Here is a 115,343-nt window from a genome sequence, read left to right on the forward strand (position 1 = left end):
GGTTATGTTCGTCAAATGGTAAATTACGGATCTGTTGGAGCAAGTAACGGTCATACGCCTGAACAGAGAATCGGTTATGGTGTACAAACATTAGGAGTTGACCGTATTACAGATGAAGTGAAAACGAAGCAATTTAATGATCAGTTGTCACAGTTCTCTTACTACGCATATATGAATTCTACTTTATCGCGAGTAGAGTCTATGGTAGGAACGACAGGGAAAAATTCATTATCTAGTTTAATGGATGGATTCTTCAATGCTTTTCGTGAAGTTGCAAAAAATCCAGAACAACCAAACTACTACGATACATTAGTTTCTGAAACTGGGAAGTTCACAAGTCAGATAAATCGTCTTGCGAAAAACTTAGATACAGCAGAAGCACAGACGACAGAAGATATTGAAGCACATGTGAATGAATTTAATCGTCTTGGTGCTAGTTTAGCAGAGGCGAATAAAAAAATTGGACAAGCAGGGACACAAGTACCTAATCAACTATTAGACGAACGTGATCGCATCGTTACAGAGATGTCTAAGTATGCCAATATTGAAGTATCTTATGAATCTATGAATCCTAATATCGCGAGTGTTAGAATGAACGGTGTTTTAACAGTAAATGGACAAGATACATATCCACTTCAATTAAATAAAGAAAAAGAACCAATGTCTGTTGCGATTTATGGATCGGATATTCCTTTAACAGGTGGAGCCATTCAATCAGCAATAGATACGAAAGGGAAGATTGCTAGTTATAAAAAAAACCTTGAAGAATTAATGAGTTCTGTAAAAGGTCAAGTGAATACAGTGATGGGAAAAGATTTCTTCGTTGGAGATTATGCGAAAGATATTCAGTTAAACCCTGAATTCGCAAAAGATGTTTCGAAAATGAAAATCTCTGCTGAAACAGCAAATAAACTAGCAGGAATTACAGAGGGAGATTATAAAGAAGGTCTTTCTTATAAACAAGCATTAGACCAATTTATAGTTGGTGTAGCTTCTGATAAAAGTGCAGTGAATGCTTATCAAAATATTCATAAAGATTTATTAGAAGGTATTCAACAAGAAAAAATGAGTATTGAAGGCGTAAATATGGAAGAAGAAATGGTTAATTTAATGGCTTTCCAAAAATATTTTGTCGCAAACTCTAAAGCTATTACGACGATGAATGAAGTGTTTGATAGTTTGTTTTCGATTATTAGATAACATGTAGAAGGATCGAAAAAGCTTTTTTTGTGATGGAAGAGAGGGTCCGGCGCAGGGTAGAAGCGGACAGAGCCTTTTAGTGGACCAAGCCATGTTAGACCAGAGATATGAGATGGTTGAATGGGAAGTTAAGGGGGAGAATAGCCATGTTTAGCAAGCGTCCTCCCCCATGTAAATTAAATGAAAACGAAAAAGTCTTTTTTATGAGGGAAGAGGATAGCTGTATATAGGTGAGGTTTCTTCTTCGCACCAATTCAAATATAGATAAAGGAGAAGGTAAAGATGAGAGTATCTACATTTCAAAATGCAAACTGGGCAAAGAATCAGATGATGGATTTGAATGTGCAGCAGCAATATCATCGAAATCAAGTAACTTCTGGGAAAAAAAATCTTTTTATGAGCGAAGACCCACTTGCGGCAAGTAAATCATTTGCGATTCAGCATTCGTTAGCAAATATTGAACAAATGCAAAAAGATTTAGCGGATTCGAAAAATGTATTAACACAAACTGAAAATACTTTACAAGGTGTTTTTAAATCTTTAACAAGAGCGGATCAATTAACAGTGCAAGCGTTAAATGGGACAAATAGCGAAAAAGAATTGAAGGCAATCGGTGCAGAGATTGATCAAATTTTAAAACAAGTTGTATATTTAGCGAATACGAAAGAGCAAGGCCGTTATATTTTCGGTGGGGATAGTGCTGAACAAGCTCCATTTACAGAAGATGGTACGTATCAAGGTGGAAAAAATGATGTGAACTGGCAACTAAATGACGGTTATCAATTAAAAGCATTTCGTAACGGAGAAGCATTATTATCCCCGGTTATAAAAACGTTAAAACAGATGAGTGAAGCGATGCAAAATGGTGACCAAAAAGCGTTACAACCGTTATTAGGAGAAAATAAGAAAAACTTAGATAGCGTCATTAACCGTACAACTGAAGTTGGTTCAACTATGAACACGATGGAGACGTTTAAAACGATTTTAAGCGAGCAAAATTTAGCGCTTCAAGAAAATCGTAAAGAAATTGAAGATGTTGATTTAGCGGTAGCAATTTCTGACCTAGCTTATATTAATGCAACTTATGAAGCAACGCTTAAAGCAGTTAGTACGATGAGTAAAACGAGCATTTTAGATTACATGTAAACAATAAGGAGTGAGAAATATGGCAGGGACGTTAACAGGTATTGGTGGTAGACAACAGATTTGGAACCTCGGAAATAATATGATCGATACTTCTAACTTTGTAGAATTAGAAATGCAAGCGTTAGATATGAGAAAAACACCATATACTACTGAGAAGCAACAACTTACGCAAGATAAACAAGTATATGCAAGTTTAAAGACACAATTTACCCCTTTTACTCAAGTGTTTAAAGATTTAGCAGCTTTTAAAGGGAATGAGAAAAAAGTTACAACGACACAAGACGGTTACATTAATGTAAAAGCTGATGGTGGAGCGATTGCAGGGACTTTTAATATGACGATTACACAGCTTGCGCAGCGTCATCAAATAGCTTCTAATAAGATTGCTGATATAAATGCAAAACTTCCTAAAGATGAAATATTAAAACTAGGCGGTAAAGATCTAAAAGTAACAACTGATATGACATATAAAGATTTAATAAATAAAATTAATGATGGAGATTATGGCGTATCGGCTTATACACTTGGAGATAAAATTTTTATGTCCTCGAAAAAAGAAGGAACAGATGGGAAAATTGATTTTTCAGGGAACACATCTACACTGTTTCAAGATATTGGTTTAGTTAAGGCGGATGGGACAGCAGTCAATACAATTAATGAAGCACAAAATGCCAAATATAGTATTAATGGTATTGGAGCTGAAAGTTTTACAAATACAATTGAAGCTCTTCCGGGCGTGAAAATTGAATTGTTAAAGGTGACTGAGCCGAAAGTAGAAGGAACACCAGATGCAGGTACAACAACAGATCCAAAAGCAAAAGGGATAGATTTAAAATTTACGGTAAGTGATTCCAACGTAACAGACGCAGCCAATATTATTAAAAAGATGGTAGCAGAGTATAATAAAGCAGTTTCTACAGTGGATCTTTTTGCTGGGAAAGATGGAGTTTTCCAAGGACAGGTAATTATGCAAAGCGTACGTCAAGCGTTGAATAACGTCGTGACATTCTCGCAAGATGATAATTATTTATTTTCATTTGGTATCCAATTAAAGCAAGATGGGACGATGGAAGTTAATGAAGAAAAATTAACACAAGCACTAAAAGAAAAACCAGATGCAGCGAAGCAATTTTTCTTTGGTTCTAACGGTTTAGGTAAAATGATGGAAGAGCCACTTGAAAGACTATTTGGTGATAAAGGTGTAGTCGGAGAGCGAGTAAAGAACATTGACTCACGTGTAAGTGATTTAGATAAAAAGATTAGAGATATTGAGAAGCAGAACTTGCAAAAGCAAGATGAAATTGTGAAAAAGTATCAAAAATTAGAAAGTACATTAGCGGCGCTTGATAGCCAGCTGAAAACAATTAAAGCAATGACAAAACAAAAAAGTGATGATTAATGAAAGTTAAGGAAGTGATTGTATGCAAGCATGGCAACGTTATATGCAAAATGATATTATGACGAGTAATCCAATTAAAAACACAATTTTTATTTATGAAAGATGTATCGTTGAGTTTCGTAATTTAGAAGAACTTTTAAATAGTTTTAAATTGCAAGAAGGAGACGCGCTTCTTGAAAAATTAGAACGTATTTTTGAAGAGTTAAAGCTTCAATTAAATCCAGAGATCACTAAAGATTTATATGATAGTCTATTCGGTTTATACGATTGGATTAGCATCCAAATTCAGACGATGAAAGTAACGCGTGAAGTAAAAGACATGGATGCGATTGTGCAAGTGTTACAAGATTTAATAGACGGTTACCGCGGAGCACTTGAAAATGAACAATGATATTTATCGAGCGTTTGTCGGCTGTTTTAATGAAATCGGAGAATTGCAAGTATCAGATGGGGAATTTGCTGAGAAGAGTGCAATGTTAAATCGCTGGATGATGACATTGGATGAAGAGACGCGCGCAGATGTTGCAGCGGAAGTGAGTCCATTAATAATTAAGGCAGCACAGCATATTCGAGATAAGCAAAAGATTTTGGAAGAAATGATTATGACAAATGATGGACGAATGAAAGCGAATTCGTTTTACGGTAAATTTTAATAGGAAAGTATGGAAATGGATACCCCTTTTAAAAGGGGATCCATTCCATTGTTTGAATAAGGCGTTCCGCTGATTGAGGTTTCACTTTATGACTGTAATAAAAAGAATGGTAATAATCCAAACAATGAAAAATAAGATGTCTTTATTTTATGGAGAGAAGTGTATGGAAGCTCTTTTTTATTGTCTATATATCAAAATGTTACATGGATTACTACGCGTATACAGTTTTTTATATTCTTTTTTATATTTTTGTATTTTTCTAAAGACAACAATGGAAAAATGGAATAAAATATGTAAGGGTACAAAATAGATAATATTTTAATAAATAAATACATATAGGAAAATGAATAATAAAGTGAAACTTCCATCAGTGGATGATCATGCGCTAAACGAGCATGATGGAAAAGGAAGGGTGTGGAATATGCCAGATTTAGTTAGTGATGTAAGTCATTATATGAACTATTTAGTAACGAAGCGAAATACGGTTTCTAGTAATATTGCAAATGCGAATACACCTGGCTATAAAGCACAAGATGTAACATTTGCTGAGCAAATGAATATGAGCAGTGCATTATACAAAAAAAATACTGCGGATTTAAAGAGTAATCCAGATTTATATCAAACGAATGTAATGCACTTACCGACAGCAAATACGAAAAATACATACGCAAAGATTCAAACGAAATCAATGCAAACGAATAAAGATGGAAACAGTGTTGATGTAACGACAGAAATGCTAGATTTAATGAAGACAAACCAATTATACGGTGTTTCAATTAATGCAATTAATACGCAATACGCTATTAACCAAGCAGCACGTGGACGTTAATAGTTAAAAGGAGAGACAAAGATGTTTCAGGCAATTAATGCAAGTGGTTCAGGGCTAACTACAGCGAGAAAATGGATGGAAGTTACTTCTAACAATATCGTAAATGCAAATACGACGGGAGCACCGGGTGCAGAGCCGTATCACCGTCGAAGTGTAGTATTAGAATCAAATAATAGTTTTGCAAGTATGCTAGATGGAGCTCCTACTAACGGAGTGAAAATAAAAAGTATTGAAACGGATCGAAATGAAAATCTTGTGTATGATCCGACGCATCCGCATGCAAATGAAGAAGGATATGTACGTTATCCGAACATTGATGTGACAGCTGAGATGACGAATGTAATGGTTGCTCAAAAAATGTATGAAGCAAATACAAGTGTATTAAATGCGAACAAAAAAATGCTCGATAAAGATTTAGAAATCGGCCGAGGATAAGAGGGAAGAGGGGAAATATGAAAATTCAACCAATGTTAAATACACAGCCATTTGGAGCGATTCAGCCGATTGGCACACAGAAAACTTCAGAAACATCTGTAGTTGAAGGCAAAAAGTTTATTGATTTATTGGAAGATATGAATCAAACGCAAAATAATGCCCAAACAGCAGTATATGATTTACTGACAAAAGGGGTAGGAGAAACGCATGACGTTTTAATTCAGCAGAAGAAAGCTGAATCACAAATGAAAACAGCTGCTCTCGTACGCGATAATCTTATTGAAAATTATAAGTCACTAATTAATATGCAAATTTAGGAAAATGGACGGGTGTATTTAAATGGAAAAGATAAAAAATGTTTTCCAATCGTTGAAAACGTGGCATAAGTTAGTGATTGGTGCTGCGCTTTTAGCGATTGCAACAGGAGCACTTTTATACTTCACCTTGCCAGATAAATATGTTGTTGTATATCAAAATTTAAATGATACAGATAAGCAAGAGATTACAGCAGAATTATCGAAGCTAGGTGTTGATTACCAATTAGCAGCCGATGGTTCGATTCGAGTGCAAAAGAACGATGCTCCATGGGTTCGAAAAGAAATGAATGGAATGGGCTTGCCGTTTAATTCAAAAAGCGGTGAGGAAATTCTATTAGAAAGCTCACTCGGTTCAAGTGAACAAGATAAGAAAATGAAGCAGATTGTCGGCACGAAAAAGCAATTGGAGCAAGATATTGTACGAAACTTCGCGACAGTTGAAACGGCAAATGTGCAAATTACATTACCTGAAAAAGAAACAATTTTTGATGAGGAAAAAGCGAAAGGGACAGCGGCAATTACTGTTGGTGTGAAACGTGGACAACTATTAACAGCTGATCAAGTTGCGGGTATACAGCAAATGATAAGTGCTGCAGTTCCTGGGGTGAAAGCAGAAGAAGTAAGTGTTATTGATAGCAAAAAAGGTATTATCTCGAAAGGAGCAGATGAAGCACATTCTACTAGTTCCTCTTCTTATGAAAAAGAAGTTGAGATGCAACAACAAATTGAAGGTAAATTAAAGCAAGATATTGATACGACATTAATGACGATGTTTAAGCCAAATGAATATAAAGTGAATACGAAAGTGTCTGTAAATTATGATGAAGTTACACGTCAGTCAGAAAAATATGGCGATAAAGGTGTACTTCGCAGTAAACAAGAGCAAGAGGAAAGCTCTACTGCGCAAGAAGGAGCAGATACGAAGCAAGGTGCGGGTATTACAGCGAACGGTGAAGTGCCGAACTACGGTACGAACAATAATCAAAACGGTAAAGTTGTCTACGATAATAAAAATGGTAACAAAATTGAAAACTATGAAATAGATAAAACAGTTGAAACAATTAAGAAACATCCGGAATTAACAAAAACAAATGTTGTTGTATGGGTAGATAACGATACGTTAGTAAAGCGAAAAATTGATATGACAACATTTAAAGAAGCAATTGGAATAGCAGCTGGACTGCAAGCTGATCCGAATGGAAACTTTACAAACGGTCAAGTTAACGTTGTAACTGTTCAGTTCGACCAGCCGAAAGTTGAAAAAGAGAAAGAGCCAGAAAAAAGTGGTATGAACTGGTGGTTATTCGGTGGAATTACAGCTGGCTTGCTAGCACTAATTGGCCTAGTATGGTTCTTCTTAGCAAGACGTAAGAAAAAGAGAGAAGAAGAGGAATATGAAGAATACTTAGCAGAAGAAGAAATTGCTGCTAGTAGTGAAAGTATCCTGGAAATTCCTGAAGAAAAAATAGTACCAGAGCCAAAGCCAGAACCGGTAGAACCATCAGAACCTACATTAGATGATCAAGTGCAGGAAGCTACGAAAGAGCATGTAGAAGGTACTGCAAAAGTAATTAAAAAATGGTTAAACGGACAGTAAGGGAGGAAAAACAATGTTAGATGAAATCTCCTCCAAAGAGAAAGCTGCCATCCTCATTCGTACATTAAACGAAGAGGTGGCAGCAAAAGTCATTGAATATATGACGGCTGAGGAAAAAGAAGTGTTACTTCGCGAAATCGCGAAGTTTCGTGTATATAAACCAGAAACGTTAGAAAATGTACTAGGGGAGTTTTTGTACGAACTAAATGTAAAAGAGTTGAATTTAGTAACTCCAGATAAAGAATACATTCGTCGTATATTTAAAAATATGCCAGAAGACGAGTTGGAAAAATTATTGGAAGACCTTTGGTATAACAAAGATAATCCATTTGAATTCTTAAATTCACTTACAGATTTAGAGCCACTTCTTACAGTGCTTAATGATGAATCGCCACAAACGATAGCGATTATTGCTTCTTATATTAAGCCGCAACTTGCTTCTCAATTAATTGAGAGATTACCAGATCATAAACGTGTAGAGACGGTAATGGGTATTGCAAAGCTTGAACAAGTAGATGGTGAATTAATTAATCAAATTGGTGAGTTATTAAAAGCAAAATTAAATAATATGGCATTTAGTGCTATTAATAAAACAGATGGATTGAAAACAATAGTGAACATTTTAAATAATGTTTCACGAGGCGTTGAAAAAACAGTCTTTCAAAAGCTGGATGAAGTCGATTATGCGTTATCTGAGAAAATTAAAGAAAATATGTTTGTCTTTGAAGACTTACTTGGTCTTGAGGATCTTGCGCTTCGCCGTGTATTAGAGGAAATTACAGATAACGGTGTTATCGCGAAAGCACTTAAAATTGCAAAAGAAGAAATTAAAGAGAAACTATTTACATGTATGTCTTCAAACCGTAGAGAGATGATTCTTGAAGAGTTAGATGGCTTAGGACCGCTTAAGATGACGGATGCTGAAAAAGCACAACAAACGATTACAGGTACGGTGAAAAAGTTAGAAAAAGAAGGAAGAATTATCGTTCAAAGAGGTGAAGATGATGTCCTTATTTAAAAACAGAATTCCGAAGAATTCTGTTTCTTTTTCTGAAGAAACGTATGAATTACAATTTCCGAAACCAGTATCAGTTCACATTGAAGAAGAGATACAAGTGGATCATGCAGAACTTCTTGCACAGCAAGATGCATTACATATTGAAATGAATCAGCTAAGGCAGCAGCAGCAAATGCTAGAACGAGAGCGTCAGCAGTTGTTGCAAGATAAAGAACAGTTTCAAATGCATATTCATGAACAAATGGAACAGATGGAAGCAGCGCGTATACAGTTTCAAAAAGAACAACAAGAAACAGCATACGAATGGACAGAGTTATTATGGAATCAATCTTTTCAGTTAGCAGAAAAAGTAGTGAATCAAGCGGTAGATTCGCGCTTATTAGACGTTTTGCCGATTTTAACAGGCATCGTGCAAACATTGCCTACTTCATTTGAAAAATTAATTATAACGGTTCATCCAGAAACATTTGAACGTATACAAGAAGAGAAAGAAAATACGAAAGAGTATTGGCTACTACAATTAGTAGAATGGAAGTATGATTTTTCTTTACAGTTTGGCGAATTTGTTCTGGAAGAAGAGAAAGAGTTTTTTGAGTTTAAATTTGCGCCTATATTTGCGAAGCTTCGTCATAAGTGGGAAGAAGAGAAGTTGTTTGAGGAGCAAAATGTATGAACAACGAGCTAATGAATGAACATAATAAATGGAATACATTTATTGAAACACCGTTTTATACGAAAGTTGGCAAAGTTCATAGTGTACAAGAGCAGTTTTTTGTAGCGAAAGGTCCGAAAGCAAAGATTGGAGATGTTTGTCTCGTTGGAGAACATAGTGTCTTATGTGAAGTAATTGCGATTGAAAAAGAAAATAATATGCTACTTCCATTTGGACAGACAGAAAAAGTATGTTACGGAGATGCAGTTACATTAATTACAGAAGATGTCGTTGTTCCCCGTGGTAATCATTTACTTGGTAAAGTGTTAAGTGCAAATGGAAAAGTGTTAAACGAAGATGCCGAGAACATTCCACTGCAAAAAATAAAATTGGATGCACCGCCGATTCATGCATTTGAGCGTGAAGAAATTACAGATGTATTTGAAACGGGAATTAAATCAATTGATTCTATGTTAACGATTGGGATCGGTCAAAAGATAGGTATTTTTGCTGGATCAGGTGTTGGTAAATCTACTTTACTTGGAATGATTGCGAAAAACGCAAAAGCTGATATTAACGTTATTAGTTTAGTAGGTGAGCGTGGCCGGGAAGTAAAAGACTTTATTCGAAAAGAGTTAGGCGAAGAAGGTATGAAAAAAAGCGTCGTTGTTGTAGCGACGTCAGATGAAAGTCATCTTATGCAACTTCGCGCTGCAAAGCTTGCAACATCAATTGCCGAATATTTCCGCGATCAAGGTAATAACGTACTACTTATGATGGATTCTGTTACACGCTTTGCTGACGCACGCCGAAGTGTTGATATTGCAGTAAAGGAATTACCAATCGGTGGTAAAACACTGTTAATGGAAAGTTATATGAAGAAGTTATTAGAGAGGTCAGGAAAAACACAAAAAGGATCCATAACAGGTATTTATACAGTACTCGTTGATGGTGACGATTTAAATGGTCCTGTACCAGATTTGGCGCGTGGTATTTTAGATGGACATATTGTATTAAAGCGTGAGCTTGCAACGCTTAGTCATTACCCTGCAATCTCTGTACTAGATTCGGTAAGTAGAATTATGGAAGAAATCGTATCGCCGAACCATTGGCAGGTTGCAAATGAAATGAGAAAAATTTTATCTATTTATAAAGAAAATGAATTGTATTTCAAATTAGGAACAATTCAAGAGAATGAAGAAAATGCCTATATTTTTGAATGTAAAAATAAAGTAGAAGGTATAAATACGTTTTTAAAACAAGGTCGAACGGATAGTTTTCATTTTGAAGATATTGTCCAAGCGATGCACCATATTGTATAAGACCTCATGCCTTGGGGTCTTATTTTTTTGTTTTTTAATATTTCACAGATTTTTTTGTAAAAAAACTATATAATAGAAAAAGGTAACGTTATAATAGGAAGGGGCTATGAAAACAGGTGAATAAACAGCAGTACGACACGATTAAATTGCAGATTAATCAAGAGAAAGAACATATCTTGAAAGAAGTGTACGAACTAACAGCTGAAAAAAGAAAAATAGAACGAAAAAAAGAATATGATCTATATGTTGTGAAATCACGCAATAAGGTTGTACAAACGGGACAACGTATTATGGCTGGTATGCTGTCTTCACATACATTTTCACCTGAAAGAATAGAAGAATGGAATCGAAAAATTAAAAAAACAGAAGGTTTTATTCAAAAAAATGAAAGCCTTTTAGAGCAAATAAAAGAAAAAGAACGTGTCATTGATGAAATGTATCAAGAAGATTGTAAGAAGCTTGCGAAAGTAAAAGAAAAGCTGGAAGAAAAAATGCTTCTTGATTTAAAAATGTGTATGAACGGATGAGGTGGATGTAGTGATACAGTTTGTATTACCGGTGCAGCAAAGTTTACCTCCGCAAAAAGAAAAAGGGCTAGAAGTACAATCGAAAAATGAAAATTCTTCATTCGATAATACAATGAGAATTGAAAATAAAAAACAGCCGAAAACGGAGAAACCGAAACGAGAAGAAGCACCAGAAGAAGAGAAGAAAGAATATATTCTCGCAAAAAAAACGGTAACGAAAGAAGAGCCGATTGTAAAGAAAGAAGAAAAGAAAGAGACAGAACAGTTATTGTTAGCTGTATCTGAGCAGATGGTTGCAATTGAGCAATTGCATATGCAGCCAGAATTGTTATATCAATACATACAAAAAATACAGGCGTTATATAAAGAATACGGAAATATTAAACTGAACGAATTGCCCGCAGCTGAATTACAGCAATTACAAGAGCTTTTTTCTAACATGAATATTAAAAATGCCATATGTTTAGAAGATACAATGCAAATGGTGCTAGACAAGGTGACGATGCCAGAGCAAACGTTGCAAGTATTAAAAGTCGTAGAAACAGAAACTTGTAATATCGCAAAGAAACAAGAGGAGTCCAAGGAAGTAGAACTCCAGAAAGCTGAAAGCGATGATGTGAAGTTAGAGTTACCAGAAGTCGATCAATTAAACGATTCAAGTTCGGCCGGAGCTGAATTATTAAATAAGGCAACGGGGACTGATCAAATAGGAAAACAAAATAGTGGAGCTGAGAAGGTTACATTACCTGACTTAGGCAAGAAAATGGAAGCACAAGTAGAGGCTCTGCAAAAGTTTGTAGTGAAACAAGAACGTGTTTTATTCCAGCTAAATCCAGAGAAACTTGGTTCATTAACTGTATTTATGAAAAAGCATGGAGATCAAATTGAAGTCCATGTAGAAATGGAAAAACACGATGCGAAAAAGCGTGTTGAAATAATTTTTGACGAATTGAAGCTGAAATTAAAAGAAAAAGAAATTAATATTCAAATAAGTTATTCAGAAAAAGATGAACAACGTAAAGAACAGCGAGAACAAGAGCAAAGACAAAAACAAAAATTAGCAAGTACGAAGCAAGAAAAACAAGAATCGAAAGAATTTGCAGGATTATTGGAGGAATAAAGCGTGCCAACAGTTGGATTAAACACAACGAGTACAAATCATATTCCATTGCAGGCAGGAGCGCAAAAAAGTAATGCACCTGTTAACGGTGTACAATCGCCAGTTCAACAAACAAACGGAGTATCAGAAAGTGCTCAAAAAACTCCTGGTGTAATGGGGAAAGACGATTTTCTAAAATTATTTTTATCGAGTTTCCAGCACCAAGATCCGTTCAATGCGATGGATATGAATCAAATGATGAACCAAACAGCGCAGTTATCTCTTATGGAACAAGTGCAAAATATGACAAAAGCAGTTGATTCTTTAAGAACGACGATGTATTCGACAGCGCTTGATGGTGGAATGAAATTTTTAGGGAAATACGTAAGAGGTATTGACGGTGAAGGGAACAAAGTAACTGGTCAAGTAGAGACAGTTCGCCTTGCAGAAAATAACGATGTACAGCTCGTTATTAATAATAAAGTAGTATCTCTTCGTTTCGTTGAAAGAGTGTCTGATAAACCGATTGGAGAAACGAATCCAGAAGATGCAAAGAAAGACGATCAAAAAGTAACTGAAGAAGTAAAAACTACAAATTCATAAGGAGTGTACATACGTTATGATTAAAGCGTTATATACAAGTATTACAGGAATGAACGCAACACAAAATGCATTAAGTGTAACTTCAAATAATATTGCCAATGCACAAACGGTTGGTTATAAAAAACAAAAAGCAATGTTTGATGATTTACTATATAACAATTCAATTGGTGCAAAAGGTGACGGTAAATACGCAGGAACGAATCCGAAAAGTATCGGTAACGGTGTGAAAATGAGTGGTACGGTTACGGATTATAGTGATGGTACAATTACGTTAACAGGTGGCAAAACACAAGCTGCAATGGAAGGTAATGGTTTCTTCGTTGTAGGTGATTCAAAAGGCGGAAACATGGAATTTACGCGTAAAGGTACGTTTGGAATATCTTCAGATTATTATATTACGAACACAGAAGGTCAATACGTATTCGCATACCCTGCTAATGAGGCGACTGGTGAAGTTGATTTATCTGGTATTCCAGGCCCATTGCAAATTCCAATGGGGACGGCAATTGGTGGTATTCGAACATCGCAAGGGACAATTAAAGGGAATATTCCAACTGGTGAAAAACAAATTACGCAAGACTTACCTGTATACGATAATGCCGGTAATACATGGACAATGCGTGTAGAATTTACACAAACAAGCGAACACAATTATACATATAAAGTACAGATGCGTAATGACTCGAAAAAGGATACAAAGTTTGAGGATGTTCCAGGTGCAGGTGGTAATATGACATTTGATGCTGTTGGAAATCCAACTCCGAAAGAGCAAGGGGCCAATATTCCATTTGATGGTGGCTCTATAAAGTTAGACTTAAGTCATTTAACGAATCATCCAACAGATAAAACATTGTCAGTAACAGATGTAGATGGTAGAGCAGCGGCGACTGTTAAAGATTGCTTTATTGCTGACGGTGGATATGTGATGGTAAAATATTCTGATGGAAGTATGAAATCTGCTGGTCAATTAGCTGTTGCGATGTTCCCGAATGAAGGCGGTTTGATGAAAACGGGAAATGGTAACTATACAGCGACGAATACAACTGGTATTTTAGCGTTAGGTGCATCGGGCCAAAACGGTGCAGGAAAAATACGTGGTGGTGCACAAGAAGGTGCAAACGTAGATTTATCTGTAGAATTCGTTGATTTAATGTTATACCAACGCGGATTCCAAGGAAATGCGAAAGTAATCAAAATTTCAGATGAAGTATTAAATGAAGTTGTGAACTTAATTCGATAATAAATCGTAAAGAAAAATTGTAACGTAGTAGAAAGGGTTTTATATTCGTATGACAAGACAAGAGCGAATTTTACAATTGCCTTTTTTCGAAAATAAACGTGAGCTTGCTGAGCAAGTGTTAAAAATAGAACGAGAAGAGCATGTATATTTACCAGATCAATTTGAAATCAAACAAGTGCCTCCATATTCGTTTGGTGAAAAACAAGCAATCATTGGCCGTATACACGAGTTTTATTTCGTAAGTATTGGTAGCGATAGTGTTTGGAAGTATCAACTGTTTAAAGATGAGATGAAGTGCCGTGAGTTTTTCGTTATGTTGCCGGATATTACGGATCAGCAGCTTGCTTTTTGGTTCAATAACATTGAGTTGTTGAAAGGGGCTTAAAAGCTTTCTTTTAGGTTTTGAGAGAGGGCCCAGCGATGTTTAGTAGCGGTCAGTGCATATGGAGTGTCTCGCATGTTGTAATACCAGAGATATGGAGTGGTTCTAGGTTAGTTGAAGAGGCTGGGAGCCATGAATGAGATTGGTAGGCTCACCGGATTGTAGTAGCGACAGTGCTTATGAGTGGCTCGCATGTTGCAGAGATATGGAGTAGTTCTAAGGTAGTTGGAGAGGCTGTAATCCAAGTGTTTAGGTGGTGCCTCTTCACTTTTTGGAGAGAGGATTTCTCTGATTCTAGGAGCAATGATTTGAAATAGAGTTAGATTAATTTAAGATAGTTGTGCTATATTGTACAATTAGACTAAGTTTATATAAAAGGAGAGGTGAGGAGGATGGCGCAGAATAAGTATCGCGTTACATTCATTTCGCCAAGTGAGGTTGAGCAACGTACTGTAATGGCGGCGAGTAGTTTACCTAATTTAATACGTCAAGTAGAGAGTATTATTGCAGATCCGAACGGTTATTTTGTAAATGATAAAAAAAATAATTGCTATTTTAAAGTTATTAAAGAAAATGTTACGTTTATTCAATATGAGTTACTATTTTCGGATAAGGAAATTCACATTGAAAAGTTAAAACATATATCACCGGCGGTATTGAAACAATTATTTAAAAAAATAAACGATCCGGAATTATATGCACTTGCACTCCTTGATGTTGATATAGCGACGAAAGAATATGTGCTAGGAGAAATGGGTCCAGAGCTAAGAATGAGAGTGGAAACAGAGCTTTCAAAAAAATGGGAAGCGATGCCGACAGAAATTGTAGGAGCACAAGAAGTGTTACTAGAGGCACTTGCTTCGTTTATACAAGATTAAGTTTTACTGGTAGTATTTCTACTTTAAAACTGTGAGGATCACTCAACTATCTATATTTTTCATATAGGTAGTTGACTTTTTGGTTTTAATAAAGCTTAATAATTAAATATACGGAATTAATGAAAGGGGAGCGACACCTTTATGTCACAAGCACAAAGTATTTTATTAGAAAGTGGAACAAACGAATTAGAAATCGTAACTTATACTGTTGGTGAAAATTTATTTAGCATCAATGTAATGAAAGTGCGTGAAATTATTAATCCATTCCCTGTTACAACTGTGCCAGAATCTCATCATGCAGTTGAAGGTGTTGTTCAAGTACGTGGTGAAATTTTACCTGTTATTAACTTAGCAACGGCTCTTAATTTAAAATCTATAAAACCACTTGATCAAACGAAATTTATCATTTCAGAATTAAACCAAATGAAAGTTATTTTCCGTGTTGATGAAGTGCATCGTATTCAACGTATTTCATGGGAACAAATTGATGAACCAGCTTCATTATCTATGGGACTAGAAGAAACGACGTCTGGAATTGTAAAACTAGATGGGAAAATCATTTTACTATTAGATTATGAAAAAATTGTATGTGAAATTAGCGGTACTGGTTATGACAATAAATCACTTGCAGGATTAGAGCAAAAAACAGATCGAGCTGAAAAGGTGATTTATATTGCGGAAGATTCAGCGATGCTTCGCCAAATATTAGAAGAAACATTATCATCAGCTGGATATACGAAAATGAACTTCTTCAGTAATGGTGCTGAAGCGTTAGCACAAATTGAAAAACTAGCAAAAGAGCAAGGTGAAAGAATGTATGAGCATATTCACCTACTTATTACCGATATTGAAATGCCGAAAATGGATGGACACCATTTAACGAAAGTAATTAAAGATGGTGAAGTAATGAATCGTTTACCAGTCATTATTTTCTCTTCATTAATTACGAATGAGTTGTTCCATAAAGGTGAGGCAGTTGGAGCGAATGCTCAAGTGAGTAAGCCTGATATTCAAGAGTTAATCGGGCTAGTTGATAAGTTAGTACTATAAAGCTTCTTTTAGTTGGAAGAGAGGAGCCAGCCATGTGTATAAAGACAGAAAGGTAGAGTGTTTCTGAGATATTTTTGCTTTTCTGTAGCCACCGTGGTAATAATGGTCATTCTTTCGGTTAATTCGTTAGCGTTGTGTAAAACCCTCACCTTTACTATAAAGGTGAGGGTTTTCTTACATGATGTTCAATTATTTCATCTATAAGATTTCGTGGTGACGCAAGCTTTTTCGGTGAAAATATATTAGAAATACCATATAATATAATTAAGTAGAATTTTTCTGATATAATATTTTGCTTAGCTATTTTTTATTTTTTAATATTTGTTAAAAATCATTTTTTATTTCGATACTTTTTATACCTTTTTGTATGTTAATTATTTGACAGATAATTTCGAAATGTTATAATATGGATATGTGGAAATTTCTATTTTCTTAAAAGACATGGGAGTCAGATGAGAATTGTGAAAGGATGAGGGGGAGTGACACATATTATGTATCACCACACAGCAATCAATGTATTAAGTCTTTTACAAAACATGTCAAATAATAAAACGAACGAAATGAAATTAGAGGCGGAATTTAAAAAAATAGAGAAACAATTCCAAGTCAGGTATGAAGAGCTAATCGATTTATATAATAGAATGGTATTATTTCAAATAGATATAGAAAAAAATGGCGGTATGCGAGTATATGAAAAATCAGCGATTACTTGGTTGAAGTCTGAACTAGAACTATTGTATGAAGTGTATCAATTTTGTCAACGTCAGGGCTTAAACATCGCAAATATTTCAAAATATGTTAGTAAAAATGAAATGAATCTTTTCCGAAAAACGGAAAGTCAATTGCAAAACACGTATTATAAATTAAAAAAACAAGAGATGCCGTTTGAAAATATTGAAAAGCAAAAGCCGGGGCGAAAACGTAAGTATACACCTGTAAAAGAGACAATTGTTGAGACAAAACAAGAAAGCAAGCAGGAAGTAAATGAAGACGTTCGAAATGAAGAAGATGAAAAAAGCCTCGTAACAGTTATGTCTGGCATCGTGGATAACTTTGAAACAATTAGTCAATGTAGTGAAAAGAGAGAACACGAATTGCATCAGTTCATGGAGGGAATCTATAAGCTTTCCAGTATGGCAGCAGAGCGTTCAAAAGATGAAAAGAATGCACGTGGTCTTGAAGGTGAATTACATTCATTACGAGCTGAAAATGAAAGATTAAAACGAGAGAAGGAAGAACTCGTTCATGATATTAAAGAGATGACGCATCATTTAATTCATTTTATTACGAGCTCTGATATCGATCAAATTCGTACATTGCCTTACTTCGTAAAAGAATGCAAACAAGATCTACATAAGCTAGGGTTATATAACGCTCAAGACGGAAAAATGAAAATTATGGTTGACCGTAGTGGACAAGTTATGACCGTAACACAATAAAAAAATTGGGTACAAAATAAAAGGGAGATACATAGTGTATATGTATTTCCCTTTTGTTTTGTATGGAATCGTTTCGGACAGAGGAAAAGTTACAATTAATTTTAGTAAATCAAAAATTTGTACAAAAGGAAGGAGCTAGGTCTTACTTTGTAGTATTGCGATCAGAAAAATACTAGGAATATGCGTATTGTCACTGTGAAAGGACTTAATACATAATGATTTTAAAGATAAACCGACTCTTCATCAAGATTTAACTGATTTAATTGAGGTGAATAAGTTGTATAATCGTACAGTTGTTATTACATTTCATCAACCAACTTTTAATACGGAGAATTGAAGAGTAAAGTAGGATTCCAAAGCATGGCCAAAAAGGTGGCTGTTATAAGTTATTTGCCTACCAAGATAATCAATATTTGTTTAAAATATAAGATTACTATTTTATTATACCGAGTAATTATTCACATTATATAATAATTACTTACTACATTATTAACATGGTTATCTTACAAAAATGTAAGGTTTTTTTAATTGACACTCGTACATACAAGTAACTATACTGGTTACACGATGTTGGTGAATATATTTAATAGTCGCTATCTATAAGTGTATGTCTGAGGATTCTTTTCGGAATAATAGTTCGATTTTAAATTTATTATCTGTGATATAGTGATAACACATAATAAATCTGTTCTTTACTCTAGGTCGTATGATTTGAAAATTAACTATAAATGATATATTTACCAACTTGTAATAATTTTTTAGAGGTGCTAAATTTTGAAGAAAAAATTAATTGCTACAGGAATTCTTGCTGGAAGTCTACTATCCTATTCATCTAGTGCATTTGCAAATACTCATAAATTCCCAGATGTTCCTGCATGGGCTGACAAATCCGTTAATTATTTAGTTGATAAAAAAGTATTGAGTGGTTATCCAGATGGAACTTTTGGTTCAAGTGATACATTAGATAGGGCTTCTGCGGCAACAATTATGACAAAGGCCCTTGGTATACATATTGACTTAAATGCAAAACCATCTTTTGCAGATTCACAAAACCACTGGGGAACGCCGTATATTGCTGCTGCTGAAAAAGCAGGAATAATTAAAGGTGAAGGAAATGGAATATTTAATCCTTCTGGAAAAGTTACTCGTGCTGCAATGGCAACAATGTTAGTAAATGCATATAAGCTACAAGATAGAACAAATAGTAATGGGCAAAGTAAATTTGATGATTTAAAAGGACATTGGGGTGAAAAATTTGCCAATATTTTAATTGATTTAAAGATTTCTGTTGGTACTGATAATGGTTGGCAACCAAATAAATTCATAACACGTGCAGAAGCCGCACAACTTACTGCCAAAACAGATACCCTTCAATACAGTCCGAAAAACCCTTTAGAAAGTAAAACAATCATTATTGATCCTGGACATGGTGGTGCAGATCCCGGAAAGTCCACAAAAGGATTGCCTGAAAGTAAAATCGTATTAGACACTTCCTTACGCCTACAACAATTGCTCGAAAAACATACACCATTTACGGTTTTACTAACTCGTGAATCTGATACTAGACCTGGACATGACCAAAAAAGCTCTTTACAGGAACGTGTTAAATTTGCTAAGCAAAATGAGGGGGATATCTTTATAAGCATTCATGCAAACGCTTTTAATGGTAATGCAAAAGGGACAGAAACATACTACTATAAATCTTCTGAATCCGAAAAAACAAATCCTCATGTGGAAGAAAGTCGTGTGTTAGCGGAAAAAATTCAAACACGTTTAGTAGAGGCTCTTCAAACACGTGATAGAGGCGTTAAACATGGAGATCTTCATGTTATAAGAGAAAACGACATGCCAGCTGTGTTAACGGAACTGGCTTTTATAGATAATGGTATCGATTACAGTAAACTATCTACGGCAAACGGCAGAAAGATTGCAGCAGAAGCCATTTATGAAGGGATTTTAGATTATTATGAATGGAAAGGAAATAATGTATCTGAATATAGATTGTAATAGGTAAAAGAAAGTTTAGTAATTCTAGGAATATGAAATTTATAAACTGCTAAAGTATAGTTTTGTTATTTGAAATGTGTTTTAGTTTTATAGTGTATACTAGCACCGACTTATTAAGGATTATAAATAAGTCGGTGTTTAAGTTAGCGTACTTAATGAATACTATAGAAGTTATGAAGAAAAAAAGATAAATAGATAGGGGCATACACCTACATTCATTATTTTTACGTGAAATTTTAATTTAAAAATAGTTAAGTCATATGATTCAGATGGGCAGTATACAATTAGTTCAAAGAAAACATTCTTTGAACTAATTAGCTATTAAATAAACTTGTTACATAAATAGTTCGTATAACAATAATTGATAGTGTTAAGGACATAGCTGTTCATATTTTTTTGTAATTCCTGTTATGGAATTGTTAAATATTTGCAGGTGTAATGTAAGGCTGTTTTATTTTGAAAGAAATCTTTTGAAATGGTCATAATATGAATAATAATTAGAAACAAATTTTTTAAAAATGATGAAAGACTTAAGAAGGTGAATATATTGCTTAAACATTCACATTTGCAATTTATCTTATTAACAATAGCTCTAATATTCTATATAAGCTTTTGTTTTATATTTTTATTTGTTTTTCCGAATCAATATTTCGTATCAGATTTTAATATCCGACTATCATCCTTAGTTGTTGAAACTACTGTATTTATCTCATTACTTTATTCTATATTATCCGGAAAAATTAAGTTAGGAGTATTCTGGGTTTGCATTACTATTGCAATAGGGTGTTTCTTGATCGGGAATTTTATATCCGCTTTTCAAGTACTTAATGTAGAATTACCGATACAAAATTTTAATATCTCTGATGTGTTTTTGTTGTTTTTCTTATTCTTCTTTCTCTTTGCATTCTTTTATAAAATCATTATGGAATGTAACAAGTGGGAAAAAGCGTATTTAATTTGTGATTTATGTATTGTTGTTACTGCCATTTTTACATTAGAGTGGTACCTGTTTAATAAACCTTCTGCAAATATCTTATTCTTATCAATTGGAGATGTTTTTCTCTCATTTATTTTTCCGATTATAGATTTATTACTTCTTTTATTAGGAGTTAGTCTAATCTTTCGACCAGCTATTTTTAATGCGAAAAGTAAATTATTTATTTTTATTCTCGTATTAACTGGATTGGCTATTACGGACTACTTGTATTTTTACTTACAAGATGATTTGTCAGATCGTTCACTTATATTATTAAGGTGTTTGTATAGAGTTTTCCTATTATTTATCGCTATTGCTGCTTCGATCTCAAAGAATGCATCTTCTAGAAGGAATTATTTTATTATTGATCCGACATTCGGAAAGAAACTTCTTGTCATATTTCCTTATCTTGCAGTTGCAGTCTTAATTGGTTTTACTCTTAAAGAGCAAACTTCCTCGGCTACACTTATTACTGGAAATTGTATTGCATTTGTATTTGTGCTGATTCGTCATACAATCGTACGAATGCAAAACAGAGATTTAACTGAGATGTTAAAAGTGTTTAATAATCAATTAGAACAAAAAGTATCTCAAAGAACAGAAGATTTAATAAACAAATCCAATGACTTGGTCAAAAATCAAGAGAGATTTAAGTCATTATATGAGTATCATCCAGATCCTATATTAACGATTGATTCAAATGGTACTGTGTTAAATATAAACCAGGCTGGAAGTATGTTATTAGGAAAAAACAGCGATGAATTAATAGGTAAAGAGTGCTTCTCAATTTTTTTAGATGAAGATAGATCTGAATTGGAAGCGGCTCTACAGGAAGGGAAACGATGCAGTTCGGCTTCGTTACAATTACGTGTGAAAAATAATAATGAGAAGGACATTCATTTTTGGTACGTCACCATTGTTCCTATTATGATAGAAGGGCAAACTTTTGGGAGTTATGTAATGGTAAAAGACATTACGAGAATGAAGCAACAACAAGATGAGATAAACTATCTAGCATTCCATGATACAGTGACGGGGATTGGAAATCGAATATTCTTCCAACAAGAATTAGAAAAATCCATTGGGCGTGCACAAAAAACGCAGGATGAATTTGGACTCTTGTATATAGATTTAAATCGTTTTAAGACTATTAATGATACACTGGGACATTCAATTGGTGACAGTGTTTTAAAAGAAGTTGCTAAACGTTTTAGGACATGTCTGTTACCGGCTATTCCTCTAGCGAGAATAGGGGGAGATGAGTTTGCAATCATAGTCCATAACCATACAGAGCAACAGCTATTGGATTTGTGTGAAACTCTATTTCGTATAACTGAAGAACCATTTGTAGTTAATCAACATAGTTTTTATTTATCTCTTAGTATAGGAATAGCGGTGTATCCGTTTGGAGGAATAAATACTACTACACTTTTACAACATGCTGATATTGCTATGTATAGTGCAAAGGAAAAAGGTAATAATGCTGTTTGCATGTATGACGAGACATTATCAAAAAAAATAACAAGACGATTACGATTAGAACAGGATTTACCGAAGGCATTAGAAAATAATGAGTTGTTTTTATTATATCAACCACAAGTTGACAGTAAGACTGGCATGGTTATTGGTGCAGAGGCTTTAATTCGTTGGCAACATCCAGAACTGGGACTTATTTCTCCTTTTGAATTTATACCTATCGCGGAAGAAACGTCGCAAATTATTCCAATTGGGAAATGGACGTTACAGGAAGCGTGTCGACAACTGAAAAAGTGGCATTCTGCAGGCTATGCAAATCTAAAAATGGGGATAAATTTATCAGCTATAGAGTTTGAACAGAAAGATTTTGTTCAAGCAATCATATCTACTATAGAAGAAGTAGGGGTACCTGCTAATTCGATTGATTTAGAATTAACAGAGAGAATAGCAATGGTAGATGAAAAAGAAACCTTATCGAAGTTAAAAGCATTAAAATCATATGGTGTACATTTATCAATTGACGATTTTGGTACAGGGTATTCTTCACTAGCATATCTCCCTTTGTATCCAATTGATACCTTGAAAATTCCAAGAGAATTTGTTAATAGGATCGGAAATTCTACTGATGGAAATGAAATTATTCATACCATTATTTCACTAGCGCATACTTTAAACATGAAAGTGATCGCAGAAGGGGTGGAAACGAAGGAACAATTAACAGTGTTACAACGTAATGCATGTTATCTAATTCAGGGCTATTACTACAGTAAACCTGTAAGTGAAGATGAATTCATCAAGTTTTTAAGCACAATGTCGCGTCACCTTTTCTAAGAAAACCACAATCTAGATTTGTTTTTTGATGAAATTATAACAAATAGAGGACAGCAAAGTAACTGTCAAAATGTTTTAGCATTTAATTTGGCTTAATAGGAAATTCTAATGAGCAAAGACCTTATCTGATTTTAGTTTTAGAAAGGAGAGAAGCGGATGGATTCAATATGGCTAGAGTATGCTTGGGCATTATTAATTTTAATCGGATTAGAAGGATTGTTATCGGCTGACAATGCCCTTGTACTAGCAGTTATAGCCAAGCATTTACCCGAAGAAGAGAAAAAAAGAGCTATAAATTACGGAATTATTATGGCCTTTGTTTTTCGATTTGCAGCCCTTTTTGCTATATCATTTATTGCAAATGTTTGGCAAATACAGGCGATAGGAGCAGCGTATCTTCTTTACTTAGGATTAAAGCATGTCATTCAGGCGCAATTCGGAAAAAATAATCAAAATATTCACAAGGAAGATGAAAAGGAAGCAGCAGGAAAAAGCTACTGGTTCACAGTAGGAAAGATTGCATTAGCTGACCTTGCCTTTGCGATTGATTCAATATTAGCCGCAGTTGCTCTTGCTCTGGGGCTTCCGGATTCTCCGCTTGACGATTTCGGAGGTATGGATGGAGGACAGTTCATTGTTGTACTTCTTGGAGGGATAGCTGGACTTATTTTAATTAAATTTGCGGCAACTTGGTTTGTACAATTACTGGAGAAACGTCCAGCACTAGAAACAACAGCATATGCAATTGTTGCCTGGGTCGGCGTCAAACTTGCTGTAATTACACTTGCCCATGAGGATATAGGTATTTTAGATCATGATTTTCCACACAGTACAACTTGGACTTTAATCTTCTACGGGATATTAGTTGCCATCGCACTAATTGGTTGGTTTGCACCAGGAAGTAAGTCATCTCAGAATAATCCTAAAATGTAATACAAAGGTCAGAGCATTATGTGCTTTGTCCTTTGTGATGATATTTATATTGTGTATTTTTGGATTTAACGCTATAATTATAGTGTTAAAGATGGAATCGTGATATGACCTGTTATGAATCTATCATTTTATTTATGAATAAATGGACTGGTATTTTAGCAAGATGTGCTAATAAACTACTCCACCATGATGATAACGTGCCAAAAATGTGGTGCGTATATTTTCGTGGTGGAGTTTTTTTATTCTCAAAAAGGGGGAGTAACCATGAACGACAGCATGGTTCATATTACAATTAACGGCAAAGAGTATAATGCTGAGCCGGGTTCAACTATACTGGGCATTATTAATGAGAACGGAATTGAACATCCACAAATTTGTTATGTGCCGGAAGTGGATCCTATTCAAACGTGTGATACTTGTATTGTAGAAGTTAACGGAAAGCTTGTGCGATCCTGTTCTACTGTAGTGACGAGCGGTATGAATATTGAGCTGTCCTCTACTAGTGCAAAGGCAGCACAACATGAGGCGATGGACCGTTTACTAGAAAATCATTTACTTTACTGTACGGTTTGTGACAACAATAACGGGAATTGTAAACTGCATAATACGGCAGAATTAATGGAAATTGAGCATCAAAAATATCCTTATGAGCCAAAAGTTGATGCAAGCGAAGTTGATATGTCTCATCCATTTTATCGCTATGATCCGAATCAATGTATCGCGTGCGGTCAATGTGTAGAGGTGTGTCAAAACTTACAAGTTAATGAAACGTTATCTATTGATTGGGAGGCAGAGCGCCCACGTGTTATTTGGGATGAAGGAGTAGATATTAACGATTCTTCATGTGTAAGCTGCGGTCAATGTGTAACGATTTGTCCTTGTAATGCTTTAATGGAGAAATCGATGCTCGGTGAAGCTGGATTTATGACTGGGCTGAAGCCGGATATTCTTGAACCTATGGTCGATCTTATTAAAGAGGTTGAACCTGGATATAGCGGTATTTTCGCTGTGTCAGAAGTAGAAGCTGCGATGCGCGACACTCGTACGAAGAAGACGAAAACAGTTTGTACGTTTTGTGGTGTAGGTTGTTCATTTGAAGTATGGACGAAAGGGCGCAAAATTTTAAAGGTGCAACCAACTTCTGAGGCACCAGTTAATGCAATTTCTACTTGTGTAAAAGGAAAATTCGGTTGGGATTTCGTTAATTCTGAAAAACGACTTACGAAACCTTTAATTCGTAAAAATGGAGTGTTCGTTGAATCGACTTGGGAAGAAGCGCTTCATGTAGTGGCGAATAAATTGGGCTCTATTAAAGAAGAGTACGGTAAAGGCTCTATCGGCTTTATTTCTTCTTCTAAAATTACGAATGAAGATAATTATGTTATTCAAAAATTAGCGCGTCAAGTGTTCGAAACGAATAACGTTGATAACTGCTCACGTTATTGTCAATCACCAGCGACAGATGGATTATTCCGCACTATTGGAATGGGCGGGGATGCAGGAACGATTAAAGATATTGCGCAATCAGGTCTTGTTATTATCGTCGGTTGTAATCCAACAGAAGGCCACCCAGTATTAGCAACTCGTGTGAAACGTGCGCATAAACTTCACGGTCAAAGACTAATTGTTGCAGATCTTCGTAAAACTGAAATGGCAGAGCGTTCGGATATCTTTATTAGTCCAAAGCAAGGAACAGACCAAGTATGGTTAATGGCTGTTACGAAATATATGATTGATCAAGGTTGGCACGATGAGCAGTTCATCGATGAGAATGTAAACTTCTTTGATGATTTCAAAGATAGTCTTAAAGAATATACGCTTGAATATGCAGAAGAGATTACAGGTATTTCAAAAGAAACTCTCGTTCAAATGGCAGAAATGATTCGTGATGCAGATGGTACATGTATTCTTTGGGGTATGGGTGTAACGCAAAATACTGGTGGTTCAGATACTTCCGCTGCGATTTCAAACTTACTTCTTGCAACAGGAAACTATCGCCGTCCAGGTGCTGGTGCATATCCGCTTCGAGGTCATAATAACGTACAAGGTGCTTGTGATATGGGAACACTTCCAGGTTGGCTTCCAGGATATCAGCACGTTACTGACGATGTAGAACGTGCGAAATTTGAAATAGCTTACGGAGTAAAAATTGATAACAAACCAGGTCTTAATAACATTGAAATGCTTCACGCAATTGATGAAGGAAAAATGAAAGCTATGTATCTTGTTGGAGAAGATATGGCTCTTGTAGACTCTAACGCAAATCACGTACATGAAGTGTTATCAAGCCTTGAATTCTTTGTCGTTCAAGATGTGTTCCTTTCTAAAACAGCTCAATACGCTGATGTAGTATTACCAGCAGCGCCATCTCTTGAGAAAGAAGGTACTTTTACAAATACAGAGCGTCGTGTACAAAGATTATATCAAGTGCTTCCAACGCTAGGAGATGCGAAACCAGACTGGTGGATCGTGCAGGCAATTGCTAATAAATTTGGTGCAAACTGGAGCTATAATCACCCAAGTGAAATCTTTGCGGAAATGGCAAGCTTATCACCACTATTTGCACACGCAAACTATGAAGTGCTTGAAGGATGGAACAGTTTCCACTGGGGAAGTTTTGATGGAACGAATACACCGCTTCTATTCAAAGATGGATTTAACTTCCCAGACAAAAAGGCTCGTTTTGCGATAGCTGATTGGGTACGTCCTGCTGCATTCCCAGCAGAATACGATCTTCACATTAATAACGGCCGTATGCTTGAACATTTCCATGAAGGGAACATGACAAATAAATCAACTGGTATTCAATCGAAAGTACCAGGTGTTTTCGTCGAAGTTTCTCCAGAACTTGCAAGGGAACGCGGAGTGAAAACTGGTTCGTTAGTACGCCTTGTTTCTCCATTTGGAGCACTTAAATTACGTGCACTTGTAACGGATCGTGTAAAAGCGAATGAACTGTATTTACCGATGAACTCGACGGATAAAGAATCGGCAATTAATTTCTTAACAGGTCCTGCCGTTGACTTACGTACAAGCACGCCGGCATATAAGCAAACGAAAGTACGTATGGAAGTGTTAGAAGTTGATGGCGAAAATCCGATGCCAAAAACGAACCCACGTAATAAAAAGCGTCATCCTCAAAACGGAATTGAGGTAAATCGTAAGTGGGCTCGTCCAGGATACGTACATTTAACGGATAACTAAGGGGGAGAAAAGAATATGGCAGCACCTATTCAAGCGATCCAGAAGCAGGAGCTAACTGAGGAAGAACTTAAACAACAAAAACTCGAAGCTTTAAAAGAACTGCTAGCTAATAATGAAGATGCTTTAAATCAAATGTTTAATATAGTAGGTGAATTAAATGACATTGGGATGCTAGAAGCTGCAAATTCTATGCTGAAAGCGAAAGAACCAATCGCAAAAATCGTTCTAGGCCAAGTCACTCGTGAACCAGTTACAAATTTAATTAATAATATGATGGGCGCTGCAGGAGCTTTAACAGAACTTGATCCGGAACTTACGAAAAAGCTTATAGGTAGCGTATTGACAGGTATGGATGAAGGAAACCAGCATCTGCAAAGCAATAAAAAAGTAGGAATATTAGACCTTATGAAAGTACTGAAAGACCCAGATATTAATCGTGCTATCGGATTTGGTCTTCATTTCTTAAAAGGTATGGGTAAAGGGTTAAAAGAAGAATAGATAAGCAACAATAGTATTTCATATGTTGTTTGCGTACTTGAGATAATTGTAAAAGGTGATCCATTTCGTCGCATTATTAAATAGTTTAGGCGAAATGGTCATTTTGTTAAAATAGTTGTGATGGAATAACTAGGAAGGAATGAGAGTATGTCAAAAATGGTACATGAATTTAATGATATGATCCGAAAGCTTCGAAAAGAGTTGTTCGGGAAAGGACCGGAAAGAATTCATACTGTATTTACCGAGAACATGGCGATTGCAACACTTTATGGGAATTTAACACCTACTGAGAAATTTATTTCGGGAACTACGGATGGGGCGGAAATGGTTCATATGGCTCGAACGAAAATGATTCAAGAAGTGTATGTGGCTAATCCTCATGACCATTTAGAAGAACTTGTTGGTGCGAAGTTAGTTCATCTGTTTTCTGATATGAAAGTAGATGAAGATATTGCAGTTTCCGTGTTTGTTTTTGATAAAAATATAACGTGAGAGAAGGATGCTCATCGTGAAATCGATTCAGGTGGAACGGAAAATTTTCAAATATGAGCAAGGGGAATTTAAACATATAGAGGACAGCATTGTAACAGAGTTTCCTGTTACGGTTAAAATTAACGGCCAGGAATTTGTTACAATGGTTAGTACTCCAGAGTATATTGAAGATATGGTAATTGGTTTTTTAGCCTCTGAAGGCATTATCCGAAAGTATGAAGATATTGATGATATATGGGTGCAAGAAAAAGAAGGCTATGTACATGTAAAAACGACGAAAATCAATCCTTATTATCGTGACATACAAAACAAACGTTATATTACTTCGTGCTGTGGAATGAGTAGGCAAGGGTTTGTTTTTGCGAACGATGCGCTGACTGCGAAAGAAATGAATGATATTCGCGTAAAGATCTCTGCCGAGGATTGTTTTCGGTTAATGAATGATATGCAGCAATCTGCGTCTACGTTTCAACATACAGGCGGCGTTCATAATGCAGCTTTATGTAATGTGAGTGGAATTGTTTTAAGCCGCATGGATATAGGAAGACATAACGCTTTAGACAAAATTTACGGCTATTGTTTAAAAAATAACATTTCGATTGGTGATAAAATTATTGTTTTTAGTGGACGTATCTCTTCTGAAATTCTATTAAAAGTTGCGAAAATTGGCTGTGAAGTAATATTGTCAAAATCAGCTCCAACTGAGTTAGCGTTAGAACTAGCGGAGCAGTTAGGGATTACTACAATAGGCTTCATTCGTAATAAATCTTTAAATGTATATACGCATCCAGAACGGATTATAAATATAAAATAAGTAGAAACGAGGCAATAATCATGAAATCTGTTACATTAGACAAATTAGATCGTCCTTTAAAGGATTTACGTATTTCTGTTACTGATCGCTGTAATTTTCGCTGTCGATATTGTATGCCAGAAGAAATATTTGGTCGTGATTATTCTTTTTTGTCTAATGATAAAATTTTATCTTTTGATGAAATTGAAAGGATTACACGTATTTTCGTTTCTTTAGGTGTAAGAAAGTTACGTATTACAGGAGGAGAGCCTTTACTTCGAAAAGACTTACCTGAACTCATACAGCGGTTAAACGAAATTGATGGAGTAGAGGATATTGGTTTAACGACAAATGGATCATTACTTAAAAAGTTTGCTCCAGATTTATATAAGGCGGGTTTATCTCGTGTAACAGTTAGTTTAGACTCGTTAAATGAAGAACGATTCTCTTATTTAAATGGGAATAGAAGTAAAGTAAAAACGGTTCTTGCGGGAATACAGGCTGCAGCGGAAGCCAGAATGAAAATTAAAATGAACATGGTTGTCCAAAAAGGGAAAAATGAAGAAGACATCGTTCAGATGGCAGAGTACTTTAAAGAGAATAAGCATATCCTTCGGTTCATTGAACATATTGAAGCGAACTATCCTGGTGAAATTGCAACACGTTATCGTTATGTTGGTAGCGAAGAAGAAATAGGAATTATTTCATCTGTAACGGATTCGTTCTGCTCATCATGTACAAGAGCGCGTATTTCTGCAGAAGGAAAATTGTATACATGTTTGTTTGCTTCTAAAGGAAACGATCTTAAAGAATTACTTCGCTTTGGATATACGGATGAGGAGATTACTAATGTTATTCGTGACATTTGGAATAATCGTTCAGACCGTTATTCAGACGAACGGTTAAGCAATACGAATAAAAAAGCAATGCCGAAAATTGAAATGTCGCATATCGGTGGCTGAGAAGTTACTAAGAATGTAGATTCTCTTTGTTAACGTAAATAGTGGGAAATGTGCAAGTTTTGTACACTTTCTATGAGTATAGTAAAAATGATGATTGATATTTCTGTAAGAGATATGCAGAGAGATTAAGCAGCATTCAAAAATCCTTACGATGGTAAGGGTTTTTGGTGCTGCTTTTTTTAGATGAGAAAAATGGAGGAATTGGTTATGGCATTTCATAAACCGGAACAAATTGCTGCGCTTGTGATTGAATCCGGTGTTCAAAAGGTGAGGCAACCGCTATCAGCGATGCTTATTCTTGGTTTTTTAGGAGGAGCATTCATTTCATTAGGATTTTTACTTAATATTCGTGTTCTAGGTAATGTACCGGAGCAGTGGGGAAGTTTAGTCAATTTTATAGGAGGAGCGGTTTTTCCTATTGGACTTATGCTCGTTGTTTTAGCAGGAGGAGAATTAATTACGGGAAATATGATGTCGATGGCCATGGCACTGTATGCACGGAAAATTTCATTGAAACATGTGTTAAACAATTGGGCGTGGATCACTTTAACGAACTTCGCAGGTGCACTTTTCGTAGCGTATTGTTTCGGTCACCTTGGCGGGTTAACTGAAGGTGCCTATTTAAATAAAACGATAGCGATAGCTCAAGATAAATTACATGAATCTTTCGGAAGAACTTTAATTTTGGCAATTGGTTGTAACTGGCTCGTTTGCCTTGCAATTTGGTTAGCGTATGGAACGAACGATTTAATCGGAAAGATTGTTGGGATTTGGATTCCGATTATGGCATTTGTCGTAATTGGGTTTCAGCAAGTAGTAGCAAATATGTTTGTCATTTCAGCAGTTATTTTTGCGGGTCACCTTACGTGGATGGATCTTGCGAAAAACTTTGTGCCAGTCTTTATCGGAAATGTAATTGGCGGAGCTGGATTTGTTGGATTCGCTTATTTTTCTTGTTATCAGAAACAAAGTGCTACCGAAGAAGATGTATTGAAAAAATAACAGTATATGAAGCTGATTTTTACATGAAAGGAAGGTTACCTCATGATAGAGCGGTATTCACGACAACAGTTGTTCACTCCTATTGGAAAAGAAGGGCAAGAGAAGATTAGAAATAAGCATGTATTAATAATAGGGGCAGGTGCGTTAGGAAGTGCAAGTGCAGAAAGCTTTGTACGTGCAGGTATCGGGAAATTAACGATTATTGATCGCGATTACGTAGAATGGAGTAATTTACAGCGGCAACAACTTTACGCTGAACAAGATGCGATAGAAAAGTTGCCAAAAGCAATTGCAGCGCAGAATCGTCTCAAACAAATTAATTCAGACGTGCAAATTCAGGCGCTAGTAATGGATGCAAGAGTAGATAATATGGAAGCTTTATTAGGTGGTGTTGATGTCATTATTGATGCCACAGATAATTTCGATATTCGGTTTGTAATCAATGATACATCACAAAAGTACAATATCCCTTGGATTTACGGTTCTTGTGTCGGAAGTTATGGCATGAGCTATACCATTATTCCGAAGAAAACACCGTGCTTACATTGTGTGTTGAAAAGTGTTCCTGTTACAGGGGCGACGTGTGACACAGTTGGAATTATTAGTCCAGCTGTTCAAATCGTTGCAGCGTATCAAGTAGCAGAAGCTTTCAAAATTTTAGTAGAAGATTACGCAGCAATTAGAAAAACTTTTTTAATGTTTGATATATGGAGTAATCAATATCATTCTATCAAACTAGGGAAAATCAAAACGGAAGACTGTCCTTCGTGCGGAACAAATAGAACTTATCCTTATTTATCATACGAAAATCAAACGAAGACAGCTGTTTTATGCGGAAGAAATACAGTTCAAATTAGACCGGCGCATAATAGTTATTACAACTTTGACGAGTTAGAAAAAGTATTAAAGAATCACGGAAAAGTTGATCGGAATCCGTATTTGCTCTCTTGCCAATTAGAAGAGTATCGCATCGTCATTTTTCAAGATGGGCGTGTATTTATTCACGGAACAAATGAAATTCAAAAAGCAAAACAACTTTACTATCGGTTATTAGGGTAATAGAAAGGGATTGGTAATGATGGAGAGAAGGGTACCGATTACAGTTGAAGAGGCTGTTCGTAAAGTGATGGAATTTGCTAATTGTGGTGAAAAAGAACTAGTACCACTGGAATTAGCATATGGGCGTATGTTAGCAGACGATATAGTAGCGGGTCACGATGTTCCTTCCTTCGATCGCTCGCCATATGATGGATTTGCTATTAGGGCAGAAGATACTTCGCGAGCAAGTCGTGAGAATCCGATCGTATTTGAAGTCATCGATGAAATTGGAGCAGGTTCCGTATTTCCTACAGAAGTAGGAGCGTTTCAAGCAGTTCGAATTATGACAGGGGCACAAATTCCGAAAGGATGTAACGCGGTCGTCATGCTAGAACTGACTCGTCATCGTCAATATGAGAATATCAAAAAAAGCTATATGGAAGTGAGACGCTCATTTAAAGAAGGGGACAATATATCCTTTCAAGGTGAAGACGCACGTAAAGGAACTGTTCTCGCAAAAAGGGGTTGCTACATTAATCCAGGTATTTCTGCTCTTCTTGCTACATTCGGTTATAGCGAAGTGCCAGTAGCGAAAAAGCCTGTTATTGGACTATTAGCGACTGGGAGTGAACTTCTCGATGTAAATGCAGAACTACAACCTGGGAAAATTCGAAATAGTAATACGTATATGATATCGTCTCAAATTCGAAGAGCAGGTGGAAGAGTAAAGTACTTTGGGAAGTTTAGTGACGATTTGAATACGTGCTACGAAGCAGTGAAAAAAGCGTTAAGCGAAGTGGATATGTTAATTACAACTGGTGGTGTTTCGGTAGGCGACTATGACTATTTGCCAGCTATATACGAAAAATTAGGCGCATCAGTTCTTTTTAATAAAGTAGCCATGCGGCCGGGTAGCGTCACGACTGTAGCGCAATTAAACGGAAAATTATTATTTGGATTATCAGGTAATCCATCTGCTTGTTACGTAGGTTTTGAATTATTCGTAAAACCTAGCATTCGTGCGTATATGTTTAGTGAAACACCACATGTAAAACGAGAAAAGGCAATACTCGGAGAAGATTTTCTAAAACCGAATCCATTTACAAGATTTGTACGAGCGAAGCTGAAATATAACGAAGGACAACTAATCGCTTATCCATCAGGATTTGATAAATCTAGTTCTGTTTCTTCATTAGCGGAATCAAATGTTTTTATCGTACTACTAGGCGGAACGAGAGGCTATAAGAAAGGGATGTTTGTAGATGTTCTCTTATTAGAAGATAACGAAGGTAGTGAATGGCCTTGGACATTTCGTAAAGAAGGGAGAGGTTTTGATGGGACAAGCACGATTTGAAATTGTAGATACTCCGATTGTAGCTCAAGAAGTAACGGATAAAGTAGCAAGACGCGAAGCGGGAGCAATTACAACTTTTATTGGAACGGTTAGAGAATTAACGAAAGGAAAACGAACGTTACATCTTGAGTATGAAGCATATAAACCGATGGCAGTAAAAAAGCTTACTGAAATTGGAGAAGAAATTAAGAAACAGTGGCCAGATGCAAAAATAGCAATTACGCACCGAGTAGGAAGACTAGAAATAATGGATATTGCCGTTGTCATTGCAGTATCGTCGCCGCATCGTAAAGTAGCGTACGAAGCGAATGAATACGCAATTGAACGTATAAAGAGAATCGTCCCAATTTGGAAAAAAGAATTTTGGGAAGATGGAACGGAGTGGATTGGAGATCAACTTGAAAATACTCCATATCCAGAAGGAAAACCAAAGAAAGAAGAATGAGAGAATGATTACAATTTTACTGTTCGCAAACTTACGAGAAGAAGTCGGTTCAGAGAAATTAGTGATAATAGAAAAACAAGAGATGAATGTTCAAAAATTAAAAAAATGGCTGGAAGATAAGTATCAATTACAGACGCTGGATAAAGTTATGGTTGCGATTAACGAAGAATTTGTAACGGACGAAGATATTGTAAAAGCTGGAGATACTGTTGCATTTATCCCGCCCGTAAGTGGGGGATAATTTTTCTTATTTGAATACCGCATCTTTCATACATTAAGGAGGATTATTATGAATGAATTTTCGCACTGGAATGAAGAGGGCAGAGCCAAAATGGTTGATATCTCTCAAAAGGATATTTCAACACGCACAGCTGTTGCGCAAAGTACGATTTCTTTATCAAATGAACTATTTGAGGCAATTCAAAGTGGTGGATTGAAAAAAGGAGACCCGCTCCAAGTAGCACAAGTTGCTGGCATAATCGGTGCTAAAAAAACAGCGGATATAATCCCGATGTGTCACCCGATATTAATCCAAGGAACAGACTTTACGTTTCATTATGAAAAGAAAACTGATGGCTATGAATTAATCATACGAGCGACAGTAAAATGCAGCGGAAAAACAGGTGTAGAAATGGAAGCATTAACTGCTGTATCAATCGCCGCCCTTACTTTTTGCGATATGTGCAAAGCTGTTGATAAAACGATGGTCATGAAAGAAACATATTTAGTTCAAAAAACGGGTGGGAAAAGCGGAGACTTTTTTCATCCCGCATTAACGGGCAGTAAGACTCCCACTTCAAAATTCGGCTGAAGCAAAGATGTTAGGTGGGAGATCAACTGCCCGTAAAAGCCCGATTGGTGTGGGCTAATAATCAGTGGGGGATGGACAAAAACCCCACTGATTAAAGTTTCACTTTATAACGTGAAATAATTACAATGGAAGGAGTGTGTATGATGATTACTCACGAACAGATTATGAACGCGTTAAGCCATGTAGAAGATCCAGAGTTACACAAAAGTATTGTGGAACTAAATATGGTTAGAAATATAAAAATAGATGGTACAGAAGTTGGGCTAGAAGTTGTTTTAACAATTCAAGGTTGTCCGTTGAAAGCAAAAATTCAACAAGATATTGAAGACTCCCTTCGAAACATTGGTGCGTCGAAAGTTTCCTTAACATTCGGTTCTATGACACCAGAAGAACGCGCGGCATTAACAGCGTCCTTAAAGAAAGAAGCTAGAACAGAAACAGGAATGCCTAGTATGCTTCGACCTGATTCAGGAGTACGTTTTATTACTGTAACGAGCGGAAAAGGAGGAGTTGGTAAATCAACTGTGACGATTAACCTTGCTACCGCTTTAGCACGTATGGGCAAAAAGGTTGGGATTTTAGATGCAGATATATATGGGTTCAGCATCCCTGCTATGATGGAAACGAATAAAAAGCCAACGATGATTGATCAAACTGCAATTCCAGTCGTTAGTCACGGTGTTAAAATTATGTCGATGGGATTCTTCACAGAAGGAAATAACCCAGTTATGTGGCGCGGACCGATGTTAAACAAATGGATTCAAAACTTCCTTGCGAACACACACTGGGGAGAACTAGACTATCTTCTTCTTGATTTACCACCTGGAACAGGAGACGTTGCGATAGATGTCGCCGCGATGATCCCACAAGCGAAGGAAATTATCGTCACAACGCCTCATAACGTAGCTTCATTTGTCGCGTCTAGAGTAGGAGTAATGGCAAAACATACGAAACACGATATTTTAGGTATTGTTGAAAATATGGCATATTACGAAGAACAAGATGGTTCAAGAAACTATCTCTTCGGAAAAGGTGGCGGCGAAATGTTAGCAGAACAACTGCAAACAGAAGTAATCGTCCAAATACCGTTTGCAAAGCGAGAAGAAAATAAGGGCTCATGTGTATATGATGAAGACTCACTTGTTGGAGAAATCTTTACTTCTTTAGCTGAGGATCTAATTTATAATGAATAAACTAGTGTAAAAGTAAAAGGGAGATACATAAACGCTATGTATCTCCCTTTTATTTTTATATGGGGTTCTTTCAATAGTTTTAAAGGTTATATTTAAGATTGTAGTAATTTCGAAACCATTTGCGGAATTTGATTTGCTTGTGAAACCATACTAAGGGCAACTTCAGTTAACAATTTAAACTTTAAAAAATCGCTCATTTCCTGCGCCATATCCGCATCTTCAATTCGAGATGCAGCATCTGTTAGGGCCATACTTTGGCTATTTAAATTTTCAATATTAAACTGTAAACGATTCATCATAGCCCCAAGATCAGCACGATGAAGTGATACATTTTGTAAAGCCTCTTCAATTTTACGAATCGCCGCTCTTGCTTCTTGTTCTGTTGAGATCTTGATGTCATGTTGTGTAGGGGAAGGGGGAATATGTTTCGCGATATCTATCGTCTAACGTAATAGGACGGTTTTGTCCGCCAAATACAGATAAATCGTTAAACTCAGTCGTCTCACCGATATAGCCAATTTGTTCTGTTAAAGATTGAAACTCTTTATTCAGCGAATTACGGTTTGTATTTGAATTTGTACCACTTGCAGATTGAATAGCTAAATCACGTATACGTTGTAAAATATTCGTCACAGTTTGAAGAGCAGCTTCCGCTGTACGAAGCATCGATATCGCATCCCCATTATTACGAATTGCAACGCGCATACCACTCGCTCTCGCATGCATACGAGTCGCAATCGCCACATTTGCTGGATTATCAGAAGCAGCATTTAACTTCTTACCAGTCGCCAAATGCTCCATCGCAACATTCATACGCTTCTCATCCTCATACAACGACTGCCTAGCATTCATACTTAAAACATTCGTACCAATACGCATAATAGACACTCCTTATAAATTGATATAGTTAGTGTTCCAAAGCTAATAAAACAGCTATGAAAAGAAAAAGGGACTTATGCTTACGTTATCTTTTTGTTTTCATACATGGGACGAGGCTACAATAAGCCATGACCGCTACTAAATATGGCTAGAGCTTCTCTTTAAGCTAAAAAGAAATCTTTCAATCTATCTATATAGAAAAAATAAACCTCTCCGCAAGCAGAGAGGTTTATTCATGAAACTAACTCAAATGGCTTATTGTAATAATTTTGAAACCATTTGTGGAGTTTGGTTTGCTTGAGAAAGCATGCTGATTCCAGCTTCGTTCAAGATTTTGAACTTAGTCATTTCAGACATTTCTTTCGCCATGTCAGCGTCTTCGATTTGAGAAGCAGCTGAAGCCATAGCTGAAGATTGGCTCTTAAGGTTGTTTACATTAAAGTCAAGACGATTTAATGTAGCACCTAAAGTTGCACGGTTGTCAGCAACAGTTGTTAAAGCTGTGTCAATGGCAGCGACAGCGGCTAAAGCATCTGCTTTGTCAGTAGCAGCGGTTGCTGTAGGAAGTTTAGCACCAGTTAAAGCAGCTTGAATAGCGTCTACGCCAGCAGCTGTTGGTGTAGATTGACCTTCTTTGAAACCATTAAGAGCATTTTCAATTGCTGTAACCTCAGCAGGATCCATACCAGCTTTGATGTTATTAAGAGCATCTTTAATACCCTGAATATCAGTAGCTTTTGTAGAAGTTTCTGTTAGGTCATTAATTCCTTTAGTAACAGCGTCAATGTCTTTTTGGTCAATTGTAGCACCAGCAGCACCAGCAGCACCAATAGAAATTTTATTAATTCCTAATTTTTCAAGAGTAACAGCTTTTAATTCGATACCAATCTGTTGGTCAGCATTACTTGAATCAAGAGTTTGAATATTAACGGTAGTATCTGCTTTTAGTAGATTTTTATCGTTAAATTGTGTGTTGTCTGCGATGTAAGTGATTTGATTTTGCAGAGCAGAAAATTCTTTTTGTAAAGCAGCTTTGTTATCATTTGTGTTAGTACCGTTCGCAGATTGGTTAGCAATATCACGCATACGAAGTAAGATATTCGATACTGAATTCATAGCTGAGTCAGCTGTACGGATTAAAGACATACCGTTTTGTGTATTATCAGCAGCAACACCTAATCCGCTTTCACGAGCACGCATACGAGTTGCGATTGCAAGACCTGCTGCATCGTCAGAAGCGTTGTTGATACGTTTACCGCTTGATAAACGGTCCATAGCGTTGCTCATTTTTGCTTGGTTTTGGCGCATGTATTCTTGCGTACGCATGCTATTAATATTTGTATTGATTTTCATGTTAAGAACCCCCATTTTTTTATATTGACTTTTCTGCAAATTGAAAAACGGTAATATGCGAAAAAATCGATTTCGAGATTTATTGTAATCCTTGCTACAACGGGTGTCAACTAAAAATTCGAATTAATGAATATAAAAAAATAACAGTTTAACAATCTATTCATTTTTTTATTACAATATTATTAAAAGGATTATTGCAAACTTTTTAAAAAAACTCTAATATTAGATTATCTTTGTTTACCGAAAAGGTGATATTATGGTAGTTGGAAATATAGTAAAAGAAGTTCTTGCATATAAAAAAGGACAGATTCAGCAAAAATTAAGTAGTCCGCAGACCTTCGTTAGTAGTCGTTTTCAAGATCAATTGCAGAGTGAACCTGCGAAGGAGACGAAGGTTACTCCGCAAACGGCAAAAGTAGAAGATATGAGTCAGCCGGTACAATCTACGAAAATAGAAACGGTTGTTAATAAACCGGAAGAATCTATTAATACAGTAGAGGAAGCGAATAAGCCGGAGGAAAAAGCTGAAACGAAGCAAGTAGATGAAGTGCAAGTTGCACAAAAAGAGTTTGAACGACGTTTTCCAGAAACGAAAAATGAGGCTGCTGATACGTGGGGATTAACGAATAAATATAATATTCAAAAAGTACGTTCTTCTAATGAAGGTAAGTATGAGGATATTATTGATCGCGCTAGTCATACATATGGAATTCCGAAAACGTTAATTCAAAAAATGATTGAAGTGGAGTCTAATTTTAATCCGAAAACGGTGTCACATGCAGGGGCGATGGGGTTAATGCAGCTTATGCCAGCGAATGTGAAAGAGATGGGTATAAAAAATCCATTTTCACCAGCTGAAAGTATTGAGGGCGGCGTGAAAGAGTTAAGTGGTTATTTAAAGAAAAATAACGGTGATCTCGTATTGGCGCTTGCTTCTTATAATGCTGGTCCTGGTAATGTGAGAAAGTACGGAGGCGTACCGCCATTTAAAGAAACGCAAGGATATATTAAAAAAATATTAAATATCGACGTTTCAAAATAAGAAATTTCATATATAGAGAGAACATGAAATTTTCGTGAACATGATATGGGAGTTGGCTAGATTTGAAATTACAAGATGATATTCCGTTAACAATTTATTTTGAAATCGGAAATACGAAAAAGAAAATTGAAGATCTGCTTCATATTACGAAAGGTACATTGTATCGTCTTGAAAATTCAACGAAAAATACGGTGCGTCTTATGCTTGAAAATGAAGAGATTGGAACCGGAAAGATTTTGACGAAGAATGGGAAAATGTATGTCGAAATCGTTGAATTGAAAAGGTAGGGAAGGGGATTGTCATGAGTGGCGAAAAATTAAGCCAAGAGCAAATTGATGCCCTGCTGAAGGCGGTAAATGAAGGCGAGGAAATGCCAGCTTTCGCACAAGAAGCAGGGAAGCAAGATAAATTTCAAGAGTATGATTTTAATAGACCGGAGAAGTTCGGTGTTGAGCATTTACGTAGTTTGCAGGCGATTGCGTCTACATTTGGAAAGCAGACGTCACAGACGTTGTCAGCTCGTATGCGTATTCCGATTGAACTAGAGCCCTCGGCCGTTGAGCAAGTTCCATTTACGAGTGAGTATGTAGAGAAAATGCCGAAAGATTATTATTTATATTGCGTGATAGATCTAGGTTTACCAGAACTTGGAGAAATTGTTATTGAGATTGATTTAGCGTTCGTTATATATATTCATGAATGCTGGCTTGGCGGAGATAGTAAGCGTAACTTTACGATGCGCAGACCGCTAACGGCGTTTGAGTTTTTAACGCTTGATAATATATTCTTGCTTCTTTGTAAAAATTTAGAGCAATCATTTGAAAGCGTTGTTGCGATTGAACCGAAGTTTGTAACGACGGAGACAGATCCGAATGCGCTGAAGATTACAACGCCAAGCGATATTATTTCATTACTGAATGTAAATATGAAAACAGAGTTTTGGAATACGACAGTTCGTATCGGTATTCCGTTCTTATCTGTTGAAGAAATTATGGATAAGTTAACGTCTGAAAATATTGTCGAACATTCTTCGGATAAGCGTAAAAAGTATACGTCTGAAGTAGAAGTGAAAGTAAATCAAGTGTACAAACCTGTTCACGTTGCGATTGGTGAGCAAAAGATGACGATTGGTGAGATTGAGAAAATTGAAGAAGGCGATATTATTCCGCTTCATACAAAGGTTTCAGACCAACTACGTGGTTATGTAGATGGAAAGCATAAATTTAATTGTTTTATCGGGAAAGATGGAACGCGTAAGGCGCTCCTATTTAAAAGTTTTATAGAGTAGGAGGATCCATATGAAGCATGAAGTATCTCCTGTGTCATTAATGGGATTAGAAGAATTTGCAGGGAAGCGAAATGAAGCAGGTAAAGCGCATATTGATACCGTTTCGGATATTTCGATTGAACTTGGTGTAAAGCTTGGGAAGTCATCGATTCAGCTTGGCGATGTGAAACAATTAAAAGTTGGCGATGTTCTTGAAGTAGAGAAAAATTTAGGGCATAAAGTAGATGTATATTTAAGTGATATGAAAGTCGGTATTGGTGAGGCAATAGTAATGGACGAGAAGTTTGGCATTATTATTTCTGAAATTGAAGCTGACAAGAAACACGCGGCGCTTATGAAGGCACAAAATCAAATGCAGGATAAAGAGTAGAGGAGGAGTCATATGTCGTATATGACGACCTTATTTCAAGTCGTTTTACTGTTTGGTGCGCTCGGCTATGGTGCATATTATATGACGAAAAAGACGCGCAAACAGCAGTTTTTTAAGCAAGGTGAAAACGGACACATTCAAGTGAAAGACGGCGTGTATTTAAATCATCAAACGAGCGCCTTTTTGTTTGAAGTGGACGGAAAGCAAGTGTTCACTGTTATTAGTAATAACGGTGTACAATCTGTGCAGTTAACAGGGACAGGAAATCAGTTTCAACAAGCGCTAGAAGACGCGGTGAAGAGTGAAACGAAAAAAGTAGAGGATCCATCATGAGAATAAAGAAACAGTTATCGTTATTTGCCGTTATTTTCGCATTTTCTATTATTTTTTCATTTGTTTTTGTAAATCCAGCGTATGCAGCCCCGAACGGCTTTATTAATTTCGAAAATGGAAAAGAGTTTACGAGTAATTCAAGTGTACAACTATTCGCGCTCGTTACCCTTCTATCATTATCTTCTTCTATCGTTCTTTTATTTACGCATTTTACTTATTTTATGATTGTTCTTGGGATTACTCGTCAAGGGCTTGGGGTTATGAATTTACCACCGAACCAAGTGCTTGTTGGACTCGCATTATTTTTATCGCTGTTTACAATGCAGCCAGTGCTTGGTCAATTAAAGAGTGATGTGTGGGACCCGATGACGAAAGAAAAAATAACAGTAAGTCAAGCTGCGGAGACGACAGCTCCGATTATGAAAGATTATATGTCGAAGCATACGTATAAGCATGATTTGAAAATGATGCTGAAAGTGCGTGGAGAAGAGTTGCCGAAAGATTTAAAGGATCTTTCACTGTTTACGCTTGTGCCATCCTTTACGTTAACGCAAATTCAAAAAGGTTTACTTACAGGGATGTTCATTTATTTAGCGTTTGTCTTTATTGATTTAATTATTAGTACACTTTTAATGTACCTTGGGATGATGATGGTACCGCCGATGATTTTAAGTTTACCATTTAAAATACTTGTTTTCGTATATTTAGGTGGATATACAAAAATCGTCGATATTATGTTTAAAACGGTCGCCTGAAGCGTTTGATGCTATGTGATAGGAGTCATATAAATGAATACGTCACCAATTATAGATATTTTCCAAACCTTTTTTTATAAAGGGGTTATGATTTTAATGCCGATTGCCGTTGTAAGTATGATTGTCGTTATTATTATCGCCGTTATTATGGCGATGATGCAAATTCAAGAGCAAACGCTGACGTTTTTACCGAAAATGGCGAGTATTGTGCTCGTTATTATCATTTTAGGTCCGTGGATGTTTCAAGAGTTAACGATGCTTATTTTAGATTTATTTGATAAAATCCCATCGCTATTGCGTTCGTACTAAGATAGGTGAACTGAAATGAATATGGAATTATGGGCGGCGACGTTTTTTGCGTTTTGTCGCATTACTTCATTTTTATATTTTCTACCGTTTTTCTCAGGCCGATCAATTCCGGCGATGGCAAAGGTTACATTTGGACTCGCTCTTTCGATTACAGTGGCAGATCAAGTGGATGTCTCTCACATAAAGACAGTTTGGGATGTAGCAGCTTATGCAGGAACGCAAATTGTAATTGGATTATCACTTTCAAAAATTGTAGAGATGCTGTGGAACATTCCGAAAATGGCAGGGCATATTTTAGACTTTGATATCGGTTTATCACAGGCGAGTTTATTTGATGTAAATGCAGGGTCACAGTCCACTTTGCTATCAACAATTTTTGATATATTTTTTCTTATTATTTTTATTTCACTTGGCGGCATTAACTATTTCGTTGCCACGATTTTAAAGTCGTTTCAATATACAGAGGCGATTTCAAAATTGTTGACGACTAGTTTTTTAGATAGTCTACTCGCAACGTTATTATTTGCAATTACATCAGCGGTTGAAATTGCTTTGCCACTTATGGGCAGTCTATTCATTATTAATTTCGTCCTTATTTTAATCGCAAAAAATGCACCGCAATTAAACGTTTTTATGAATGCGTACGTAATTAAAATAACGTGTGGTATTTTGTTTATTGCGATGAGTGTACCGATGCTCGGTTATGTGTTTAAAAATATGACAGACGTATTACTAGAAGAGTATACGAAACTATTTAACTTTTTCTTAACGAAGTAGGGGGACGCGCATGGCAAAGGATAATAAAACAGAAAAGGCCACCCCGCAGAAGCGTAAAAAATCGCGTGAAGAAGGGAATATCGCCCGGAGTAAAGATTTAAATAATTTATTTTCCATTCTTGTATTAGCAGTTGTCGTTTACTTTTTCGGAGATTGGCTCGGCTATGAGATTGCACATTCCGTAGCGGTACTGTTTGATCAAATTGGAAAAAATACAGATTCGACCGAGTATTTTTATTTAATGGGTATATTACTTCTGAAAGTATCGGCTCCTATATTAATACTTGTATATGCTTTTCATTTGTTCAATTATATGATTCAAGTTGGTTTCTTATTTTCTTCTAAAGTACTTAAGCCGAAAGCATCACGTATTAATCCGAAAAACTATTTTACGAGATTGTTTAGTCGTAAAAGTTTAGTAGATATTTTGAAATCACTATTTTATATGGGATTAATCGGTTACGTTTCGTACGTTCTCTTTAAAAAGAATTTAGAGAAAATCGTTAGTATGATTGGATTTAACTGGACAGCGTCACTTACTGAAATTATTAGCCAAATTAAATTTATCTTTCTAGCCATTTTAATTATTTTAATCATTCTTTCTATTATTGATTTCATATATCAAAAATGGGAGTACGAACAAGATATTAAGATGAAAAAAGAAGAAGTGAAAAGGGAGCATAAAGATAATGAAGGGGACCCGCAAGTAAAGGGGAAACGAAAAAACTTTATGCATGCCATCTTGCAAGGGACAATTGCGAAGAAGATGGATGGTGCAACGTTTATTGTGAACAACCCGACGCACATTTCAGTTGTGCTTCGTTACAATAAACAAGTTGATGCAGCGCCTATTGTCGTTGCAAAAGGGGAAGATGAGCTCGCATTATATATACGAACGCTTGCCCGTGAACAAGAAATACCAATGGTAGAGAACCGTCCGCTCGCTCGTTCTTTATATTATCAAGTCGAGGAAGATGAGACGATTCCAGAAGATTTATATGTAGCTGTAATTGAAGTTATGCGCTATTTAATTCAAACGAAAGAACTTGAAGTATAATAGCGCGTTTGGAGGGGATCTCTTTGTTTAAGATGGATTCTGCAAGAACCTATTTTTCTATCTTTTTAGCAGCGTCATTCGTTGTGGCGCTCTTAATTCCACTTCCACCATTTATACTTGATATCGTTATCGTTTTTCTACTAAGTATGTCAGTGCTTATTTATATGCGAGCTACAAGTATTAACGAGTGGGATGAATTAAAGTCATTTCCGACGATGTTGTTATTAATCGGGATTTTCCGCGTATCGATTAACGTTTCGACGACGCGAGCGATTTTAACAGACGGAAATGCGGGGCATGTTATTGAAGAGTTCGGCCAGTTCGTAATTGGCGGGAACTTATTAATTGGTATCGTTATTTTTATAGTATTAATCATATTCCAGTTTATCGTTGCAAACGGTGCGTCTCGTACAGCTGAAGTAGCAGCTCGCTTCACACTTGATTCTTTACCAGGGAAACAAATGTCTATCGATGCTGACTTGAATCAGCGTCTTATTACAGAAAAAGATGCACAGGTGAAACGAAAAAAATTAAATATGGAAACAGAGTTTTACGGAGCGATGGATGGTGCCGGAAAGTTCATTAAAGGGGACGTTATTTTCGGGATTGTCATTTTATTCGTAAACATTATTTTCGGCTTAATTGTTGGTATAATGCAGCAAGGAATGAGCTTTGCAGATGCGGCTATTCACTATACACAGTTAACTGTCGGTGACGGAATTGTAAACCAAATCGGTTCGTTAATGCTTGCGATTTCAACAGGTATTATCGTAACGCGTGTATTTGACGGTTCAGCAGATACAGTAACTGAAGGAATCTTTAAAGAGTTATTAGCGCATGAAGTTGTTGTATATGCACTCGGTGGTTTATTTATCGCAATGGGTGTTTTTACACCGCTACCATTTTTACCATTTGCTCTCGTTGGAGGCACGATTATTTTCTTAGGAATTCGCAATAAAAAGCGAATAAAGAAAGAGAAAGAAGACGAGCTTCAACAAGAATTAGAAATGATTCAAGGCGAGGATGAGCAATTACAGCAAGTGGAAGATTCATTCGGCGTCTTTACAGATAAATATCCGATTATTGTAGAGCTCGGTTTAGATTTAGCGGCACTTGTAAAGCAGAAAATTAACGGGGAAACAGCTCGTGATAAAGTTGTTCTAATGAGGAAATCAATTATTACCGACCTTGGTATTAACGTTCCGGGAATTAACTTTAAAGATAATACGAGTTTTAGACCGCGCGGACGTTACATTATTCGTATTAAAGGTGCGAAAGCTGCTGAAGGTGTTTTAAAATCAGGTTATTTACTAGCACTGAAAACACCGAACGTAATGGCTGATTTAGATGCAGAACCAGCGAAAGATCCAATTTTTGGTGAAGATGGATATTGGATTTTGGAGCATATGGTACAAGATGCACAAATGAAAGGGTATCAAGTGTTAGAGCCGCTTAGCATATTAATTACGCATTTAGATGTAGTCGTTAGACGTAACCTTCATGAGTTAATTCAGCGTCAACATGTGAAAGACTTGATTCACTCGCTTGAAAATGATAATGGCGTTTTATTAGAAGAGATTAAGAAGAAAGAAATTGATTTATCACTCGTTCAAAATGTTATTAAACAACTGCTGAAAGAAGGAATTTCAATCCGTGATTTACCAACGATTATTGAAGGTATTATTGACGGGAAAGAAATTTATCAAAACCATGTTGATGGTGTCACTGCATTTGTACGTGAATGTATTTCAAAAGTTATTTGTGAGAGTGCGAAAAATCCTGATGGGAAAATTTATGCAGCACTTTTCGCTGATTCGCTTGAGTTAGATGCAGATGTTGTTAATAATTCATACCAAGGTTATTTATTAAACTGGGATTTAGATTTAGAAACGCGTGTAGTAGAACAAGTACAGCGCGTTTTCAAACAAGCTCGTTTAATGGGGCGAGAGCCAGTATTATTAACGCGTAGAAAAGATTTCAGGTTTGCGATTGTGAGACTTCTTGAACGTTATCAAATAGAAGCTAAAGTATTATGTATTAGTGAATTGGCACCAGAAATTGTTGTAGATCAAATTGCTTATATTGAATAGTAGGAGGTGAAGTAATGGAAAGTACAGAAAAAAAAGAAGCGTTAATGCGAATAAAAGCAGCTTCGAAAAATGAATTGTATCGAAAATTATTTGACCAATATGGTACAGATTATTACTACGTTGTCGATGAAAGTGTAAAACGAAACATCCCGTTTTTTTGGAAGAAAAATTATGAAATGTTAGTCGCTTTTCCTGAAGATAAACAGGAAGAAAGTAACGAAGGCGTAACTCAATTTCATGAACAATTAATGGATGTTGTAAATGAACCTTCAGAAGAAATTGTGAAGGCAAATGGAATTCAATCGGTACTGCACAATTTAGAAAACGTAACGACTTCTATGTCGTACGCAGCGATGCAAACAGGAAATAGTGAAGAATGGGCAAGAAAAAAAGAGAAACTATTACAACTGTTTGAAAAAGGGATTGTCGTTGTGAAACATACAGAAGAGACGAAAGTAGCTAAAAAACAGCCTGCTGTGAAACAAGCTATTCCTGTAAAAAAAGAAGAAGTAGTTATAAAAAAAGAAAACCAGGAATCTGTACCATTTATTATTCAAAAAGTAATTCGGATGTTAGAACAAAACGATGTGGAACAATATTTCATTCATGCATATGCTGAAAAATTAAAAGTGAAGTTTGAGAATGCGACGATGATTACAGAAGAAGAAGTCATCGGATACATATTGGAAGATATGAGATCTCATTTCAATACTGAAAACGTATTTGAAAAAGAGGTACAAACAATTGCATTAATCGGTCCAACTGGCGTTGGAAAAACGACGACACTTGCGAAAATGGCGTGGCAGTTTCACGGTAAGAAAAAAACGGTTGGTTTTATTACAACAGACCACTCTCGCATCGGAACGGTACAGCAACTGCAAGATTACGTGAAAACAATTGGATCAGAAGTAATCGCTGTGCGGGATGAAGCCGCAATGGCACGGGCGCTTACTTATTTTAAAGAAGAAGCGCGCGTCGATTATATTTTAATAGATACAGCCGGAAAAAATTATCGTACGTCAGAAACGGTTGAAGAAATGATTGAGACGATGGGGCAAGTAGAGCCAGATTATATTTGTTTAACGTTATCAGCTTCTATGAAAAGTAAAGACATGATTGAAATCATTACGAACTTTAAAGATATTCATATTGATGGTATCGTGTTTACGAAATTTGATGAAACAGCAAGTAGTGGTGAATTGTTGAAAATTCCAGCAGTATCATCAGCTCCAATTGTATTAATGACAGACGGACAAGACGTGAAGCAACATATACATATCGCTACAGCTGAACATTTAGCAAAACAAATGTTACAAACATCGTAAGAAAAGAGGTGAAGAATAAGGCGCTTGCCTTATTCAAATGAGTATGAACGGTCTTTATATAGGTTCTATGGGTATGATGAATTACATGCAGCATATTAATGTTCATTCGAATAACGTCGCAAATGCCCAAACGACAGGATTTAAAGCAGAAAACATGACGTCTAAAGTATTTGATGTGCAAGACACATATCGCCGTGGAGACGGATCGGCGACAAATATCGGCTCGGTCGATTACGCTGTCGTACCAGCTGCGACGCATGTGAACTTAGTACAAGGAAATGTACAAATGACAAATAGTGCTACAGATTTCTTTTTAGACGACGGTGCGGCTGGCACATCATCATTTTTCGTTACATCTAAAAATGATGAAACATTTTTAACGAGAGACGGTAGTTTTACATTAAATAGTGATCGTTATTTACAAACAGCATCTGGTGCTTTCGTAATGGGTGAGAATAATGAACGTATTCGTATTCCAGAAGGAGCAAAGATAGCTGTACAAGCAGACGGTACATTATACGATGAAGTAACACAAAATAATATTGGCCGCTTGCAAACGAAAACAGTAGATGCAGAAACGAATGCTCGCCTTGTGCAACGAGAAAATAAAAGTTTTACACTAGCAGAAGGTAACCTCGCTGATTTACCGAACGGAACAGGAATAGTAAAAAATCATATGCTAGAAAATTCAAATGTGGATATGACGAAAGAGATGGCAGATCTTATGTCGAGTCAAAAAATGATTCAAGCATCGCAACGTATTATGACTTCGTTTGATAAAATTTATGAAAAAGAAGCAAATGAAATATTGAGATAAAGGACTCCCATTAGCGGGAGTCTTTTTTGTTATTGCATTTATTTCAGTAACATCATAAAATGATAATGATTATCAATATCATTTTATCCTTTTTCATAAGAATGGAATTTCAAAATGATAGCAACATTGCTTAACTAGGTAAATTAAAAATAAGGGGATGGTGTGTATGTCTACAAAGAAACAACTTTGCATTGGATTATGTTTAATTTCTAGAAAGAAAGAAGATTGTATATTTGATTCGGGAATTGATGAGCAAGTAGAGTTAGCGAAGCAAGCAGAAAAATCGAAGTTAGATTTTGTTTTTAAAGCGGATTATTTAGTGGCACATCCAGATTTAATTGCACGTAATAAGGGGAATGTAATTTTAGATCCAACATTACTTTTTACTGCAATTGCTTATGCGACAGAAAAGATTGGAGTGGTTACGACCGCTTCAACATCATTTTATCCACCATATATACTAGCGAGGCAACTACAATCTTTAAATTGGATTAGTAACGGCCGAGTAGGTTGGAACATTGTCACATCAATTGATGGTGCTGAAAACTTCGGTGAGACAGGGATGCCACCATCTGAGGAACGATACGCGAAAGCGGCAGAATGTACAGAGTTAGTAAGAAAACTTTGGAGGAGTCATCCTTATGAAGTTTTGAAAGAAGACAACGCAGATGTAATTAGAGAGATGGTACAGCCAATTGAGCATCGTGGTGAGCATTTTGAGGTGAAAGGTCCACTTAATATCCCGCAACATATTTCTGGGGAAATGCCTTTATTTCAAGCAGGTGCTTCAGAGTCAGGCCGGAATTTCGCTGCTTCTGTTGCGGATGCGATTTTTGCCGCAATGCCAGATGTAGAATCAGGAATCGAACTTCGCCAAGATTTAAGAAGAAGAGCAGAAAAGCATGGCCGAAAGCAAGATGATATACGTGTATTGCCTGGTTTATATTTCTTTATTGGTGATTCATATGAAGAAGCACTAGAAATGCACAGGCAAGCTCATCAACATCTCACAAAAGAGAAGAGATACGCTTTACTCGAAATGGTTCTCGGATTAGATGTTAGAGGGATGCCATTAGAAAGTAAGGTTACTGAACATATGCTACCAAGTAGAAATCAAGCTGTACGTAGTAAAACACATGCCGAATTATTACGGAATTTCATCATAAAAAATGAACCAACTGTTGAGCAAATACTAGAACGACCAGAAGTTGTTGGTTCTGCTCATTGGGTCGCTATAGGCACACCACAAGATGTTTGCAAGCAAATTATGGAAAGATTTGAAGCAGGGGCACTAGATGGATTTATTGCAATTCCAGGCGGTCCTCCAAAATCATTGGATTTATTCTTTAGTGAAGTCATTCCTTTATTCGTGAGAGCAGGTGTATTTCGAGAAGAGTATACAGGTTCAACCTTACGTGAGCATTTGGAGGGTAATATATTAAATGCTCTACAGTTGAAATAATTCATTATGCACAAAAAGCCTTTCAAAAGAAGGCTTTTTATTTCGAATAAAAATTCGGAATTGTCAGTTGACTTATAGAGGCTTCTTTTTTATATTAGTAGGTATAGTAATAACTACTAATGGAAAGTGAAATCGTAGTTTTGAAATTAGAGCTATATAAATTGTGAGGGGTTACCGATGGATGAAATAATAAAGGAGTTACAAAAGTTAGGTTTTTCCCAGTACGAATGTAAAGCGTATATTGGACTATTAAAACATTATCCAGTAACAGGTTATGAAGTGAGTAAACAAACAGGCGTACCTCGTTCGATGATTTATGAAGTACTTGGCAAGTTGATGGATAAAGGAGCGGTGCATATCGTTCCTTCTGAACCAGTGAAATATGTACCAGTGCCAGCTACGGAATTAATGGATCGAATGCGAAAAGATTTTGAAAAGTCCTTTGAATTTCTAGACCGAAAATTAAATTGTTTAGAACAAGAGCGACAAATTGATGTAATTTCGCATATTCGCTCAAATGATCGTGTTTTGAAAGAAATATGCAATATAATTAATAGAGCAAAAGAAGAGTTATGGATTTCTGTATGGGAGGATCAAGTGCACGAGATTGAGCCATTCATTCATCAAAAGGAAGCGGAAGGCGTACATATTTTTTCGATTTTATTTGGTGCTCCAGAAACAAAAATAGGAGCGACATTTCACCATAATTATATGACACCTCACGTCGTTGAAAAGAGAATGGGTGGTCATTTAACTGTTATCGCGCGTGATGGGGAAGAAGTATTAATTGCTAACTTTTCAAATGATAGCACTTCATGGGCCGTTACAACGTACGATCCAGCTTTAGTTCTCGTCGCTACAGAATATGTTCGGCACGACATTATGGTGGAAGAGATTACGAAGGAGTTTGGAGCTGATAAATTAGATACATTATGGCGTGAAAACATAGATTTAGTTCATGTCGTAACAGGAAAACGTACTATAGAAGAAATGGAGGGAGATAATGGTGAATAAAGCTCAAGCACATATGACACTGCAGAGCGATGATTCATTTCAGCAAGGTGTAAAGGATTGTTTACCAACTGTATTTGGATATTTGAGCATCGGTATAGCGGCTGGTGTTATTGCGAAAACAGCAGGTTTCTCGATCATAGAAATTGCTTTTATGTCCACATTAATTTACGCAGGTTCTGCTCAGTTTATATTAGCAGGTATGTATGCAGCGGGTGCCCCAGCCTCGGCAATTATTTTTACTGTGTTCTTTGTTAATTTACGTCACTTATTAATGAGTGCTGCACTCGCACCTTACTTTACCAAGATACCTCTTTTTAAAAATTTAATAATTGGTTCGCAAATTACAGATGAAACTTTCGGCGTTGCAGTGCAACAAGCAGCACAAAAAGGCCATTTAGGCGAGAAATGGATGATGGGACTTAATGTAACAGCATATTTAAATTGGATTTTAGCTACAGTTCTCGGAGGGCTTTTTGGAGAGTGGATACCAGATCCTCATACGTACGGAATGGATTATGCGTTACCAGCGATGTTTATCGGATTATTTGTACTTCAGCTAATAAGTAGTAAACCGAAACTAGCCATTCATCTAAGTGTTGCAATTGTAGCGATTATTATCGCATACGTTTCACACTTATTTATGCCAGATAGTATAGCAGTTATTATCGCAACACTTTTAGCTGCGACAATCGGGGTGGTGATTGAAAAATGGAAGTAAGATTGGACGTATTATTTCTTTTACTAGCAGCCGGAGCTGTCACACTCGTACCACGTATTTTACCTCTTCTCGTATTTAGTAAACTACAAATTCCAGACTGGGGTTTAAAATGGTTAAATTACATACCAATTGCGATATTAGCAGCACTTTTAGCACAAGTATTATTTATGCATGAGACAGTGCAGTGGGATTATATCATTGCGGCAATCCCGACATTCTTCGTAGCGATATATACTCGTAGTTTATTAGGAACAGTATTAACAGGAGTCATTGTAATTATTTTGTTACGTTTATTTTTCTAAAAAGGATTCAGCTCATATAATAGCGAAAGGTGTAATAACATGAAATATATAGGGGTGGTGTTATGATACTTTTAACGATAGGCGCTATTTTATTAACGGTATTCATTTTCTTTATTATCGGTTTTATTACGTTTATGATGGTGGTTGATAAGGCGACACCTCAAATTTACTACACACCTTGTGAATCAGTAACAGTGAAATCTAAAGGTAAAAATAGAAGGAAGAAAAGTTGATGTTGGGCTTTTCTTCCTTTTATTTTTACATTCCTGAAAGAACTAACAACAATAATCCAAATAGAAAACTAATAGAAGAAAGGAAACCGATAGATATGGAAAAAATACGATTGTTCTTCCATTCGCGTGCGAAAACAATAAAGCCTAAAACGCAAAGGAAAAACCAAATAGGTAGAAAAATAAATCGACTAACTTTCTCAGGTAGTAAGGAATAAAAATTTGTTAAATATAATATCCAATTCGTAAAAAATAGAGCACATACGATGAATGATTGTAAGTATGGTCAGTTTAGAAAATTTCCTTTTTTAACCGTCATAAAAATGAGAGCTAATGCTGAAATGAAGGGAATTATTAGGAATATGAGCAATAGTAATGTTAGTTGCATATGGAACTCCTTTATCATATTGTTTGCGTAAGAAACGAATCTATTAGGTTGTATGCTTGCTTTGTAGAGTGTTCGTTATATTTTTCAGTGTACGGATTTAAAAATCCATGTTCACCGTGTAGTTGATTTATTTCTAATAAAGGATTATTTTGTTGCTGCAATGTTTGGATTAAAGAGGATACTGAAAAACTAGCTTCTTGTTCAGGAAAAATAAGTAGTGTAGCACATGTAGGTTTAATGTGAACATAGTCACGTATACGGGAACCGTAACATCCAATGATAAAATCTATTCTAGGATTGTTATTACATAGCCATGAGATGGTAGCTCCAACGCTAAAGCCAATAAGTCCAATATGTGTGTAACTATTGGAAAGGCAAGTAATGAATTCTTCAATTTGCTCTTTTCCATTATCAAATCCAATGTGGTTCATAAAATGTTGATATGCTTTTTCCTCATCACTATAATGAAATACATTTTGTAATTGTAGAAGGTTAGGACAAAATACATCTATATGAGATGTAGTGAAGTGGTCTATAACATGATGCATATGATCATTCACACCGTATATTTCATGAACAACAACGAGAGCTAGTTTTTTCTTCATAGTTACAATGTACCTCTATGAAACTTATATTCTTTCTCAACAAGGCAGATGCGCAGGTGGAAATTTTCATACCATTGCTCACGGCCTCTTTTTTTCGCTTCTTTATGTAAGGCGTTCCTTTTCCAATTTTCAATTGCTTCAAGTGACTCCCAATAAGAAATTGTAATTCCGAGTCCCGAATTATCACGTGCACTTTCGACACCTAAAAATCCAGGTTGCTGTTTCGCAAGGTCTTCCATTTTTTCAGCAACGGTACTATAGTCTGTTGTATCATTGGATAGATTTGAAGTGAATATAACTGCATAATAATGATTCGTTTTTTGTGGAGCATTTCCCATGTAATTTCCCCCTTTAATAATTATTTTAGCACGTAATAAAAAGAAGCATGGGGCTTCTTTTCTTTTTAGGCTGTAAATTTTAATCCAGCATACTTGCGCTTTCTTCTTTTGAATATTACGTTCCCTCATTATTACTTGTATAATTTGGTCAATTGTAAGTAGTTTTTTGAAATCGGACAATGGCACTTCTTTCCGTAATATAGAACATCATAAATGAGAGAAAAGGTATGAAGTTTCTATTTTATATTCGGAATTTAACGATTAATAAATCTAAAAATCTCTATATAAAAATGTATAAATTAGTAATTTATCACATATTTTGTTAACAAATAGCGGGATTTATATTAGAATAATACATATAAAGTATATTAGAATAATATACTAAAAAACTGTAATTAAGGAGGTAAACTCTTTGCACAATAGGATGAAAGGAAATAGAAAAATATTAAATACATTTGCAGTTGTTATGAGTTTATTTTTACTATTATCGCAGTTACAGTTTTTGAGTCCAATTGATGAGGTAAAGGCAGAAATCACAGAGGAAGAAGGTTTTGATACGCCAACTTATCAATCTATTCATAAAGGTGATATGTATTCTACCGGTAATGCGAATTTAGGTATTAAAGCCACTGAAGCTCAGAAGAAAACGGCATTGTATTCGGATATAACATATATTTATGGGACAACACCGAATGGTTATACACGGGAACTAATTGATGTGGATGATGACCCAACGACTACAAATTCATCTAAGGCATATATTCCTGTTCCGGAGGATGCTGAAATTGAGTGGGCTGGATTATATTGGAGTTCAACACGTTACGAATTAACACAACAGCAGTATGTAGCACCAGTTAAGTTGACCACTCCTGTAGGGAAGAGCTTTCAAGTATCACCAAGTAATACGTATTACGGAGGTGGCTTACTTTATGGTTTCGGTATTGATGGTACTTATTTTTCTAACTATGCAGATGTTACAGAGCTTTTAAATTCTTCTAATTCAAAAGGAGGAAGCTATACTGTAGCAAATATACCTTATCCGAATACAAAGCTTGCATATAATTCTGGATACTATTCTTTTGCTGGATGGTACATGTTAGTTATCACAAAGGATAAGTCAAAAACAAGAAAAGCGTTTACTGTGTATGATGGTGGATTAAAAAGAGCAACTGGTTCTGGTGAAAAAGAATTCACAGTGAAAAATTTTGTCGCTTCAAAAGCTGGGGATCTAGATCCGAAAGTTTCTGTTTTCGCTGTTCAAGGAGATAGATATTGGCAAGGTGATAAACTGTTTGTGCATACAGATAATGCATGGAAAGAAGTTACGGATAAATTAAATCCAACTGGTAATATATTCAATTCGACTATTTCTGAATATGAGGAGCATATGCGAGATAAGTATCCAGGTACTTTTGCTCCAGATTATAAAAATAATTTAGGAATTGATGCAGATTTAATTAGGCTACCAGCAGGATATATTAAACCAGAACAAAAAGAAATACGATTAAAAGCTGCTACATCTGGTGATGATTATGTATTAAATACACTAGCTTTTGCAGTAAATGCAACAGCGCCAGAGCTTGTCATTAATAAGGAAGTATTAAATCCGAAAGAAAAGTATGAATCCGATGATGAGGTTATATATCGTTTACATGTAAAAAATGTTGAGCCGAATTCAACTTCAATTGATACAAAAATTGAAGATGTTTTAGACCGTCGTTTACAGTTTATACCTGGATCAGTGAAGATTATTTCTGGCCCGAACGTGGGGGATCAAACAGAGTTAGTGATGGATGATCAAGTTGATTATGATGTAAAGACAAGAAAATTAACAATAAGAATTGGTGAAGGTGCTAATGCCACAAAAGGCGGAATTTATACTGATAAAACGCCTGAAACAATTGTTGAATTTAAAGCGAAATTAAAGGGAGAAAAAATAGAAAGTGAAATTCCTAATACCGCTGTTGTTCAAGGGATTGATGAGTTAACAGGGAGTCGTATTGAAGCGAATGATTCTAATAAAGTAATCGTGAAAGTCAAACCAGAACGAAACCGTGATATAGAGCAGAAAGGCAAATTGGCAGTAGAAAAATTAGCTAGAGATATAAATGGTGGAACTCTTAAAGTAGGAGAGAAACTAGAGTATACTGTTAAAGCTAAAAATACTGTGCAAAATTCTACCTTACAATCTGTGAAAATTACAGATAAACTTCCTGAAGGTGTAGAATATGTTCCGAATACGATCAAGATAGACGAAAAGGAACAAACGGATGTAGAAGATGATGATCAGGCACATATAAAGGATGGAACGATATTTGCTCATCTCGGTGACCTTAAAGGTGAAGAAGAGAAGGTTATTACGTTTGAAGTAGTTATAAAACAGGAAATGGCAAATAAGAAAATAAAAAATATAGCAGTTGTTGAATCTATTAGTGTACCAGATCAAGAGAAGCCAGAAGTCGAAACATTGGTTGATCGGTTGTATGGACAACTAGAATCAAAGAAAGAAGTAACTGGTGGGGTAGATGGAAAAGTAAACGTAGATGATGAACTTGAATATAAAATTAAACTTCAAAATAAAGTTAAAAATGGACTCATAAAAGATGTTCGCATTGTTGATAAGCTTCCTAGCGGAGTGGAGTATATAGCAGGTAGTTTGAAAATGAACGGTAATTCATTGACTGATGATGTGGATGAAGATGCAGGATCATATGAGGACAATACAGTTAAAGTAAACTTTGGTGATGTACTTGATACAGAAGAACGAATTGTAACTTTCCAGGTGAAAGTTACAAAGGAATCGCTAAAAACAAAAGAAATAGAAAATATAGCGATTGTGGAAGGGAAAACACCAGATGGTGAAGATTTACCACCAGAAAAGCCAACTGTAAAAACGAAAGTGGAAGCGGAGGAACCAAAGGTTATAAAGACAGTTTCTGATGCAGATGAAACAGAGGTAGAAAAGGCAACATTGCAAAGTGAGAATGAAGAGTTTACATGGCATGTAAACTATAATTTTGGAAATGGCGTAGCAAATGTTGAAAAAATAGTATTACAAGATGATTTAGAAGATATTTTAAAAGTAGTACAAGTAAGACTTGTAAATGTAAATGGTGAAGAGATACAAGTTATACCAGAAGTCGATGAGCAGTCGAAAAAGGTGAAAATTGAACTACCGAAGCGAGATGGCAGTTACGAATATCTTATGAATCAATCGTATACGATGCATATTAAATCAAAGCTAGATATGAGTATGGGTGTGGATATTTTAGAAACTTATACTGCAAAGGGTGGTATACGAAATAAAGCGGAGTTACTATTTGATCAAAAGAAAATTGTATCGAATGAAGCATTAATCATACCACCATCTTTTGGGAAAATTGAGATTCAGAAAGTAGATGCGAAGGATGAAAATCTCAAATTAGAAGGTGCAGTATTTCAAGTGATAAATCAAGCTGGAACTGTAGTGTCTGAATTAACAACGAATAAAGATGGTATAGCGATTTCTAATGCGTTATTAGTAGGGAAATATACGCTGAAAGAAGTACAAGCACCAAACGGATACATGCTTTTGAAAGAGCCAATTGAAATTAATGTAACGGAAGAAACAACTGCACAGAAAATAAAGATAGAAAATCATAAAAATGAATGGATTATCCCCGAAACGGGTGGTATAGGAACAATTATTTTTTATGTAATTGGTGGAATATTGATGTTCATTACATCTTTCTTCTTCTTTAGAAAAAGAAAGATTATGAAATAGATTAGTAGTTTGCAAAAATGGTATACACAATAGGGGAGTGGAATTTGATGAAAAAGATTTTTAGCACATTTTTAATATGTATTTTAGCTTTTTCGACATTAATGAATATGACGGTTAGTGCTGAATCAAAAAATACAGGTACTTTAACGATTCATAAGTATGAGCAAGGTAAGGATGCGAAGCCTGGTGTAGAGGGCAATGGCAAAGAAGGACAAAGTGTTCCAGAGGGGGCAAAGCCTTTAAAAGATGTAACATTTGAAATTAAACGTATTGCATCATTTGAACAAACTTCTGATGGGAAAATAGTAAAAGAAAATATTAATAAAATAACGGATAGCGTTATTACAAAAGTGACAGACGCAAATGGAATGGCAGTCTTTAATAATCTTCCATTAGGACGTTATGAAGTAAAAGCTGTTAAAGGTCCAGACCATATTGAATTAGATAAGAGTACTTTTATTGTTGATATTCCAATGACAAGTGCAGATGGTAAAGATTTAAACTACGATGTTCATATTTATCCAAAGAATGAAACGAAACGTGGTTCAGTAGAATTAATAAAAAAAGGTGAAGGGGACAGTGTGTTACCAGGTGCGGAATTCCATTTATTCAAAAAAAATGAAGATGGCACAAACACACAAGTAAAAACACCACTTCCACTAGTAACAGGATTAGAGGGTAAAATTAGTGTAGATTCTTTAGAGTATGGAAACTATTATTTTATAGAGGAAAAGGCTCCAAAAGGTTATTTAACAAGTAAAGAAGAATATCCTTTTGCTATTAAAGAAACTGGTAAACTAGTTAAGTTGGAAAAAGATGTAAAGAACTATAAAGAGCCTACAATTGAAAAAACGATTAACGACAGTTCAAAGAACGCGGGAATAAATCGTGAAACAGAGTATACGTATGATATTAAAACATTGCTTCCTGAGGATATTCAAACGTATCAAAATTATGTTGTAACCGATGCTTTAGATGATCGTTTAGAGGTTGTTGGAACACCGATTGTAATGATTGATGGTAAAAAAGTTGATGAGAGTATTGTAAATGTAATTGTTGCTGGACAAAAGGTTATTGCTTCAGTGGAAGATTTTTCGAAAGTAACAGGGAAAGAATTACACTTGCAAATTACTGCAAAAATTAAAGGTGATGTTCAATATGGAGTGGAAATTCCGAACAAAGCAGTACTTGATTTTGTAAACAAAGATGATGTTTCATCAGAAAAAGATGGAAAACCATCAAACGAAGTAGTGGTTACACCAACAATGGGAAATATAAAAATCGAAAAAATTGATGGTAAGAATAAGTCTCTGAAATTAGAAGGTGCAAGATTCGAATTACGAGATAAAAAGGGAAATATTGTAGTAGTAAACAAAAAGAAAATGGATGATATCACTGATGCAGATGGTATTATTACATGGAATGAAATCCCGTACGGTGAATACCAAATTGTTGAAACAGAAGCACCAAAGTATATAGATGAAGATGGCGCAGTAGAGCAATATCAAAAATTAAGAGATCCGATTGAGATTAAGATTGATGAAAAACATCAAAAAATAGAGCTACAAGTAGAGAACAATAAAAGCGGCTGGATTATCCCACAAACAGGTGGTATAGGAACAGTTTTATTCACAGTAGTTGGTTTGTTATTAATGGTGACAGCGGCGTTTATTTTCTTTAGAAAGAAACCTGTGAAGAATTCTTAATTAATATTTTTATAATAATTGAGTTTGGAAAAGAGGAAAGGCATATTGCTTTCCTCTTTTCCACATTTTATCCGTAGCGAAAGAGGCTGTTATGAAAAAAAATATTATTTTTGGAAGTATATTTTTGCTAGGTTTAAGTATATTTTTATATCCGATTGCAAGTAATTGGTTTGCAACGAGAACGCACTATTCGGAAGTAAGTACGTACGATGAAGCAGTAAGTAATTTACAAAAAGAAGAAATTGAACGTAAGGAGAAAGAAGCACGGGAATATAATGAAAAAGTTCAAAGTACGATGCAAACATTTTCGGACCCATTTCATGAAAATAGTAATGAGAACAAAAGTTCGCATATAGATATGTTAAATATCGGTGATGTTATGGGATATGTAGAAATTCCAAAAATTGATGTGAATCTTCCTATTTATCAAGGGACGACTGAAGACGTACTAACCCGCGGAGTTGGACAACTGAACGAATCTTCATTACCAGTAGGGGGAGAAAATACGCATACAGTTTTAACGGGGCATCGTGGTTTACCTTCAGCACTAATGTTTACTCATTTAGATAAAGTTGAAAAGGACGATATATTTTATATTCATTCATTAGATAAAGTACTTGCCTATCAGGTAGATCAAATAAAAGTTGTATTACCAAATGAAACAGGAGATTTATTAGTTGTACAAAGAGAAGATTATGCAACATTAATTACATGTACCCCTTATGGAGTGAACACGCACAGGTTACTAGTGAGAGGACACCGGGTTCCATATGATGCTGGGGCAAAAGAAATGATTACAAAACCTTTCATTTTAGAAGATTGGATGATCGTTTTTCCTATTGTTATTATTTGTATCGTCCTTCTAATGATTTATTTAAAAAAAGGAAAATAGTATGTATTGAGTGGTGAGTGTGTGAGAAGGGGATTTATAAGTTTATTATTGTTCCTCGTAGGGCTTTCATTATTTATATACCCAACGGTTGCTAATTATATAAACAATTATGTATATAAAACAAGAGTAATAAGTTATGAGAAAATGGTTGCTAATTTAAAAGTAGAAGATGTTAATGAGAAATTTCGTAGGATGGAAGCATATAATAGCTTATTAGGTAGAACTACTTTTAAAATGAATGATCCATTTGTTCATGATATAAAAGTAAATAACAAACAGTTAGATTTTATAAATAAAGATGAAGTATTTGGTACAATTACAATTCCGAAAATAGATGAAGAGTTACCATTATACTTAGGAGCAAGTCAAGATAACTTGAGTAAAGGAGTCGGACAAATTGAAGGGACTTCTTTACCAATCGGTGGACAAGATACGCACGCTGTATTAGCAGGACATCGTGGATATCACGGCGCAACGATGTTTCGCCACCTGGATCGATTAGCTGATGGCGACACATTTTATGTCAGTGTACTAGGGAAACAACTTGTTTATAAAGTAATTGGGCGTGAGATAATTAATCCAAATCAAGTTGATAAATTGAGTGTAATAAAAGGACAAGATAGAGTTACATTACTTACATGTGAACCATATACATCTAGTAAATATCGATTGTTAGTATATGGAGAGCGAGTAGAAACAGACCAAAATGAAATTGAACGACAAAACAAAAGTATAGTAGAAGTTAGGAGTCATGAAACAAGAGATTTATTTGAGAAACTGGCTTTTGGCATAGTAGGTCTAATTGTAATTTGTATTGGGCTGTATGGTTTACTAAAAAGGAAAAACTAGTGATGAAATATATAATAAAAGAAAATGCCACTTCAAAAAAAAGAAGTGGCATTTTTTATATTTCCTCTAAGCTATTAACTGGAACAGTTAATTCGCGTTTTGGATTTGTTACTTCATATATGCGGGCGGTTTCGTTGCTTTCATCGACGTGTTGAATCATAACAGGCATGCCTTGAAAACTGACATTGGCTTCTTCAGATGACTCGGAAAGCTCTTTTGCGCGTTGTATATTCATTTATATTCCTCCCATCATTATTATCTTTGCAAAAAAGGAGGAATAATATACCATTTCGAGACATTTTTAAAGTTTTTGTATTATTTGTAATGTTTCTTTAATAAAAGAAGAAAAGATGGAATCCGGGTAGGATTGTATCTTTTGAGCGGCTTCTGTAGCTTCCTCCAGAGCCCTTTTTTTATCGTTAAGTTTTACATAACAAAGGGCACGATATGCACCTGCTGTTGTAAGCCACGCTTGATCAAGTGGATGGTTCATATAATCCGGCATGATACCACGTTGCAATGCTTGTAAAGCTTCCTCGTAACGTTTCAATCCGTATAAAGCTTTTCCTTTTTCAAGATAATACAATCCGTCGTCTTGAAAAAGTGGCTCACCTTTTAGTTTCTCTCGAAATTGTTCTAGATGTTTTAATGCGATTGTATATTCATTAGTAATCGTGTTGTAGTAGTAAGCTTTTAAAATATCAATAATCGCAATGGATAGAGTATCTTCTGTAAAAATGGCAAATTGCTCAGATTTTTTTATGTAATATAAATATTGTTCTTTATCAGCTGTAATGACTTTTTGGTAAGATAAAATCCGATAAAATTCGTCTGTTTTAAAATATACTTGATGCTTTTTTGAAAACTCGAGTGCCTCTAATATTGTTTTTTCACATGTTTCATAATCGCCGCATGCTAGTAAAATGATGGCTTCATATAAACATAACTCGATATGTATAATGAGATCCATTTCTAAATGTTTCTCCTCATAATCATTTCTAATACTAGCTATAAGTTGTAAACATTCACCATACTTTTTACGTGTGAATATCGTAAAGGATAATTTTAATTTTGTTTCCGTACTGTCCCGGTATAACGTATATTTTTCAAAAATAGAAGTAGCCTTTTCAACGTAATATTCAATGTTGTAATCTTTCATAATCGCCGCAGCTGTTACAAATTGTTTATATAAACGAGCGGTATTTAAAGTAGAAGGTAGCTCTTTTTGAACGATAGGTAGTAAAGTCTCATATACTTCATCACATTTATTTGCCTTTATTAGTTGTTCCATTTGTTGAATGATTTCTACAATTTCTACATCATCTTCTTCTAGTAAAAAACTCGTTTCGCATCCAAGTTTTTCAGCGATGTATTGTAATGTTTTCATGGAAGGTGTAGCTTTTCCATTTTCAATTTGACTTAACATACTTTTTGTCAGTTCTGAACCTGCTAATTCAGTTTGAGTAAGCTTTTTTTCTTTTCGTAACGTTTTAATTTTCTCGCCGAGAGTAGCCATATAATTGCTCCTTTATAACTGAAAAGTTAAATATAATTAAACTTTTTGTTGTAAAAATTGGAAAGGTGATTATATAATAAGTTTAACACAGTTTAACTTTTAAGGGGAGAGTGTCATAATGGGGGATGTAAGTATAGTTCCAAATGATTGGAAAATGAAGATTGCAACGAGAAATATTATTTTAATGATGATTGGAAAAATGACGTCCTTGTTAGGGGCGGGTATTTATACGTTTGCAATGGGATTATACGTATTAAAGACAACTGGTTCAGGAATGGGGTTTGCAACTACTCTTATTTGCGGATCAATACCAAGAATGATCTGTGGCCCAATTGCAGGTGCTGTAGCTGACCGTGTGAACCGAAGATGGCTTGTAATTGGCACTGATTTATTAAGTAGCTTAACAATGCTTATCATGTTTATTCTTGCTACTATATTTGGACCATCACTTCTGTTTATTTATGTATCAGCGGCATTATTATCAATTTGTGCAAGTTTTTATTCTGTTTCATTAACTTCGTCTATTCCTAATTTAGTAGATGAGGAGCGTATTCAAAAAGCGAGTGCTTTAAATCAGACGGCATCATCTTTATCGAATATTTTAGCGCCGATTATTGGAGGAGTTGTATTTGGTTTCTTTTCAATCAAAACATTTTTCCTGTTAAATAGTATTACATTCTTTTTAGCAGTTATTGTACAATTATTCATCGTATTTGATTTATATAAAAAAGAATTGGCCGAAAGTAAAGAGCATTTCTTGACGAGTATAAAAGAAGGTTTTTCATATGTGAAACGACAGCATGAAATATATGGTTTAATGAAAATTGCAGTAGGGGTAAACTTTTTTGCGAGTGCACTTTTCGTTTCGCTTCCATATATTATTATTAAAAATTTGCATTTATCCTCGAAGCAACTCGGTGTTGTAGAGGGAATGTTAGCAGTCGGGATGCTAATTGGTGCAATTGTTTTATCAGTACGTAAAGAAGTGAATAATCCGTTTCGCTCTGTTTATATTGGACTGTTTTTATTTGCGGGCTTGAGTTTATGCACAGTCTTTCCGTTGTTAGTTATCATTCCGAAAGTAGCAAGTTTTATTTACTATATCACTTTTATGATTTTAACTGGTATATCAATGATGGTTGTAAATATCCCGATGCAAGTACATATGCAAAAGACGACAGATCCAAACTATTTAGGACGTGTATTCGGTCTACTTGAAACAATTTCTACTGCAATCGCACCGCTTGGAATGATTGTATATGGATTATTATTAGATATGTTGCCAACTAGCATTGTTATGATGACATTAGGTGGAGGATTATTGTTAGTTGTATTAGTTGGAGTAAAGCAGCATATGGCGAAAAAACAAGTGGATGTATCGGTTTAAAAGAAAATTTCAACAATATAAAAATGACCATATTAGTATTTTAGTTTTTGAAACTATTTTTCATGTATGTTACAGTAAAGTAAGCAGGCAAAGAAAAGGAGAAAACATCATGAGAAAATTAAGTTTTGTAATGCTTTTTCTGTTAGTCGTAATGGCTGGATGTAGTAATTATGACACGTATATTGAAACAGGTATGCAATCATTGAAAAATGAAAAATATAGTGATGCGATTATGTGGTTTGAAAAAGCGGAAAAAGAGAAATCAGGGAATGAAGCAAAGGCATATAAAGAAGTCGCTCAGTTACTAGATCGTGGTGCGACAGCATTAAAAGACGGTAAGTATTTAGAAACGAAAGATATTGCAAATGAAGTGTTACAAAAGAAAAAAGATGATGCACTTGAAAAAGCTGTGACATCAAATGCAGAGAATATGCTTCAAAAAGCAAAAGATGTGGAAGAGAAAGTAAATGAAAGAGTAGCGAAACGAAAAAAGGTAAATGAAGAAGGAATCGATAAATTAATTAAAGCTGTTGATAGTATAGATGATGTAAAAGAAAAAGAGAAAAAAGTTTCAGAAGCATTAGATAAGGCTGAAGAGGCACAAGCGAAAATTGAGGATAAGAAAAACAAATAGAGTTATAGTTTAAAAGGCTGTCGTGTATAACGACAGCCTTTTAATTTTTTTCTGCAAAAGAAGTAATGCTATGTAGTAAAAAAGAAATTATTTTAGAATTCCATCTGTCCTCATGATGAATGGTATAAATATTACGCTGAAATTCAAAATCAGGGATCGGTATATAGCATAGCTCATTTCGTTGTACTTCTTGCTCAATAGCAAGTTTTGAAATAAAGGCAACCCCATTACCATATTTTAAAATTTGTTTCATCGTTTCTAATGAATCTAGTTCAATTTCTGATTGGAATGTAATGTTATGTTCTAACGTCCATTGTGTAAGTAAATCTCTCGTTGTAGATGGATTACGATGCAATAATATACGTTCTTTTTCGATATCTTGTAATGATACATTTGTTCTTTTAGAAAGATGATGTTCTTTGGAAAAGGCAAGAACAAGTGTATCAGGCATTACATTCATTTGTTTTAGAAGTGGTTCGTCAAACGGTGCCGCAGAAATTACCCCGAGATCAATTTCATGATTTTGTAGCATCGTTCGAATTTCAGGAGCTGTTTTTACTATGAGTGTTATTTTTATATTTGGAAATTCGCATTGAAATTGGTGAACAACTTCTGGTAAAAGATAAGTCGCTGGTACATAACTAGCACCAATTGTTATAGCGCCTTTATTAAAATCTTTAAACTCTTGTGTGACCCGCCTAGCTTCTTTCATAAGTGCATCTATTTTACAAGCATAATGATGCAACGCCTCACCAGCTTCTGTTAAGAAATACCTTCCAGAACGTAATTCAAATAAAGGTACACCAAGTTCCTCTTCTAAGCTTTTTATATGAAACGTAATAGTAGGTTGTTTAACACCAAGTTTTTCTGCAACGATAGTAAGCTTTTTGTATTTCTTAATAAGCACTACAATTTCTAATTTTAAGAGATTCATGATAAGTTGGCCCCTTTTTCTTCTAACTATAGAAAAAATCTATAGAAATAAATAGTTTATTAGAGATTTTTTAATTTAATCTTTACAGTACATTAACATTCAGTATAAAACTTCCAGATAGAATGAAAGCAGGTTAAGAATGAGGGGAGAGAGGTGAAACGATGGATATTAAAATTCATGGATTAGAAAAGGCATTTGGGAAAACACAGGCGTTAAAGCCGTTACAGATTGTAATGAAAAAAGGGGAATTCACCACACTTTTAGGACCTTCAGGATGCGGGAAAACGACTTTACTTAGAATGATTGCAGGGCTTGAGGAACCGGATAAAGGTGAAATATATTTTGGAGATAAGTGCATGTATTCTTCTGCTAAAAAGATAAAAACATCTCCTCATGAACGGAATATCGGCATGGTATTTCAAGATTTTGCTTTATGGCCGCATATGACTGTATTTGAAAATGTTGCATTTGGTTTAAGGGCTACAAAGCAAACGAATCAATTAAGAGAAAAGGTAGAAGATGCGATAAAGCGAGTTCGTTTGCAAGGTATGGAGAAAAGATATCCGCATGAACTCTCAGGTGGACAGCAGCAACGTGTCGCATTTGCTAGAGCAATTGTAACGAAACCTCATTTTATTTTGTTCGATGAACCGTTAAGTGCACTCGATGCAATTTTGCGAGAAGAAATGCGATTAGAACTTATGGACATCGTTCATTCAATTGGTTTAACGGCATTGTATGTAACACATGATCAAACAGAAGCTATGTCAATGTCAGACCAAATTATTGTCATGAAGCAGGGTGAAGTATTACAAAAAGGAACACCAGAAGACATTTATGTGAAACCGTCTCATGAATTTGTTGCAAAATTTGTTGGTAAGGCAAATTGGCTTGTAGAGGGGAAAAAAATGATTCGTCCAGAGCATGTGAGCTGGACAAAAAATGACTTATGCGAAATGTATACAGGTGAAGTTCAGCACGTTACATATGTAGGAGAACGTTATGAAGTGAAAGTAAACATGGGGACACTCGGTGTATGGACAGCTTATCACAATAGTAAGCTAAGCGTTGGTAAACCGGTATCGTTATATGTACCAAAAAAATGTATTCATCATATAGGGGGAGAATCGTATGAAGAAATTCAGTTCGCTTAAGTCTTTATTTGTATGTACTTTACTATTTTCTGCTGTAGTAACAGGTTGTAGCTCAAAGACAGGCAGTGTAGATGCAAAAAATAAAAACGCTAATGAAAAGAAAATCGTTGTATATAGTGCAGGACCAAAAGGATTAGCAGAAAAAATTCAAAAGGACTTTGAAAAGAAAACAGGGATAAAAGTAGAAATGTTTCAAGGAACAACAGGTAAGATTTTAGCAAGAATGGAGGCTGAAAAGAAAAATCCAGTCGTTGACGTTGTCGTACTTGCTTCTTTACCAGCGATGGAAGGATTAAAAAAAGATGGGCAAACGTTAGCTTATAAAGAAGCAAAACAAGCTGATAAGCTTCGTTCTGAATGGTCGGATGATAAAGGACATTATTTTGGATATAGTGCTTCAGCATTAGGAATTGTGTATAACACAAAAAATGTGAAGACAGCACCTGAAGATTGGAGCGATATAACGAAAGGAGAATGGAAAGGGAAAGTGAATCTTCCAGATCCAGCACTTTCAGGTTCAGCTTTAGACTTTGTAACAGGATATGTGAAAAAGAATGGACAAGATGGATGGAATTTATTTGAACAGCTTAAGAAAAATGAAGTTACAGTAGCTGGGGCAAACCAAGAAGCGTTAGACCCAGTTGTAACAGGTGCGAAAGATATGGTAATTGCGGGTGTTGACTATATGACGTACAGTGCAAAAGCAAAGGGTGAACCGGTTGATATCGTATATCCAAAAAGCGGAACAGTCATTAGTCCACGTGCAGCAGGCATTATGAAGGATAGTAAAAATGTAGAAGGTGCAAAAGAGTTTATTGATTATTTATTATCAGATGATGTGCAAAAACAAGTTTCTAAAGCGTATTTGTTGCCAGGTAGAAAAGATATAAAAGCTGAAAATAGACCGAATGTAGAAGAGATTCCAGTATTAAATATTGATTGGAAAACAGTTGAGAAAGAACAAGATGAAATAGCAAAACAATTTAAGAAAGTATTTCAATAAGATGGTGATTACATGGTAAATCGATTCGTATCAGTAAGACAAGTTGGAATGACAGTAGCGTTGTTACTTGTGGCGATGTTAATCGTCATTCCGCTTTTTCTCATTTTATTTTCTAGTGTATATGAAAATAGCAGTTGGAATTTTTTAAAGCCTTTTGAAGTCATGCAGAGTGGTGGATTAGCTGGGATTTTTCTAAATTCGATGCTTCTAGGTGTACTCGTTGTAATAGGAGCTACAATATTTGCGTTTCCATTGGCGTTCATTATGAGCAAAACAGATGTAGGAAAGTATAGTAAGTTAGATATTGTTTTTATGATCCCATTTATGACCCCGCCCTATATCGGATCGATGGGATGGATTTTGTTCATGCAACCTAACGGTTATTTTGAACAATTTTTTCCGGCTTTAAAGCCGATTTCATCATCGTTTTTTAGTTTAGGCGGTATGGTTTTAATTATGAGTCTGCATTTATTCCCATTCCTTTACTTCATGTTGAAAAACACGTTACTTCAGATTGGGAGTAGTAAAGAAGAAGCAGCAGCAGTTCATGGTGGAAGTTTTTTCTATCGTTTAAGAAAAATAATACTACCGTTATTGTTATCAAGTTATGTAATGGGTGCTTTACTCATTTTCGTAAAGACGATTGCTGAATTTGGAACACCAGCTACATTCGGACGTAGAATAGGATTCCATGTGTTAACATCTGAGATTCATAAATTTATCTCTAGTTGGCCGATTGATTTTGGCAGTGCCACAGCACTATCTTCTTTATTACTTAGTGCGTGTATGCTCATTTGGTATATGCAAAATGTATTGAATCGAAAGTATACATATGCAATGGTTAGTGGAAAAGGTGTGAAATCTAAAAGGTATACTTTGTCTATATTTGCGCGCGTTATAGCATGGGTTTATGTAATTGGCTTACTAATAGTAGCAATTGGAATCCCATACTTTTCTATACTTATTGCTTCTTTGTCGAAGTTAAGAGGCGGTGGCTTACATTTTAATAACTTTACAACAAGCCATTATGAAGCATTATTTACAATTGGTTCTCCGGGATTAGAAGCTTTATGGAACAGTTTTCTTTTTTCACTCGTAACGGCGATTGTTGCTGTAATTATTGGCGTATTTTTGGCGCTTATGATTCGAAAGGGGAAAAAGTCCTCTGAAAAATGGCTTGATATGTGCGGCATGTTACCGAATATGGTACCAGGAATAGTGATGGTTGTAGGGCTTATTTTATTTTGGAATTCACCCTATATGCCTATGTCAATTTACAATACACCAGTCATGGTTATCGTAACGTATGTTGTTCTCTTTTTACCTTATACGGTGCAGTATGTAAAAGCATCGCTCGGACAAATTGATGATTCTCTTGTACAGGCAGGAAGTATTTTTTCTGGGAATTATATTTATATTTTTAGAAAAATAATATTGCCGCTTATTATTCCAGGAATTCTTGCTGGATGGGCGATGACATTTACGATTTCGATAAGAGAGTTAGTAGCATCGCTTCTCGTACTACCTCCATCAGTAGAAACGTCAGCAACGTTTATTTTTGCTCAATTTGAACAAGGAGAAGTATCTATAGGAATGGCAATGGCTGTTGTTTCTGTTGGGCTTACAACAATGTGCTTATTACTTCTGCAACATATGGAGCAAAAACGAAAAGGGGTAGCATGATGAGGATGGAAGTATGGGGAGGAGCGGGAGAATACGGTCGTTCCTGCTATTTTGTAAAAAATAAAGAGACAAAAATAGTATTTGATTGTGGTATTAATCGATCATATGAGGATAGTTATCCTAAAATAGAAAGAGAAGTTGTTCCATTTTTGGATGCAGTATTTTTATCACATATTCATGAAGACCATACGATGGGTTTACCTTTATTGACGAAGTATGGATATAAGAAAAAAATTTGGACGACTCGTTATACGAAGGAGCAACTTCCAGCTTATTTTGAAAAATGGGGAAACTACAATCTTTCAAAAGGGTGGAATTTACCTTATAACGATCAAAATATTAAAGATCTAAATTATGTATGTATTGATGAGATTAGTAATCCAAATGAATGGATACAGATTACACCAACGTTGCGGTTTCAATGGGGGTATAGTGGGCATGTATTAGGAGCTGTTTGGTTTTTAGTGGATATGTGTAATACATACGTATTTTATTCTGGTGATTATTCAGCAGAATCTAATATACTACGAGCTAATTTACCTGAAAATTTGCGAAGCGATATAAAAATTGCAATTGTAGATGCCGCTTATCACACTGATGATGTTTCGCAAAATGAACGAGTGGACGAATTATGTGCAGAAATTGAACGAGTTGCGCACAATAAAGGAATAGCATTACTACCACTACCTCCACTTGGTAGGGCGCAAGATATAGTATTGTATTTATATGAACGATATAAAGAGTTTCCGCTTATAGTAGATAAAGAAATTTTGGTTGGTTTTGAAGAAATGTTCATATATAAAGATTGGCTAAAAAATAATGAAAAACTTGAACGAGTTGTGGAGAGTTTAAAAAGAAACATAATAGTTATGGATAATGACATTTGTATGCAAAATAGTTACGGAATAGTTGTAATGAGTGATGCGAATATGCAAACGAAACGAGCACAGTTGTATTATGAACAGCTTCGGCATGAAGAACGAAATTCTATTATCTTTACTGGACATATTGCTAAAGGAAGTTTTGCAGACAAAGTTTTGAAAGAACGTGCAGGTAAAGAATGTAGGGTGAAGCGAGTTCCATATAAAGTTCACCAAAGTATAAGAGATGTGAAAGAGATGTTAAATACATTATTACCAGAACATACGGTGTTAGTACACGCTTTGAAAGAGGATACGGATCGATTGCAGGAAAAGCTTAGCATAGCAGGATATGAAAATGTGTATTCACTTGCAATGGAATGTGTAGAAGTCATATAAAATGTAAAGGAGATTGGTATATGAAAAAAGTATTTGTATTCGTAAGTATTTTCTTTTGTTGTTTCCTTTATAACGTTAAGGAAAGTTTTGCTGCTAGTCCAATGAAACCTAGTTTTGAAGTGAAGTTATTATTAAAGCCAGAACAAGTATTAGGTTATAACAAAGAGATGAAGCAAGAGGTACTAGAACATTTCCAGGCTGGTACAAATTATGAAAGAATACAAGTGCAATTTTTAGATACAGCGAATAAAAGTTTAAGTAATGAAGGTTGGTTTGCAAGGATTCGAAAGAAAGAATTTAGTAAAGATTTTGAGCTAACATATAAAAAGAGATACCCGATTCAAAATGTTATGATTCAAGATGCATTAGAAGTAGCTAAGAAGGATGGATTTGATAGTAAAACTGATAACTATGAGGCAGAAATAGATTGGGGATTTGAGAAGAAAACATTAAGTATTTCAAATAAGAAAAGTTACAGTGCTAAAGGATATGGGGTACTTGATTTACCAAATGAACAAGCTGCTCAAAATATGTTAATAGAAAAGTTGCCAGGGAAAATGAACAAATGGTTGTATACGAATTGGGGAGAAGAGATGCTGAAGGATTCTCACATTTATGGTCCTGTATTAATGAAACGGTATACAGGTGAATTTGAAAATATAAAAACGAATATTGAAATTTGGCCATTAAGTAATACCGGGAAAATAGAAGATGACTTCGTAATAGAAGTGTCGTTTAAAACAACTGAGGAAAGTATCGCGACAAAACAAAGAGAATTATTAATGGCGAGTATAGAGAAAAAAGGATGGTTGTTACCGAAAGATAGTTTGAAGACAGAGCTTATTTTTCAGTAAATAGGAAAGAAGGAATCCATGTGCCATGGATTCCTTCTTCTAATATATGAGTATTAAGCTAAATCAGCTGATACGAGCATATCATTATTTTGAAGGTTTTTAGAGCGTAAACTATAAGCAACTACCTTCTTTTTATGTTGTTTTACTACATCAACATGCTCTTCATGACTATAAATATAAAATGTAAAATCTTTTTTGCCACGTTTTGCATTGATAATTAAAGGAGTGCCTTCATTGTGTGGTGGTGCATAATAGCGATCTAAAAATAATCCTTCGTTAAAATCATGAATAATTTTGGATTTCTTTTCGCCTTCTAAGTTATTTCCATTGATTGTAACAGTCACATTCTCTTCTTCAAGTTGTGGATGTGTTTCGTACTTGCTAATAATGGATTCAATAGCAGAGTTAGGAAGGCTAGAAACAATAATTTTAAATGCTCCAAATACAACTAACATTACAATAAACCAAGTCGTCATAGTATTTCATCCCCTTTATCCCACAGTAACGGTCCGTAAAATCCTGGTTGGTGCGGGCTAATAATCAGTGTGGGATAGATACCCCGTACTGACTAAAATTTCACTTTATCCTATTTAACAATATAACTCATGTGGCAATAGTACATATGGTGAAGTTTTGTATAATTTGTGAAAAATATTCCATTTTTATGAACGAAATATTAGAAAAATCAATTTTGTTACAAAAAGTTGAAATCGAAGTATTTTAAAAGAAAAAGGTTTATAATAAAAATATAACTAATAACAACATTACTAATTATAAGGAAGTGTAACTATGAGTACTGTAACAATCGTATATGGTATTATTCTTTCTACAATTATTGTTTTATTTATTGTCGGGGTATCGCGTTATATTCATAAGTGGAAAGAAGGAGTTGCGAAATTAAATCACATTGAAGAAGAACTTAGTGATTTAATGTTACATCATGGTAAGTAAAAAGTTTATTTTTTAACTAAATAATGTGAAAAAAATCACAAAACATGCTCTCATCATGAAGGCATGTTTTTTTGTTATGTTGTTAATAGGCACATTTATAAAATTTCCCCATACGATACAGTGTAAAATCAGAAATGTTCGGAGCGGGAAAGAGGGATTGAATGAGTAATTCAGGTTATGTTACAGATAATAAAAATTTAAAGAAAAGCTCAGGAACGCCAAATCTTTTCTTTGATTCGAGAAAAAATGTCTTTTTTAAAAGAGATGAGAAAAACGTTGCATATGAAGTTACCTCAACGCAGTTACCTGCGTTGATAGGAGGGGCGTTTGTTGATTTATTTATGACGAAAGGGCATATGCGGGAACCACATTGGCATCCGAATGCGTGGGAATTAGATGTTGTTGTATCAGGAGAAGCAGTTACATCCATTTTAAATCCCGAAACGAATCAATTGCAAAATTATCATGTGAAAGCGGGGCAAACTGTCTTTATTCCAATGGGATGGTGGCATTGGATTACAGCGGTAACAGAAGAAGTACAATTACATTTGTTCTTTAATAACGATCAGTTTGAAACAGCAGAGGGATCAGACATACTTAGATTAACACCGCCAGAAGTATTTCAAGCTGCATACGGTGTAAGTGCAGAAAAATTAGGAAAGGACCTTTCGCCAATTAAGGAGTCAGTTGTAATTGGTCCTCCTAACTCAAATCGACTAAATAGCGTAAAAGAAAGTGACGACTCAAATATAGTTGTTACGTTAAATGGACAAATAACATCATGTGAAATAGAGTAACTCTTTCTTTTTTTAGGAAGAGTTACTCTGTTTTGTATAATTTTGTATTTTCATTCGTTATAATTATTATATAGAAGAGAATTTATAGAGGGGGCATATTGTGAACATATTAAAGATTATAGGAATTGTTGCAGGAGTCATTATAGTAGCCGTTATAGCTTTCTTTTTTATTATGAAGTACTATTTGTCAAAAGAAGATCCTGATTACGTATTAAACTACATAAAAGAACATAAAGGTGATGAAACATGTTCATTACTTATTAGAAAAAACGGTGAAGTAGTAACATCTGTAAATGAAAATAAAAAATTACCATTAGCGAGTACGGCAAAAATCGTAATAGCAGTTGAATTTGCTAAGCAAGTGTCAGAAGGAAAAATAAGTCGAGATGAACAAATTTCATTGCAGGATTTAGAAAAATATTATGTTAAAAACACGGATGGTGGAGCGCATCCTGACTGGTTAGAAGATTCAAAAGTGAGAGAGTTAGTGCAAAATGGACAGATTGCTTTAGAAGAAGTGGCTAAAGGGATGATTCATTATAGTTCTAATGCGAATACAACATATTTGTTAGATAAGCTTGGAATAGAAAGAGTAAATGATAGTTTAAAAGAGTTAGAACTTACTAGTCATGACAAGTTCTCTTCGTATACTGCTTCACTATATATGAGAGGGTATGTAGAAAAAGAGCTTAATGAGCCAGAAAATCAATCGTTAGAAATGATACGTAACATGTCTAATGATGAATATAATAAACACGTGTTACAAATACATGAATGGATGAAAGATGAAAGTGAATGGAAGAAACGTGATATACCATTAAAAATAGATATGGAATTTCAGCGTATTTGGTCAGATCGATTAGTGAGTGCAAATGCTAAAGATTATTTGAGTTTAATGGAAAAGATAAATAGTAGAAATTATTTTCCAAAATCAATGCAAGATGAAATTGATAATGTTTTTAAAGGAACAGTTGAAAATAGTAAGTTGGAATATGCTGGTCAAAAAGGTGGTTCTACCGAATTCGTATTGACAAAAAGTTTGTATACTACAGATAAGAAAGGGAATAAGGTAGAAGTTGTAATTATGTTTAACGATATAGAAGATCAAGTTGCATATCAAAAGCTGAGAAATAATATAGATTATTTTATTCAAGATGCTATAACAGATGAAGAATTCAGAAGAAAGTTATAATAGAATAATTTTATTGTGTAAACAAAAGAGCGCTTTTTAAAAGGCGCTCTTTTCTATTCATGATACAGGATTTCCTATTTACTGCATGGAATATAGATTGAAACTAAGAAAGGAAGTTGAATAATGACTACAGTATATTTCGTTCGCCACGCTCACTCTACATATACAAAGGAAGAAAGGGAACGTCCCTTATCTGAAGAAGGAGAGATTGATGCAGGTAATGTAACAAGTTTGTTAAAGGATAAAAACATTGATGATGTTATTTCTAGCCCGTATAAAAGGGCGATTCAAACCGTGCAAGGAATTGCGAATACATATAATTTATCAATACAGCTGGAAGAAGATTTACGAGAAAGGTTATTAAGTAAAGAGCCAGTAGAAGATTTTAATGATGTTATCCAGAAAGTGTGGGAAGACTGGACTTTTGCATACGAAGGCGGAGAATCAAATGATGTAGCACAAAGACGCGCTGTAATATGTATGCAAAGTATATTAAGAAAATATAAAGGTAAGAATATTGTAATAGGTACTCATGGAAATATTATGGTATTACTAATGAATTATTTTGATTCGAAATATGATTTTCAGTTTTGGAAAACCCTTCATATGCCTGATGTGTATAAATTAACTTTTGATAATAATCGTTTCATTTCTGCTGAAAGAGTAGAGAAAACAGGTCATCGGATAAACATTTTGTAAAAGTTTATCAAAAAAAGAGGAAAGAGAGAAAGTATTGTAGAAGTATGACTTTGTAACATAAAAAATATTGGTTAAAGGAGGCTGTTTACATGTTTGAGAAAGAGAAAGAAGGGCTTATTGAAGTTCACAACGTATATGAAATCGCACCAGCAGATGGAGCAATTATAGGTATGGCAACGGAAGAAGAAATGGAGATTGCTGCTGAACTAGAGTTACAGTACTATGCCCATTCTCGTTTATTAGAAGCAAATATTCAGTTAGACGGTTCCTCCTATAAAGAGTTACTTCAGGAGTTCCAGGAGTACGAAAGAAAATCAATGAACTTTTGGAGAGCAATACATAAACGTTTAGCTGTGCCATGGGCATGGGTACTACGTATTGATGTTGCGAACGGTCCTATATATGTAAGCAATGGGAGTTCGTATTATGAAGAAGTCGATGATGAAGAAGACTATGAATAGATAAGTAAGGAAGCAGCTTTAGTTGCTTCCTTTTTTTATTTACAATAAGTGAATGGCTTCAATGATAGCATCTGGACGATCGTTTTCTATCCCGTGACTAGCATGTTCAGCCAAAATGTATTGGCTGTTTATTGAGAGATTTAATTGTTCACGAATAAGTTCTTGCCACATATCTTCAAGTTGTGTAGCTTCTTCTTTTGGCATACCGCCCTCAATTAATTGAGCAATAGAATATTGAGGATCTCTACCGATAACAATTAATGGTATTTCTAATGTTTTATGTTGTTTTTTTATTGAGCGAGCACAATTTTTCCACTCGGACAGTTCAGAAGCTGTCGCTTTATATAATGAAGGAGAGGTAGAAAATTTGATATGCTGTTTTGTTGTATTGACGAGCATAGATTTTAGTTCATTATAAAGTGCGTCTGCATCCATGTTGGAGTAAGTATGATATTTTTGTAGCCACATATCATCAGAATCAGTTTGATCAGAAACTGGTAAATGAAGCTCATCTAATCGGTGTAAGTTCATGGAAGTAGAATCAACTAAAAGAAGTGCTTGCAGCCTATCTTCATGTAACATTGCAAAATGTTGTGCACATAACCCTCCATAGGAATGGCCGATTAGAATGATTGGCTCGTGAATATGGAGTTTGTTTAGTAACATATGTAGTTCCTTTGTAACTTGCCTTGCTGTACGTGGAGTATTTCCTAGCGCACTTTTTCCGTAACCTGGGCGATGGTATGAAACAACTGTAAAGTGTTGTGAAAGCTCTTCTATAATAGGGAGCCAATCATAAAATGAGCAAGTCATTCCTGTTTGAATGACTACAGTTTGTTTACTGTTACCTCTTATATATACTTCTACAGTTTGTCCAAATATCTCTACTGATCTATTAATAGTAATTCCCCCTAAGCTTGAAATATTTTTTGGCAAGTAAAGACGATACACCAGGCACATATGCCGAAGAGTATAGATGTACTAAGTGAAAAGGAGTTCTTTAAACCGATATAAACAATAAATAATAGTAGTGCAGATGCAGGAAATCCATATAATACGCCTAAAGCGAATTGACTTAATTCTTGTTTACTCCCACCTTCGAAAGAAATCCAAAATAAACTAAGTAAACTAATAAGAGGAAGGGCTGCGATAAAGCCACCAAGCGTACTAAAATATTTGGCAAATTCGGTTACAGCCCCAATAATGAGGGCGGAGACGATGACCTTAACGAGGAAATGCATATTTTGCCTCCTTAGCTAATAACGAAAAGGCTTTTTCAATTAATTGTTGTTCTTCTTTTGATAACTGTGATTCTAATATTTTTATCTTTTCTTTATCTAGTAAAGTATGCTTTTCTAATACTTCAATGCCTTCTTTCGTTAAAGTAAGGTTTACAACTCTTTCATCGTGCTTGTTTCTTTCTTTTATAATAAATCCTTTTTGAATAAGGCGCTTTACGTGTTCAGATGATGTGTTATGAGAGAGACTAAGCTCAGTAGCAACTTTTCCAATTGTTATATCTTTCTCACGAGAAACGATTTGTAAAATACGAATAGCTTGGTGAGAAAGGTTGTCTTCATATTCATATCGTAAGTGATAATAAATACTTTCCCAATGTTGATTAATGTCTTTCATAATGATAAATCCTCCTATTTTTATATCGTATAGTAAGATATATTCGTTGATTCAGAAGTAAAATCCTTTTATTTTCATTAAAAATGTTGAAAAAGTTTATTTTTATTGAAATATAAGGTAATCTATGTGTAAAGGTATACATTTAGCAAGAGAGAGGATGATAGCTGTGAATACATTTAAATGGATTAGTCATGAAAAGATGTATGTAGATCAAATACATGTTGAAAAATGTGGTCCTCTTTCAGTCGGCGTATATGGAGGAAATCAAGAGAGTGATGCATATGAAAGAGGAGATGCAGTGCTAGCTTGGTGGGATCCGAAATTAGAATTTGAATTTGTTATGATTTTTGATACACATCATAAAACGAAAAATATACATTATATAATAGAAGCGATTTCAGAAAGAGAAGAAAAACTAAAAGAGTTATTTTCATACCCAATCCATTTAGCTTTTCATCATACACATATGTATTTATTAGCGTTATTTACAGATGAGCTCTTTATCGAGAAATGTGACCAAGATGATGAGGAACTTGCATGTTTAATTTGTTTACGAAAAGGCGAGTTCTTATATTGGCTATCAGTTGGTGATTGCTTCGCGTACTTATTCCATTCAGAGCAAACGAAAAATGGAAAAGGTAGGCTAAATAAGCGTAAGAACTATGAGTATATAGGAAGAAAAAATGTTTTTGCAGCGAATACACCTTGTTTTACATCAGGGGTAAGGGGATTAGAAAAAGGTCAGAATCACATTGTAATGGCAACGGATGGTATTTTAGAGTGTGATAAACTAAAGTTTGATGATGATCAATCTTTAGTAGAAATATTACACGACGGAAATAGCTTACAGATTGAGCCTGTATTAACAAATGTACTTCAGTGGAAAGGTAGAGATTGTGCCACTATTATTGGATGGTCCATCGATACTGAAAATAGACAATGTGCCAATTAATAAATGAAAGAGAGTTCAAGGGTTTTTGTCCTTGAACTCTTTTTTGTTAAGCAATATGAATATGATACGTTTTTAACCATTCATTTACTTGTAGCATATACTCCATAGCACTTCTTGCTTCAAAATTGGTAATCTCTTTGTTACTTTGATCAGCAATTGCAAGTAATATGGAATGGTTAATGAGTGAGAAAACAGGATTGTTTTTATTGCTGCACATATCAAGCGTTAAATTGCGGATTGTTTGTAAATAGTGTGGATCCTGTGAAGTAGGGTAAGCGCTTTTTCTTCTATTTCGCACATCGTCAGGTAAAGCCGGTTTCAGTGCTCTACGTAAAATACCTTTTTCAATATTATCAATACTTTTGACGTTAAAAGGTACGTTCCATAAATATTCAACTAATCTATAATCACAAAACGGTACACGAACTTCAAATCCGACAGCCATACTCATACGGTCTTTACGGTCGAGTAAGAACGGAAGGAATCGTGTTAAAAATAAATAAAACATTTGACGTTGTTTCGCGGATTTTTTACTTTCACCTTCAAGAGTAGGTACTTCAAGAGCAGCTTCATGGAATCGTTTATTAATATACTGCTCAGGATTACATTGAGTTGTTACGTCGTTTAATAATAGAGAAGATGTGTTTTTCCAGTTTGTTAACCACGGAAACTTATCTACATATAATAGTTCTTCTTGATGGAACCAAGGATATCCCCCGAATACTTCATCAGCAGATTCTCCAGATAAAGCTACGGTTGCATCTTTTTTCATTTCGCAAAATAGTAAATAAAGTGAAGTTTCCATTTCGCCAGCACTGGGTAAATCTTTCGCGTGAAGGGGAACGAATAAGTGATTTGCTAACTCTTCAGCATTCACAATAATGTCATGATGCGATGTCCCTACATGTTCAGAAACGCGTTTTACCCAAGGAGCATCTAAACCAGTACGAGCAAATGTCAGCTCGAAATCTTTGGCGCTATTTACAAAGTCAACGGAATACGTATGAAGTGTTTTATTTTCCGCTGCAAATTCTTTCCCCGCTAGTGCAGTAATACCGCTAGAATCTAATCCTCCTGATAACATACAGACGAGGGGAACATCGGCAATTAATTGTCTTTTTACTGTATCTTGTAAGATAGATAGAATATGAGAAGATGTGTCTTGGATAGAGTCTGTATGGATCTTACTTTCTAAATTCCAATACTTCTTAACTACTTTTTTATCACGTGTGAATGTTATAGAATGTCCAGCACGAACTTCTTGAATATGTTTAAAGACGCCACATCCTGGAGTTCGAAATAAGCCTAATCCAAATATTTCATTTATTCCATCCGCATCAATTTCAGCGGGAACAGATGGATGAGCTAATAACGCTTTTATTTCAGATCCGAAAATAATACTGTCATTTCTTTCCGTATAAAAGAGTGGCTTTACGCCTAAATGATCACGTGCTAAAAACAGTTGTTGCTTCTGATCATCCCATAAGGCGAAAGCGAAAATTCCGTTTAAATGTTGTACGCAGTCTTCTTTCCATTCTAAATAAGCATGTAGTAACACTTCTGTATCTGAATGAGTTTCAAATGCATGCCCACATTTTTGAAGCTGTTCTCTCAGCTCACGAAAATTATAAATTTCTCCATTATAAGTAAGAGCATACGTATAATCACCGGCACGGAATGTTTTTGGCTGCGTCCCGCCTTCTGGGTCAATAACAATTAAACGTCGGTGTGCAAAAGCCGCATGAGGTGAAAACCAAAATCCTTCAGCATCAGGACCGCGATGCTGAATACTATTCGCCATCTTTTCTAAAATAACATGTTCATTTGAAAGATCTTTCTTCCAATCTACCCAACCTGTAATTCCACACATACAAATCTCATCTCCTAATTTAAAATTATAAAAGTAGATTAATTAAATGAAATGTACACTAGGTTAAAGAGTGTCTGCATAAATAGTGTACTACACTAATTGAATTACAGACTTGAGAAAATTTTCTTCAAGCTTATATTTATATGAGACAATGGCTAAGGAAAAGTATTCCATTACATACAAAAAATAAAAAAAGATGAGAGAAAAAAATTTCCAAAACGTTATATAGGGTGTAAAAGCTTTTACAAAAAAATAAGGGGAATCGCTACATGAAATCAAATGAGAAAAATTTTATAAAAAGATTACAGCGGCAAAAAGAAGATGCGCTAGAATTTGTTGTCGATACATACTTACCACTCATAAAAGGAATTACGCACAAAGTACTTCTTCCAGTTCAAAATGATGGATTGATAGAGGAATGTGTAAATGATATATTTCTTTCCATTTGGAATAACGCAAATAAGTTTCATGGAGAGCCGAGTGATTTTAAAAAATGGATTGCAGCGATTGCAAAGTTTAAGGTGATTGATTATTACCGGAAAGCGACTAGAACAGTAGAAATTATTTCAGATGAGTTTCATATTAGTACAGAAAAATCGGCAGAAGATGAATTAATCGTTATGGAAGATAGGGAAGAGTTATTGAAGCTTATTAATCAATTAGAACCGTTAGATCAAAAGGTGTTCGTTATGAAATATCTCCTCGGCATGAAGACAGAGGAAATCGGGGACAAATTAGGGTTAACCAGGGCAGCGATAGATAATCGTGTGTACCGGGGAAAAAAGAAACTACAACAAAATGCTACGAATATTAGTTTTGGAGGTAGTGCAATATGAAAGACATTTATGAACTATTAAATGACATTGATATAGAGGAAAAAGAACTTGAGGAAATTGAGGCTTCTGAAATTGAAAAAGAAAAAGTAAAACGCAATGTAAAACAATCGATACGTACGAAGAAAAAGATGAAAAGTTGGAAAAAGGGTGTCGCTGCTGCATCTATTTTAGTAGGGTTATCAGTTGCAACGCTTGGTATTGGGTTCCCTACATATGCCGGGGGATTGCCAATTGTAGGTGACATATTCCGATTTTTAGATAATGGTAGAACAGGGGTACATGAAAATTATAAAGAGTTTTCGACTGAATTGAATATGACGAAAGAGAGTAATGGGGTTAAAGTTACAATTAATGATGCTGTGTTCGATGGTAGAACTGTAACGATAACGTATTCTATCGAAAGTGATAAAGATTTAGGAGAGCATCCGAGCATATTTGGTTCCCCACAGGTAAGCATGTCTAATGGTGCGGCAGGAAGTTCTAAAACTACGAAAGTAGGAGATAAAAAATATGTAGGTATGACTACAACAAGTGATCTTGGTAGTAAAAGAATGGACGTTGCAAATGTTAGATGGAATATGGAATCAATTAATATGTACGAAGAAAAAAAATCAATTAAAGGGAATTGGAATTTCGCACTTAGTTTAAAAGCAATGGATAGTAAGGAAGTAAAGCTCAATAGGGTTTCTGAAAATGAATTAATAAAAGTAAATATAGACAAAATGGAAGTAACCCCGATGTCCTTTATCGTTTTTTACAATCAAGAAGAATCTAAGGCATTACGAAGTATATGGGATAGCGCGGATGTGGAATTAGAAATAAAAGATGATTTAGGAAATAAATATGCAGGTGAAGGAAATGGAGGAACTGGTACAGTAGCAGAACCACATAAAAGTAGTTGGAGTGCTACATTCCAAAAGCTGAACGAAAATGCAACAAAGCTTATCGTTACACCTCGTGTGCACTTGCGAGTTCATACACCTGAAAATCATGGTGGAGTGGAATATGTGAATGGAAAAGAGAAGAAAATTGAAGTGCCGAAAAAAGAAGCGAAGAGTAAAGATATTGTTCTAGATGATATTGTAATTGATTTAAAGAAATAAAAAAGAGACTGCCTAAAAACATTAGGCAGTCTCTTTTTCGTTAAGAACTAGTAACGAGCAATGCATGCGGATGCTGCGTTTTATATTCCTCTTTCCATGTAATGTTTAGTTGTTCCCATGTTTCACCGCTATCAGTGGATTGAAAGATGCCATTGTTATTTAAAGTGTAAAACGTATGTGGTTCGGCTGGATTTGTAGCAAACATTGAAATGACTGTACCAATTGCAGATGGTAGTCCTTGCTGCACTTGCTCGAACGGAGTATCTTTCGTTTTCCGATAAATATAAGATTCATAAGGAATACGGTGATGAGCAAGGTCGGCACTTGGTGCGGCAGAAACGAGAATTGTATTACAATCAGCTGGATCGATAGCCATACTGTATAAATAATGATGCTCAAGTCCGTCACTACATGAGATCCAGCTGTTTCCACTGTTATAACTTTCAAGATATGCGCGATCAGGTCCGCCCATAAATCCGTCACCACATGATGCATAAAGGCGATTTGGGGCTTCAGGGTGCATGAGTAATTGATGAGCATCGATAGGAGCACCGAATTTTTTATCAATCCATGTATGCCCTTTATCATTACTTTGAATAACAGCACCAGCTTCGATTGAAACATGGAGTGTATTTGGATTGTTTGGATCAACTGTAATCCAGCGTACGTGATGGGTAAAAGGTCTAGGCGGAAAAGCCCACGTATAGGAAGATAATAATGATTTCATATTTTTAAGTTCAGTCCACGTTTCACCGCCATTTTCTGAACGGAATAAAGCACTCGGTTCTGTGCCGACATAAACGACGCCGTAGCCGTTAACTTGTTCATTTGAGCTTATCGTTATAGAAGTAATAGAAGAGTGTAAAATACCATCCTCTTTAGGGAAATCAAAGTAACGATATGAATCTCCAATTGGTCTCCATGAATCCCCGCCATCGTCACTTAGCCATAAACCTCGTCCAAATGTGCCGCAATATACACGATTTGTTTGGAATGGATCAACCACAATACAGGTAGGTTGCATATTTTGTAAATGATATGTGGTTTCATAGTTACCATATTGTTCTTTTACTATAACAAGTTCACGCTCCATGCAAAGAAATAGTCGTTTCAAGTTTGTAACCCCCTTAAAAATTCTTTCATTAGTAAACAATATGAAAATAAAAAAGAAGTAGTCTTGTTTTTAGTTGAGAAAAAGGACTTGTTTGAAAAGTAGCGAAGTTTGTATACAGAGGAAGCGGGATAAAGTGAAACTTTAATCAGTGGGGTATTGTTCATCTTCTACGGATTAGTAGCATTCACTATCGGGCGTTAATGGGGGATAAAGATAGGGAATGTGTTTCATACTAACATACAGATATTGCACTTAAAGGAGCATTTGTATGGGACACTCACATGATCACGGTCATTCAAAAAATAAAAAAGCGTTATTAATTGCCTTCTTATTAACAACAAGCTTTATGATTGCTGAAGTTATTGGCGGATTTGTAACAAATAGCTTAGCACTATTGTCTGACGCAGGGCATATGTTAAGTGATGCAGTATCCTTAGCTTTAAGTTTACTTGCGTTCAAGCTTGGGGAAAAAACGGCAACGGCCGCGAAAACATATGGGTATAAGCGAGTCGAAATGTTAGCGGCATTATGTAATGGTGTCGTTCTTATTGTCATTTCAGTATATATTTTTATTGAAGCAATTCGTCGTTTTAAGGAACCAGTTGAAATCGCTAGTAATGGAATGCTCATTATTGCTGTGCTTGGTCTGCTTATTAATATTGTATCAGCTTGGATATTAATGAGAGGCGGAGATGTGAAAGGTAATTTAAATTTAAGAAGTGCGTTCTTACATGTACTAGGCGATTTATTAGGTTCAGTTGGAGCGATTATTGCTGCGTTACTTATTAAATTTTTTGGATGGACTGCTGCAGATGCGGTTGCTAGTATTCTTGTGTCTATTTTAGTCATTATAAGTGGATGGCGTGTAACACGTGATACAGTTCATATATTAATGGAAGGTGCACCGCAGCACATAGATGCTGAAGAGGTGAAAAATACATTATTAAATATTACTATTGTAAAAGAAGTTCATGATTTACATATATGGTCTGTAACATCAGATTTTCAAGTATTAACTTGCCATCTTATTATCGAAGGTAATGAAACGCAAAGCGTATTAAAAGAAGCAACGGATGTATTAAAAGGGAAATTTCATGTAGAACATGTCACCATTCAAGTTGAAATAGAAGGTGAATTTAACCATAATGAGACAACTTGCAAAGTATGAAAGAAAAAGGGTATGAAAAAGTGTCATAACATTTTTCGCGTGGCATACATATATATAATGTGGCCACAAATACTTTGTAAGGTAAATATTTCATAAGATTACTTTACTTATTAAGAATCATCTTTTATAATCAAAAGTGGTAATTGATAAAGATTATCATTTTCAATGATCGTAGAAAGGAGTTTTTTAAAAGATGAGTAGTCAACTCCGTTTTGCTGTTGAAAATCGTAAGAGACATTTAATTGATGAGTTAATTGGAGCAGGGGTGTTTAAGATTCGCGACCGACAATTATACGAGCTGTCTTTAGAGGAATTGGAAAAAGAGTACGAGCATATTGAAGATTACGCAAATATTCAGGCATAGCATATAGATTATTAAAGAAGGAGCTGGTTACACTTTTGTGTAACCAGCTTTATTATTTCATAGAAATTATTTTTTGTATTTCTTTCATTGGACGGAGCCAGTTTTGAGACATCATTTGTTCCATTCGTTTTTCATCCTGCTTTTGTAGTGCTTGAATTATAGAGTGATGTTCTTTAATAGATTGACTTGCAGGTACGAAGTTTTGGAAAAATAAATATTCAAGGCGTAAAATGTGAAGTTGCATATTTTCTAGAAAAGGTTCAATATATCGGTTTTTAGCAATAGAAGTAATTGTATTGTGAAATCGTATATCTAGTTCTAAAGCTTTTTTTGAATCTTTTTCATGTATAGATTGTTGAAAAGCATCATTTATCTCGGAAAGTAGTTTAATATCAGCGTCTGTAACTTTTTGAAGTGCTTGCTTTCCTATAATTGAGTGAAGACCAGCTATCGTCTCATAAATGATAGATACGTCGTCTAACTTAATAGGCGCGATTTTCGTTTTTTGCCCAGGTACCATTTCAACTAATCCAGAAAGCTCTAAAATTTGTAAAGCTTCTCTAACAGGTGTTCTGCTTACTCCTAGTGCTTCTGCCAATTCCCCATCATTTATTTTTTCATCAGGTCGTAAAACACCTTCTATAATCCAATCTTGCAGTTGATTTAAAACGAGTGACTTTGCTGAAACTCTTCCTGGTTTTTTATAATTTTGAGGGACAGGCATAGTGAATTCAATCCTTTCATTGTATATGTTTCTTTTTCGTATTAACAAGCTTTAATTTTGGTTTTTCTTCATCTGGTTTTTGGCCTAATATGAGCACCATTACAATGACACAAAAAGCACCTAATAATTGAAAAGATTGAAACGGTACGTGCAAAATAAGTACGGAAGAAATAATAGCTGCGAGTGGTTCTGTACAGCCAAATAATGTTGTTTCTTTAGGCGTAAGGTATCTTATGCTATCTAAGTATAAATAAAATGCGATGAGTGTCCCGAAAATGACGACAAATGTAATGAGCGGGAGGGTACTTAGTTTTACATATTTCATAGTTGATAATAAAATGAATTCGTTTGTAGAAATAAAGTGTAAAATCGTTACACCAATACCCCCAATAATCATTCCCCATCCAACGATAACAGATGAAGACCATCTTTCTAACAATTCTTTTGAATACAAACTATAAAATGCGAGTGATAATCCAGATAAAATGCCCCAAATGATAGCTGGTGTGGAAACAGCTAAGTTTTGAACAGACCCGTTTGTTAGTAAGAGAAAAGTCCCTACTAATGAGAGTGCAATTGAAATAAAATCAATTTTTGATGGACGGACGTTCCATTTGAACAGTAAGTATATAGTGATAAATATAGGGGCTAAATATTGTAACAAAGTTGCAACAGCAGCGTTTCCTTCTTTAATAGAAGCGAAGTACGTGTACTGTACAGCAAGCATGCCTAAAAGACCGAACAAAATTATCTTATTTGCATCAGACTTTTGTTTCCAAATTCCAAATATTTCTTTTTTGTTCGCTCCGAATGATGACATAATGAGCAAAATAGCACCGGATATAAGTAAACGGATTGTAACTAACCATTCAGTAGAAACATTTTCATATTGAAATAGTTGTTGCGCAGCTGTTCCGGATAAGCCCCATAAACAAGCACCGATTATGACCATTATAATTCCTTTTAATCGATTTGGATCCATAAGACATATAGTCCTCCTTTCCAAAATATATATTGGATACAATATGCAATATATCACAAAAAGGAATAGTAATAAACTGAAATTTCTAATTAGATGAAAAATATTTATGGTGAAGACGAAAATTTTTTTGTGCGTGGTAAAATATTGTAGAGAGGGTGGTATTAAAATGCTAGCAGGATTTTTGGTTTGTTTATTTGTTGGATTACTTATCATTTTTTTAGGCTATCAAATACATGTGAAAAAGAGATTGTTTTTGTTGGCAGGCTATCAGGAAGAAACGTTTGTTGGAGATAAAAATAAATTAGCGAAGCTTTCAGGTGTGTTTTCCTATATAGTCGGAGTTGCTACTATACTATTACCGTTTGGCTTAGAAAAAATAGGTGATGTAGTTGGTATCGTATATGCTATCTTAATTGTTTTAGGTACAATTGTGTTTCTTATTAAAGCAAGTCGGTTAAATAAGAGTACTACAAAGTGAAAAAGGCTCCATGCTACGGAAGCCTTTTTATTTTTTGTTATGAAGTGTAAGTAAAAGCGGGAATAGGATCAACAAATGTATTCCAGTTTTGGTTCATTTCTTTTTCTGTTAATAGAACGATTCATATCGATGCCGATAAATACAAGTTCAGTTATTTGATCTCCATATCGTTCATCTAAGTTTTTCAATGCTTCTGGTTCTAAGGAATGCTATTTCCACTTGTGAAAATAAGTAAAGTAGAGAAGATTAAGAAGCCAGCAAATCCATATGTATATGATGCTTTACCCCAATAAGAATGGGGTAATTCTTCATCTTTTTATGAAATATAATCATAATTGCGACGCCAAAAAAATAAAGATAAGAGTAATTTGGTTTGTTAAAAATATGTGTATAAGGAGATACGCGATGAACTGGGTTACTCATAAACCATCGTTTGAATTTGAAAAATTTAGTCCTATTATTCGGTCACAATCTGCGTGGAGTGGGCATTTAGATTTCGCATATGATTTAGTAAGATTTGAAGAACCAGCAACTTTAGTTGAGTTAGGTACGCATTTAGGTGCTTCCTTTTTTAGTTTTTGCCAGGGGGTAAAAGATGGTGGGTTAGCCACAAAATGTTTTGCTGTAGATACTTGGGCTGGAGATGGGCATACAGGTCCATATGGAGAAGGGGTTTTTCAAATAGTAGAAAAAGTGGTGAGGGATAACTACCTGAATATAGGGAATTTAATTCGGTCTACTTTTGATGATGCTCTGGATGAGTTTCAAGATGAAACGATAAATCTTTTGCATATTGATGGCTATCATACGTATGAAGCTGTTTCTCATGATTATAAAACATGGTTACCTAAAGTTGCGAAAAACGGTATTGTATTATTTCATGATATTGAAGTTAAAAACGGTGATTTCGGTGTGTATAAGTTTTGGGATGAGGTCAAGGTGAAATACCCTCATTTTCAGTTTGGGCATTCATATGGACTTGGAGTTTTATTTCCGAAAGGTTGTAGCGATAAGTTTTCGGAAATACTTAAAAATAAAGAAGAGATACAAAATATGTATAAATAAAAGAGGGGCATGCATCGATTAAATGATGTGTGCTCTTTTTTTATGTGGAAATATATTATTACATATGAGGTGAAAGCGGTAGTAAAAAGTTTTGTTGAGGCAAATATTAAAAAGGTTATTATGAGTTAATAATTAGTGGGGATGGATAAAATCCTCATTGATTAAAGTTTTATTTCATTAGGTGTTTTTATCTAAATAAATAAAAATACAACATTTTTTATATTTTTCATTGCGAAAAGCGCAATCTACTTTTACAATAGAAAGGGTTGTGAATATATTATACTGAAAAAATAAATCGAAATAATATGAAAATTTTGTTTTGTCTTCGCTAATTGTATACTACATACACGTAAGACTACATACATCATGTTATCGACTTGTAAGGAGAGAAAAAAATGAAAAGTGTAAGATTACCATCGATGCTAGAAATTATTATTCTTTTATGCCTATTTCTTGCTGTCGTCTTTTCCTTCCAAACGATTTTTGATCTCCCAATTCAATTAGCGCTATTTATTTCATGGTTTTTAGTTATTGCGCTTGGATTAAGATTAGGATTTCGTTATCAAGAATTGCAAGATGCAATTACGAAAGGGATTTCTAATGGATTAGAAGCAATTCTTATTTTAGTTGCAGTTGGGGCTTTAATTGGAACGTGGATTGCTGGTGGGGTTGTACCTACATTAATTTATTATGGATTAGAATTCATTCACCCTAGCATATTCTTATTGGCAACTTTAATTATTTGTTCAATCACTTCTATCGCGACAGGAACATCATGGGGAACAGTTGGAACTGCAGGTATTGCTATGATGGCGATAGGTGAAGGGCTTGGATTACCACTTCCGCTTGTTGCGGGTGCAGTCCTTTCAGGAGCTTATTTCGGAGACAAATTATCACCACTTTCTGATAGTACAGTTCTTGCAGCTTCTATGGCGAAAGTAGATGTTATTGCTCACGTTCGAGCTATGCTCGTATTAGACGTTCCAGCTTATATTATTACCAGCATTATGTTTACTGTTGCTGGATGGATGTATGGCGGGGATAATGTAGATTTAAATAGAGTTGAGTTTTTAAAAGAATCTTTATTAAAGCACTTTGATATTAAAATATGGATGCTTGTTCCAGCGGTAATCGTTATTGTGCTATTGGCGATGAAGAAACCATCTATGCCAACAATTGCTATGGGAGCTTTAATTGGTGCAATTTGGGCAACACTTTTCCAAGGAATGCACTTTGGAGAGGCAATTGGAACAGCATATAACGGATTCTCAATTCAATCTGGTGTCGAGTTTGTCGATAAGTTATTAAACCGTGGTGGAATTAATGGTATGCTTGGTTCAGTAGCCGTTATTATTTTCGGCTTAGGTTTTGGTGGATTACTTGAAAAGTTAGGTGTTCTAAAGGTAATCGTATCGAAATTTGAGAAGAAATTAAATTCTGCAGGTAATGTAACATTGTCTACATTAATCGTTGCGTTTTTAGCTAACATATTTGGTTGTGCGATGTACGTATCACTTATTTTAACACCAAAAATTATGGAAGAAAGCTATGATAAATTAAAAATAGATCGCCGCGTATTAGCACGTAACTCAGAAGTAGGTGGAACTTTGACTTCTGGTATGGTTCCATGGTCTGATAATGGTATTTTTATGGCTGGTATTTTAGGTGTATCAACATTATCATACGTTCCATTTATGTGGCTAAGCTTCGTATCACTCATTTTAGCAGTTATTTATGGATATACAGGCAAGTTCATTTGGTATGTAGATGATGCGGATAAAGGAAAGCAAGCATCATAAAATAAAAAATCACCTTCTACAATATGTAGAAGGTGATTTTTTATTTTATAATAGGAGTTGAAGAAGTTATTTCGTCCTCATATTTAGCAATTTTTTGTTGTATCTTTTTTAAGTTTTTTTCAGTGTCTTGAATGAGCTGTAAGACATTGGTCTCCTGTTGTTTCATTAATTCCAACCGTTGAAGGATGGTAGATTCCCCCACCATAGACCAGTCGATAAATTTTTTTATTTTTTGAATTGGCATACTGGTGTTTTTTAAACATAAAATCATCTCTAAATATTTCAGTGCTTCTTCATCAAAAACGCGATCTCCTTTTTCATTTCTTTTAAGAAAAGGGAACAGTCCTTGTTTATCGTAATAACGTATTTGAGAAATAGTTAAGTGGTGCATTTTGGCGACTTGCCCAATTGTATAATACATATCATTCATCCCTTTATTACCAAGGTATAATGCCGTCTTTATTTAGTATTTTACCATTATAGTTTGTTTCACTTAATGCATATTTAATAATAATTTTAGCACTTTCATTGGTCGTATGGCCACCTGGGGAATTTCCATTTAGGTCAGTAGTTGTAAAACCAGGGGTTACTCCGAAAATTGCTGGACCGTTAGTACCAAATTCTTTGCTAAATGCTAATGTTAAAGCATTAATAGCTGTTTTTGAAGAATTGTATCCTAATGTATTAATTGGGTGTGTTTCACCGCTAGCAAACATTGTTAGTGAGGCCATGTCAGTTGTTACATTTATAATTTTACTGTTGCTTGATTTCTTTAATAATGGTAAAAAGGCTTGCACCATTTGGAATGTTCCAAAAAAGTTAACTTCAAATCCTTGGCGTAAAGTTTCAATATTTAATTCACTAGGTAGCGTATGGAAGTCGAGTGCTATGCCTGCATTATTGATTAATAAATCTAAGTGGTCAGTCGTTTCATGGATTTTTTTGATTGCTTCTTGAATGGATTGAGCACTAGAAATGTCTACTTGAGTATAGGAAACGTTTGAAACATTTAAAGATTCTACGGCTTGTTGTCCAAGTTGTTTATTACGAGCACCTAAAAATACGTGATAGTCTTTTTCTGCTAATTGACGAACCAATTCATATCCGATCCCTTTATTCGCACCTGTTATGAAAGCATATTTTTTCATTTTGAATTCCTCCAGTGTCGTTATAGTAGGTTACAATGGAAAGGATACAGCCTAAACCTAAGTTTAGGTCAAGAGGAATTTATGAAAAAAATATTGAATATTTGTATATATGAGTGAGAATTCTTATCATTTGATTAAAAGTCTGTTAATATAAGAGATGTAGGTATTATATTTTCAAGGGGATGAAAAAATGGAGTACAGAATTGAAAGAGATACATTAGGAGAAATAAAAGTTCCAGCTGATAAATTATGGGCAGCACAAACACAACGTAGTAAAGAAAACTTCCCGATTGGAACAGAGCAAATGCCGCTTGAAATTGTAAAAGCATTTGCCATTTTAAAGAAGAGTGCAGCGCTTAGCAATCAAAAATTAGGAAAGTTATCAGAAGAAAAAGCAGAAACAATTGTGGCAGCAGCTGACGAAGTAATTGCAGGGAAATGGAATGAACATTTTCCGCTTGTTGTATGGCAAACGGGTAGCGGTACACAGTCAAACATGAATGTGAATGAAGTAATTGCAAATCGAGGGAATCAAATTTTGAAAGATAAGGGATCTGACGTACATATTCATCCGAATGATGACGTGAACATGTCTCAAAGTTCAAATGATACATTTCCAACAGCGCTTCATGTAGCATGTGTAATTGCAGTAGAAAATCACGTATTACCGGCAATTACGAAACTAAAAGAAACTTTAGCAGAAAAAGTAACTGCATTTGAACATATTATAAAAATTGGTCGTACACACTTACAAGATGCAACACCGTTAACATTAGGACAAGAAATTAGCGGATGGCACCGTATGCTTGAAAAAACAGAGCGTATGATTGCAGAGAGCAATACATATATGAAAGAGCTTGCAATTGGTGGTACTGCAGTTGGAACAGGTATTAATGCTCATCCTAAATTTGGTGAGATGGTGTCAGAGGAAATTAGCCAATTTACAGGTAAGCAATTTATTTCTGCACCAAATAAGTTCCACGCATTAACGAGCCATGATGAAGTTGTATATACGCATGGTGCATTAAAGGCATTAGCAGCTGATTTAATGAAGATCGCTAACGATGTACGCTGGCTGGCAAGTGGTCCACGTAGTGGTCTAGGAGAAATTATTATTCCGGCAAATGAGCCAGGAAGCTCTATTATGCCAGGTAAAGTAAATCCAACGCAAAGTGAAGCGTTAACGATGGTTGTAGCGCAAGTGATGGGAAATGACGCAACAATCGGATTTGCTGCGAGCCAAGGTAATTTTGAGCTAAACGTATTTAAACCAGTTATTGCATATAACTTCTTACAATCCGCTCACTTATTAGCAGATGCAATTGTTTCATTTAATGATAATTGTGCAGTTGGTATTGAAGCGGATGAAGAAGTAATTAAAGAGAATGTGAATCGTTCATTAATGCTTGTTACTGCATTAAACCCGCATATAGGATATGAAAATGCAGCGAAAATTGCGAAGCATGCTCATAAAGAGGGGTTAACTTTAAAAGAAGCAGCATTGCAATCGGGCCTATTAACAGAAGAGCAATTTGATGAAATTGTAGATCCGAAAAAAATGATTGCTCCGAAAGAGTAATAGAAAAAGCCAAGGTTCTTAGTTTAGAATCTTGGCTTTTTTTGATATTTATTTTATGTTTCCGCCACTTGTACTACTGCAAGCTCCAAAAGATATTATTTGTTAGAAGACGTATTCATTACTTTCATATGTGGGCAGTTCTCTTTTAAGAGTGAAATGAATTTTTCTTCTTCTTGTGGTACGAAAGTTGTCACAGAGTCAAATAAATTATAATCAATTTCTAATTGCTGCCTAGTCCATTTTTCTGAACGGAGTGTTTTGCCAGAGTATTTAATGTGACGAATATCTTCAAATAGAATTTCAGTACGTAATATGAAACCGTGTTTTACAATAAGAGAAGATTCCGTTATGTTGTAGTGAGAGAAATAGAATGAAGAGAGATTCACGATATTTAACAGCATCATAAGAGTGAAAAAAATAGAATTTTCGTTTTGGAAGAATAGCGAAATGAAAAAAATAATTATAAATAATGTAATAAAAATGACGTGAAATGGATTTTTTTTCGCTTTAAACTTCAAGTTAGTCACCTCGTTATACGTGTTATTTAACTAAATTAAATCACAACATCGTAATAAACCGAAAGAATATGCAGAATTACATATTCTTTCGGTTTATTATTCGTGTAAAATTTTTTGATAGGATAAATTTAAATGAAGTTTTTAATAGTGGAGTGGTATAAAGTGACTAACAAGAATAGAAGTGTAGTGCTAGTCATAATTAGTTGTATGATGATTATGAATGGCTGCTCAAATAGATTCGCTGAGGATGGAAAGCGAAAACATGTATTTGTACAAGCGAGTAAAGTTTTAGTGGAAGTTGTTTATAAAATATATAAAGGGTAAAAGGTGTTTTCGTATATGGAAACACCTTTTTTGTAGTTAAAATTGAATGCTGAAGTTTTGGGATGTGTGAATGCCGGTTCCATGTTGAATTAAGTTTGTATCACTTAAATATTGAACAGCATATTTCACATCTTAATAATAAGTGGTTTCTAAAACACATTCGCTGTTTGTTGGGATAAGTCCTTTTTATAACGCATAAATAGATATTTTTATAAAAGTTTGTAAAATAGGTAAACGAAATGTTGAATTGTTTGCTTTCGGTATGGTAAGATGATGGAGTGGTAATAAACGGTATCGTAATTTGTTTATGGTTTTAATAAACCTTTTGGAGGAATGTTTAGTATGAGTGATATTTCAGAGAAGTTTTGGGATGCGTCGATAGAGGAATTGAAGAAAGGGTATGTATTTGACAAGGAAGCAGAGGAGTATGTTTGTTTAGCTTGTGGAGAAACGTTTATTAAAGGGGTTATTTATCAAGAAAATCAAGTTTTGTATGAAGCAGAGAAGTTTGTACAGTTGCATATTCAAAATGAGCATACATCTATGTTTGAATATTTATTAAATCTTGATAAAAAGTTTACAGGCTTAACTGATTTGCAAAAGAAAATGGTTCAGTTTTTCCATATGGGACTTAACGATAAAGAGATTGTAAAAGAAATGGATGGCGGGAGCACATCGACGATTCGCAATCATCGATTTACATTGCGCGAGAAAATGAAGCAAGCGAAAGTATTTTTAGCGTTAATGGAATTGTCAGAAGAAAAATCAAAAGTTCAAACTAAATTTGTACCGATTCATAGAACAGCTACGATGGTGGATGATCGCTACAATATTACGGAAGAAGAAAATGAGGAAGTATTAAAAGCACATTTTACAGAAGGATTAGATGGACCGCTTTCTAAATTTCCGAAGAAGCAAAAGCGTAAATTAATTATATTACGCCATTTAGTGACGAAGTTTGATAGTAATAAAAAGTACAATGAAAAAGAAGTAAATACTGTCATAGAAAGTGTATACCCGGATTTTGTAACTTTAAGAAGATATTTAATCGAATATGGGTTTTTAGATAGAACAGCTGATGGAAGCCAATATTGGGTGAAGTTATAATAATACGGAAAAGAAAATGAATGGAAGCACATCGTTATAACAACTATACAAAGAGATAGAAGTTGAAAAACAGATTTTTAGTAAAAGGAGAAATGAAATTTGAAACCACCTACAGATAACAATAAAGAAGGTGTAGAGTCACAGAAGTCAGAAACGGAACATAAGCCGATATGGAAATCGATGTCCATGTTTTTAGTGCCGTTACTTTTAAGTAATGTATTACAATCAGTTGGACAGTTATTTGGAATGGTAGTAGTAGGAAGATGGCTTGGCGTAAATGATCTAGCAGCTATATCGGCATTTTTTCCGTTATTTTTCCTACTCGTTTCATTTGTAATTGGAATTGGTTCTGGTAGTTCAATTTTAATTGGTCAGGCATTTGGTGCTAAAAATGAGGAGCGCTTAAAAGCTATCGTTGGTACGACGCTTACGTTTACTTTTATTATCGGAGTCGTGTTGGCGATAATAGGTAGTATTTTTGCAATGGATATTATGCGTCTTATGGGAACGCCAGAAAATATTATTGAAATAAGTGTGCATTACGCAAGAATTTTATTTATATCTATGCCAGTATTATTCTTATATTTTGCATATACAACATTTATGAGAGGTACAGGAGATTCAAAAACGCCATTTTACTTTTTAATCGTAAGTACAGCGCTAAATATGATCTTATTACCAATTCTTATTTTTGGCTGGTTAGGAGCTCCGAAATTAGATGTTTACGGAGCAGCCTATGCTTCAGTTATATCTACAGTTATTACGTTTATTGTCATGCTAGTGTATTTAAAGAAGAAAAATCATCCACTGCAATTAGACGTTACAGTAAGAAAATATCTTCGTATGGACTGGGAGTTATTAAAGTTATTATTACGACTTGGTATTCCAGCGAGTATTAATATGATATTAGTTTCATTATCAGAAATTGCGGTAATCGCATTTGTGAATCGCTATGGGTCAGATGCAACAGCGGCGTATGGCGTTGTGAACCAAGTTGCAAGTTATGTACAAATGCCAGCGGTTAGCCTCGGTATTACGGTATCAATTTTTGCAGCGCAATCAATTGGTGCGAACCAATTTGATCGATTGCAGAAAGTTGTTAAGGCCGGAATTATTATGAATTATATCATTGGTGGTGTATTAATATCTCTTATTTACTTGTTCTCAAGAGATATTTTAGCACTATTTTTAACAAGTCAAAATACAATTGACATTGCTCATAGTCTAATCATGATTACATTATGGAGCTACTTAATTTTCGGTCATGCACAAATCATTAGTGCGACAATGCGAGCAAGTGGTACTGTATTATGGCCAACTGTAATCAGTGTTGTATCAATTTGGCTTGTTGAAGTACCTGTGGCGTATTATCTTTCTTACCATACGAGCCTTGGAATAGAAGGGATATGGATTGGGTATCCAGCTGCATTCATCGTCAGCTTAATATTACAGTATGCATATTATAAGCTTTCATGGCAGAAGAAACGAATTACACGATTAGTGAGTTAAAAGATGAAAATGTCCCTAAGTCATTATACTTAGGGACATTTTTTTATGAATGCTTATAAATAACTTTTCAAAGTTATGTCAAAATGTTGTCTAATGAGTTCTCCATTATTCATATAAAACTCCCAAGCTGTATCTGGCTCACCGATAATTTCAAATGAACCTTCTGTAATATATAAAGCGCAATTATCTTCTAATGCAATACCTTCTATATTACCTTGGTGAGTTTGTAAAAACGTATGGAAGGCATTCATTCTATTTAATTGATTGTAATGGGGGCAAAATCTTTTGTTAACAATACCCCAGCCACTACTTTCTATATAACCGGAACCTTCATAATCTGAACGAATGCTAGATGTGAACCAGCACATAGCACCGGCACTATATCCTGCAATAAGTGTTCCACGTTTTAAAGCAAATAGTAACTTTTCATCTAGTTTATGTTCTTTCCATTGTTCAAGCATGTGAACGTAATTTCCACCGCCAAGGTAAATTAAATCGGCAGAATGAATCATCTCATCTATTTCATATTTAGTAGGTGTTTCGGTTGAAATGCGTAAAATTTGAACCTCACAATGTAATTGCTTTTCAAATGTTTCTAAAAATAACTTTATATATCCTTCATCATCACGACTAGCTGTAGGAATGAATAATACTTTTGGGTATTGTTTATTCGTTAATTCTATAAGTCGTTCATTAATATGCAAGTGATTTGGATCTTGTAAATCACCGCCACCAATGACAGCTAATTTCATAGTAAAGCACCACCTAATAATATTTGTTATGTAAAAATTCGATAGTGGGGAGTTACATTCCTTCTGTGATTTAATGAATAAGGGGAAATAAAGTAAACAATATACTGAAATAGCATGAGGTATCGTTAGCTGTAGATAGAAAGGAATTAGAAGCAGTTTATCCCGCTATTTGCGGGCAGTAAACTCCCGCCTCAAAATTCAACTGGAGCAAAGCAGTTAGGTGGGAGCCCTGCTGCCCGTAAACGCCCGATTGGTGAAGGCTAATAATCAGTGGGGAATGAACAAAACCCCCACTGATTAAAGTTTCACTTTATTGATATATAATACTGGATAATATTGTTTCAAAGTATGGAAACAATATGTTTAAATGAATATAACGACGTACTAATGAATATTGAAAGAGTATTTATATTAAAAAGTACGGGGAATACCAGAAGTTTTACAAAAATGTTTTTTACTTTTTATAGGAACTTATTCTATAATATGGTGAAATTATATCGATATATTTATTAGCGTAAACTGAAAAGAGGGAGCGTGAAAGAGTGGATTTTCGATTTGAGTTCGCAGCGAAGGTGAAAGAATATTTAGACGATGAAAAAGATGAAAAAATAATAAAAGATGGACATAGAGATATAATTTATAAATATTTATATCCGTTAGAGAGTGAAATTGGAATTTTTAAAAATCCTAACTTTACTTTTTTTGCATCAGGAAGACGTTCACATATAGTATTAGAAAATATTGAATTTAAAACAGAAGTAAACGTAGAAAGTAATGTAATTGAAATTACAAAAATAGTGGATAAGGTGGTGATTCCATTAGATACTATCGTAGCAAAAGATCGGGAATTATTTGCACTTGGGCGTAATGAGAAATTTAGTGTGCAAATATTAGAATATTATCTCTATGATACATTTGGAGAGAAGTTAGGTTTACAATGAATCGAACGTGGTACAGATAACTAATTAGTGGAGATTAGGATTCATTTAAGTATCAATATCATTTATGTTTGACCTTCTATACATTTTATACTACAATCTGTAGTGTGAAAGGGGGCATACGATGTTTACTCAAAACTACAAGTTAAATGAGCAAGGGTTAAATCACTTTTTCGGACCGCTTGAAGCGAAAATAATGGAGATTGTTTGGGCTACTGAGGGTATTACCATTAAAGATGTGCAACAGAAATTAAGTGAAGAATCCCCGGTGAATTTTAATACTGTAATGACAGTTATGAACAGATTAGTAGAGAAAGCACATTTAGAAAAGCATATTGTGAAAAGAAGTGGTATGTATCGTACTACACAAACGAAGGAAGAATTTTTATCTAATCAAACGAAGAAAATGACACAGGAATTAATGGGTGAATTTGGAGATCTTGTTGTGAACCATATGATAGATGAGTTAGAACAAGCTGATCCATCTTTAATAAAAAAATTAGAAGAGAAATTAAGTCGGCTAAAAAAAGAGGACCGATAAAATGAAGTGGCAAATGCGTAAAATCGTTTTGTTAGCAGTGACTATTAGTGTGCTTTTTTTAAGCATGTTAGTATACTACGTTACATACCCATTTCTTTTTCAAAATAAAGCATTTTTCCTTTCTCAATTTTGTTTATTTGAATTACAAAAACATATGAGGGAACTATCAATACTTCGTATAATGATAGCCGGATTACTGTTATTTACTGTAATCATTATGAGTAAAAGAATTTGGAAGCAATTTTTTTATAGTAAAAGATTGAAAAGAAATCTCGTGTCTATTACTAGAAAAGGAAAGCAAGTGTACGTATTATCAACGTTACAGATTACGGCATTTACAATTGGATTATTTCGACCGAAAATTGTCATTTCAGAAGGAATGTTTCAGGCATTTTCTGAGGAAGAAATTGATGCGATTGTATTACATGAGGAATATCATCAAAAAAATCGAGATCCATTAAAGTTATTTTTCTTTACATTGTTAGCTGAGGGAATGATGTATATTCCTATATTAAAAGGGATGTTGCAGCGTTATCATGTATATCAAGAGCTATCAGCAGATAAATATGCGATGCAAAAAATGAAATCTTCATTTGAGCTAGGTAGTGCATTATTAAAGTTAATTAAAATAAAGACGATGGAAAATCAATGTATTACAGCGTCGTTTGCGAAAACCGCAATTAATTTACGAATTGAGCAAGTGTTGAATGAGAAAGTTGTTAAGCTGAATATGCCATTACATACAAATTCAGTATATGTAACGTTAGGGCTATTTTGTATGTCGATTGTACTTATTGTCGGAGAGTGCATATAGCCTCTTTTTTTAATAATTAACACTACGCATTGTAGTGTGTTTAGGAGGGATAAAATGAATGCGGCGGATTTAACAATTTGGCTAGTAGTAGGGGCTGGGATACTTTCATTTATATCACCATGCTCTTTACCGCTATATCCATCTTATTTATCATATATTACAGGTGTGTCTATTCAAGATTTAAAAGAAAATCGTGGGATTATGCAAAAGTCAGCGATTATACATACAGTATTTTTTATGATCGGTTTCTCGGTTATATTTTATGCGTTAGGTTTATCGGTGAGTTGGATTGGGATTACTTTTTCATCTAATCAAAGATTGATTCAGCAAATTGGTGGGGTTTTTATTGTTTTGATGGGGTTATTTATGACTGGATTGTTTCAGCCTAAGTGGCTTATGGCAGAGAAAAAAGTGCAGTATAGAAGTAAATCGACAGGATATATTCGCTCAATTTTGGTCGGCATGACATATGCAGCAGGATGGACACCGTGTGTTGGTCCGATATTTTCTGCAGTGCTTATGCTCGGGGCGACCAATCCTGAAAGTGCGCTTCTTTATATTACGGCATATACTCTTGGCTTTGCAGTTCCGTTTTTCGTGATGGCATTTTTTATTGGAAAGGTAAGATGGATTGTTACTTATGCCAATGTCATGATGAAAATCGGCGGTGGAATGATGATTTTAACAGGGGTTTTATTATATACAAATCAAATGACGAAAATTACAGCGTTCTTTATTCGTCTATTCGGCGGATTTATGGGATTTTAGAAATGAGGAGGAAGAAAAGTGAAGAAACTAATTGCTATTATACTAGCTGGGGCACTAATTTGGGCCGGAGTTAACTTTTATAATACTAAGAAAGAAGAAAAAGAAAGAAAAGCGAAACAAGCGGAGTTACAAGAGAAGGAAGTATTACCACAAGTGGGATTTAAAGCGCCGAACATAACATTAAAAGGATTAGATGGGAAGCTTTATTCGTTAAATGATGCAAAGGGAAAACCATATGTTATTAATTTTTGGGCATCATGGTGTGGTCCATGTGAAATGGAGGCTCCTGATCTAGTTCGTTTGTATGATAAATATAAGGAGGATGTTGAAATCTTTGCGGTAAATGCAACAATCGGGGATCCAGTACAAGAAGCGAGCGCATTTGCAGATCGTCACGGATTTAAATTTCCTGTTCTATTAGATATGGACGGAGTAGCTGGAATAGATTATAAAGTATTTTCTTTACCAACGACATTTTTTGTTAATAAAGATGGAATTATTGTAGATCATGCACGAGGTGTATTACCTCCAGATCAATTAGAAGAGAAGTTTAAGAAAATAATTGAGAATTAAGAGGGGATTTCATAGTGATGGAGTGGATGGTGAGGTTACAACCCGTTTCTCTTATAATAGGAAGTTTATTTGGATTTACTCTAATGAAACTAAGGATGAAAAAGCAAAATATTCAATATGAAAAAATGATGGATGCAGTAACGAATGGCTTTCTTATCATTGTATTAGTATGGAAATTCGCACCGGCAATTTTAAATCCGGTATGGGCCATTGGGGCGCCAATGCCAGCATTATTAGCTGTAGGAAGTATTCAGCATATTATAGTAGGGTGCGTAATTGCGAGTATATATATTGTTTGGAAAAGTAAAAAAGAGCAATTTTCTCTTCGGATTTTACTTGATACATTACCTTTTGGATTTTGCGTGAGTATAATCTTTTATTTTATATTCCATCAAGAAGTAGGTGCACAAACGACACTGCCGTGGGGGATGAAAATATATGAATCAAAATTTTTGTATCATCCTATTTTCATGTATGAGATTATACTCGCACTCGGTATAATTGGCTCGTTATGGATTAAAAATGAAAGATTAGGAAATGGAAAGAATATAAGCTTTTTTCTAATTTGCGAGGGAATTGCTCATATCATTATTTCACTTATTAGTGAACAAAATTCAGTTCTATTTGGTCTTTCAATACAGCAAATACTCAGTTTTTTTGTTATTAGTTTAGGGATTTTGTTAGTACCAAAAAAATAAAAGTAGCCATGCACGGAGAGCATGGCTATTTTTGTATTATCATATGAATTAAAAAATCGGCGGAGTAACAGAAAATAAAACAATCGCATTTTTCTCGAATTGATTTACCCATTTATGTTTTAAATAAGCTGGTATTTTTACGCTATCACCAGTTTCTAATGTGTATTCTTCTTCATTTAAGTGCAATGTGATTTTTCCGTCTAATACAAATGCTAATTCTTCACCTTTATGCTCTAGAACATTTTCTGATGAAGCAGTATTTGGTGGGATAGTCATAATTGCTGTTGCTAAATTTCCTGTGAAATCAGGTGATAACAATTCATATGATAAATTATCGATAATCATTTTTTTTCTTTTATGAGAACGTACAATTAAATCGTCTGTATTATTTTCTTCAAGTAAAAAACTAAATGTTGGAACATCAAGAGCTTTTGCAAGTACCTTTAATGTTTGAATAGAAGGGTTAGCAGAACCACGTTCAATTTGACTAAGCATTGATGGTGTGATTTCGGCCATCTTTGCTAATTCTTTACTAGTTAATCCTTTTTCTTTTCTTTGTTTTTCAATCTTTTTACCAATATCTATATTTTCCATAATAAATGCTCCTTAATAATTATTAAATTATATTTAAATAAATTAAATTGAAATTAACTAAAATGAATTATTTATGTTAAACTATATTAAAATTAATTTAATTATAATTTATTATATGGCTAGCTACAAGGATATGAGGAGGAAGAGGAATGAAGGAGATAGAGGCATTAAAAGAGCAATATCCACTAGTAAATAACTTAATCGCAACAGAAGAAGTATTTTGGATAAACCCGAATATGGAAAAGTATGAAACAGCAATAAAAAATTCGCCACTTAATGAAGAACATGTAAAAGACGCGGAAGAGAGATTAAAGCGTTTTGCACCATATATTGCGAAAGTATTTCCTGAAACGAAAGAAACAGGCGGTATTATAGAATCACCTTTAGTGAAAATCTCTTCTATGAAACAATCTTTAGAGAAAAGTTATGGGCAACCTATTTTAGGGGAATTACTATTAAAATGTGATAGTGGGCTTCCGATATCAGGATCAATAAAAGCTAGAGGCGGAATATACGAAGTGCTGAAACATGCAGAGCGACTGGCACTTCAGCATGGAATGTTAACAGAGAAAGATGATTATTCAATTTTAGATAATGATAGATTTAGAGGTTTTTTTGCGAAGCATTCAATTGCAGTAGGTTCTACTGGAAATTTAGGGCTTAGCATCGGTATTATGAGTGCGAAATTAGGTTTCAATGTGACAGTCCATATGTCAGCAGACGCAAAACAATGGAAAAAAGATTTATTAAGAAGTAAAGGTGTAAACGTTATTGAATATGAAGCTGATTATAGTAAAGCAGTAGAAGAAGGAAGACTGCAAGCAGATGCAGATCCTAGCTGTTATTTTGTTGATGATGAAAACTCACATGATTTATTTTTAGGATACGCAGTAGCAGCGTCACGTTTACAAAAACAATTAGAAGAGTTAGAAATTGTAGTAGATGAAGAGCACCCTTTATTCGTTTATCTTCCGTGCGGGGTAGGTGGCGGACCTGGCGGAGTAGCATTTGGTTTAAAGTTATTGTACAAAGACAATGTGCACTGTTTCTTTGCGGAGCCTACGCACTCTCCGTGTATGTTACTCGGTTTAATGACAGGGCTTCACGATAAAATTGCCGTTCAAGATATCGGGATTGACAATGTAACTGATGCGGATGGGCTTGCAGTAGGAAGACCATCTGGATTTGTCGGTAAAACGATGGAACCATTTTTGAGTGGAAATTACACAGTAAGTGATGAGGAGTTATATAGATTATTAAAAGAACTGGCTGATACTGAAAATATTTATTTAGAGCCTTCTGCATTAGCGGGTATGATAGGGCCGTTGAATGTATGTAAAGCTGAAAATGAGTATTTACAAAAACAACAGTTAACAGAGAAGGTGAAGAAAGGTACTCATATTGTGTGGGGAACTGGTGGGAGTATGGTTCCGGAAGACGTGATGAGTGGTTATTATAAAAAAGGTTCGGAATTAACGAAAGCAGAGTAAGGAAGAATGAGGCGATTTAAAGCCTCATTTTTTCATGTACATAAAAATCTTTGTTATTTTCACATTAGTTCTTTATAGTATAGTTATAAAGGATTATTCATATCGATTAAATATAACAAAACAGCTTTATTTTACATAATAAGAGGATGTGTATACGATGTCATTACAGACTAAATATATAGCGGGTATTTCGCTTGGGGTTATGGGCGTAGGTTTTGCGGCTTCAATCCCTTTTCAAGGAACGGTAGCTGGGGAGATTATACAAGGGGGATTTGAAGCTGGGTTAGTTGGTGGACTTGCGGATTGGTTTGCGGTTACAGCTTTATTCCGTCATCCGTTGGGAATTCCAATTCCACATACAGCATTATTACCTAAAAATCGGAAACGGGTAACAAAGGGACTCGTTTCTACGTTAGAAAATGAATGGCTGACGAAAGAAAGTATTACAAGTAAAGTAAAAGAAATGCAGCTAGCACAAATGGTACTGCAAATTGCTGAGAAAGAGTTACAGTCTGATGCTGTGAAAAAAGGGATTGTAACAATTGCTGAGAAAGCGATTCTTCAAATAGATACGGAAAAATTAGCAGTTATTATTGAAAAAGAATTAAAAACGTATTTGCATACAATTAATACAAGTAACATATTACAAGTTCTCGTGGATCAATTAGTAGTGCAAGAATATGATGAAAAAACACTTGATTACATATTAGTAAAAGTGAAAGATTGGACAGCTCAAGATGAAGCACGTTATCAGCTCGGAAGCTTAGGCATGAAGGCGATGGAAAACATAAAAGTAGATGGATTCCTACAGTTTACTTTGAAATCGTTTATGAATATTGTTGATGAGGATAAAATCGGCGGCATTTTGCAGAAGTTTATCATTAGCAATATTAACAGCTTACAAGATGCAGATAATAGCACAAGGCAACTTATATTAGCGAAAATTCGTCAAGAGATTATAAATGTAAAAGAAAATGAATCTTTATTACAGGAATTAGAGAAGTGGAAAGAAAAATGGATTGCAAATTGGGATGCTACTGACAAAATAAAAGAGATGCTAGAGCAAGTACAGAGTAGGGCAGTTACTTTTGTGAAGAATGAAGAATTTGCTGATAAATATGTTGTTCCATTCTTACAAACACAAATGAATAAAATAAAAGAAGACGAATTGACTGTTCAAAAAATAGAAGATTGGTTACAAAAACAAGTTGTTACTATTGTTGAAAAGAATCATTCGAAAATTGGAAAGCTTGTGCAAGAAAACCTTGATAAGTTAGATGATAAAACATTAATCGAAATGATTGAAAATAATGTCGGTAAAGATTTGCAGTGGATTCGTGTGAACGGGGCTGTTTGTGGTTTTATGATTGGATTAATTTTAGAAGGAATAAAAGCGATTATATGAGAAAAACCTTCCACAATTGTGGAAGGTTTCTTATTTTTCGATAACGCTCATATTTAAATTATAAGCTTTCTCAATATTTAATTTGTACGTTCCATTTCCTGTTTTTATCGAGTTTTTATACCAATGTTCTTGCCCATTTAATTCTGGATTTTCTTCTGAAGAATTATTTTCTTTTTTCGCTAAATCTTCTACTTGTTCCCAAGGTGTGTTTCCGTGAGTTTCTTTTTGATTTGTTACGGCTGTTAAAGAAACATCACTTTCTTTAGTTAAATGAACAGATACGTTTGAACTGTTTTGTACAAACCAATTATTTTGTAATTGACCTGGATAAAGAGATAGTTCGTTATTCGAAGCGCGGATCTCTACATTTTTATTTTGCGGAAGAACGAGTGTTTGTTTCACCTGTGGTGCGAAGTTAAAAAACGTATGCTGAACCGGTAATGGTTTTAACGTTATATACATCGTTTCTCCAGCCGTTTGAACTGAAAGGAAATCATCTCTTTTTAAATTAGGTTTTTCATTTGTTTTTGTCGTCATTTCATATGTTCCAAAAAGATGAATTTGATTTGTATTATCACCCTCTATCGTTAGAGGGTGATGCCCCGCATCCACTACGATTTTTTTGATAGATTCAGGTATATCAAGTTGTCCGTCTGGAATATTACTCGTTTGTCTAGTTGTGTTAATAGAATGACGAACTTCTTCTAGCAATCCAGTTGATAATAAGCAGTAAAAAGCAATTCCAACACTTCCTAAAACTCCGATAAAGAAAATACTAAAAATATCATATTTAATAAATGAATGTTCCTTCTTAGAAAATAGAAGGTATAGTAAAATTTCAGCGCCAAGTATGATAAGTAAAACAGGCCACCAGGCTGTTAATGTATCTAATGCTTGAACTCCTTTTACGACTGAAAATAGTAAAAAGCAACCTAATGTAATAATGGAGAGCCCCATTGAGAATGTTCCAACGCGCCATGTTCTCATTCGTTTGTACCACCTTTGTTTTCTTTATTTCCAAGTAACAATTTAAAGCCGCCACCAATTAAAAGGAGAGCAACGATAGATGTTTGGAAATAGCGATAATATAGTTCGCTAAGATGAATATTAAATATAGTTGCAAAATAGTCATTCAAAATAGGAAGGACTGTTTGATCTAATAAATAATAACCACCGAGTGTAATTAACCCAATACCGATCCATCTTTGATGATTGATAAAATAGTCAATGATAGGTTCGTCATTTACACGTTCTTTTCCGTATTTTGCAGTTTGCTGTAACGCATCAAAAAAGCTATAGAACCAAATGATTGGTACTAAAAATAAAAACGCAGAAAGTCTTAATAAGTCGAGCAAATAAATAGATAGTAAAAAGGCTGCCATAAGCTGAAGACCACGGCGCTGTAAGCCTAAATACATATGTCCTGCTCCAGGAAACATTGCTAAAATGGAAGCGAATGTTTTATTTTTCTTTCCTTGTTCTCGGTGCTCTTCAAACTCTTCGAAAATAGTACGGTCATCTAGTTGCTCGCCGCGTTCTTTTTTCTGTAGTTGTTGAACAACATCGAAGAAATTATAAATCCATAAAACAGGTAATGTAATAAGAAAGATAAGGAAACTTCCTTGAGATGTTAAGAGTGCAACGAATATAATCATACTTCCGATTCCTGTGCAAGCGACTAAAAATGTAAGTCCGCGTTGCATAAGTCCTAATTGAAAATGACCAAGCCCAGGAATGATTGATAGAAGAATGATATAAAATCGTTCGCTTTCTTTAGAGGACTCTGTAAATTCTCCGGCTGCTTGTTTTTTCGATTGATTAATAATAGTGATAACTAAATCTAATAAATTGATCGCCCATAACACGACTAGTAAAAATAGAGAAAGAAAAGCAATATCACGCGCTCCTAATGCTATTGTACAAAATGCTGCAAAGATAAATAGAAATAAAGCCCCGCCGCTATATAAAATAAATCGTCCGAATTTCTTTAAATATAAATGTCCAAGCCCAGGAATTAGCCCTAACACAAGTGCTAAAAAGGGATTTTTATTCATGCTTTGAACCTCCGTCCTTTTTTGATGTGTCTACCGATTTGTTTACAATTTGTTGTGAGATAGAAGACTCGTTATGTTTTGAAGATTTCTCGAAATTTGATGTCGCTGTGAAAATATACTGGAATAAACCACTTACCATAAAAATAATTGTAGCCGCAGTCGCAATTATGTAGTGAATAATTGTGCGCTTTAGTGAGTTTGTTTTTATATTTTCATTAGGCTGTAACGTTTCAAAATTAATTTGCGTCATAACTTCGTTCGTAAATGAATCATCATTTATCATTGGAAGGTTTTCGTGTTGTTCATCAATACTTTCCATATAAAGTGCTAAACAATGATCACATTCATAAAGATGTTCTTCCATAGATTCACGTTCATTGTTTGATATAACATCTAATGTATAATTGCGCCAATCTTCTTTTGAATAATGCATCATAGAAACTCTTCCTCCTTCCAATGTTTTTTAATCCATTTTCTTGCCCGATACAGTTTCATTTCGACTGTTTTCACTTCAATATTTTCTTGCAAAGCAATTTCTTGATAACTTTTTTCTTCTAAGTAATGTGCGAGAACGACGTCACGGTAATTGTCGGGAAGTTCTCGCAGTTTTTGAGCAATGAGTAATTTTTGCTCTTTCGTCAATAATAATGCCTCGATATTATGAGAGGATTTTATATTTTCCGCAGTTTCTTTACATAAGGAGAGTTCTTCGTTTTCTCTAGCTTTTTTTCTCTTATAATCAATAGCGTGATTGGTGGCAATACGTGCCATCCACGTTTTTAATCCGCGAAATTGATAATTTGGGAGAGAGGCGTGAATTTTTACGAATACTTCTTGTGTAACATCTTTAGCATCTTCTTCATGTCTTAAAATGGAAAAGATAACTTGAAAAATATAATGACGATATGTTTGTACAAGGATACGAAAAGCATGTTCGCTTCCTTGCTGTGCTTTTGCAACTAATTGTTTTTCCTCAATCGGTCTCTCCCTCCTTTTTGACGCATTCTATTATATAGACGTAAGAAATGATAAGTCACCCTACACATGTTATAAAAAAAGAATAATATATTTTTAGCAGGAGGGCTATATGAAAAAGGTGTGAAAAAATGGTAAAGAGAAGTATATAATGAGCAAAGAGGAAATGCTACATGGAGAAAGGATGTGAATGTTAGTAGGATAAGGTCCATACTAACAAACATGAAAATTAAAATATTAATAGCCGATGATAATTCTTTTATAAGAGAAGGCATGAAAATTATTTTAAATACATATGAAGAGTTTGAAGTATTAGATACCGTAAATGATGGAAAAGAAGCTGTAGCGTATTGTAAAAAATATGAAGTTGATATTGCGCTTTTAGATGTTCGTATGCCAAACATGAACGGGGTAGAGGCGACGAAGTTAATTTGTGAAGAGACAAAAACGAAGCCTCTCATTTTAACGACATTTGATGATGATGAATATATTTTGGACGCAGTAAAAAACGGAGCGAAAGGTTATTTATTAAAAAATAATGATCCGGAGCGTATTCGTGATGCGATAAAAGGAGTTTATAACGGTCAAACTGTTATGCAAGATGTAGTGCTTGATAAAATTAAGTCTAATTTAATGGAAAGTAAAGAGGAAGAATCTAAAATTGATAAGAGCCTTTTCACAGAAAGAGAGCTTAGTATTATCGCATTAATTGCGAAAGGTTTCTCAAATAAAGAAATTTCGAAGCAACTTTTCATATCTGAAGGAACGATTGCAAATTATATTACATCAGTTTTAGGGAAAACTGGACTAGAACATCGCACACAAATTGCGATTTATTACTTAACAGGGAAAGTAGATTAATGTTATGGAATTTTGGTTAACTGTAAGTAAACTTATTGTCTTTTTATATATAGTGTTTAGCTACATTCATTTAAATGTTACGAACTTACCGTGGATTATATTTACTTTGCTTTTATATCTTTCTGTCAATGTGTTGATCTCTATATTTAAAAAAGATACGTACAAAAACATATTAACTTGTGTGTCAATTGGCGTAGTTATGTTATTTACATGGAAGGTTCATCCGTTTTTTATTTTATTTTTACCTTTGAACTTATATGAAATTGCAAATTATTACATAAAAAAGAAATGGTTAATCTTTTTCATTATGATTCTTCCTATTATTTTTATAGGTGAAGGTATTCAAATGACGTATGGACTTATTAGTGCATTTTGTTTTTTTTCCTTAACGATAGCTCATCGCTATATAGCACGATTATTAAAACTAGAAATGCAAAATGATAAAATGAGAAAAGACATACAAAGACTTACGAAAAGCTTAAATGAAAATAAAGATTACATAAGGCAATCTGAATACACATTTAAATTAGAGGAAAGAAATCGACTATCTCAAGAAATTCATGATAAAATCGGTCACTCAATGACAGGTGCACTAATTCAAATGGAAGCAGCAAAGAGATTAATGGAAATAGATAAAGAAAAATCTGCGGAATTATTACAAAATGCCATTCATATTTCAAAAGATGGAATTGAAAGCATTCGGATTACATTAAAAAATATGAAGCCACCAACAGAGCAAATTGGTATTCATCGTATGAAATTATTCATAGAGGAATTTGCTGGTAAGCATGATATAAATATTCCATTCGTATATAAAGGGAACTTAGATATGATTTCACCAATTCAGTGGAAGATTATTGGTGAAAATGTCATGGAGGCACTAACAAACGCGATGAAATATGCTGATGCGACAGTCATTTCAATAGATATTCATGTACTGAACAAGATGGTGAAAGTACAAGTGAAGGATAATGGTAAAGGTGCAGCTCTTGTTAAGAAGGGCCTCGGTATTATGGGGATGGAGGAGCGAACAGCATCAGTAAACGGAAAAATTATTGTAGATGGAACAAGTGGTTTTTCAGTAACAATGTTATTGCCGATATAAGAGGATGAGACGAGGATGAATCATCTCATATGAAAAAAGTGAATAATCTCATGTGAAAAGAGTGAACTTCTGCACTGAGCAGGTTCATTCTTTTTGTTTATAATAAAGTGAAACTTCAATCAGTGGGGGGTGTTTTTCCCCGCTGATTGTTAGTTGAACCAATCGGGCATTTTTACGGGCAGTTGATCTCCCACCTAACTTCATTGCACCAGCTTAATTTTGAGGTGGGAGTCTTACTGACCGTTGATGCGGGATAAAAGCAGAGAAACCGAAATAGGGGTGAAATGATGAACACATTGGAAATTAAAAATTTAACGAAAAAATTTGGTGATTTCATCGCGGTAGATAATATGTCTTTATCTATTAAAGAAGGAGAAATATTTGGCTTTTTAGGTTCGAATGGTGCTGGTAAGAGTACAACGATTAATATGATTGCTGGTTTGTTAAGAAGTAATGAAGGTGAAATTAGCATACTAGGAAAAAATATAAAGAAACATAATCGATTTGCGAAAATGAATATTGGTATCGTTCCGCAAGATATTGCGATTTATGAAGAGTTAACTGCCTATGAAAATGTGAAATTCTTTGCTGGATTGTATGGATTACGAGGAGCCGAGCTAAAAGCGAGAGTAGAGGAAGCACTTCAATTTGTAGGCCTTAGTGATAAACATAAAAGTTATCCGAAAAACTTTTCTGGCGGGATGAAACGAAGACTGAATATCGCTTGTGCAATCGCTCATAGACCGAAGTTAATTATTATGGATGAACCGACAGTTGGAATTGATCCGCAGTCAAGAAACTACATTCTCCAGTCTGTCCGAAAATTAAATGAAATGGGAAGTACGATTATTTATACGAGTCACTACATGGAAGAAGTAGAAGAGATTTGTACGAAAATAGCAATTGTCGATCACGGTAAAGTAATTGCAGAAGGAACGAAAGAACAGTTAAAAGCGATTATTACCGATACGAAAGACATTTGGATTGAAGTGAAGTCAGTAGAAAATCTAGACGTTGAAAAATTAAAAGAGATAAACGGTGTGAAAGCTGTTCAAATTGAAGAGAACGTAATCAAAGTAAATTCTGATGCAGGATTAAATAATTTAAATAAAATTATTCAACACTTTATTAATCATGACATTGAAATTCGTTCGTTAGAGGAGCAGGCTCCGAACTTAGAAACTGTATTCCTTACGTTGACCGGAAGAAACTTACGAGATAAATAAAAGGTAAATGAAGAAAAAGTAAAGGGAGGTTCATCGATTGAACATCTTCAATATTGCAGTTATGCACATTAAAAGAGATTTCAGGGACGTAAGAACCTTAGTTTTTATGTTGGCATTTCCGATTGTGCTTATGCTTGTATTAGGAACAGCGTTAAGTAACGCATTTAATAGCGATAGTCAATCGTTTAAGGATATACAAGTGCTATATAAAGATGAAGCGAGTAGCACGTTTTCTCAATCATTTGAAGCATTTACAAAAGAAGTCGATAAATCAGGTATTCATTTTAAAAAGGCTTCCGAAGGTATAGATGGGAAAGAAGAAGTGAAGCAAAATAAATATGCTGCTTATGTAGAGTTAAATAAAGATGGTGCAAAATTTTACGGAAGTGACAAAAGTAGTATTGAGGGAAGTATTGTGGAAGGCATGCTTACAACATTTGTTGATAAGTACAACGTAGTGGCCGAAGTTGCAAAAGTAGATCCGAGTAAGGTTAGCGCAGTTATTTCAAACGGAAATTATAATGATTATATTAAAGAAACATCTTTACAAGCTGCTAAAAAACCAGGTTCTATGGATTACTATGCGGTTGTAATGACGACGATGATTGCACTGTACGCTGCAATGGGGGCGAGTTTTTTAATTCGAGGAGAACGAATACGTAAAACAGGAGATCGTTTAATTGCAGCACCTATAAGTAAGGCTGAAATTTTCATTGGGAAAGTGCTCGGTAGTCTTGTAGCGAATGCACTTTGTCTATTACTCGTCGTTTTATTTAGTAAATTTGTTTTTCAAGCGAATTGGGGCGACCATATTGGAATCATATTTATTATTTTACTAACAGAAGTCTTTCTAGCAATTAGCTTCGGTTTAGGAATCGGATTTATTACAAAAACAGGTGAGGCATCTAGAGCAATTATTATGGTTGTTGTGCAATTAGCTTCTATTTTTGGTGGTGCGTATTTCGTAGTGGAAGAAAATGTCGTTACGAATTTATCGCCATTAACGTGGGCCAACACAGCCATTATGAAAATTATTTATGCAAATGATGTAGGAGCGGCACTGCCGGTAATATTTTTAAATCTTGGGATTTCAGCAATCTTTTTATTAATTGCGATTATTGCATTACGTAGACGGGAGGGGCTATAGTATGAAAGATATTTTATGGCTCATACAAAAAACGTTATCTGTGCTTCTGAAAAATAAAAAGGGGTTACTCATTATTATTAGCTTGCCGATAATAGGAACGCTCATTTCCTTTTCGATATATGGGAATGTAGGGCAAGGAACGTTAAATATTGGGGTTATAAATAAAGAAAATCAACCTATCGCAAATGATACAGTGAAATTTTTAGAAGGACTCAATCATGTAAATGTTAGTAAAATTAAGGAATCTGAAGTGGAAGATAAACTCACTTCAAAAAAACTTGATGGTGTTATTACATTACAGTCTGGTTTTTCTGAAAGTGTTCGAGAAGGGAAACCGAGTCATATTGAGATTTCATCGATTAAAGGCGATCAAGTAACAGGATTTATAAAATCGTATTTATATAACTATGTTGATAACATCGCTGCGATTAGTAAAGTGGCAGGGGCCGATCAAAGTACGTTTAATAGTATGTACGCTGGTTATCAAAAAAGTTCATTTAAAGTAAAAGCAGAGACACTTGAAGATACTTCGAAAAATAAGGATATGACAAATCAAACGATTGGTTATCTTATTATGTTTATGCTATTTTCAGCGATGAACTTATCAGGATTTATATTAAAAGAAAAAGAGAACAGAACGTATTTTAGGTTATTATCGACGCCGATAGATGGAAAGAAATTTATATTATCTAATGTCGCGGTGAATATGATTATATTAACATTACAAATTGTAATTGCAGTATTATTTATGACGAATGTTTTTCATACGAATATAAATATGCCTTTCACAGTTATGATTGGTGTACTCATGATATTTGCTTTAATCGCAATTGGTTTATCATTAGTCATTGTGTCTTTTTCAAAAAGTTCAACTGCTTCAAATGCGATGCAAAATGTTGTTATTGTACCGACATGTTTATTAGCGGGATGTTATTTTCCATATGATATTATGCCGAAAACAGTACAAAAAATAGCTGATTTTTTACCGCAACGCTGGCTAATGGACACGATTTCGAAGTTGCAGCAAGGAATTCCGTTTTCAGAGTTGTATTTAAATATTCTAATCTTATTCGCCTTTGCGATAGCGTTCTTCTTAATTGCGATTTATAAGTTTGGAAGAAATAATGATGCAAGGAACTTCATTTAATGAAAAGGTGTGGCGCAATGCCACACCTTTTTTGTATTCGTAATTTAAAGTATCTTTTGTAATATAGGAATGCTTTTGTAGAGCACTTCGTTATGTGAAGCATGCACAACATATTTATTTCCCTCTAGAAGAAAAACGCTATGCAGAACAGCGTTACCATCACCATATTTTGTAAGTATATCACCGACGACTTTTCCGTCTGTCCATTCCAGTTTTGAATGTGAAGGGACGACTTGTAGATATTGAATCGTTTCTACTCCATCTCCTGCAATGAGTGTAGTTTCAATATTTCTTTTCTCTATAATAAATCTATTTGCATTTAATGTATCGAGGAATGGATTTTTCGTTTTCATCTTACTATAAGGAAGAAATGTAATAGCAGAGCCGGATCTTATAAATAAATAATTTCCGTAATCTTTACAAGGAATAACATCTTGTAATCCTGGAAAGTAACGGTGTATCGCTTCAACTTTATTCATTTTGTGTAAGGTGCTTACGTAGTGAATGTACTGTTCCATATAAAAATGAACGATATTTATTTTAGAAGATGTATGTACTGGGAGAGCACCTCCAGTCCAATAACTATAATTGGGGGGAGATCCAGCGTTTGGTGTACAGAGTATAATAAGTTGCTCCACATCATTTTCATATTCTTCACTTTGAACGTAAGAACGTGCAAGAAGTCCACCCATACTATGACAAACTAAATTTAGTTTGTCGCACCCTGTAAATTTTTTAACATAGGCAATTGTTTTTAATAAATATTTTTGAGTGGAAAAAGCAATACGCTGACGCCAGTCATAAAAACAGATAAACAAGTTTTTATTTCGTTCATAGCCGATACTTTCTAACATTATAATGAGTGGTTCATAAATAAACGAAGAAAGCCCAAAGTTCCAATTACCGGTACCAGGAATAATAATATTACTCATTGAACCGAAAAGACCTGGGATAAAAATAATAGGAGTTTTTCTTATTTTCATATTCTGCTCTCCTTTAACTTTGTAACATCCAAAAAGTAGGAAATGCATTTTGAATGAAAATTTATTTTAATGAAACACTACGAAATAGTAAGTAATATGAGTGGAAGGAAATCAAAATGATTAAAAAAATATTGCGAGTCACTTCTATTATTATTGCTATTTTCGTTGTTATTTTAATTTGGATGCATATTGACGTTACGCTCGGAAGGAAAATGGAAGCCGGGAAAAATATGCCGACAGAGTATGCACCTCATTATAGTGACTTTCAATTATATGTAGAAGGGAAGTCGTTTTATAAACAGTTATTTACTGATATAAGTGAAGCAAAGCAATCTATTTACACTTATTTTTATATTTTATCGGATGATAAAAGTAGCCATACTTTTTTAAACTTATTAAAGGAGAAGGCGAAAGAAGGAGTAAACGTCTATTTATCAGTTGATCGCATTAATGATTTATCATTTGAAAGAAAGATGAAAAATGAATTGCGGGAAAGTGGTGTACATTTTACATATAGTAGAAAACCTGAATTGCCATTCGGATTTTATTCACTTCACCATCGTAATCATCGTCGTATTACGACGATTGATGGGGAGATTGGCTATACGGGTGGCTTTAATATGGGGGATGAGTACTTAGGGAAAGATAAGCGATTTGGATATTGGCGTGACTATCATGTGCGGCTTAGAGGAGAAGGAGCAAAAGATTTGGAAGAGCAATTCGCTTTAGATTGGAAACGAGATACGAAAGAACATATAAAAAGAAGTACGAATAAAGCGAGTAAAGGGAATACATTACATACGATGGTTAGCTACAATGGACATCATGTCGCTGAAAAATATATAAGGTTAATAAAACAAGCGAAACATTCAATTGTAATTACAACACCTTATTTTATAGCGAAAAATAAAGAATTAATGAATGCTTTAATTGGAGCGCAAAAACGTGGTGTTACAGTAAAAATACTATGGTCATATAAACCAGATATTCCTCTTATTAAAGAGGCAGCGTATCCTTATATTCGTCAAGCTGTTAATAACGGGATTACGGTATATGGTTATAAAAAAGGGATGTTTCATGGAAAGTTAATGCTGATTGATAATGAACTAACTGTTATCGGTACAACGAACATAACTGCACGAAGTTTCTATATAAATGATGAGATGAATTTGTATATTCATGGTGGACCTATCATAGCGCAAGTGAATGAGGCGTTAACAGAAGATTTTCATGACTCGAAAGAAATGACGAAAGAGTTTTTTGAGAAGTTATCTTTTTGGGAGCGTTGTAAGGAGAAATTTGCGGGATTGGTTGATTTTTATTTGTGATGATTTAACTGGAATACTGGAAATGTAGAATATAGTAAATAGAAAGCTGTATTGTTTATTCAAAAAGTTGAGAAGTAAGAAAGAACCTTCAAAAACAGAAGGTTCTTTCTTATTTTATAATTTATTATTGGTAGTTAAAAAATAGTCTGGTCTGGCGGGTGCCCCTCCGTCTTCATTTGCGCTTCGGTAAAAAATTCAATATGTAGTTAAAATAAAGTTAAGCTAATGTCTCTATTTTGATTAAGGGTTCTAAGTGAGTTCTAGTTGAATGCTTAAAAAACTGTAGTTTTATAACTGAAATTTCCGGTAAATCAAAATGATTAACGTGATATAATTTTATTAATAATTTTGAAACTAGAAGGGGTTTAAATGATGGGGAACTTTCAAAGTAATTTTCAAACGGCTACACAAATTGCTACACAAATGAAAAATGCATCGGATACAATTCAAAGTGCGACAAATCGTTCTATAACAAAGGCGAGCCGTACTACACTATCTGTAAATGCCCAGGCGCAAGAAGCGAATCAACAAATGCTAGATTTGACTAGACAATTTTGTGGGGCCTTTCAACAAGCAGTTGATAATATTCATTTAGCAGCTAAGGATTTTGAAAGAATGGATAACGAACTACAAAAGACATTTCGCTAATGCGGCAACCTACGGTAAAGGGAGAAGGGTAGGG

General features: G+C 34.9%; 120 protein-coding genes and 6 pseudogenes (1 of these 126 only partly in view). 99 read left to right on the plus strand and 27 right to left on the minus strand.

The window, feature by feature from the left end:
- The 37 genes and pseudogenes from flgK to MR155_RS08105 form a co-directional block, all read left to right on the plus strand.
- Nucleotides 1–1,200: the 3' portion of a flagellar hook-associated protein FlgK gene (gene flgK / locus MR155_RS07925; RefSeq protein ID WP_242309134.1), read on the plus strand. The gene continues 99 nt to the left of window position 1, outside the view; only the last 1,200 of its 1,299 coding nucleotides appear in the window; its start codon lies beyond the left edge, outside the window; its stop codon occupies nucleotides 1,198–1,200.
- 282 nt (nucleotides 1,201–1,482) lie between these two features.
- A complete protein-coding gene (locus tag MR155_RS07930) occupies nucleotides 1,483–2,346 on the plus strand; it encodes a flagellar hook-associated protein 3 (RefSeq protein WP_002086498.1) in 864 nt (287 codons plus the stop codon).
- A 19-nt stretch (nucleotides 2,347–2,365) separates the two neighbouring features.
- Nucleotides 2,366–3,745: a flagellar hook-associated protein 2 gene (locus MR155_RS07935; RefSeq protein WP_242309136.1), complete on the plus strand. Its 1,380-nt coding sequence runs from the start codon at nucleotides 2,366–2,368 to the stop codon at nucleotides 3,743–3,745.
- 22 nt (nucleotides 3,746–3,767) lie between these two features.
- Nucleotides 3,768–4,136, plus strand: a complete 369-nt coding sequence (locus tag MR155_RS07940; protein WP_002086495.1) for a flagellar export chaperone FliS — start codon at nucleotides 3,768–3,770, stop codon at nucleotides 4,134–4,136.
- On the plus strand, nucleotides 4,126–4,398 hold the full coding sequence (locus MR155_RS07945; protein WP_002086494.1) for a hypothetical protein: 273 nt from the start codon (nucleotides 4,126–4,128) through the stop codon (nucleotides 4,396–4,398). Before MR155_RS07940 ends, MR155_RS07945 begins: the two co-directional genes overlap by 11 nt.
- A gap of 343 nt (nucleotides 4,399–4,741) precedes the next feature.
- A complete protein-coding gene (gene flgB, locus MR155_RS07950; RefSeq protein ID WP_242309138.1) occupies nucleotides 4,742–5,227 on the plus strand; it encodes a flagellar basal body rod protein FlgB in 486 nt (161 codons plus the stop codon).
- A 21-nt stretch (nucleotides 5,228–5,248) separates the two neighbouring features.
- Nucleotides 5,249–5,662, plus strand: coding sequence for a flagellar basal body rod protein FlgC (gene flgC, locus MR155_RS07955; RefSeq protein ID WP_002030933.1), 414 nt, complete (start codon nucleotides 5,249–5,251; stop codon nucleotides 5,660–5,662).
- Between the two features lie 17 nt (nucleotides 5,663–5,679).
- Nucleotides 5,680–5,979, plus strand: coding sequence for a flagellar hook-basal body complex protein FliE (gene fliE / locus MR155_RS07960; protein WP_002064631.1), 300 nt, complete (start codon nucleotides 5,680–5,682; stop codon nucleotides 5,977–5,979).
- A 22-nt stretch (nucleotides 5,980–6,001) separates the two neighbouring features.
- Nucleotides 6,002–7,576: a flagellar basal-body MS-ring/collar protein FliF gene (fliF, locus tag MR155_RS07965; RefSeq protein WP_242309139.1), complete on the plus strand. Its 1,575-nt coding sequence runs from the start codon at nucleotides 6,002–6,004 to the stop codon at nucleotides 7,574–7,576.
- A gap of 13 nt (nucleotides 7,577–7,589) precedes the next feature.
- Entirely contained in the window at nucleotides 7,590–8,594 is a 1,005-nt protein-coding gene (gene fliG, locus MR155_RS07970; protein ID WP_002030936.1) for a flagellar motor switch protein FliG, read from the plus strand.
- A complete protein-coding gene (locus tag MR155_RS07975; RefSeq protein ID WP_033706611.1) occupies nucleotides 8,581–9,267 on the plus strand; it encodes a FliH/SctL family protein in 687 nt (228 codons plus the stop codon). The genes fliG and MR155_RS07975 overlap by 14 nt, the downstream gene beginning before the upstream one ends.
- Nucleotides 9,264–10,568 (plus strand): flagellar protein export ATPase FliI, encoded by a 1,305-nt coding sequence (gene fliI / locus MR155_RS07980; protein ID WP_002086485.1) that lies wholly within the window; start codon nucleotides 9,264–9,266, stop codon nucleotides 10,566–10,568. The genes MR155_RS07975 and fliI overlap by 4 nt, the downstream gene beginning before the upstream one ends.
- A gap of 116 nt (nucleotides 10,569–10,684) precedes the next feature.
- Nucleotides 10,685–11,095: a hypothetical protein gene (locus tag MR155_RS07985; RefSeq protein ID WP_012260670.1), complete on the plus strand. Its 411-nt coding sequence runs from the start codon at nucleotides 10,685–10,687 to the stop codon at nucleotides 11,093–11,095.
- Between the two features lie 10 nt (nucleotides 11,096–11,105).
- Entirely contained in the window at nucleotides 11,106–12,215 is a 1,110-nt protein-coding gene (locus MR155_RS07990) for a flagellar hook-length control protein FliK (protein WP_242309141.1), read from the plus strand.
- 3 nt (nucleotides 12,216–12,218) lie between these two features.
- The gene (locus tag MR155_RS07995; RefSeq protein WP_002086480.1) at nucleotides 12,219–12,797 is read left to right on the plus strand and encodes a flagellar hook assembly protein FlgD; all 579 of its coding nucleotides are present in this window, start codon (nucleotides 12,219–12,221) and stop codon (nucleotides 12,795–12,797) included.
- Nucleotides 12,798–12,813: 16 nt separating this feature from the next.
- A complete protein-coding gene (locus MR155_RS08000; protein WP_002086478.1) occupies nucleotides 12,814–14,037 on the plus strand; it encodes a flagellar hook protein FlgE in 1,224 nt (407 codons plus the stop codon).
- 49 nt (nucleotides 14,038–14,086) lie between these two features.
- On the plus strand, nucleotides 14,087–14,422 hold the full coding sequence (locus MR155_RS08005) for a DUF3964 family protein (protein ID WP_002012031.1): 336 nt from the start codon (nucleotides 14,087–14,089) through the stop codon (nucleotides 14,420–14,422).
- 389 nt (nucleotides 14,423–14,811) lie between these two features.
- Nucleotides 14,812–15,297, plus strand: a complete 486-nt coding sequence (locus MR155_RS08010; protein WP_242309143.1) for a LysR family transcriptional regulator — start codon at nucleotides 14,812–14,814, stop codon at nucleotides 15,295–15,297.
- Between the two features lie 141 nt (nucleotides 15,298–15,438).
- Nucleotides 15,439–16,347 (plus strand): chemotaxis protein, encoded by a 909-nt coding sequence (locus MR155_RS08015; RefSeq protein WP_242309145.1) that lies wholly within the window; start codon nucleotides 15,439–15,441, stop codon nucleotides 16,345–16,347.
- 491 nt (nucleotides 16,348–16,838) lie between these two features.
- Nucleotides 16,839–17,786, plus strand: coding sequence for a DNA-binding domain-containing protein (locus MR155_RS08020; protein WP_242309276.1), 948 nt, complete (start codon nucleotides 16,839–16,841; stop codon nucleotides 17,784–17,786).
- Nucleotides 17,787–17,869: 83 nt separating this feature from the next.
- Nucleotides 17,870–18,111 (plus strand): annotated as a pseudogene (locus MR155_RS32220) (Ger(x)C family spore germination protein); the annotation flags it as partial.
- 449 nt (nucleotides 18,112–18,560) lie between these two features.
- Entirely contained in the window at nucleotides 18,561–19,793 is a 1,233-nt protein-coding gene (locus MR155_RS08025) for an N-acetylmuramoyl-L-alanine amidase (RefSeq protein ID WP_242309147.1), read from the plus strand.
- A gap of 547 nt (nucleotides 19,794–20,340) precedes the next feature.
- Entirely contained in the window at nucleotides 20,341–23,076 is a 2,736-nt protein-coding gene (locus MR155_RS08030) for a sensor domain-containing protein (RefSeq protein ID WP_242309149.1), read from the plus strand.
- A 156-nt stretch (nucleotides 23,077–23,232) separates the two neighbouring features.
- Complete coding sequence (locus MR155_RS08035) at nucleotides 23,233–24,009, plus strand: TerC family protein (protein WP_242309151.1); 777 nt, start codon at nucleotides 23,233–23,235, stop codon at nucleotides 24,007–24,009.
- A 104-nt stretch (nucleotides 24,010–24,113) separates the two neighbouring features.
- A complete protein-coding gene (locus MR155_RS08040) occupies nucleotides 24,114–24,305 on the plus strand; it encodes a hypothetical protein (RefSeq protein ID WP_002149117.1) in 192 nt (63 codons plus the stop codon).
- Nucleotides 24,274–27,213, plus strand: a complete 2,940-nt coding sequence (fdhF, locus tag MR155_RS08045; protein ID WP_242309153.1) for a formate dehydrogenase subunit alpha — start codon at nucleotides 24,274–24,276, stop codon at nucleotides 27,211–27,213. The genes MR155_RS08040 and fdhF overlap by 32 nt, the downstream gene beginning before the upstream one ends.
- A 15-nt stretch (nucleotides 27,214–27,228) precedes the next feature.
- Nucleotides 27,229–27,711 carry a helical membrane plugin domain-containing protein gene (locus tag MR155_RS08050; RefSeq protein WP_002012016.1) on the plus strand — a complete coding sequence of 161 codons (483 nt, stop codon included), beginning with the start codon at nucleotides 27,229–27,231 and terminating at the stop codon, nucleotides 27,709–27,711.
- A gap of 147 nt (nucleotides 27,712–27,858) precedes the next feature.
- Nucleotides 27,859–28,203, plus strand: a complete 345-nt coding sequence (locus MR155_RS08055; protein WP_242309155.1) for a Na-translocating system protein MpsC family protein — start codon at nucleotides 27,859–27,861, stop codon at nucleotides 28,201–28,203.
- A gap of 16 nt (nucleotides 28,204–28,219) precedes the next feature.
- Nucleotides 28,220–29,017 carry a formate dehydrogenase accessory sulfurtransferase FdhD gene (gene fdhD, locus MR155_RS08060; protein ID WP_242309156.1) on the plus strand — a complete coding sequence of 266 codons (798 nt, stop codon included), beginning with the start codon at nucleotides 28,220–28,222 and terminating at the stop codon, nucleotides 29,015–29,017.
- A gap of 20 nt (nucleotides 29,018–29,037) precedes the next feature.
- On the plus strand, nucleotides 29,038–29,958 hold the full coding sequence (locus MR155_RS08065; RefSeq protein ID WP_242309158.1) for a GTP 3',8-cyclase MoaA: 921 nt from the start codon (nucleotides 29,038–29,040) through the stop codon (nucleotides 29,956–29,958).
- A 207-nt stretch (nucleotides 29,959–30,165) separates the two neighbouring features.
- A complete protein-coding gene (locus MR155_RS08070) occupies nucleotides 30,166–30,960 on the plus strand; it encodes a formate channel (RefSeq protein WP_002141133.1) in 795 nt (264 codons plus the stop codon).
- A gap of 42 nt (nucleotides 30,961–31,002) precedes the next feature.
- On the plus strand, nucleotides 31,003–32,019 hold the full coding sequence (locus MR155_RS08075; RefSeq protein ID WP_242309160.1) for a molybdopterin-synthase adenylyltransferase MoeB: 1,017 nt from the start codon (nucleotides 31,003–31,005) through the stop codon (nucleotides 32,017–32,019).
- 19 nt (nucleotides 32,020–32,038) lie between these two features.
- The gene (locus MR155_RS08080; protein ID WP_242309162.1) at nucleotides 32,039–33,352 is read left to right on the plus strand and encodes a molybdopterin molybdotransferase MoeA; all 1,314 of its coding nucleotides are present in this window, start codon (nucleotides 32,039–32,041) and stop codon (nucleotides 33,350–33,352) included.
- A complete protein-coding gene (locus MR155_RS08085; protein ID WP_242309164.1) occupies nucleotides 33,333–33,797 on the plus strand; it encodes a molybdenum cofactor biosynthesis protein MoaE in 465 nt (154 codons plus the stop codon). Before MR155_RS08080 ends, MR155_RS08085 begins: the two co-directional genes overlap by 20 nt.
- Nucleotides 33,798–33,801: 4 nt before the next feature.
- A complete protein-coding gene (moaD, locus tag MR155_RS08090; protein ID WP_242309165.1) occupies nucleotides 33,802–34,038 on the plus strand; it encodes a molybdopterin converting factor subunit 1 in 237 nt (78 codons plus the stop codon).
- Nucleotides 34,039–34,086: 48 nt separating this feature from the next.
- The gene (gene moaC / locus MR155_RS08095) at nucleotides 34,087–34,608 is read left to right on the plus strand and encodes a cyclic pyranopterin monophosphate synthase MoaC (RefSeq protein WP_242309167.1); all 522 of its coding nucleotides are present in this window, start codon (nucleotides 34,087–34,089) and stop codon (nucleotides 34,606–34,608) included.
- A gap of 140 nt (nucleotides 34,609–34,748) precedes the next feature.
- Nucleotides 34,749–35,801 (plus strand): P-loop NTPase, encoded by a 1,053-nt coding sequence (locus MR155_RS08105; RefSeq protein WP_242309169.1) that lies wholly within the window; start codon nucleotides 34,749–34,751, stop codon nucleotides 35,799–35,801.
- 92 nt (nucleotides 35,802–35,893) lie between these two features.
- Here the strand turns inward: MR155_RS08105 and MR155_RS08110 are convergent.
- Nucleotides 35,894–36,680, minus strand: a pseudogene (locus tag MR155_RS08110) (flagellin N-terminal helical domain-containing protein).
- Between the two features lie 255 nt (nucleotides 36,681–36,935).
- The gene (locus MR155_RS08115; RefSeq protein ID WP_242309171.1) at nucleotides 36,936–38,033 is read right to left on the minus strand and encodes a flagellin N-terminal helical domain-containing protein; all 1,098 of its coding nucleotides are present in this window, start codon (nucleotides 38,031–38,033) and stop codon (nucleotides 36,936–36,938) included.
- A 733-nt stretch (nucleotides 38,034–38,766) separates the two neighbouring features.
- Here MR155_RS08115 and MR155_RS32430 point away from each other — a divergent pair.
- The 17 genes and pseudogenes from MR155_RS32430 to MR155_RS08200 all read left to right on the plus strand — a co-directional run.
- Nucleotides 38,767–39,054, plus strand: a pseudogene (locus MR155_RS32430) (lytic transglycosylase domain-containing protein); the annotation flags it as partial.
- Between the two features lie 83 nt (nucleotides 39,055–39,137).
- Entirely contained in the window at nucleotides 39,138–39,362 is a 225-nt protein-coding gene (locus MR155_RS08125; protein WP_000775712.1) for a flagellar motor switch protein FliN, read from the plus strand.
- Between the two features lie 14 nt (nucleotides 39,363–39,376).
- Nucleotides 39,377–40,363 carry a flagellar motor switch protein FliM gene (gene fliM, locus MR155_RS08130; RefSeq protein WP_002064659.1) on the plus strand — a complete coding sequence of 329 codons (987 nt, stop codon included), beginning with the start codon at nucleotides 39,377–39,379 and terminating at the stop codon, nucleotides 40,361–40,363.
- A gap of 10 nt (nucleotides 40,364–40,373) precedes the next feature.
- Entirely contained in the window at nucleotides 40,374–40,733 is a 360-nt protein-coding gene (gene fliN / locus MR155_RS08135; RefSeq protein ID WP_002064660.1) for a flagellar motor switch protein FliN, read from the plus strand.
- A 12-nt stretch (nucleotides 40,734–40,745) separates the two neighbouring features.
- On the plus strand, nucleotides 40,746–41,066 hold the full coding sequence (locus tag MR155_RS08140; protein WP_000121176.1) for a hypothetical protein: 321 nt from the start codon (nucleotides 40,746–40,748) through the stop codon (nucleotides 41,064–41,066).
- Nucleotides 41,063–41,821 (plus strand): flagellar type III secretion system pore protein FliP, encoded by a 759-nt coding sequence (locus MR155_RS08145; protein WP_002126633.1) that lies wholly within the window; start codon nucleotides 41,063–41,065, stop codon nucleotides 41,819–41,821. Before MR155_RS08140 ends, MR155_RS08145 begins: the two co-directional genes overlap by 4 nt.
- 33 nt (nucleotides 41,822–41,854) lie before the next feature.
- Nucleotides 41,855–42,130 (plus strand): flagellar biosynthetic protein FliQ, encoded by a 276-nt coding sequence (locus MR155_RS08150; RefSeq protein ID WP_002011993.1) that lies wholly within the window; start codon nucleotides 41,855–41,857, stop codon nucleotides 42,128–42,130.
- 15 nt (nucleotides 42,131–42,145) lie between these two features.
- Nucleotides 42,146–42,907 (plus strand): flagellar biosynthetic protein FliR, encoded by a 762-nt coding sequence (locus MR155_RS08155; RefSeq protein ID WP_001055697.1) that lies wholly within the window; start codon nucleotides 42,146–42,148, stop codon nucleotides 42,905–42,907.
- 10 nt (nucleotides 42,908–42,917) lie between these two features.
- Entirely contained in the window at nucleotides 42,918–43,964 is a 1,047-nt protein-coding gene (flhB, locus tag MR155_RS08160) for a flagellar type III secretion system protein FlhB (protein WP_002064663.1), read from the plus strand.
- A 23-nt stretch (nucleotides 43,965–43,987) separates the two neighbouring features.
- Complete coding sequence (gene flhA, locus MR155_RS08165) at nucleotides 43,988–46,054, plus strand: flagellar biosynthesis protein FlhA (protein ID WP_242309175.1); 2,067 nt, start codon at nucleotides 43,988–43,990, stop codon at nucleotides 46,052–46,054.
- A 14-nt stretch (nucleotides 46,055–46,068) separates the two neighbouring features.
- Entirely contained in the window at nucleotides 46,069–47,379 is a 1,311-nt protein-coding gene (gene flhF / locus MR155_RS08170; RefSeq protein ID WP_242309177.1) for a flagellar biosynthesis GTPase FlhF, read from the plus strand.
- Between the two features lie 43 nt (nucleotides 47,380–47,422).
- Nucleotides 47,423–48,196 (plus strand): flagellar basal-body rod protein FlgG, encoded by a 774-nt coding sequence (locus tag MR155_RS08175; RefSeq protein ID WP_033716436.1) that lies wholly within the window; start codon nucleotides 47,423–47,425, stop codon nucleotides 48,194–48,196.
- 166 nt (nucleotides 48,197–48,362) lie between these two features.
- A complete protein-coding gene (locus tag MR155_RS08180) occupies nucleotides 48,363–49,658 on the plus strand; it encodes an NtaA/DmoA family FMN-dependent monooxygenase (protein WP_242309179.1) in 1,296 nt (431 codons plus the stop codon).
- A 177-nt stretch (nucleotides 49,659–49,835) separates the two neighbouring features.
- Nucleotides 49,836–50,672: a TrmB family transcriptional regulator gene (locus MR155_RS08185; RefSeq protein ID WP_002168713.1), complete on the plus strand. Its 837-nt coding sequence runs from the start codon at nucleotides 49,836–49,838 to the stop codon at nucleotides 50,670–50,672.
- The gene (locus MR155_RS08190; RefSeq protein ID WP_002126646.1) at nucleotides 50,662–51,390 is read left to right on the plus strand and encodes an AzlC family ABC transporter permease; all 729 of its coding nucleotides are present in this window, start codon (nucleotides 50,662–50,664) and stop codon (nucleotides 51,388–51,390) included. Before MR155_RS08185 ends, MR155_RS08190 begins: the two co-directional genes overlap by 11 nt.
- Nucleotides 51,381–51,692 carry an AzlD domain-containing protein gene (locus MR155_RS08195; RefSeq protein WP_002086437.1) on the plus strand — a complete coding sequence of 104 codons (312 nt, stop codon included), beginning with the start codon at nucleotides 51,381–51,383 and terminating at the stop codon, nucleotides 51,690–51,692. Before MR155_RS08190 ends, MR155_RS08195 begins: the two co-directional genes overlap by 10 nt.
- Before the next feature lie 62 nt (nucleotides 51,693–51,754).
- Entirely contained in the window at nucleotides 51,755–51,925 is a 171-nt protein-coding gene (locus tag MR155_RS08200; RefSeq protein ID WP_002135439.1) for a DUF3951 domain-containing protein, read from the plus strand.
- A 25-nt stretch (nucleotides 51,926–51,950) separates the two neighbouring features.
- Here the strand turns inward: MR155_RS08200 and MR155_RS08205 are convergent.
- The 3 genes and pseudogenes from MR155_RS08205 to MR155_RS08215 all read right to left on the minus strand — a co-directional run bounded on the left by MR155_RS08205 (nucleotide 51,951) and on the right by MR155_RS08215 (nucleotide 53,253).
- Nucleotides 51,951–52,310, minus strand: a pseudogene (locus tag MR155_RS08205) (hypothetical protein).
- A gap of 14 nt (nucleotides 52,311–52,324) precedes the next feature.
- Nucleotides 52,325–52,915: a dienelactone hydrolase family protein gene (locus tag MR155_RS08210; protein ID WP_242309181.1), complete on the minus strand. Its 591-nt coding sequence runs from the start codon at nucleotides 52,913–52,915 to the stop codon at nucleotides 52,325–52,327.
- 2 nt (nucleotides 52,916–52,917) lie between these two features.
- Nucleotides 52,918–53,253 (minus strand): antibiotic biosynthesis monooxygenase family protein, encoded by a 336-nt coding sequence (locus MR155_RS08215; RefSeq protein WP_242309183.1) that lies wholly within the window; start codon nucleotides 53,251–53,253, stop codon nucleotides 52,918–52,920.
- Between the two features lie 424 nt (nucleotides 53,254–53,677).
- Between MR155_RS08215 and MR155_RS08220 the strand changes: the two genes are divergently transcribed.
- The 4 genes from MR155_RS08220 to MR155_RS08235 all read left to right on the plus strand — a co-directional run bounded on the left by MR155_RS08220 (nucleotide 53,678) and on the right by MR155_RS08235 (nucleotide 60,463).
- Nucleotides 53,678–57,016, plus strand: coding sequence for an isopeptide-forming domain-containing fimbrial protein (locus tag MR155_RS08220; protein ID WP_242309278.1), 3,339 nt, complete (start codon nucleotides 53,678–53,680; stop codon nucleotides 57,014–57,016).
- A gap of 47 nt (nucleotides 57,017–57,063) precedes the next feature.
- Nucleotides 57,064–58,722, plus strand: a complete 1,659-nt coding sequence (locus tag MR155_RS08225; RefSeq protein ID WP_242309185.1) for a SpaA isopeptide-forming pilin-related protein — start codon at nucleotides 57,064–57,066, stop codon at nucleotides 58,720–58,722.
- A gap of 91 nt (nucleotides 58,723–58,813) precedes the next feature.
- Entirely contained in the window at nucleotides 58,814–59,614 is an 801-nt protein-coding gene (locus MR155_RS08230) for a class C sortase (RefSeq protein WP_242309187.1), read from the plus strand.
- 21 nt (nucleotides 59,615–59,635) lie between these two features.
- Complete coding sequence (locus MR155_RS08235) at nucleotides 59,636–60,463, plus strand: class C sortase (protein WP_078204412.1); 828 nt, start codon at nucleotides 59,636–59,638, stop codon at nucleotides 60,461–60,463.
- 55 nt (nucleotides 60,464–60,518) lie between these two features.
- On the opposite strand, the gene MR155_RS08240 is transcribed toward MR155_RS08235, so the two are convergent.
- Entirely contained in the window at nucleotides 60,519–60,698 is a 180-nt protein-coding gene (locus MR155_RS08240; protein WP_001025736.1) for an H-type small acid-soluble spore protein, read from the minus strand.
- Between the two features lie 66 nt (nucleotides 60,699–60,764).
- Complete coding sequence (locus MR155_RS08245; RefSeq protein ID WP_219301931.1) at nucleotides 60,765–61,979, minus strand: helix-turn-helix domain-containing protein; 1,215 nt, start codon at nucleotides 61,977–61,979, stop codon at nucleotides 60,765–60,767.
- A gap of 118 nt (nucleotides 61,980–62,097) precedes the next feature.
- Between MR155_RS08245 and MR155_RS08250 the strand changes: the two genes are divergently transcribed.
- Both MR155_RS08250 and MR155_RS08255 read left to right on the plus strand, forming a co-directional pair.
- On the plus strand, nucleotides 62,098–63,366 hold the full coding sequence (locus MR155_RS08250) for an MFS transporter (RefSeq protein WP_242246545.1): 1,269 nt from the start codon (nucleotides 62,098–62,100) through the stop codon (nucleotides 63,364–63,366).
- A gap of 109 nt (nucleotides 63,367–63,475) precedes the next feature.
- Nucleotides 63,476–64,000 (plus strand): outer membrane protein assembly factor BamD, encoded by a 525-nt coding sequence (locus MR155_RS08255; protein WP_061688915.1) that lies wholly within the window; start codon nucleotides 63,476–63,478, stop codon nucleotides 63,998–64,000.
- Between the two features lie 40 nt (nucleotides 64,001–64,040).
- Here MR155_RS08255 and MR155_RS08260 read toward each other — a convergent pair whose 3' ends face one another.
- Nucleotides 64,041–64,934, minus strand: coding sequence for a LysR family transcriptional regulator (locus MR155_RS08260; RefSeq protein ID WP_002086428.1), 894 nt, complete (start codon nucleotides 64,932–64,934; stop codon nucleotides 64,041–64,043).
- 161 nt (nucleotides 64,935–65,095) lie between these two features.
- Here MR155_RS08260 and MR155_RS08265 point away from each other — a divergent pair, with 161 nt between their 5' ends.
- Genes MR155_RS08265 through MR155_RS08285 form a run of 5 tightly spaced genes read left to right on the plus strand, consistent with a single transcriptional unit; the run spans nucleotide 65,096 to nucleotide 70,887 of the window.
- Entirely contained in the window at nucleotides 65,096–66,088 is a 993-nt protein-coding gene (locus tag MR155_RS08265) for an ABC transporter ATP-binding protein (protein ID WP_002011954.1), read from the plus strand.
- A complete protein-coding gene (locus tag MR155_RS08270; RefSeq protein ID WP_002086426.1) occupies nucleotides 66,066–67,091 on the plus strand; it encodes an ABC transporter substrate-binding protein in 1,026 nt (341 codons plus the stop codon). The genes MR155_RS08265 and MR155_RS08270 overlap by 23 nt, the downstream gene beginning before the upstream one ends.
- 12 nt (nucleotides 67,092–67,103) lie before the next feature.
- Nucleotides 67,104–68,774 carry an ABC transporter permease gene (locus MR155_RS08275; RefSeq protein WP_002031009.1) on the plus strand — a complete coding sequence of 557 codons (1,671 nt, stop codon included), beginning with the start codon at nucleotides 67,104–67,106 and terminating at the stop codon, nucleotides 68,772–68,774.
- Nucleotides 68,771–70,033: an MBL fold metallo-hydrolase gene (locus MR155_RS08280; RefSeq protein WP_242309189.1), complete on the plus strand. Its 1,263-nt coding sequence runs from the start codon at nucleotides 68,771–68,773 to the stop codon at nucleotides 70,031–70,033. Before MR155_RS08275 ends, MR155_RS08280 begins: the two co-directional genes overlap by 4 nt.
- Nucleotides 70,034–70,053: 20 nt before the next feature.
- Nucleotides 70,054–70,887, plus strand: a complete 834-nt coding sequence (locus tag MR155_RS08285; RefSeq protein WP_242309191.1) for a hypothetical protein — start codon at nucleotides 70,054–70,056, stop codon at nucleotides 70,885–70,887.
- 53 nt (nucleotides 70,888–70,940) lie between these two features.
- Here the strand turns inward: MR155_RS08285 and MR155_RS08290 are convergent, their stop codons facing one another.
- The gene (locus MR155_RS08290; RefSeq protein WP_242309193.1) at nucleotides 70,941–71,363 is read right to left on the minus strand and encodes a YfmQ family protein; all 423 of its coding nucleotides are present in this window, start codon (nucleotides 71,361–71,363) and stop codon (nucleotides 70,941–70,943) included.
- 131 nt (nucleotides 71,364–71,494) lie between these two features.
- Between MR155_RS08290 and MR155_RS08295 the strand changes: the two genes are divergently transcribed.
- From MR155_RS08295 to MR155_RS08320, 6 genes are all read left to right on the plus strand, one after another.
- Nucleotides 71,495–71,611, plus strand: coding sequence for a hypothetical protein (locus MR155_RS08295; RefSeq protein ID WP_002031004.1), 117 nt, complete (start codon nucleotides 71,495–71,497; stop codon nucleotides 71,609–71,611).
- Between the two features lie 65 nt (nucleotides 71,612–71,676).
- Nucleotides 71,677–71,838: a hypothetical protein gene (locus MR155_RS08300; RefSeq protein ID WP_000109008.1), complete on the plus strand. Its 162-nt coding sequence runs from the start codon at nucleotides 71,677–71,679 to the stop codon at nucleotides 71,836–71,838.
- Between the two features lie 161 nt (nucleotides 71,839–71,999).
- The gene (locus tag MR155_RS08305) at nucleotides 72,000–72,635 is read left to right on the plus strand and encodes a cupin domain-containing protein (RefSeq protein WP_242309194.1); all 636 of its coding nucleotides are present in this window, start codon (nucleotides 72,000–72,002) and stop codon (nucleotides 72,633–72,635) included.
- Nucleotides 72,636–72,735: 100 nt separating this feature from the next.
- On the plus strand, nucleotides 72,736–73,827 hold the full coding sequence (locus MR155_RS08310; RefSeq protein WP_242309196.1) for a serine hydrolase: 1,092 nt from the start codon (nucleotides 72,736–72,738) through the stop codon (nucleotides 73,825–73,827).
- Between the two features lie 123 nt (nucleotides 73,828–73,950).
- The gene (locus tag MR155_RS08315; RefSeq protein WP_242309198.1) at nucleotides 73,951–74,526 is read left to right on the plus strand and encodes a histidine phosphatase family protein; all 576 of its coding nucleotides are present in this window, start codon (nucleotides 73,951–73,953) and stop codon (nucleotides 74,524–74,526) included.
- A gap of 89 nt (nucleotides 74,527–74,615) precedes the next feature.
- Nucleotides 74,616–74,987 carry a hypothetical protein gene (locus MR155_RS08320; RefSeq protein ID WP_000461762.1) on the plus strand — a complete coding sequence of 124 codons (372 nt, stop codon included), beginning with the start codon at nucleotides 74,616–74,618 and terminating at the stop codon, nucleotides 74,985–74,987.
- A gap of 39 nt (nucleotides 74,988–75,026) precedes the next feature.
- Here MR155_RS08320 and MR155_RS08325 read toward each other — a convergent pair whose 3' ends face one another.
- Genes MR155_RS08325 through MR155_RS08335 form a run of 3 tightly spaced genes read right to left on the minus strand, consistent with a single transcriptional unit; the run spans nucleotide 75,027 to nucleotide 76,622 of the window.
- The gene (locus MR155_RS08325) at nucleotides 75,027–75,947 is read right to left on the minus strand and encodes an alpha/beta fold hydrolase (RefSeq protein WP_242309201.1); all 921 of its coding nucleotides are present in this window, start codon (nucleotides 75,945–75,947) and stop codon (nucleotides 75,027–75,029) included.
- Nucleotides 75,899–76,228: a DUF3147 family protein gene (locus MR155_RS08330; protein WP_113938054.1), complete on the minus strand. Its 330-nt coding sequence runs from the start codon at nucleotides 76,226–76,228 to the stop codon at nucleotides 75,899–75,901. The genes MR155_RS08325 and MR155_RS08330 overlap by 49 nt, the downstream gene beginning before the upstream one ends.
- Nucleotides 76,212–76,622: a MarR family winged helix-turn-helix transcriptional regulator gene (locus MR155_RS08335; RefSeq protein WP_242309203.1), complete on the minus strand. Its 411-nt coding sequence runs from the start codon at nucleotides 76,620–76,622 to the stop codon at nucleotides 76,212–76,214. Before MR155_RS08335 ends, MR155_RS08330 begins: the two co-directional genes overlap by 17 nt.
- Before the next feature lie 124 nt (nucleotides 76,623–76,746).
- On the opposite strand from MR155_RS08335, the gene MR155_RS08340 reads away from it, so the two are divergent.
- Complete coding sequence (locus MR155_RS08340) at nucleotides 76,747–77,574, plus strand: PP2C family serine/threonine-protein phosphatase (RefSeq protein ID WP_242309205.1); 828 nt, start codon at nucleotides 76,747–76,749, stop codon at nucleotides 77,572–77,574.
- 46 nt (nucleotides 77,575–77,620) lie between these two features.
- Here the strand turns inward: MR155_RS08340 and asnB are convergent, their stop codons facing one another.
- Nucleotides 77,621–79,444, minus strand: a complete 1,824-nt coding sequence (gene asnB, locus MR155_RS08345; RefSeq protein WP_242309207.1) for an asparagine synthase (glutamine-hydrolyzing) — start codon at nucleotides 79,442–79,444, stop codon at nucleotides 77,621–77,623.
- A gap of 269 nt (nucleotides 79,445–79,713) precedes the next feature.
- On the opposite strand from asnB, the gene MR155_RS08350 reads away from it, so the two are divergent.
- Both MR155_RS08350 and MR155_RS08355 read left to right on the plus strand, forming a co-directional pair.
- Nucleotides 79,714–80,280, plus strand: coding sequence for a sigma-70 family RNA polymerase sigma factor (locus tag MR155_RS08350; protein WP_242309209.1), 567 nt, complete (start codon nucleotides 79,714–79,716; stop codon nucleotides 80,278–80,280).
- Nucleotides 80,277–81,383 (plus strand): DUF4179 domain-containing protein, encoded by a 1,107-nt coding sequence (locus MR155_RS08355; protein WP_242309211.1) that lies wholly within the window; start codon nucleotides 80,277–80,279, stop codon nucleotides 81,381–81,383. The genes MR155_RS08350 and MR155_RS08355 overlap by 4 nt, the downstream gene beginning before the upstream one ends.
- 40 nt (nucleotides 81,384–81,423) lie before the next feature.
- Here the strand turns inward: MR155_RS08355 and MR155_RS08360 are convergent, their stop codons facing one another.
- Nucleotides 81,424–82,497 carry a beta propeller repeat protein gene (locus MR155_RS08360; protein WP_242309213.1) on the minus strand — a complete coding sequence of 358 codons (1,074 nt, stop codon included), beginning with the start codon at nucleotides 82,495–82,497 and terminating at the stop codon, nucleotides 81,424–81,426.
- 268 nt (nucleotides 82,498–82,765) lie between these two features.
- Here MR155_RS08360 and MR155_RS08365 point away from each other — a divergent pair, with 268 nt between their 5' ends.
- Both MR155_RS08365 and fbpA read left to right on the plus strand, forming a co-directional pair.
- Nucleotides 82,766–83,665 (plus strand): cation diffusion facilitator family transporter, encoded by a 900-nt coding sequence (locus MR155_RS08365; RefSeq protein ID WP_002012090.1) that lies wholly within the window; start codon nucleotides 82,766–82,768, stop codon nucleotides 83,663–83,665.
- A 193-nt stretch (nucleotides 83,666–83,858) separates the two neighbouring features.
- A complete protein-coding gene (fbpA, locus tag MR155_RS08370) occupies nucleotides 83,859–84,029 on the plus strand; it encodes a Fur-regulated basic protein FbpA (RefSeq protein WP_002012091.1) in 171 nt (56 codons plus the stop codon).
- Nucleotides 84,030–84,081: 52 nt separating this feature from the next.
- Here the strand turns inward: fbpA and MR155_RS08375 are convergent, their stop codons facing one another.
- Nucleotides 84,082–84,753, minus strand: coding sequence for a GntR family transcriptional regulator (locus MR155_RS08375; RefSeq protein ID WP_002030983.1), 672 nt, complete (start codon nucleotides 84,751–84,753; stop codon nucleotides 84,082–84,084).
- A 16-nt stretch (nucleotides 84,754–84,769) separates the two neighbouring features.
- Entirely contained in the window at nucleotides 84,770–85,735 is a 966-nt protein-coding gene (locus MR155_RS08380) for a DMT family transporter (protein ID WP_219301944.1), read from the minus strand.
- 166 nt (nucleotides 85,736–85,901) lie between these two features.
- On the opposite strand from MR155_RS08380, the gene MR155_RS08385 reads away from it, so the two are divergent.
- Nucleotides 85,902–86,213: a DUF3784 domain-containing protein gene (locus MR155_RS08385; protein WP_113938062.1), complete on the plus strand. Its 312-nt coding sequence runs from the start codon at nucleotides 85,902–85,904 to the stop codon at nucleotides 86,211–86,213.
- A 37-nt stretch (nucleotides 86,214–86,250) separates the two neighbouring features.
- On the opposite strand, the pseudogene MR155_RS08390 reads toward MR155_RS08385, so the two are convergent.
- Nucleotides 86,251–86,413: pseudogene (locus tag MR155_RS08390) on the minus strand (GTP-binding protein); the annotation flags it as partial.
- A 3-nt stretch (nucleotides 86,414–86,416) separates the two neighbouring features.
- On the opposite strand from MR155_RS08390, the pseudogene MR155_RS32015 reads away from it, so the two are divergent.
- The 3 genes and pseudogenes from MR155_RS32015 to nhaC all read left to right on the plus strand — a co-directional run.
- Nucleotides 86,417–86,506, plus strand: a pseudogene (locus MR155_RS32015) (TIGR03943 family putative permease subunit); the annotation flags it as partial.
- Nucleotides 86,507–86,618: 112 nt separating this feature from the next.
- A complete protein-coding gene (locus MR155_RS08400) occupies nucleotides 86,619–87,278 on the plus strand; it encodes a class I SAM-dependent methyltransferase (RefSeq protein WP_002168696.1) in 660 nt (219 codons plus the stop codon).
- Nucleotides 87,279–87,673: 395 nt separating this feature from the next.
- The gene (gene nhaC / locus MR155_RS08405; RefSeq protein ID WP_002086402.1) at nucleotides 87,674–89,077 is read left to right on the plus strand and encodes a Na+/H+ antiporter NhaC; all 1,404 of its coding nucleotides are present in this window, start codon (nucleotides 87,674–87,676) and stop codon (nucleotides 89,075–89,077) included.
- A 40-nt stretch (nucleotides 89,078–89,117) separates the two neighbouring features.
- On the opposite strand, the gene MR155_RS08410 is transcribed toward nhaC, so the two are convergent.
- Together MR155_RS08410 and MR155_RS08415 are read right to left on the minus strand one after the other, a co-directional pair.
- Nucleotides 89,118–89,507, minus strand: a complete 390-nt coding sequence (locus MR155_RS08410; RefSeq protein WP_080019756.1) for a MerR family transcriptional regulator — start codon at nucleotides 89,505–89,507, stop codon at nucleotides 89,118–89,120.
- Between the two features lie 7 nt (nucleotides 89,508–89,514).
- Entirely contained in the window at nucleotides 89,515–90,225 is a 711-nt protein-coding gene (locus MR155_RS08415) for an SDR family NAD(P)-dependent oxidoreductase (protein WP_113938063.1), read from the minus strand.
- A gap of 190 nt (nucleotides 90,226–90,415) precedes the next feature.
- Here MR155_RS08415 and fumC point away from each other — a divergent pair, with 190 nt between their 5' ends.
- Nucleotides 90,416–91,804, plus strand: a complete 1,389-nt coding sequence (fumC, locus tag MR155_RS08420; RefSeq protein ID WP_113735573.1) for a class II fumarate hydratase — start codon at nucleotides 90,416–90,418, stop codon at nucleotides 91,802–91,804.
- Between the two features lie 95 nt (nucleotides 91,805–91,899).
- On the opposite strand, the gene MR155_RS08425 is transcribed toward fumC, so the two are convergent.
- On the minus strand, nucleotides 91,900–92,322 hold the full coding sequence (locus tag MR155_RS08425; protein WP_242309215.1) for a PH domain-containing protein: 423 nt from the start codon (nucleotides 92,320–92,322) through the stop codon (nucleotides 91,900–91,902).
- 132 nt (nucleotides 92,323–92,454) lie between these two features.
- On the opposite strand from MR155_RS08425, the gene MR155_RS08430 reads away from it, so the two are divergent.
- The 3 genes from MR155_RS08430 to MR155_RS08440 all read left to right on the plus strand — a co-directional run bounded on the left by MR155_RS08430 (nucleotide 92,455) and on the right by MR155_RS08440 (nucleotide 95,262).
- A complete protein-coding gene (locus tag MR155_RS08430) occupies nucleotides 92,455–92,646 on the plus strand; it encodes a hypothetical protein (protein ID WP_242309216.1) in 192 nt (63 codons plus the stop codon).
- A 342-nt stretch (nucleotides 92,647–92,988) separates the two neighbouring features.
- Nucleotides 92,989–93,753, plus strand: a complete 765-nt coding sequence (locus MR155_RS08435) for a DUF2087 domain-containing protein (RefSeq protein WP_242309218.1) — start codon at nucleotides 92,989–92,991, stop codon at nucleotides 93,751–93,753.
- A gap of 99 nt (nucleotides 93,754–93,852) precedes the next feature.
- The gene (locus MR155_RS08440; protein WP_242309221.1) at nucleotides 93,853–95,262 is read left to right on the plus strand and encodes an MATE family efflux transporter; all 1,410 of its coding nucleotides are present in this window, start codon (nucleotides 93,853–93,855) and stop codon (nucleotides 95,260–95,262) included.
- 53 nt (nucleotides 95,263–95,315) lie between these two features.
- Here the strand turns inward: MR155_RS08440 and MR155_RS08445 are convergent, their stop codons facing one another.
- Nucleotides 95,316–96,014 (minus strand): peptidase E, encoded by a 699-nt coding sequence (locus MR155_RS08445; RefSeq protein ID WP_002064712.1) that lies wholly within the window; start codon nucleotides 96,012–96,014, stop codon nucleotides 95,316–95,318.
- A gap of 542 nt (nucleotides 96,015–96,556) precedes the next feature.
- On the opposite strand from MR155_RS08445, the gene MR155_RS08450 reads away from it, so the two are divergent.
- The 6 genes from MR155_RS08450 to MR155_RS08475 all read left to right on the plus strand — a co-directional run bounded on the left by MR155_RS08450 (nucleotide 96,557) and on the right by MR155_RS08475 (nucleotide 100,346).
- A complete protein-coding gene (locus tag MR155_RS08450; protein ID WP_242309223.1) occupies nucleotides 96,557–96,955 on the plus strand; it encodes a DUF3942 family protein in 399 nt (132 codons plus the stop codon).
- Between the two features lie 121 nt (nucleotides 96,956–97,076).
- Nucleotides 97,077–97,493, plus strand: a complete 417-nt coding sequence (locus MR155_RS08455) for a BlaI/MecI/CopY family transcriptional regulator (protein WP_002135483.1) — start codon at nucleotides 97,077–97,079, stop codon at nucleotides 97,491–97,493.
- A gap of 1 nt (nucleotide 97,494) precedes the next feature.
- Nucleotides 97,495–98,307: a M56 family metallopeptidase gene (locus MR155_RS08460; protein ID WP_002012264.1), complete on the plus strand. Its 813-nt coding sequence runs from the start codon at nucleotides 97,495–97,497 to the stop codon at nucleotides 98,305–98,307.
- A gap of 54 nt (nucleotides 98,308–98,361) precedes the next feature.
- Nucleotides 98,362–99,075 carry a cytochrome c biogenesis CcdA family protein gene (gene ccdA / locus MR155_RS08465; RefSeq protein WP_242309225.1) on the plus strand — a complete coding sequence of 238 codons (714 nt, stop codon included), beginning with the start codon at nucleotides 98,362–98,364 and terminating at the stop codon, nucleotides 99,073–99,075.
- Between the two features lie 18 nt (nucleotides 99,076–99,093).
- Entirely contained in the window at nucleotides 99,094–99,648 is a 555-nt protein-coding gene (locus MR155_RS08470; RefSeq protein ID WP_002031090.1) for a TlpA family protein disulfide reductase, read from the plus strand.
- A 14-nt stretch (nucleotides 99,649–99,662) separates the two neighbouring features.
- Entirely contained in the window at nucleotides 99,663–100,346 is a 684-nt protein-coding gene (locus MR155_RS08475) for a prolipoprotein diacylglyceryl transferase family protein (RefSeq protein WP_002086390.1), read from the plus strand.
- 48 nt (nucleotides 100,347–100,394) lie between these two features.
- Here MR155_RS08475 and MR155_RS08480 read toward each other — a convergent pair whose 3' ends face one another.
- Nucleotides 100,395–100,940: a helix-turn-helix domain-containing protein gene (locus MR155_RS08480; protein WP_002012259.1), complete on the minus strand. Its 546-nt coding sequence runs from the start codon at nucleotides 100,938–100,940 to the stop codon at nucleotides 100,395–100,397.
- A 149-nt stretch (nucleotides 100,941–101,089) separates the two neighbouring features.
- Here MR155_RS08480 and MR155_RS08485 point away from each other — a divergent pair, with 149 nt between their 5' ends.
- Nucleotides 101,090–102,430, plus strand: a complete 1,341-nt coding sequence (locus tag MR155_RS08485) for a D-serine ammonia-lyase (protein WP_242309227.1) — start codon at nucleotides 101,090–101,092, stop codon at nucleotides 102,428–102,430.
- A gap of 157 nt (nucleotides 102,431–102,587) precedes the next feature.
- Nucleotides 102,588–103,835 carry a DUF445 domain-containing protein gene (locus tag MR155_RS08490; protein ID WP_002086386.1) on the plus strand — a complete coding sequence of 416 codons (1,248 nt, stop codon included), beginning with the start codon at nucleotides 102,588–102,590 and terminating at the stop codon, nucleotides 103,833–103,835.
- A gap of 30 nt (nucleotides 103,836–103,865) precedes the next feature.
- On the opposite strand, the gene exsE is transcribed toward MR155_RS08490, so the two are convergent.
- From exsE to MR155_RS08510, 4 genes are read right to left on the minus strand one after another with little or no spacing between them, the layout of a single operon-like run.
- Nucleotides 103,866–104,822, minus strand: coding sequence for an exosporium protein ExsE (gene exsE, locus MR155_RS08495; protein WP_002141220.1), 957 nt, complete (start codon nucleotides 104,820–104,822; stop codon nucleotides 103,866–103,868).
- Nucleotides 104,819–105,889, minus strand: a complete 1,071-nt coding sequence (locus MR155_RS08500; protein WP_242309229.1) for a hypothetical protein — start codon at nucleotides 105,887–105,889, stop codon at nucleotides 104,819–104,821. Before MR155_RS08500 ends, exsE begins: the two co-directional genes overlap by 4 nt.
- Nucleotides 105,882–106,325 (minus strand): hypothetical protein, encoded by a 444-nt coding sequence (locus MR155_RS08505; RefSeq protein WP_002126705.1) that lies wholly within the window; start codon nucleotides 106,323–106,325, stop codon nucleotides 105,882–105,884. Before MR155_RS08505 ends, MR155_RS08500 begins: the two co-directional genes overlap by 8 nt.
- Nucleotides 106,322–106,867, minus strand: a complete 546-nt coding sequence (locus MR155_RS08510; protein ID WP_307897080.1) for an RNA polymerase sigma factor — start codon at nucleotides 106,865–106,867, stop codon at nucleotides 106,322–106,324. The genes MR155_RS08505 and MR155_RS08510 overlap by 4 nt, the downstream gene beginning before the upstream one ends.
- A gap of 219 nt (nucleotides 106,868–107,086) precedes the next feature.
- Between MR155_RS08510 and MR155_RS08515 the strand changes: the two genes are divergently transcribed.
- The 5 genes from MR155_RS08515 to MR155_RS08535 all read left to right on the plus strand — a co-directional run bounded on the left by MR155_RS08515 (nucleotide 107,087) and on the right by MR155_RS08535 (nucleotide 112,350).
- A complete protein-coding gene (locus tag MR155_RS08515; RefSeq protein ID WP_002012250.1) occupies nucleotides 107,087–107,725 on the plus strand; it encodes a response regulator transcription factor in 639 nt (212 codons plus the stop codon).
- 4 nt (nucleotides 107,726–107,729) lie between these two features.
- Nucleotides 107,730–108,830, plus strand: a complete 1,101-nt coding sequence (locus MR155_RS08520; protein WP_219301955.1) for a sensor histidine kinase — start codon at nucleotides 107,730–107,732, stop codon at nucleotides 108,828–108,830.
- Between the two features lie 287 nt (nucleotides 108,831–109,117).
- Nucleotides 109,118–110,056 (plus strand): ABC transporter ATP-binding protein, encoded by a 939-nt coding sequence (locus MR155_RS08525; RefSeq protein ID WP_002148977.1) that lies wholly within the window; start codon nucleotides 109,118–109,120, stop codon nucleotides 110,054–110,056.
- 37 nt (nucleotides 110,057–110,093) lie between these two features.
- Nucleotides 110,094–111,203 carry an ABC transporter permease gene (locus MR155_RS08530; protein ID WP_242309231.1) on the plus strand — a complete coding sequence of 370 codons (1,110 nt, stop codon included), beginning with the start codon at nucleotides 110,094–110,096 and terminating at the stop codon, nucleotides 111,201–111,203.
- A 1-nt stretch (nucleotide 111,204) separates the two neighbouring features.
- Nucleotides 111,205–112,350, plus strand: coding sequence for an ABC transporter permease (locus tag MR155_RS08535; RefSeq protein WP_113938075.1), 1,146 nt, complete (start codon nucleotides 111,205–111,207; stop codon nucleotides 112,348–112,350).
- 44 nt (nucleotides 112,351–112,394) lie between these two features.
- Here the strand turns inward: MR155_RS08535 and MR155_RS08540 are convergent, their stop codons facing one another.
- Nucleotides 112,395–113,333 (minus strand): esterase/lipase family protein, encoded by a 939-nt coding sequence (locus tag MR155_RS08540; RefSeq protein WP_219301957.1) that lies wholly within the window; start codon nucleotides 113,331–113,333, stop codon nucleotides 112,395–112,397.
- 116 nt (nucleotides 113,334–113,449) lie between these two features.
- Between MR155_RS08540 and cls the strand changes: the two genes are divergently transcribed.
- Both cls and MR155_RS08550 read left to right on the plus strand, forming a co-directional pair.
- Complete coding sequence (cls, locus tag MR155_RS08545; protein WP_242309233.1) at nucleotides 113,450–114,661, plus strand: cardiolipin synthase; 1,212 nt, start codon at nucleotides 113,450–113,452, stop codon at nucleotides 114,659–114,661.
- 369 nt (nucleotides 114,662–115,030) lie between these two features.
- Nucleotides 115,031–115,309 carry a TIGR04197 family type VII secretion effector gene (locus MR155_RS08550; protein ID WP_219301959.1) on the plus strand — a complete coding sequence of 93 codons (279 nt, stop codon included), beginning with the start codon at nucleotides 115,031–115,033 and terminating at the stop codon, nucleotides 115,307–115,309.
- Nucleotides 115,310–115,343 lie beyond the last annotated feature (34 nt).

Source organism: Bacillus cereus group sp. BfR-BA-01331, from assembly GCF_022663915.1.
GTDB classification, from domain to species: Bacteria; Bacillota; Bacilli; order Bacillales; family Bacillaceae_G; genus Bacillus_A; species Bacillus_A mycoides.

Bases quoted from the DNA above. Each gene is read 5' to 3' on its own strand.
- MR155_RS07930 (WP_002086498.1), top strand. From the start codon at position 1,483: ATGAGAGTATCTACATTTCAAAATGCAAACTGGGCAAAGAATCAGATG.
- MR155_RS07935 (WP_242309136.1), top strand. From the start codon at position 2,366: ATGGCAGGGACGTTAACAGGTATTGGTGGTAGACAACAGATTTGGAAC.
- MR155_RS07940 (WP_002086495.1), top strand. From the start codon at position 3,768: ATGCAAGCATGGCAACGTTATATGCAAAATGATATTATGACGAGTAAT.
- MR155_RS07945 (WP_002086494.1), top strand. From the start codon at position 4,126: ATGAACAATGATATTTATCGAGCGTTTGTCGGCTGTTTTAATGAAATC.
- flgB (WP_242309138.1), top strand. From the start codon at position 4,742: ATGAATAATAAAGTGAAACTTCCATCAGTGGATGATCATGCGCTAAAC.
- flgC (WP_002030933.1), top strand. From the start codon at position 5,249: ATGTTTCAGGCAATTAATGCAAGTGGTTCAGGGCTAACTACAGCGAGA.
- fliE (WP_002064631.1), top strand. From the start codon at position 5,680: ATGAAAATTCAACCAATGTTAAATACACAGCCATTTGGAGCGATTCAG.
- fliF (WP_242309139.1), top strand. From the start codon at position 6,002: ATGGAAAAGATAAAAAATGTTTTCCAATCGTTGAAAACGTGGCATAAG.
- fliG (WP_002030936.1), top strand. From the start codon at position 7,590: ATGTTAGATGAAATCTCCTCCAAAGAGAAAGCTGCCATCCTCATTCGT.
- MR155_RS07975 (WP_033706611.1), top strand. From the start codon at position 8,581: ATGTCCTTATTTAAAAACAGAATTCCGAAGAATTCTGTTTCTTTTTCT.
- fliI (WP_002086485.1), top strand. From the start codon at position 9,264: ATGAACAACGAGCTAATGAATGAACATAATAAATGGAATACATTTATT.
- MR155_RS08000 (WP_002086478.1), top strand. From the start codon at position 12,814: ATGATTAAAGCGTTATATACAAGTATTACAGGAATGAACGCAACACAA.
- MR155_RS08005 (WP_002012031.1), top strand. From the start codon at position 14,087: ATGACAAGACAAGAGCGAATTTTACAATTGCCTTTTTTCGAAAATAAA.
- MR155_RS08010 (WP_242309143.1), top strand. From the start codon at position 14,812: ATGGCGCAGAATAAGTATCGCGTTACATTCATTTCGCCAAGTGAGGTT.
- MR155_RS08015 (WP_242309145.1), top strand. From the start codon at position 15,439: ATGTCACAAGCACAAAGTATTTTATTAGAAAGTGGAACAAACGAATTA.
- MR155_RS08020 (WP_242309276.1), top strand. From the start codon at position 16,839: ATGTATCACCACACAGCAATCAATGTATTAAGTCTTTTACAAAACATG.
- MR155_RS08035 (WP_242309151.1), top strand. From the start codon at position 23,233: ATGGATTCAATATGGCTAGAGTATGCTTGGGCATTATTAATTTTAATC.
- MR155_RS08040 (WP_002149117.1), top strand. From the start codon at position 24,114: ATGACCTGTTATGAATCTATCATTTTATTTATGAATAAATGGACTGGT.
- fdhF (WP_242309153.1), top strand. From the start codon at position 24,274: ATGAACGACAGCATGGTTCATATTACAATTAACGGCAAAGAGTATAAT.
- MR155_RS08050 (WP_002012016.1), top strand. From the start codon at position 27,229: ATGGCAGCACCTATTCAAGCGATCCAGAAGCAGGAGCTAACTGAGGAA.
- MR155_RS08055 (WP_242309155.1), top strand. From the start codon at position 27,859: ATGTCAAAAATGGTACATGAATTTAATGATATGATCCGAAAGCTTCGA.
- MR155_RS08065 (WP_242309158.1), top strand. From the start codon at position 29,038: ATGAAATCTGTTACATTAGACAAATTAGATCGTCCTTTAAAGGATTTA.
- MR155_RS08070 (WP_002141133.1), top strand. From the start codon at position 30,166: ATGGCATTTCATAAACCGGAACAAATTGCTGCGCTTGTGATTGAATCC.
- MR155_RS08075 (WP_242309160.1), top strand. From the start codon at position 31,003: ATGATAGAGCGGTATTCACGACAACAGTTGTTCACTCCTATTGGAAAA.
- MR155_RS08080 (WP_242309162.1), top strand. From the start codon at position 32,039: ATGGAGAGAAGGGTACCGATTACAGTTGAAGAGGCTGTTCGTAAAGTG.
- MR155_RS08085 (WP_242309164.1), top strand. From the start codon at position 33,333: ATGGGACAAGCACGATTTGAAATTGTAGATACTCCGATTGTAGCTCAA.
- moaD (WP_242309165.1), top strand. From the start codon at position 33,802: ATGATTACAATTTTACTGTTCGCAAACTTACGAGAAGAAGTCGGTTCA.
- moaC (WP_242309167.1), top strand. From the start codon at position 34,087: ATGAATGAATTTTCGCACTGGAATGAAGAGGGCAGAGCCAAAATGGTT.
- MR155_RS08105 (WP_242309169.1), top strand. From the start codon at position 34,749: ATGATGATTACTCACGAACAGATTATGAACGCGTTAAGCCATGTAGAA.
- MR155_RS08115 (WP_242309171.1), bottom strand. From the start codon at position 38,033: ATGAAAATCAATACAAATATTAATAGCATGCGTACGCAAGAATACATG.
- fliM (WP_002064659.1), top strand. From the start codon at position 39,377: ATGAGTGGCGAAAAATTAAGCCAAGAGCAAATTGATGCCCTGCTGAAG.
- fliN (WP_002064660.1), top strand. From the start codon at position 40,374: ATGAAGCATGAAGTATCTCCTGTGTCATTAATGGGATTAGAAGAATTT.
- MR155_RS08140 (WP_000121176.1), top strand. From the start codon at position 40,746: ATGTCGTATATGACGACCTTATTTCAAGTCGTTTTACTGTTTGGTGCG.
- MR155_RS08145 (WP_002126633.1), top strand. From the start codon at position 41,063: ATGAGAATAAAGAAACAGTTATCGTTATTTGCCGTTATTTTCGCATTT.
- MR155_RS08150 (WP_002011993.1), top strand. From the start codon at position 41,855: ATGAATACGTCACCAATTATAGATATTTTCCAAACCTTTTTTTATAAA.
- MR155_RS08155 (WP_001055697.1), top strand. From the start codon at position 42,146: ATGAATATGGAATTATGGGCGGCGACGTTTTTTGCGTTTTGTCGCATT.
- flhB (WP_002064663.1), top strand. From the start codon at position 42,918: ATGGCAAAGGATAATAAAACAGAAAAGGCCACCCCGCAGAAGCGTAAA.
- flhF (WP_242309177.1), top strand. From the start codon at position 46,069: ATGGAAAGTACAGAAAAAAAAGAAGCGTTAATGCGAATAAAAGCAGCT.
- MR155_RS08175 (WP_033716436.1), top strand. From the start codon at position 47,423: ATGAACGGTCTTTATATAGGTTCTATGGGTATGATGAATTACATGCAG.
- MR155_RS08180 (WP_242309179.1), top strand. From the start codon at position 48,363: ATGTCTACAAAGAAACAACTTTGCATTGGATTATGTTTAATTTCTAGA.
- MR155_RS08185 (WP_002168713.1), top strand. From the start codon at position 49,836: ATGGATGAAATAATAAAGGAGTTACAAAAGTTAGGTTTTTCCCAGTAC.
- MR155_RS08190 (WP_002126646.1), top strand. From the start codon at position 50,662: ATGGTGAATAAAGCTCAAGCACATATGACACTGCAGAGCGATGATTCA.
- MR155_RS08195 (WP_002086437.1), top strand. From the start codon at position 51,381: ATGGAAGTAAGATTGGACGTATTATTTCTTTTACTAGCAGCCGGAGCT.
- MR155_RS08200 (WP_002135439.1), top strand. From the start codon at position 51,755: ATGATACTTTTAACGATAGGCGCTATTTTATTAACGGTATTCATTTTC.
- MR155_RS08210 (WP_242309181.1), bottom strand. From the start codon at position 52,915: ATGAAGAAAAAACTAGCTCTCGTTGTTGTTCATGAAATATACGGTGTG.
- MR155_RS08215 (WP_242309183.1), bottom strand. From the start codon at position 53,253: ATGGGAAATGCTCCACAAAAAACGAATCATTATTATGCAGTTATATTC.
- MR155_RS08220 (WP_242309278.1), top strand. From the start codon at position 53,678: ATGAAAGGAAATAGAAAAATATTAAATACATTTGCAGTTGTTATGAGT.
- MR155_RS08225 (WP_242309185.1), top strand. From the start codon at position 57,064: ATGAAAAAGATTTTTAGCACATTTTTAATATGTATTTTAGCTTTTTCG.
- MR155_RS08230 (WP_242309187.1), top strand. From the start codon at position 58,814: ATGAAAAAAAATATTATTTTTGGAAGTATATTTTTGCTAGGTTTAAGT.
- MR155_RS08240 (WP_001025736.1), bottom strand. From the start codon at position 60,698: ATGAATATACAACGCGCAAAAGAGCTTTCCGAGTCATCTGAAGAAGCC.
- MR155_RS08245 (WP_219301931.1), bottom strand. From the start codon at position 61,979: ATGGCTACTCTCGGCGAGAAAATTAAAACGTTACGAAAAGAAAAAAAG.
- MR155_RS08250 (WP_242246545.1), top strand. From the start codon at position 62,098: ATGGGGGATGTAAGTATAGTTCCAAATGATTGGAAAATGAAGATTGCA.
- MR155_RS08255 (WP_061688915.1), top strand. From the start codon at position 63,476: ATGAGAAAATTAAGTTTTGTAATGCTTTTTCTGTTAGTCGTAATGGCT.
- MR155_RS08260 (WP_002086428.1), bottom strand. From the start codon at position 64,934: ATGAATCTCTTAAAATTAGAAATTGTAGTGCTTATTAAGAAATACAAA.
- MR155_RS08265 (WP_002011954.1), top strand. From the start codon at position 65,096: ATGGATATTAAAATTCATGGATTAGAAAAGGCATTTGGGAAAACACAG.
- MR155_RS08270 (WP_002086426.1), top strand. From the start codon at position 66,066: ATGAAGAAATTCAGTTCGCTTAAGTCTTTATTTGTATGTACTTTACTA.
- MR155_RS08275 (WP_002031009.1), top strand. From the start codon at position 67,104: ATGGTAAATCGATTCGTATCAGTAAGACAAGTTGGAATGACAGTAGCG.
- MR155_RS08280 (WP_242309189.1), top strand. From the start codon at position 68,771: ATGATGAGGATGGAAGTATGGGGAGGAGCGGGAGAATACGGTCGTTCC.
- MR155_RS08285 (WP_242309191.1), top strand. From the start codon at position 70,054: ATGAAAAAAGTATTTGTATTCGTAAGTATTTTCTTTTGTTGTTTCCTT.
- MR155_RS08290 (WP_242309193.1), bottom strand. From the start codon at position 71,363: ATGACGACTTGGTTTATTGTAATGTTAGTTGTATTTGGAGCATTTAAA.
- MR155_RS08300 (WP_000109008.1), top strand. From the start codon at position 71,677: ATGAGTACTGTAACAATCGTATATGGTATTATTCTTTCTACAATTATT.
- MR155_RS08305 (WP_242309194.1), top strand. From the start codon at position 72,000: ATGAGTAATTCAGGTTATGTTACAGATAATAAAAATTTAAAGAAAAGC.
- MR155_RS08315 (WP_242309198.1), top strand. From the start codon at position 73,951: ATGACTACAGTATATTTCGTTCGCCACGCTCACTCTACATATACAAAG.
- MR155_RS08320 (WP_000461762.1), top strand. From the start codon at position 74,616: ATGTTTGAGAAAGAGAAAGAAGGGCTTATTGAAGTTCACAACGTATAT.
- MR155_RS08325 (WP_242309201.1), bottom strand. From the start codon at position 75,947: ATGTGCCTGGTGTATCGTCTTTACTTGCCAAAAAATATTTCAAGCTTA.
- MR155_RS08330 (WP_113938054.1), bottom strand. From the start codon at position 76,228: ATGCATTTCCTCGTTAAGGTCATCGTCTCCGCCCTCATTATTGGGGCT.
- MR155_RS08335 (WP_242309203.1), bottom strand. From the start codon at position 76,622: ATGAAAGACATTAATCAACATTGGGAAAGTATTTATTATCACTTACGA.
- MR155_RS08340 (WP_242309205.1), top strand. From the start codon at position 76,747: ATGTGTAAAGGTATACATTTAGCAAGAGAGAGGATGATAGCTGTGAAT.
- asnB (WP_242309207.1), bottom strand. From the start codon at position 79,444: ATGTGTGGAATTACAGGTTGGGTAGATTGGAAGAAAGATCTTTCAAAT.
- MR155_RS08350 (WP_242309209.1), top strand. From the start codon at position 79,714: ATGAAATCAAATGAGAAAAATTTTATAAAAAGATTACAGCGGCAAAAA.
- MR155_RS08355 (WP_242309211.1), top strand. From the start codon at position 80,277: ATGAAAGACATTTATGAACTATTAAATGACATTGATATAGAGGAAAAA.
- MR155_RS08365 (WP_002012090.1), top strand. From the start codon at position 82,766: ATGGGACACTCACATGATCACGGTCATTCAAAAAATAAAAAAGCGTTA.
- fbpA (WP_002012091.1), top strand. From the start codon at position 83,859: ATGAGTAGTCAACTCCGTTTTGCTGTTGAAAATCGTAAGAGACATTTA.
- MR155_RS08375 (WP_002030983.1), bottom strand. From the start codon at position 84,753: ATGCCTGTCCCTCAAAATTATAAAAAACCAGGAAGAGTTTCAGCAAAG.
- MR155_RS08380 (WP_219301944.1), bottom strand. From the start codon at position 85,735: ATGGATCCAAATCGATTAAAAGGAATTATAATGGTCATAATCGGTGCT.
- MR155_RS08385 (WP_113938062.1), top strand. From the start codon at position 85,902: ATGCTAGCAGGATTTTTGGTTTGTTTATTTGTTGGATTACTTATCATT.
- MR155_RS08400 (WP_002168696.1), top strand. From the start codon at position 86,619: ATGAACTGGGTTACTCATAAACCATCGTTTGAATTTGAAAAATTTAGT.
- nhaC (WP_002086402.1), top strand. From the start codon at position 87,674: ATGAAAAGTGTAAGATTACCATCGATGCTAGAAATTATTATTCTTTTA.
- MR155_RS08410 (WP_080019756.1), bottom strand. From the start codon at position 89,507: ATGAATGATATGTATTATACAATTGGGCAAGTCGCCAAAATGCACCAC.
- MR155_RS08415 (WP_113938063.1), bottom strand. From the start codon at position 90,225: ATGAAAAAATATGCTTTCATAACAGGTGCGAATAAAGGGATCGGATAT.
- fumC (WP_113735573.1), top strand. From the start codon at position 90,416: ATGGAGTACAGAATTGAAAGAGATACATTAGGAGAAATAAAAGTTCCA.
- MR155_RS08430 (WP_242309216.1), top strand. From the start codon at position 92,455: ATGAAGTTTTTAATAGTGGAGTGGTATAAAGTGACTAACAAGAATAGA.
- MR155_RS08435 (WP_242309218.1), top strand. From the start codon at position 92,989: ATGAGTGATATTTCAGAGAAGTTTTGGGATGCGTCGATAGAGGAATTG.
- MR155_RS08445 (WP_002064712.1), bottom strand. From the start codon at position 96,014: ATGAAATTAGCTGTCATTGGTGGCGGTGATTTACAAGATCCAAATCAC.
- MR155_RS08455 (WP_002135483.1), top strand. From the start codon at position 97,077: ATGTTTACTCAAAACTACAAGTTAAATGAGCAAGGGTTAAATCACTTT.
- MR155_RS08460 (WP_002012264.1), top strand. From the start codon at position 97,495: ATGAAGTGGCAAATGCGTAAAATCGTTTTGTTAGCAGTGACTATTAGT.
- ccdA (WP_242309225.1), top strand. From the start codon at position 98,362: ATGAATGCGGCGGATTTAACAATTTGGCTAGTAGTAGGGGCTGGGATA.
- MR155_RS08480 (WP_002012259.1), bottom strand. From the start codon at position 100,940: ATGGAAAATATAGATATTGGTAAAAAGATTGAAAAACAAAGAAAAGAA.
- MR155_RS08485 (WP_242309227.1), top strand. From the start codon at position 101,090: ATGAAGGAGATAGAGGCATTAAAAGAGCAATATCCACTAGTAAATAAC.
- MR155_RS08490 (WP_002086386.1), top strand. From the start codon at position 102,588: ATGTCATTACAGACTAAATATATAGCGGGTATTTCGCTTGGGGTTATG.
- exsE (WP_002141220.1), bottom strand. From the start codon at position 104,822: ATGAGAACATGGCGCGTTGGAACATTCTCAATGGGGCTCTCCATTATT.
- MR155_RS08500 (WP_242309229.1), bottom strand. From the start codon at position 105,889: ATGAATAAAAATCCCTTTTTAGCACTTGTGTTAGGGCTAATTCCTGGG.
- MR155_RS08505 (WP_002126705.1), bottom strand. From the start codon at position 106,325: ATGATGCATTATTCAAAAGAAGATTGGCGCAATTATACATTAGATGTT.
- MR155_RS08515 (WP_002012250.1), top strand. From the start codon at position 107,087: ATGAAAATTAAAATATTAATAGCCGATGATAATTCTTTTATAAGAGAA.
- MR155_RS08520 (WP_219301955.1), top strand. From the start codon at position 107,730: ATGGAATTTTGGTTAACTGTAAGTAAACTTATTGTCTTTTTATATATA.
- MR155_RS08525 (WP_002148977.1), top strand. From the start codon at position 109,118: ATGAACACATTGGAAATTAAAAATTTAACGAAAAAATTTGGTGATTTC.
- MR155_RS08535 (WP_113938075.1), top strand. From the start codon at position 111,205: ATGAAAGATATTTTATGGCTCATACAAAAAACGTTATCTGTGCTTCTG.
- MR155_RS08540 (WP_219301957.1), bottom strand. From the start codon at position 113,333: ATGAAAATAAGAAAAACTCCTATTATTTTTATCCCAGGTCTTTTCGGT.
- cls (WP_242309233.1), top strand. From the start codon at position 113,450: ATGATTAAAAAAATATTGCGAGTCACTTCTATTATTATTGCTATTTTC.
- MR155_RS08550 (WP_219301959.1), top strand. From the start codon at position 115,031: ATGATGGGGAACTTTCAAAGTAATTTTCAAACGGCTACACAAATTGCT.